The 115,343-nt window shown below is 36.2% G+C and carries 88 protein-coding genes and 5 tRNA genes (2 of these 93 only partly in view); 24 read left to right on the forward strand and 69 right to left on the reverse strand.

The genetic code is table 11. The features are described from left to right. Together yaaA and KI430_RS07160 are read left to right on the forward strand one after the other, a co-directional pair. Window positions 1-189, forward strand: the 3' portion of a protein-coding gene (gene yaaA, locus KI430_RS07155; RefSeq protein WP_248877558.1) for a peroxide stress protein YaaA. 573 nt of this gene lie to the left of the window's left edge; only the last 189 of its 762 coding nucleotides appear in the window; the start codon falls outside the window, past its left edge; the stop codon is at window positions 187-189. A 51-nt stretch (window positions 190-240) separates the two neighbouring features. Next, window positions 241-1,209: a N5-glutamine methyltransferase family protein gene (locus tag KI430_RS07160; RefSeq protein ID WP_248877559.1), complete on the forward strand. Its 969-nt coding sequence runs from the start codon at window positions 241-243 to the stop codon at window positions 1,207-1,209. A 284-nt stretch (window positions 1,210-1,493) separates the two neighbouring features. Here the strand turns inward: KI430_RS07160 and KI430_RS07165 are convergent, their stop codons facing one another. The 6 genes from KI430_RS07165 to ychF form a co-directional block, all read right to left on the reverse strand. Continuing rightward, complete coding sequence (locus tag KI430_RS07165) at window positions 1,494-2,165, reverse strand: rhomboid family intramembrane serine protease (protein WP_248877560.1); 672 nt, start codon at window positions 2,163-2,165, stop codon at window positions 1,494-1,496. A gap of 19 nt (window positions 2,166-2,184) precedes the next feature. Beyond that, window positions 2,185-4,761 carry a DNA gyrase/topoisomerase IV subunit A gene (locus KI430_RS07170; RefSeq protein ID WP_248877562.1) on the reverse strand — a complete coding sequence of 859 codons (2,577 nt, stop codon included), beginning with the start codon at window positions 4,759-4,761 and terminating at the stop codon, window positions 2,185-2,187. After that, window positions 4,761-5,267: a hypothetical protein gene (locus tag KI430_RS07175; protein WP_074233387.1), complete on the reverse strand. Its 507-nt coding sequence runs from the start codon at window positions 5,265-5,267 to the stop codon at window positions 4,761-4,763. Before KI430_RS07175 ends, KI430_RS07170 begins: the two co-directional genes overlap by 1 nt. Beyond that, a complete protein-coding gene (locus KI430_RS07180; RefSeq protein WP_248877564.1) occupies window positions 5,267-7,162 on the reverse strand; it encodes a DNA topoisomerase IV subunit B in 1,896 nt (631 codons plus the stop codon). The genes KI430_RS07175 and KI430_RS07180 overlap by 1 nt, the downstream gene beginning before the upstream one ends. Before the next feature lie 160 nt (window positions 7,163-7,322). Beyond that, window positions 7,323-8,126, reverse strand: coding sequence for a T9SS-dependent choice-of-anchor J family protein (locus tag KI430_RS07185; RefSeq protein WP_248877567.1), 804 nt, complete (start codon window positions 8,124-8,126; stop codon window positions 7,323-7,325). Window positions 8,127-8,215: 89 nt separating this feature from the next. Next, complete coding sequence (ychF, locus tag KI430_RS07190) at window positions 8,216-9,307, reverse strand: redox-regulated ATPase YchF (protein ID WP_248877578.1); 1,092 nt, start codon at window positions 9,305-9,307, stop codon at window positions 8,216-8,218. A gap of 125 nt (window positions 9,308-9,432) precedes the next feature. Here ychF and KI430_RS07195 point away from each other — a divergent pair, with 125 nt between their 5' ends. Further along, entirely contained in the window at window positions 9,433-9,729 is a 297-nt protein-coding gene (locus KI430_RS07195; protein ID WP_074233383.1) for a hypothetical protein, read from the forward strand. Here the strand turns inward: KI430_RS07195 and KI430_RS07200 are convergent. The 8 genes from KI430_RS07200 to KI430_RS07235 all read right to left on the reverse strand — a co-directional run bounded on the left by KI430_RS07200 (window position 9,707) and on the right by KI430_RS07235 (window position 13,908). Further along, window positions 9,707-11,734: a site-specific recombinase gene (locus KI430_RS07200; protein ID WP_248877580.1), complete on the reverse strand. Its 2,028-nt coding sequence runs from the start codon at window positions 11,732-11,734 to the stop codon at window positions 9,707-9,709. The two genes, KI430_RS07195 and KI430_RS07200, sit on opposite strands and share 23 nt — an antisense overlap. A gap of 16 nt (window positions 11,735-11,750) precedes the next feature. Beyond that, window positions 11,751-12,398: a monofunctional biosynthetic peptidoglycan transglycosylase gene (mtgA, locus tag KI430_RS07205; protein WP_248877583.1), complete on the reverse strand. Its 648-nt coding sequence runs from the start codon at window positions 12,396-12,398 to the stop codon at window positions 11,751-11,753. A 594-nt stretch (window positions 12,399-12,992) separates the two neighbouring features. Beyond that, the gene (locus tag KI430_RS07210) at window positions 12,993-13,247 is read right to left on the reverse strand and encodes a GIY-YIG nuclease family protein (RefSeq protein WP_248877585.1); all 255 of its coding nucleotides are present in this window, start codon (window positions 13,245-13,247) and stop codon (window positions 12,993-12,995) included. Between the two features lie 43 nt (window positions 13,248-13,290). Further along, window positions 13,291-13,364, reverse strand: a tRNA-Arg gene (locus KI430_RS07215). Between the two features lie 109 nt (window positions 13,365-13,473). Continuing rightward, a tRNA-Pro gene (locus KI430_RS07220) sits at window positions 13,474-13,548 on the reverse strand. Between the two features lie 77 nt (window positions 13,549-13,625). Beyond that, a tRNA-Arg gene (locus KI430_RS07225) sits at window positions 13,626-13,699 on the reverse strand. Window positions 13,700-13,728: 29 nt separating this feature from the next. After that, window positions 13,729-13,803 (reverse strand) — tRNA-Pro (locus tag KI430_RS07230). 18 nt (window positions 13,804-13,821) lie between these two features. Beyond that, a tRNA-Ser gene (locus KI430_RS07235) sits at window positions 13,822-13,908 on the reverse strand. Between the two features lie 134 nt (window positions 13,909-14,042). On the opposite strand from KI430_RS07235, the gene KI430_RS07240 reads away from it, so the two are divergent. Beyond that, window positions 14,043-15,050 carry an N-acetylmuramoyl-L-alanine amidase gene (locus tag KI430_RS07240; RefSeq protein WP_248877587.1) on the forward strand — a complete coding sequence of 336 codons (1,008 nt, stop codon included), beginning with the start codon at window positions 14,043-14,045 and terminating at the stop codon, window positions 15,048-15,050. After that, the gene (locus KI430_RS07245; protein ID WP_248877589.1) at window positions 15,051-15,596 is read left to right on the forward strand and encodes a GNAT family N-acetyltransferase; all 546 of its coding nucleotides are present in this window, start codon (window positions 15,051-15,053) and stop codon (window positions 15,594-15,596) included. Between the two features lie 49 nt (window positions 15,597-15,645). Here the strand turns inward: KI430_RS07245 and prmA are convergent, their stop codons facing one another. Together prmA and KI430_RS07255 are read right to left on the reverse strand one after the other, a co-directional pair. Continuing rightward, on the reverse strand, window positions 15,646-16,473 hold the full coding sequence (prmA, locus tag KI430_RS07250; protein ID WP_248877591.1) for a 50S ribosomal protein L11 methyltransferase: 828 nt from the start codon (window positions 16,471-16,473) through the stop codon (window positions 15,646-15,648). 193 nt (window positions 16,474-16,666) lie between these two features. Next, window positions 16,667-18,466 (reverse strand): TonB-dependent receptor plug domain-containing protein, encoded by a 1,800-nt coding sequence (locus KI430_RS07255; RefSeq protein ID WP_248877593.1) that lies wholly within the window; start codon window positions 18,464-18,466, stop codon window positions 16,667-16,669. Between the two features lie 153 nt (window positions 18,467-18,619). Here KI430_RS07255 and uvrA point away from each other — a divergent pair, with 153 nt between their 5' ends. Then, a complete protein-coding gene (uvrA, locus tag KI430_RS07260) occupies window positions 18,620-21,409 on the forward strand; it encodes an excinuclease ABC subunit UvrA (RefSeq protein ID WP_248877602.1) in 2,790 nt (929 codons plus the stop codon). A gap of 29 nt (window positions 21,410-21,438) precedes the next feature. On the opposite strand, the gene KI430_RS07265 is transcribed toward uvrA, so the two are convergent. After that, a complete protein-coding gene (locus tag KI430_RS07265; protein ID WP_248877605.1) occupies window positions 21,439-22,074 on the reverse strand; it encodes an NAD(P)-dependent oxidoreductase in 636 nt (211 codons plus the stop codon). Between the two features lie 627 nt (window positions 22,075-22,701). After that, complete coding sequence (locus KI430_RS07270; RefSeq protein ID WP_248877608.1) at window positions 22,702-23,370, reverse strand: YceI family protein; 669 nt, start codon at window positions 23,368-23,370, stop codon at window positions 22,702-22,704. A 476-nt stretch (window positions 23,371-23,846) separates the two neighbouring features. Here KI430_RS07270 and KI430_RS07275 point away from each other — a divergent pair, with 476 nt between their 5' ends. Next, window positions 23,847-24,719, forward strand: coding sequence for a polysaccharide deacetylase family protein (locus KI430_RS07275; protein WP_120214707.1), 873 nt, complete (start codon window positions 23,847-23,849; stop codon window positions 24,717-24,719). Between the two features lie 97 nt (window positions 24,720-24,816). On the opposite strand, the gene KI430_RS07280 is transcribed toward KI430_RS07275, so the two are convergent. From KI430_RS07280 to KI430_RS07290, 3 genes are all read right to left on the reverse strand, one after another. After that, entirely contained in the window at window positions 24,817-25,581 is a 765-nt protein-coding gene (locus tag KI430_RS07280; RefSeq protein WP_248878283.1) for a TIGR02757 family protein, read from the reverse strand. A gap of 161 nt (window positions 25,582-25,742) precedes the next feature. After that, window positions 25,743-27,389: an alkaline phosphatase PafA gene (gene pafA / locus KI430_RS07285; RefSeq protein ID WP_248877610.1), complete on the reverse strand. Its 1,647-nt coding sequence runs from the start codon at window positions 27,387-27,389 to the stop codon at window positions 25,743-25,745. A gap of 236 nt (window positions 27,390-27,625) precedes the next feature. Then, window positions 27,626-29,809, reverse strand: a complete 2,184-nt coding sequence (locus KI430_RS07290) for an outer membrane beta-barrel protein (protein ID WP_248877612.1) — start codon at window positions 29,807-29,809, stop codon at window positions 27,626-27,628. A gap of 112 nt (window positions 29,810-29,921) precedes the next feature. On the opposite strand from KI430_RS07290, the gene KI430_RS07295 reads away from it, so the two are divergent. The 3 genes from KI430_RS07295 (at window position 29,922) to KI430_RS07305 (ending at window position 31,571) form a co-directional block, all read left to right on the forward strand. Further along, a complete protein-coding gene (locus KI430_RS07295; protein ID WP_248877614.1) occupies window positions 29,922-30,497 on the forward strand; it encodes a YdeI/OmpD-associated family protein in 576 nt (191 codons plus the stop codon). 118 nt (window positions 30,498-30,615) lie between these two features. Beyond that, window positions 30,616-31,179 carry a DUF4256 domain-containing protein gene (locus KI430_RS07300; RefSeq protein WP_248877617.1) on the forward strand — a complete coding sequence of 188 codons (564 nt, stop codon included), beginning with the start codon at window positions 30,616-30,618 and terminating at the stop codon, window positions 31,177-31,179. Between the two features lie 14 nt (window positions 31,180-31,193). Next, the gene (locus KI430_RS07305; protein ID WP_248877618.1) at window positions 31,194-31,571 is read left to right on the forward strand and encodes a hypothetical protein; all 378 of its coding nucleotides are present in this window, start codon (window positions 31,194-31,196) and stop codon (window positions 31,569-31,571) included. 4 nt (window positions 31,572-31,575) lie between these two features. Here KI430_RS07305 and KI430_RS07310 read toward each other — a convergent pair whose 3' ends face one another. After that, window positions 31,576-31,950 carry a Fur family transcriptional regulator gene (locus KI430_RS07310; protein ID WP_248877620.1) on the reverse strand — a complete coding sequence of 125 codons (375 nt, stop codon included), beginning with the start codon at window positions 31,948-31,950 and terminating at the stop codon, window positions 31,576-31,578. A gap of 105 nt (window positions 31,951-32,055) precedes the next feature. On the opposite strand from KI430_RS07310, the gene KI430_RS07315 reads away from it, so the two are divergent. Next, window positions 32,056-32,964: an NAD(P)/FAD-dependent oxidoreductase gene (locus tag KI430_RS07315; RefSeq protein ID WP_248877622.1), complete on the forward strand. Its 909-nt coding sequence runs from the start codon at window positions 32,056-32,058 to the stop codon at window positions 32,962-32,964. Window positions 32,965-33,004: 40 nt separating this feature from the next. Then, window positions 33,005-33,565: a hypothetical protein gene (locus tag KI430_RS07320; protein WP_248877623.1), complete on the forward strand. Its 561-nt coding sequence runs from the start codon at window positions 33,005-33,007 to the stop codon at window positions 33,563-33,565. A 67-nt stretch (window positions 33,566-33,632) separates the two neighbouring features. On the opposite strand, the gene KI430_RS07325 is transcribed toward KI430_RS07320, so the two are convergent. Beyond that, window positions 33,633-34,559, reverse strand: a complete 927-nt coding sequence (locus tag KI430_RS07325) for a malate dehydrogenase (RefSeq protein ID WP_248877626.1) — start codon at window positions 34,557-34,559, stop codon at window positions 33,633-33,635. Between the two features lie 205 nt (window positions 34,560-34,764). Here KI430_RS07325 and pfkA point away from each other — a divergent pair, with 205 nt between their 5' ends. After that, a complete protein-coding gene (gene pfkA / locus KI430_RS07330; protein WP_248877643.1) occupies window positions 34,765-35,751 on the forward strand; it encodes a 6-phosphofructokinase in 987 nt (328 codons plus the stop codon). Between the two features lie 54 nt (window positions 35,752-35,805). Then, on the forward strand, window positions 35,806-36,810 hold the full coding sequence (gene gap, locus KI430_RS07335) for a type I glyceraldehyde-3-phosphate dehydrogenase (protein ID WP_248877652.1): 1,005 nt from the start codon (window positions 35,806-35,808) through the stop codon (window positions 36,808-36,810). A gap of 141 nt (window positions 36,811-36,951) precedes the next feature. Here the strand turns inward: gap and KI430_RS07340 are convergent, their stop codons facing one another. Next, entirely contained in the window at window positions 36,952-39,441 is a 2,490-nt protein-coding gene (locus KI430_RS07340; RefSeq protein ID WP_248877654.1) for a T9SS type A sorting domain-containing protein, read from the reverse strand. A 173-nt stretch (window positions 39,442-39,614) separates the two neighbouring features. Between KI430_RS07340 and recA the strand changes: the two genes are divergently transcribed. Further along, window positions 39,615-40,616, forward strand: coding sequence for a recombinase RecA (recA, locus tag KI430_RS07345; protein ID WP_074233359.1), 1,002 nt, complete (start codon window positions 39,615-39,617; stop codon window positions 40,614-40,616). A gap of 34 nt (window positions 40,617-40,650) precedes the next feature. On the opposite strand, the gene KI430_RS07350 is transcribed toward recA, so the two are convergent. The 8 genes from KI430_RS07350 to KI430_RS07385 form a co-directional block, all read right to left on the reverse strand. Then, a complete protein-coding gene (locus KI430_RS07350) occupies window positions 40,651-41,310 on the reverse strand; it encodes a porin family protein (protein WP_248877655.1) in 660 nt (219 codons plus the stop codon). 107 nt (window positions 41,311-41,417) lie between these two features. Beyond that, entirely contained in the window at window positions 41,418-42,290 is an 873-nt protein-coding gene (gene sucD / locus KI430_RS07355) for a succinate--CoA ligase subunit alpha (protein ID WP_248877657.1), read from the reverse strand. A 109-nt stretch (window positions 42,291-42,399) separates the two neighbouring features. After that, a complete protein-coding gene (locus KI430_RS07360; RefSeq protein WP_248877658.1) occupies window positions 42,400-43,302 on the reverse strand; it encodes an LpxD N-terminal domain-containing protein in 903 nt (300 codons plus the stop codon). Between the two features lie 225 nt (window positions 43,303-43,527). After that, window positions 43,528-44,091, reverse strand: a complete 564-nt coding sequence (gene efp, locus KI430_RS07365) for an elongation factor P (protein WP_027384968.1) — start codon at window positions 44,089-44,091, stop codon at window positions 43,528-43,530. A 30-nt stretch (window positions 44,092-44,121) separates the two neighbouring features. After that, a complete protein-coding gene (lpxA, locus tag KI430_RS07370; protein WP_248877675.1) occupies window positions 44,122-44,910 on the reverse strand; it encodes an acyl-ACP--UDP-N-acetylglucosamine O-acyltransferase in 789 nt (262 codons plus the stop codon). A gap of 3 nt (window positions 44,911-44,913) precedes the next feature. Beyond that, window positions 44,914-46,308: a bifunctional UDP-3-O-[3-hydroxymyristoyl] N-acetylglucosamine deacetylase/3-hydroxyacyl-ACP dehydratase gene (locus tag KI430_RS07375; RefSeq protein WP_248877677.1), complete on the reverse strand. Its 1,395-nt coding sequence runs from the start codon at window positions 46,306-46,308 to the stop codon at window positions 44,914-44,916. A 48-nt stretch (window positions 46,309-46,356) separates the two neighbouring features. Beyond that, on the reverse strand, window positions 46,357-47,376 hold the full coding sequence (gene lpxD / locus KI430_RS07380; RefSeq protein ID WP_248877679.1) for a UDP-3-O-(3-hydroxymyristoyl)glucosamine N-acyltransferase: 1,020 nt from the start codon (window positions 47,374-47,376) through the stop codon (window positions 46,357-46,359). A gap of 73 nt (window positions 47,377-47,449) precedes the next feature. Continuing rightward, window positions 47,450-48,664 (reverse strand): HD domain-containing protein, encoded by a 1,215-nt coding sequence (locus KI430_RS07385; RefSeq protein WP_248877681.1) that lies wholly within the window; start codon window positions 48,662-48,664, stop codon window positions 47,450-47,452. A 120-nt stretch (window positions 48,665-48,784) separates the two neighbouring features. Between KI430_RS07385 and KI430_RS07390 the strand changes: the two genes are divergently transcribed. Further along, complete coding sequence (locus KI430_RS07390) at window positions 48,785-49,357, forward strand: hypothetical protein (RefSeq protein ID WP_248877683.1); 573 nt, start codon at window positions 48,785-48,787, stop codon at window positions 49,355-49,357. Between the two features lie 3 nt (window positions 49,358-49,360). Here KI430_RS07390 and KI430_RS07395 read toward each other — a convergent pair whose 3' ends face one another. From KI430_RS07395 to gyrB, 4 genes are all read right to left on the reverse strand, one after another. After that, window positions 49,361-50,209 carry a diacylglycerol/lipid kinase family protein gene (locus KI430_RS07395; protein ID WP_248877685.1) on the reverse strand — a complete coding sequence of 283 codons (849 nt, stop codon included), beginning with the start codon at window positions 50,207-50,209 and terminating at the stop codon, window positions 49,361-49,363. Window positions 50,210-50,312: 103 nt separating this feature from the next. Continuing rightward, window positions 50,313-50,762 carry a DUF6526 family protein gene (locus KI430_RS07400; RefSeq protein ID WP_248877687.1) on the reverse strand — a complete coding sequence of 150 codons (450 nt, stop codon included), beginning with the start codon at window positions 50,760-50,762 and terminating at the stop codon, window positions 50,313-50,315. Window positions 50,763-50,764: 2 nt separating this feature from the next. Further along, on the reverse strand, window positions 50,765-51,550 hold the full coding sequence (locus tag KI430_RS07405) for an RsiV family protein (RefSeq protein ID WP_248877689.1): 786 nt from the start codon (window positions 51,548-51,550) through the stop codon (window positions 50,765-50,767). A 313-nt stretch (window positions 51,551-51,863) separates the two neighbouring features. Beyond that, window positions 51,864-53,798, reverse strand: coding sequence for a DNA topoisomerase (ATP-hydrolyzing) subunit B (gene gyrB, locus KI430_RS07410; protein WP_248877690.1), 1,935 nt, complete (start codon window positions 53,796-53,798; stop codon window positions 51,864-51,866). A 420-nt stretch (window positions 53,799-54,218) separates the two neighbouring features. Between gyrB and KI430_RS07415 the strand changes: the two genes are divergently transcribed. Beyond that, entirely contained in the window at window positions 54,219-54,608 is a 390-nt protein-coding gene (locus KI430_RS07415) for a hypothetical protein (RefSeq protein WP_248877692.1), read from the forward strand. Between the two features lie 73 nt (window positions 54,609-54,681). On the opposite strand, the gene KI430_RS07420 is transcribed toward KI430_RS07415, so the two are convergent. The 6 genes from KI430_RS07420 to KI430_RS07445 form a co-directional block, all read right to left on the reverse strand. Continuing rightward, window positions 54,682-56,115: a glutamate synthase subunit beta gene (locus KI430_RS07420; RefSeq protein ID WP_248877694.1), complete on the reverse strand. Its 1,434-nt coding sequence runs from the start codon at window positions 56,113-56,115 to the stop codon at window positions 54,682-54,684. Further along, window positions 56,115-60,647, reverse strand: coding sequence for a glutamate synthase large subunit (gltB, locus tag KI430_RS07425; RefSeq protein ID WP_248877696.1), 4,533 nt, complete (start codon window positions 60,645-60,647; stop codon window positions 56,115-56,117). Before gltB ends, KI430_RS07420 begins: the two co-directional genes overlap by 1 nt. Window positions 60,648-61,190: 543 nt before the next feature. After that, entirely contained in the window at window positions 61,191-62,891 is a 1,701-nt protein-coding gene (lysS, locus tag KI430_RS07430) for a lysine--tRNA ligase (protein WP_248877698.1), read from the reverse strand. A gap of 401 nt (window positions 62,892-63,292) precedes the next feature. Continuing rightward, a complete protein-coding gene (rlmF, locus tag KI430_RS07435; protein ID WP_248877700.1) occupies window positions 63,293-64,216 on the reverse strand; it encodes a 23S rRNA (adenine(1618)-N(6))-methyltransferase RlmF in 924 nt (307 codons plus the stop codon). Beyond that, window positions 64,217-66,355 carry a glucoamylase family protein gene (locus tag KI430_RS07440; protein ID WP_248877702.1) on the reverse strand — a complete coding sequence of 713 codons (2,139 nt, stop codon included), beginning with the start codon at window positions 66,353-66,355 and terminating at the stop codon, window positions 64,217-64,219. A 97-nt stretch (window positions 66,356-66,452) separates the two neighbouring features. Next, window positions 66,453-66,830: a c-type cytochrome gene (locus tag KI430_RS07445; RefSeq protein ID WP_248877711.1), complete on the reverse strand. Its 378-nt coding sequence runs from the start codon at window positions 66,828-66,830 to the stop codon at window positions 66,453-66,455. An 85-nt stretch (window positions 66,831-66,915) separates the two neighbouring features. Here KI430_RS07445 and dusB point away from each other — a divergent pair, with 85 nt between their 5' ends. The 3 genes from dusB to KI430_RS07460 all read left to right on the forward strand — a co-directional run bounded on the left by dusB (window position 66,916) and on the right by KI430_RS07460 (window position 71,451). Continuing rightward, a complete protein-coding gene (gene dusB, locus KI430_RS07450) occupies window positions 66,916-67,905 on the forward strand; it encodes a tRNA dihydrouridine synthase DusB (protein ID WP_248877720.1) in 990 nt (329 codons plus the stop codon). 319 nt (window positions 67,906-68,224) lie between these two features. After that, window positions 68,225-69,853 (forward strand): M1 family metallopeptidase, encoded by a 1,629-nt coding sequence (locus KI430_RS07455; protein WP_248877722.1) that lies wholly within the window; start codon window positions 68,225-68,227, stop codon window positions 69,851-69,853. Window positions 69,854-69,942: 89 nt separating this feature from the next. Beyond that, window positions 69,943-71,451: an FMN-binding glutamate synthase family protein gene (locus tag KI430_RS07460; protein WP_248877725.1), complete on the forward strand. Its 1,509-nt coding sequence runs from the start codon at window positions 69,943-69,945 to the stop codon at window positions 71,449-71,451. A 60-nt stretch (window positions 71,452-71,511) separates the two neighbouring features. On the opposite strand, the gene guaA is transcribed toward KI430_RS07460, so the two are convergent. From guaA to KI430_RS07565, 21 genes are all read right to left on the reverse strand, one after another. Beyond that, window positions 71,512-73,041, reverse strand: coding sequence for a glutamine-hydrolyzing GMP synthase (guaA, locus tag KI430_RS07465; RefSeq protein WP_248877727.1), 1,530 nt, complete (start codon window positions 73,039-73,041; stop codon window positions 71,512-71,514). A gap of 19 nt (window positions 73,042-73,060) precedes the next feature. Next, entirely contained in the window at window positions 73,061-73,825 is a 765-nt protein-coding gene (locus KI430_RS07470) for a methyltransferase domain-containing protein (protein WP_248877737.1), read from the reverse strand. 295 nt (window positions 73,826-74,120) lie between these two features. After that, window positions 74,121-75,359: a phosphoribosylamine--glycine ligase gene (gene purD / locus KI430_RS07475; protein ID WP_248877739.1), complete on the reverse strand. Its 1,239-nt coding sequence runs from the start codon at window positions 75,357-75,359 to the stop codon at window positions 74,121-74,123. A gap of 440 nt (window positions 75,360-75,799) precedes the next feature. Then, entirely contained in the window at window positions 75,800-76,516 is a 717-nt protein-coding gene (locus KI430_RS07480; RefSeq protein ID WP_248877741.1) for a pirin family protein, read from the reverse strand. 192 nt (window positions 76,517-76,708) lie between these two features. Next, complete coding sequence (ilvA, locus tag KI430_RS07485; RefSeq protein ID WP_248877743.1) at window positions 76,709-77,971, reverse strand: threonine ammonia-lyase IlvA; 1,263 nt, start codon at window positions 77,969-77,971, stop codon at window positions 76,709-76,711. Window positions 77,972-78,036: 65 nt separating this feature from the next. Then, entirely contained in the window at window positions 78,037-79,533 is a 1,497-nt protein-coding gene (locus tag KI430_RS07490) for an ATP-binding cassette domain-containing protein (RefSeq protein ID WP_248877755.1), read from the reverse strand. A 329-nt stretch (window positions 79,534-79,862) separates the two neighbouring features. Further along, window positions 79,863-81,344 carry a ketol-acid reductoisomerase gene (gene ilvC / locus KI430_RS07495; protein ID WP_248877757.1) on the reverse strand — a complete coding sequence of 494 codons (1,482 nt, stop codon included), beginning with the start codon at window positions 81,342-81,344 and terminating at the stop codon, window positions 79,863-79,865. A 101-nt stretch (window positions 81,345-81,445) separates the two neighbouring features. Beyond that, window positions 81,446-82,036, reverse strand: a complete 591-nt coding sequence (ilvN, locus tag KI430_RS07500; protein ID WP_027384999.1) for an acetolactate synthase small subunit — start codon at window positions 82,034-82,036, stop codon at window positions 81,446-81,448. A gap of 179 nt (window positions 82,037-82,215) precedes the next feature. Beyond that, entirely contained in the window at window positions 82,216-83,958 is a 1,743-nt protein-coding gene (gene ilvB, locus KI430_RS07505; protein ID WP_248877759.1) for a biosynthetic-type acetolactate synthase large subunit, read from the reverse strand. A gap of 318 nt (window positions 83,959-84,276) precedes the next feature. Further along, window positions 84,277-85,959, reverse strand: coding sequence for a dihydroxy-acid dehydratase (gene ilvD, locus KI430_RS07510; protein WP_248877762.1), 1,683 nt, complete (start codon window positions 85,957-85,959; stop codon window positions 84,277-84,279). Between the two features lie 122 nt (window positions 85,960-86,081). Further along, window positions 86,082-86,990, reverse strand: coding sequence for a branched-chain-amino-acid transaminase (gene ilvE, locus KI430_RS07515; RefSeq protein ID WP_248877764.1), 909 nt, complete (start codon window positions 86,988-86,990; stop codon window positions 86,082-86,084). A gap of 467 nt (window positions 86,991-87,457) precedes the next feature. Then, complete coding sequence (locus KI430_RS07520; protein WP_248877766.1) at window positions 87,458-88,867, reverse strand: MFS transporter; 1,410 nt, start codon at window positions 88,865-88,867, stop codon at window positions 87,458-87,460. After that, complete coding sequence (locus KI430_RS07525) at window positions 88,867-89,382, reverse strand: nuclear transport factor 2 family protein (RefSeq protein WP_248877768.1); 516 nt, start codon at window positions 89,380-89,382, stop codon at window positions 88,867-88,869. Before KI430_RS07525 ends, KI430_RS07520 begins: the two co-directional genes overlap by 1 nt. Window positions 89,383-89,389: 7 nt before the next feature. Further along, window positions 89,390-89,863 carry a DUF1572 family protein gene (locus KI430_RS07530; protein ID WP_248877770.1) on the reverse strand — a complete coding sequence of 158 codons (474 nt, stop codon included), beginning with the start codon at window positions 89,861-89,863 and terminating at the stop codon, window positions 89,390-89,392. Between the two features lie 37 nt (window positions 89,864-89,900). Continuing rightward, window positions 89,901-91,748 (reverse strand): glycoside hydrolase family 13 protein, encoded by a 1,848-nt coding sequence (locus KI430_RS07535; RefSeq protein ID WP_248877772.1) that lies wholly within the window; start codon window positions 91,746-91,748, stop codon window positions 89,901-89,903. A 212-nt stretch (window positions 91,749-91,960) separates the two neighbouring features. Beyond that, the gene (locus tag KI430_RS07540; RefSeq protein WP_248877774.1) at window positions 91,961-92,947 is read right to left on the reverse strand and encodes a bile acid:sodium symporter; all 987 of its coding nucleotides are present in this window, start codon (window positions 92,945-92,947) and stop codon (window positions 91,961-91,963) included. A 237-nt stretch (window positions 92,948-93,184) separates the two neighbouring features. Continuing rightward, window positions 93,185-95,341, reverse strand: coding sequence for a glycoside hydrolase family 97 protein (locus KI430_RS07545; protein ID WP_248877775.1), 2,157 nt, complete (start codon window positions 95,339-95,341; stop codon window positions 93,185-93,187). Between the two features lie 106 nt (window positions 95,342-95,447). Beyond that, the gene (locus tag KI430_RS07550) at window positions 95,448-96,854 is read right to left on the reverse strand and encodes a SusE domain-containing protein (RefSeq protein ID WP_248877776.1); all 1,407 of its coding nucleotides are present in this window, start codon (window positions 96,852-96,854) and stop codon (window positions 95,448-95,450) included. A gap of 33 nt (window positions 96,855-96,887) precedes the next feature. Then, window positions 96,888-97,979 carry a SusF/SusE family outer membrane protein gene (locus KI430_RS07555; RefSeq protein ID WP_248877779.1) on the reverse strand — a complete coding sequence of 364 codons (1,092 nt, stop codon included), beginning with the start codon at window positions 97,977-97,979 and terminating at the stop codon, window positions 96,888-96,890. Window positions 97,980-97,998: 19 nt separating this feature from the next. Then, window positions 97,999-99,558, reverse strand: coding sequence for a RagB/SusD family nutrient uptake outer membrane protein (locus KI430_RS07560; RefSeq protein WP_248877781.1), 1,560 nt, complete (start codon window positions 99,556-99,558; stop codon window positions 97,999-98,001). 10 nt (window positions 99,559-99,568) lie between these two features. Continuing rightward, entirely contained in the window at window positions 99,569-102,337 is a 2,769-nt protein-coding gene (locus KI430_RS07565) for a SusC/RagA family TonB-linked outer membrane protein (RefSeq protein ID WP_248877791.1), read from the reverse strand. A gap of 702 nt (window positions 102,338-103,039) precedes the next feature. Here KI430_RS07565 and metG point away from each other — a divergent pair. Next, window positions 103,040-105,076 carry a methionine--tRNA ligase gene (gene metG, locus KI430_RS07570; RefSeq protein ID WP_248877808.1) on the forward strand — a complete coding sequence of 679 codons (2,037 nt, stop codon included), beginning with the start codon at window positions 103,040-103,042 and terminating at the stop codon, window positions 105,074-105,076. Between the two features lie 144 nt (window positions 105,077-105,220). Continuing rightward, window positions 105,221-105,553: a hypothetical protein gene (locus tag KI430_RS07575; RefSeq protein ID WP_248877810.1), complete on the forward strand. Its 333-nt coding sequence runs from the start codon at window positions 105,221-105,223 to the stop codon at window positions 105,551-105,553. A 53-nt stretch (window positions 105,554-105,606) separates the two neighbouring features. On the opposite strand, the gene KI430_RS07580 is transcribed toward KI430_RS07575, so the two are convergent. Beyond that, window positions 105,607-106,311 carry a class I SAM-dependent methyltransferase gene (locus tag KI430_RS07580; RefSeq protein ID WP_248877812.1) on the reverse strand — a complete coding sequence of 235 codons (705 nt, stop codon included), beginning with the start codon at window positions 106,309-106,311 and terminating at the stop codon, window positions 105,607-105,609. A 412-nt stretch (window positions 106,312-106,723) separates the two neighbouring features. Here KI430_RS07580 and KI430_RS07585 point away from each other — a divergent pair, with 412 nt between their 5' ends. Beyond that, window positions 106,724-107,866 (forward strand): vWA domain-containing protein, encoded by a 1,143-nt coding sequence (locus KI430_RS07585; protein ID WP_248877814.1) that lies wholly within the window; start codon window positions 106,724-106,726, stop codon window positions 107,864-107,866. 214 nt (window positions 107,867-108,080) lie between these two features. Beyond that, window positions 108,081-109,535 (forward strand): sigma 54-interacting transcriptional regulator, encoded by a 1,455-nt coding sequence (locus tag KI430_RS07590; protein WP_248877816.1) that lies wholly within the window; start codon window positions 108,081-108,083, stop codon window positions 109,533-109,535. A gap of 215 nt (window positions 109,536-109,750) precedes the next feature. Here KI430_RS07590 and KI430_RS07595 read toward each other — a convergent pair whose 3' ends face one another. The 5 genes from KI430_RS07595 to KI430_RS07615 all read right to left on the reverse strand — a co-directional run. After that, window positions 109,751-111,340, reverse strand: a complete 1,590-nt coding sequence (locus KI430_RS07595) for an MFS transporter (protein ID WP_248877818.1) — start codon at window positions 111,338-111,340, stop codon at window positions 109,751-109,753. A gap of 72 nt (window positions 111,341-111,412) precedes the next feature. Then, the gene (locus tag KI430_RS07600; RefSeq protein ID WP_248877819.1) at window positions 111,413-112,519 is read right to left on the reverse strand and encodes an HlyD family secretion protein; all 1,107 of its coding nucleotides are present in this window, start codon (window positions 112,517-112,519) and stop codon (window positions 111,413-111,415) included. 23 nt (window positions 112,520-112,542) lie between these two features. Continuing rightward, on the reverse strand, window positions 112,543-113,853 hold the full coding sequence (locus KI430_RS07605; RefSeq protein ID WP_248877820.1) for a TolC family protein: 1,311 nt from the start codon (window positions 113,851-113,853) through the stop codon (window positions 112,543-112,545). Between the two features lie 92 nt (window positions 113,854-113,945). Then, a complete protein-coding gene (locus KI430_RS07610) occupies window positions 113,946-114,788 on the reverse strand; it encodes a helix-turn-helix domain-containing protein (protein WP_248877821.1) in 843 nt (280 codons plus the stop codon). A 154-nt stretch (window positions 114,789-114,942) separates the two neighbouring features. Then, window positions 114,943-115,343: the 3' portion of an AIM24 family protein gene (locus KI430_RS07615; protein WP_074233303.1), read on the reverse strand. It continues 292 nt past the right edge of the window; only the last 401 of its 693 coding nucleotides appear in the window; its start codon lies off the right edge, out of view; the stop codon is at window positions 114,943-114,945.

Here is a 115,343-nt window from a genome sequence, read left to right on the forward strand (position 1 = left end):
AAGCAAATTCAGCCTGATGGGAAATTGAAAACGATTGTTGTCTATACAAAACACGCTCGTGGTTTGGTGCTTCGTTTTTGTGCAGAAAATAACGTTCAGACTTTGGATGAATTAAAAACTTTCAATTATGAGAATTATTTGATTGATGAAAAGCTGTCGACTGAAACTAATTTGGTTTTCACAAGGTAAATATTGAAATATAAATCTCGCAGATTTTTGCTGATTTTGCAAATTTAAAATATGACAATTTCCGAACTTAAAATTCTTTTTCAGAACGAGCTTTCTGAGCTTTATTCCAAATCAGAAATTGAAGAATTATTATCTATTTTTTGTGAACATTTTATTGAACTAAATAAAATTGAATTGAGACAAAATCTCGATAAAGATTTATCTGAGCTTGATTCCGAAAAATTTTCTAAAGCTATTTTTGAATTGAAAACAGGAAAACCTTTTCAACAAATTCTCGGTGAAACTGAGTTTTATGGAATGAAATTCTTCGTCAATGAGCACGTTCTGATTCCAAGACCAGAAACGGAGGAATTGCTGGAATTAGCGATTAAGAAGATACAAGAGAAAAGTAAAAAGAATCAAGTTTTTAATGATGGGCTTCGAGAGCCTCAGCCTGACAATGCTGATAGTTTTGAACAAGAAAACTTTCAAACTCTCAAACTCTCAAACTCTCAAACTACTCTCAAACTCAAGATTCTTGATATTGGAACTGGAAGTGGAATCATTCCGATCGTTTTGAAAAAATATTTTCCTGAAGCGGAAGTTTCTACTATAGATATTTCTGAAGATGCTTTGAAAATTGCTAAGAAAAATGCTGATTTTCATAACGTTGAAATCAATTTCATCAACAAAGATTATCTGAATGAAGTCTTCGACTCCGCTCAGACTGACAACGATATTTTTGATGTCATTATCAGCAATCCGCCTTATATTGGAATTGAAGAAAATATTGAAATTGAAGAGTCAGTGAAAGGTTTTGAGCCTAATATTGCACTCTTCTCTCCTACTTCCGATGCTTTGATTTTTTACAGGAAAATTGCAGAAGATTCTGAAAATCATCTTTCTGAAAACGGAATGATTTTTCTGGAAATCAATCAGAAATTGGGAAAAGAAACTTTGGATTTGTTCCAGAATTTCTCCGAGTCTATTCTCTTAAAAGATATTTCGGGAAACGATAGGATGATTTTTGCGAGAAAATAGTTTTGAACACAAAGCCCACAAAGATTTTTTGTAAATCCTATGTTGTTAAGTTCACAATGGCGCTTCGCTTAGAAAAGATTTTAGTGAGATTTTGAAATCGGTGGAAGAAGGGAAAAACCTCAACATAGCCCCGATGGGAGCGGCATCCTTTTTTTGTAAAAAAAAGATATAGCGGACAGCGGGTTAGAAAAGTTCTAACAAAACTGAAAATTTGATGCTCCTAAAAAACTATCCTGTCAAAATTTGATGAATTTTCGCCCTTCAGGGAAGGCGAATTTTCATTTTTAACCAATTCTTTTTTTGACAAAAATTTCGTAAGACAAATATATCAATGGTAAAGCCATAATCCCGATGTATAAAGCGTTTTGTTGCGCCAATTCTGGATAAGCAATCACAGCGTATACCAATCCGAAAAATGCGCCACCGAGATGCGCTGCGTGACCGATGTTGTCGTTTTGTCTTGGATTCAGCATCATATAAACGGAATATCCGAAATACAAAGTCCCAAACAAAAAGCCTGGGATAAACCAAATTTCAATTTCTCTGGGAGCCAAAGCTACAGCAGCAAATAAGATTCCTGAAACACCTCCACTAGCTCCAATTGCGGAATAAAACGGTACATTTTTGTAGTGGTAAAGACAAAATAAATTACCTAAAATAATGGAACCCAGATAAATTGCTAAAAATCCGCCTACTCCAAATCCGCCTAGCCCATCTTGGTAATAATCAACAGGAATCAATACTATAGGTGCAAAAATGTACAGTGTGTACATATTGAAAAACAAGTGCAGGAAATCTGCATGGAGAAAGCCGGAAGACAGCAATCTGATGTATTCTTTTCTTCTCTGAATTGCGCTAACCTCGAATTTGTATTTTTGGAATAATTCGGGGTTTTGGAATCCGATGTAACTTGTGACACAAGTGATTACGATTATGAGGAGTAAAATGATGTTCATTTTTAATTTTTGATTTTAATTAATTTTCGTCTTCTTCAAAGAGACTTCCGATTGTTCCGCCGTCATCATCTAAATCTTGTCCGATTTTTTCTTCGATTTCCGGTTCTTCTTCAATGATTTCCGGTGGTTCCGGAATGGTGATATTGATGTTTTTGACTTTATCTTTGGTCAATTGATTTCCAATTGCCTTGATTCCTTTCACTGCGATAAACTCATCCAAATCTATACTTTCTGATTCTTTTTGTTTGCCTTTGATGGTTGGATAAATTAATTCCGCAATCGCTCCGACTTCTGTGGTTACAAATTCTAAAAACGATTTTGGATTCTCGTTGCTAAAGAACGATTGAACATTGCTTGTGTTCTCCAAAAGGAAACGTTTAACGAAATATTTATCTTTCTCACCGTCGAAATAGATACAAGTGATTGGCTGTTCCGGTTTCCATTTTTCGAGAATCAAGTAATCATCATCAAAACGATTCATCAAATCGAAAGATACTAATTTGGTTTCGCCTTGAGAATTGATGGTTAGAATCTTGTCATCACCTTTGAAACTCCCGAGCAGACTTCCTCTTCCATCAGCATTCAAACGACGTACAGAATCATCGAACCAAATTTTTCTAGGTGCTAAAGTGGAAACGCCTTCTTCTTTGAGGTCGACTTTCTTTACAGCATATTTGGTGACCAAATTACCTTTGGAATCACGACCTTTGATCATGACATCAGAGAAATCTATATCAATTTTATTCTTTCTGACTCTTGCATTTGGTTTTAACAAAACAGAAACAACTTCTGCTTCTCCATTTGGATTAGCCGAAAAATAGAGCATTTCTGAGTATTTTTTATCTGAGGCTAATTTATAATCCGTATTTCTGGTAACACCTGTAACAGAAAAACGTTTCATATAATATGGACCTTCTCGACCTTCACGATAGATTGAGTTATAAACTGTACGCTTGTCATTCTTTTTCCAAATCGCAACGTGTACAATATTTTTACCGATGAATGTTTTGCCTTCAACCTTTACAACTTTCATCGTTCCGTCTTTCTGGAATGTGATAATATCATCGATATCAGAACAATCGAACAAATATTCGTCTTTTTTGAGAGATGTTCCGATAAAACCTTCTTCCCGATTGACATACAGTTTTTCGTTGGCTACAGCTACTTTACTTGCATCAATCGTATCGAAAATTCTAAGTTCGGTTCTTCTTTCTTTTCCTTTTCCGTACTTTTTCTGGATATTGGTATAATAGTCTATCGCATAGGCAATCAGATTCGCTAAATGATGTTTCACTTGCTCAATCTTACCCTCCAAAGCCAGAATGTTTTCCTTGAATTTATCCAAGTCAAAACGCGAAATTCTCTTGATTCGGATTTCTGTCAACTTAACAATATCCTCTTCTGTTACAGCTCTCAAAAGATGTTTGGTGTGAGGCTTCAAACCTTCATCAATGGTTTTGATGACATCTTCCCAAGATTTAACTTCCTCAATATCGTGATAAATTCTATTCTCGATAAAAATTCTTTCTAATGAAGAAAAATGCCAGCTTTCCTGGAGTTCGTGAAGTTCAATCTCCAATTCTTTTTTAAGCAAAGCAACCGTATGATCTGTGTTGTGCTTCAGAATATCAGAAACTGAAAGAAACATTGGCTTATCACCAACAATTACACAGGCATTTGGAGAAATCGGAACTTCACAATCTGTGAAAGCGTAAAGCGCATCAATCGTTTTATCTGGCGAAACATCCGGATGAAGATGAATATTAATCTCAACAACATCGGACGTATTATCTTCTATTTTTTTAATCTTAATCTTACCTCTTTCATTGGCTTTCAGAATACTGTCGATAATATCACCTGTATTCTTTGAAAAAGGTAATTCTGTAATGGTAAGCAAATGTTTTTCTTTCTGAGAAATCCTCGCTCTCGCTCTTATTTTCCCACCTCTGTGACCATCGTTATAATTGGAAACATCCAACATTCCCGCGGTTAGGAAATCCGGATATAATTCAAACTTTTTGCCCTTGAGATAAAGAACAGACGCATTAATTAACTCATTAAAGTTATGAGGCATTATTTTCGTAGAAAGTCCTACCCCAATTCCTTCAACACCTTGAGCCAAAAGCAATGGAAATTTTACCGGAAGGTCAATTGGTTCATTATTTCTACCATCGTAAGACTTAGTCCAGTGCGTTGTCTTTGGGTTGAAAACAACATCTAAAGCAAACGGCGTCAACCTTGCTTCGATATATCTTGCAGCCGCTGCGGAATCACCTGTATAGATATTTCCCCAGTTTCCTTGGGTATCTATCAATAATTCTTTTTGACCAATCTGAACCATAGCATCGGTAATTGACGCATCACCGTGAGGGTGATACTTCATCGTATTCCCGACAATGTTCGCAACCTTGTTGTAACGACCATCTTCCAACTCTCTCATAGAGTGCATAATTCTACGTTGAACAGGCTTCAAACCATCAAAAATAGAAGGAATTGCTCTATCAAGAATTACGTAGGATGCATAATCTAAAAACCAATCTTTATACAGTCCCGAAACTTTTTTCAGGCTCTCTTCGTGATGTGTACTTTCTTCCATTAAACTGCAACTGTATTATCTTCGTTTTCGTGCCCAATTTCGTTATTGGTCTTTACTACTTTATTTAAAGAAAATTTCAAATCTTTTACTTGCTTTTTGCTGAGATAATTGATATCATATTTCAAAATGGTAATATGATTTTTTTTACTGCTGACATAAACATACAACCTCTTGAAAATAAAAGCATTAACAATATTATATTTTATTAATTTGTATTTTGGAAATTCATCTTTTGCGTTTTTTTTGGCCAATAGATAGAGAATATGATTATTTCTAAAATTGAGTGCTTCGCCATCACTGTCATATTCAAAAATAGGTCTGCCGAATAAATAAAGTAATAAAAACAGTAAGCAGGGAGCTGCTAATAAAACCCAAGCTTTTTTACCGAAAATATCAAACTTATTGATTTCCAGAATATAAGCTATAACACCCAAAATAAAAACTATCCCCACAAGTGAGTATATGAAGCTAAAATAGGCATATCTATTTCTATTACTGAGTCGCATTATGCAGATTCTAAATTTTTCTTCTTATCAATATTGGAGTCGTCTTCCACCACCAGATTATCCAAAATGAACAATTGTCTGTCTGGTGTATTTTTACCCATATAAAATTCTAAAAGCTGATCAATAGTTTGATCCTTTCCAAGAACAACAGGTTCTAATCTAATATCTTTTCCAATAAAATGCTTAAACTCGTCAGGAGAAATCTCACCTAACCCTTTGAATCGGGTGATTTCAGGATTTTTACCTAATTCATCCAAAGCTTTCAATCTTTCTGAATCCGAGTAACAATATCTCGTTTCCTTCTTGTTTCTAACTCGGAAAAGTGGTGTTTGCAAAATATACAAATGTCCATTCTTTATCAAATCTGGGAAAAACTGAAGGAAGAATGTAATCATCAATAACCTGATGTGCATCCCATCGACATCGGCATCTGTAGCGATAATCACGTGATTGTATCTTAGATCTTCAAGACTTTCTTCAATGTTAAGCGCCGCTTGCAAAAGGTTGAATTCCTCATTCTCATAAACCACTTTTTTCGTCAGTCCATAACAGTTCAGAGGTTTACCTTTCAATGAAAAAACAGCCTGTGTTTCTACATCTCTGGACTTGGTAATAGAACCAGAAGCCGAATCTCCCTCGGTAATGAAAATCATTGTTTCTGATTTTCTAGATGCTTTCTGATCATTATAATGATGACGGCAGTCTCTCAGTTTTTTATTGTGAAGCGACACTTTTTTCGCTCTTTCTCTTGCTAGCTTCTGAATTCCGGAAAGTTCTTTTCTTTCTCTTTCCGAAATCATTATTTTTTTGAGAATTGCCTCTGCCGTTTCAGGGTTTTTATGAAGGTAATTATCCAGCTTATTTTTAAGATAATTGATAACGAAAGTCTTGATGGTTTCCAATTCCTTCCCATCTCTATCCTGACCCATCGTTGCAGATCCCAGCTTTGTTTTGGTTTGGGACTCGAAGACAGGATTACCAACGTTGATATAAACAGCACCAATAATAGCTTTTCTAATATCAACCGCTTCAAAATTCTTATTAAAAAACTCCCTAACAGTTTTTACATAAGCTTCTTTAAAAGCATTTAAATGCGTACCACCTTGCGAAGTATATTGTCCATTAACAAAAGAAAAATAAGTTTCAGACTGCGATTTGTCAGAATGTGTAATCGCTACTTCCATATCTTCATCTTTGATATGAATGATTGGATAAACGATTTCGCCATCAATCTCTTCCTCCAACAAGTCTTTTAAACCATTTTGAGACTCGAATACTTCTCCGTTAAAATAAATTTTCAGACCTAAATTTAAGTAAGTGTAGTTGCGGAGCATTTTTTCCACATACTCATTCCTGAATTTGTAATTGATAAAAATACTTTCATCGGGAATAAAAGTAATTTCGGTACCATTTCTATCGGAAGTTTCAGCTTCGTCGTGTAAAATATCTAATTTTCCTTCTCTGAATTCTGCGACTCTGGTTTTGCCCTCGCGGACAGATTTTACTTTAAAATAAGTGGACAAAAAGTTTACTGCTTTTGTACCCACACCATTCAATCCAATCGATTTTTTGAACGCGCCATCGTCATATTTTCCACCTGTATTCATAATGGAAACCACATCTACGATTTTCCCCAAAGGAATTCCTCGACCATAATCACGTACGATGACACTACCATCCTTGATTTTCACATCAATTCTTTTTCCTGCTTTCATCCTAAACTCATCAATAGAGTTATCCAGCACTTCTTTGAGCAAAATATAAATTCCGTCATCAACCGATGATCCGTCACCCAATTTTCCAATATACATCCCAGGTCTCAGCCTGACATGCTCTCTTGGTTCGAGAGTTCGGATATTGTCTTCGGAATAATTTGCAGGATTGATTTCGCTCATAAAATTGAATTTCTAAAAAAACGTTTAGATTGGTAAGAATCGGTAACTCACAAATTTAACGAAATGGATTTTAATTTGAAAGTTTTGTGGATAATTTTTTAGTTACATTTTTCTGAAATCCACTAATGAAAAAAGCCTTCAAACTGAAGGCTTTTAAAATTTATTTTTTGATAATTTTCTTAGAGATAATTTCTGATTTTGTATGAACATTCAGAATATATTGTCCAACGGGAAGTTTACTAATATCAGCTTCAGAAGCTTTATTTTCTAAAACCATTTTTCCATTCATGTCAAAAATTCTGATTTTTTCTATATATTCTAAACCTTTGATTTTCACTAAATCTGAAGCCGGATTTGGATAAACTTGAAGTTTAGTTTTGTTTAAATCTGAAACTGCCAATATATCCTCGTCAACCACCTTTACATTATCGATGATTAAAACTAAAAGATCTGTGCAATTGTAATGTCTGAAAACGACTTGAATATCCTGACCTGCGAAATCTGTAACGTCTATCATCACATGCTTCGCCTCATCCATATATCCCGCATCCAAAGTTTCTTCAAAAACTGGCGTTTCAGTTCCAGTAAAGGTAGAATTTGCAGGAATCACATAGACTGCATAATGCTCTTGAAACACTTCATCATCAAAAGCACCAACATCAAATTTCAAATTCAATTGCTTTCCATTATTAGAATCACTTGGTAAAGAGATTACCGGACTTGTAAGCGTATTATCTGGCGTGAAAGCTTCAAAATACCAAGACCACGATGTAGCATAATATCCCGTGAAAGCATCTACCGAACTATTATCGAATTCCCATTTTTGTCCATTTCCATCACGATCCGTGTTAATCCACGCATTTCGTCCTGCTTCTGTTTCAAAATCTTCATTGAAAATAATGTTTTGAGCAGATATTGCCAAACTAGACATTAAGAAAGAAGCCAATAGTAATTTTTTAGTCATACTTTTTTATTTTTTAATTCTTGCTAAAGTACAAATAAAAAACTCCCGACAAATCGAGAGTTTTTAATCTTTATAATATGATGAATCAATTACACATTAAATCTAAAATGCATAATATCTCCATCCTGAACAACATATTCTTTTCCTTCCACAGATAGCTTTCCAGCTTCTTTCACTTTCGCTTCCGTTCCGTAAGTCATATAGTCATTGTACTTAATCACTTCTGCACGGATAAAACCTTTCTCAAAATCTGTATGGATTACACCAGCAGCTTGCGGCGCAGTCCAACCTTGACCAATAGTCCAGGCTCTAACTTCTTTAACGCCAGCTGTGAAATAAGTCTGCAATTTCAAAAGATCGTAAGCTTTTCTGATCAATCTATTAACACCTGGCTCTTCCAGACCAAGCTCTTCCAAAAACATTTGTCTTTCTTCGAAAGTTTCCAGTTCATTGATATCAGCTTCGATTTGAGCTGCTAAAACTACAACTTCAGCGCCCTCGCTTTTAGCCATCTCTTCAATTTTAGCAATCCAATCGTTTCCGTTTTTTATAGAATTTTCATCTACATTACAAACATAAAGAACCGGTTTGTTGGTCAATAACTGAACTTCTCCAATAATTGATTTTGTAAAATCATCCGTCGAAAACTCTCTGGCATTTTTTCCATCCTCAACAAATTTTTGAAGATTTTGCAACGTTTCAAAAGTTAAAACATCTTCTTTTTTACCAGACTTGATGAATTTCTTAGCTTTATCAACTGCTTTTCCGATAGTTTCCAAATCCTTCAACTGCAATTCTATATCGATGATTTCTTTGTCTCTCAAAGGATCTACAGAACCTTCTACGTGGATAATATTACCATTATCAAAACATCTCAAAACGTGGATAATAGCTTCACACTCACGGATATTTGCTAAGAATTGATTTCCCAAACCTTCACCTTTACTTGCTCCTTTTACCAAACCAGCAATGTCCACAATCTCTACAACTGCAGGCAAAACACGCTCAGGATTGACGATTTTTTCCAATTCGAAAAGTCTTGGATCCGGAACGGAAACTGTTCCTAAGTTAGGTTCAATCGTACAAAACGGATAATTTGCAGATTGTGCTTTGGCGTTGCTAAGACAGTTAAAAAGGGTTGATTTTCCTACATTCGGAAGACCTACGATTCCACATTTCATAAAATAAGGTTTAAGGTTTTGGGTTTAAGGTTCAGAGTTAAAAAATTTTGAACAATAAACTTTGAACTTTCAGTGCGCAAATATACTATTTTGAATTTGATTTTTCTACTTTTACAATCTTAATTATGAGCAGAAAAAAACGCGAATATCAATCCTCCGAACTTGTGAATTCTTTCGCCAGAATCTATGGCTTTGAGGATAAACTGAAAGCTTTTGAGATTAAGGATTTTTTGGAAGATTATCTTTCCAGCGATCTTTTTTCAGAAATCGAAATGGTGAATTTAAAAGAAAAAGTATTGGTTTTGAGAATCAAATCCCCTCTTCTGAAAAACGATTTCCGAATGAGAAAATCATTTTTTCTAAAGAAATTTCAGGAAGTTTTAAAAGACGAATCTTTGATCAATGATCTTCTGATTTTGTAGAAATATCCTGAATCATTCTTTTACTTTTCTCGTCTAGTCTAGACCTCAAAGGGAAGAAAAACCTGAATGGATTTTTTACGAAATATCTGAAAATCTCTTTAAAAATCTCTCTGGCTTCATTCATCTCCACTTTTCGGCTTCGGAAAGCTAGCAACATCGACAATCCAAAACTAACCGCGAAATTGAAAAATCCAATAACAAAAACCGTGACAAAGGAAATCCAAAATGTGTAAGAACTTACCACAAAATCTTTTCCATATAAACCTAAAGCAAAATTTCCAGCCGCGAAAGTAATGTGACGGATATCTAAATCAAGACCCAAGAAGAGTCCAATTGGTGCAGTTGCTCCTAGAAAAACACCAAACCAAAAATTGGAAACAATTCCTGCCCAATTCTTTGAATAATAATCAGATAGACGTTTTGCTATACTTTGACCAAAGAAATAATTGATAAACGGATTTTTTGCAATCCTTCTCGGAATCTGATAAAAAACTGAATTATTACTGATATTACCAGAAATCACCCCTGAAATAAAAAGGAAAACTCCTGCGATACAAGCATGTAAAATAGCTTTGGAATCAAAAGGATTAAGATCATAGAGCAATTTCGAAGATTTTTCGAAAGCAAAATTCTGTTTAAAAAGAATTTCTAATCCATAAATGATTATCAATGAAACAGGAAATGACAACAGAACATTTCCGACAAATGCAATAAACTGTGACCTAAACAGCTGAGAAACCACGTGCGCAAATTCTACATAAGTATTTTTATTATCGCCTTCTGAGAGAACTTTTGCCATAGTTGCTGCCGTCATCGCAGGCTGTTTGGTTGCCAAAGTAAAACGCATCAGATATATCATCACAAATCCCATCGCATAATTCATAGAAAACAAAAATGCGTGCGCAAAATCACTGGCAGGAACATAGCTGTAAAGCATCTTCAGAACACAAAGCGCTCCGACAATAACACCACCTCCAGAAGCTTTCCAAAACATTTTCATGTAAGCCTTGAAAGTGGATGTGATATAATGCGTTCCTGTTTCCGCAGTGTGATTTGTAATGAGATGCGACATCAATCTCGTACTATCAGAAACCAAATCCCGAAGATTATTTTTATGAGATTTGTATTTGATAATATTAAAAAACAGTTGTTTCGAATTGATCAAATAATCTTTTTCTTCATCAACAACAAATAATTTAATAATATCAGCCATTCTTTGTAGCTGTTGTCTGATTTTTAGTAATGACTGGTTGGTCTTGCTGGAAATTCCGTATTTTGAGGAATTTTTGAAAGCAATAGTGACAAAATCAAGGCACTGCTCTAGATAAATCTTGGTTTGCTTATAAATTTCATCTGAAGAAGTTAATTTAAAATTTGAACTCTCTTTGAATTTGGCATTCAGCAAATCCAACTCATTCTGTAGAGCTAAAAATGGATTATCAAAATTTCTATATTCCGGAACCATTTTCATCACTTCAACATCCAAAGCGTTTCCAATAACCCGCCAAGCCAAAATATTAATTGAAAAAAGCAATTCCTTTTTGACGTGATTATTATTGATAAACTGATCAATTTTCAATAATTGAAAAAGTTCATCCATCTTGTCTTCTGGCGAATTCTGAAAAAACTGAAGGTCTTTTCTCGGTGTCACCAGAACATTATCCACCAAATACCAAATCGTTTTCTCATTTTCTATCGGTGGCAAAACTTTGTTAAGGATTCTTTTTTTGAATTCTGGGTAAAAAGCATTTTCAGAAAGAATATCCGCCTCGGTCAACGAAAGATTGAACGGCCGATCTTTAAAAACATTATAAATATAATAAATCAGATTCTCCTTAATCTTATCATTATCCTTCAAATAAGCCGTGAAGACATCAAGGTCTTCTCTTTTAAGACTCGAGATAATTTCCGATAAAGGCTGTAAAGACACAGTCTCATTTCTTTCACTAAAATGATTTTTCAGAATAGTGCTGAAACTGTCTTTATTAAGTAATCTAATCGCCATATTACTACAAAAGTAATTATTTCAGAACAATATTGTTCATTTGGCGCATAATCCAGTTGTGTTTTTTGTTAAGATATGGACTAGGATTTTTTGGATCGTATTTTTTTGGGTTCGGTAAAACAGCCGCAATCCACGCGGCTTGGCTTTTGGTTAAATCTTTTGCCGGTTTATTGTAATAATATTGAGAAGCAGCCTCAATCCCAAAAACACCTTGCCCCATTTCAATCGAATTGAGATATCTTTCAAGAATAATATCTTTTCCCCAAATTTTTTCTATGATGAATGTATAAACAGCTTCCAGACCTTTTCTAAACCAACTTCTGCCCTGCCAAAGAAAAACATTTTTTGCAGTTTGTTGAGAAATAGTACTTCCTCCTCTTACAACCTTTCCTTTCTTATCGTTTTTTTTCAAGGCTTTTTCGATTTGTTTATAATCAAAGCCATTATGTGTAAAGAACAATTGATCCTCTGAAGCAATTACAGCTTTTTTGATATTGCTTCCCATATCTTCATAAGAAATATAATCACGATGTAGCTTTCCGTATTTTATAAGACCTCCTAATTGCGTTAATGTAATTGGTGGATTAAAGAATATTCCGAAAATCACGAATAGAACATTCGCTACAATAAGAATAAAAAACAGTTTCTTGATAAACTTCCACATTATAAAAGAGTAATTTTCAGCGAAAATAAAACAAAATTATTTTTTATCAACTCAAAATTTAATTTTAAAAATTAATTAAAACAAAAATTGGAGAATCAAAAAGCTATTGAAAGCTGAAATCTAAAACTTTACACAGAACAGAAATGATGATAACGATAAAGAAAAATAGAAAATCATAAAACCCAAAACTTTTGAACTTTGTAAGCTCATTATTTTTTTGATTTTGCCTGTAGCGTCTTTCTAATTCTTGTCTTTCCTCCAATTTAGTTTTGTAGGAATATTTTCTATCATTCATCATTTATAAGGAGTCGTTTTATTACCAATTACCTGAAGTTTTTATTTTGGACTGCAAATATTAGAAAAATATTGATACAAAAAACATATTAAAGAAAAAAAATGAAAAATTAATATCATATTCCAATATGACTGATAAAAATTAAACAATAATTATAAAATATTTAATAAATGAATAAATAAAAAACAAATAGAAATTTTAGATTTGAAATAAAAAAAACTCACAATAAATATTGTGAGTTTTAAAGTGAGCGCGAAAGGATTCGAACCTTTGACCGTTCCGATTGGAATCGGGATTCTCTATGCATTTGAGCCCTTAATTAGTTGTGAAATCTTCACTTTGCTTTTCCAAGATTTGATTTGCAATTCCCTTTTGTATGCAACACTTTTATCAGAAAAAACTTCATAGTAAACAATTTTCCAATCTTTAGCCTTTGCAGTAAATCCAGAATGATTAGATAAATGCTTCCGCAATCGCTCCTGCAATTCTTCGGATATATGACCAACGTAGAATTTGTTGAGTATTTCTGAAAAAAGAATATAAACCTTAAACATATTTGAAAACGAAAAAACCCCACAATAAATTATGGGGTTCTTGTGAGCGCGAAAGGATTCGAACCTTTGACCGTCTGCTTAGAAGGCAGATGCTCTATCCAGCTGAGCTACGCACCCGAAGGTTGTTTTGAGTGATTCTCTTCCCGAAGACCGTTCCGATTAAAATCGGAATGCTCTATCCAGCTGAGCTACGCACCCATTGTAATTTTTTAAATTACCAAAATTGTCGGGGCGGCAGGATTCGAACCTGCGACCTCCTGGTCCCAAACCAGGCGCGATGACCGGACTACGCTACGCCCCGAAGATTAAGACTTTATAATCAAATCCAGAATACTAGTCTTATGATATAAAAAAAGAGACCAACCGATCTCCAATTTGTGAGCGCGAAAGGATTCGAACCTTTGACCGTCTGCTTAGAAGGCAGATGCTCTATCCAGCTGAGCTACGCACCCATTGTAATTTTTTAAAATTACTAAAATTGTCGGGGCGGCAGGATTCGAACCTGCGACCTCCTGGTCCCAAACCAGGCGCGATGACCGGACTACGCTACGCCCCGATTAGCCATCTTTAGTTGCGGAGAGTAAGGGATTCGAACCCTTGGAACCGTTTCCAGTTCGCTTGTTTAGCAAACAAGTCCTTTCGGCCTCTCAGGCAACTCTCCTTGCAGTTTCAGGGACAAGTATTATCCCGTTATTGCGAGTGCAAATATAGAAGACTTTTGCGTAACTACCAAAATTTTTTATTTATTTTTTTTCATATTTTTGAATCATAAAAATAAACTTAAAACTAGTACGAATGCGTAATTCATTATATCTCATAACCTTAGGAACGTTAATTATTTCTTGCGGAACACAACAAAAAACTGCAAAAAAAATTAGTCCAACGCTTCCCAATGCTCCAAAACCAATTGTTCAGGTAAAAAAACCGGAAATAAAAGAGGAAGACGGAGAATATTACAGAGTTAATATTGCTGATATTACTAAGAATGACAACACTGCAAGTTATGGTTCTATTGTAAGTGCAAACCCTGCAGGATTCAAAATTGTAAAAACTTATTTTCCTGCTATTGGACAAAATTTCAGACAGAGATATGTAATTTTACATTACACTGTTCTTAATGATGAGAAATCTATCGCAACTTTGACACAGCAATCCGTAAGCGCCCATTATCTAGTAAGTACGCTTCCTGACAAAGAAATTTATCAATTGGTGGATGAAAACAAAAGGTCTTACCATGCAGGCGTTAGCAATTGGAGAAAAGACCAAAACCTGAACGACACCTCTATAGGAATTGAAATTGTAAATCTTGGTTACACAACAGATTCTTTGAATAACCGTGTTTTTTACCCTTATCCAGAAGAACAGTTCAAAAAAGTGGCAGCTTTGGTAAAAGATATTGTGACGAGATATAATATTCCGCCAACTAATATTTTAGCCCATTCTGATATTGCGCCAACCAGGAAACAAGATCCAGGTCCACTTTTCCCTTGGAAAAGGCTTTATGATGAATATCAAATCGGGATGTGGTATGATGAAACAGCGAAGCAAACTTTCCTCAATCAAATATTAACAACCAACGATATTGCCTTACAATACAATAATCCGGAATTTGTTTCTAAAATCCAGCAGCAATTGGTTCAGTTTGGATACACTTTGTCGGTTAATGGTGTTTGGGATAAAACAACAAAACAAACGATTGAGGCTTTCCAATTTCATTTCCGACCGAGCGATTACAGTGGAATTTTAGATGCAGAAACCTGGGCGATTTTGCAGGCTTTGATTCAGAAATATCCGCAAAAGTAGATGAACATTACTTTAAAAACCGAGAGGCTTACTTTAAGACCTATTTCTGAAAGTGATATTGAAAACATTTATAACTTACAAAGTTTAGAAGAAACTGCTAAATATAACACTTCCAAAATTCCCGAAAATCTCAACGAAACTAAAATCACAGTTGAGAATTGGATTCTTGAAAATGACCAAGAGAATCCTAAGAAATTCACATTTGCGATTGATTTGACAGATGATGAAAAATTCATTGGATTGATTGGAATCAATTTAGGAAAAGAACATTATCGAAATGCGGAAATCTGGTTTCAGTTTGATTATAGATTTTGGAATAAAGGTTACGCAACAGAAAGCTTAAGGAAAATCATTGAATTTGGTTTCGAAGCCTTGAAGCTTCATAGGATTGAAGCTGGTTGTGCCGTTGATAATATTGGTTCATTCAGTGTTTTAGAAAAAGTTGGAATGTTTCGAGAAGCTCATACCAGGCAATTGCTTCCACTTAAATCTGGTTGGTCAGATAATTATGGTTATGCGATTTTATCTACTGATGAGCGAAAATGAACAAGCCTCGAAAAATTAATTTCGAGGCTTGTTTATATTAATAAAAATCCTACTTACTCAACAAAAGAGAAACCCACTCTTCTCTCTGGATTTTCTTTTCAAGCTTCAGATTTTGTTCGGTGCAAACTTCCAGAATATCATCAACGTCAAAGAAACAAAGTCCAGACAGCAACAATTTTCCGCCATCTTCCAAAACTGAAACGTAAGTCGGAATATCGGAAATCAGAATATTTCTGTTGATGTTCGCCAAGATGATCTCGAATTTTTCTTTGCCCAGATTATCAGCTGTTCCCAGTTCGATGTCCAATTCTACTTTGTTACGTTGTGCATTTTCTTTGGAATTTTCCACAGACCATTCATCGATGTCAATGGCAACGGTTCTTGCCGCCCCTTTTTGCTTGGCAAAAATCGCTAAAACAGATGTTCCGCAACCCATATCAAGAACTTTTTTGTTATCCAAATCCATATCCAGCATCTGCTGAATCATCAAGTGCGTCGTAGGATGATGACCTGTTCCAAAAGACATTTTTGGCTGAATCACAATCTCGTGCATTTGTGGATTTGGTTCGTGGAATTCTGCTCGGATAAGGACTTTATCTTCAACATTAATCGGCGAAAAATTCTTTTCCCATTCTTCGTTCCAATTAATGTTCGGCATCTCCTCGTAGGTGTATGAAATCTCCACTTCTTCATTTTGCAGAAGGTAAATATTTTTCAAATCCTCTTCTTTAAAAAGGTCTTTTTGGATATAACCAAGAATACCGTCATATTCTTCTGTGAAGCTGTCAAAACCGATTTCTATCAGTTCTGCCATCAATATTTCGTTCCAGGGCTGGAGAGGTTTTATTTTGAAATTGAATTCCAGGTAAAGTGCCATTGTATAATTTTTTGCAAATTTAGGTTATTTTAAATTTTACGAAAATGAGAGTTCAACACAAAGGCACGAAGAAGTAATCTATAAAACCTGTTTTGAGGCACAAGGAATTATTTTCAATAATTAAGAAAAATTTTAATTTCCTAGTGCCTTAAAGCATCATTTAAATAAAAAGGTCTTGTGCCTTTGTGTTAAACTAATTCATCTTAATCTGATATGTAAATCCAACATGGAACCAGCGTCCAGGCATCGGAACCAGATTGGTTTCCACGTATTTTGCATTCGTCAAATTATTGATGAGAACATAGAAATTTAAATCTTTGTATCGGAAATTAAGTTGTTCATCCAACGTATTGTAGCTTCCGAGATTCACGCGCTCCGTATATCTGTAAATCAACTGATTGCTGAAAAACTTCAAAAATTTAACATCTACCTGACCAACAAATTGATGTCTCAAATTCTGCAAGGCATATCTGGATAACTCCTGATTTTTATATTGATTATCAAGATAAGTGTAATTCAATCTATAATTTAAAAAGTCAAATAATTGATGTTTAAATTCAGTTTCAAAACCTTTCAGATTGATTTTTCCAACATTTTCGGCAGTCCAAATACTTTCCGGAGTCTGTTTCAGCCAATCGATACCGTTATTAGTATTTCTAATAAATCCACTGACTTTCGCAAATATCTTCTGATTCTGGAAACGGTAACCTACTTCCGAAGACACTGAGTTTTCAGGTATCAAATTAGGATTTCCTTTCTCAGTAGGACTCACATAATACAAATCCGTGAAAGTCGGAATCCTGAACCCTTTAGAAATTGCGCCAAAGATTTTATGATTTTGATTAAATACATAACCCACATCCACGCCAGGATAAAAGAAATTCTGACCCGAATAATTTGCCCAACTTGCACCAGGATTGACTTCCAATTTTTGATTAAAAAATTTGAATTGATGGTCAAAAAACACCTGACTGACATCTCTTTTTCGCTCTCCAAGATTGTTGCTGGACAAAAATTCTCTTCGGAAATCCACACCAACATTGGTTGTTCCGAGTGATGATTCATAACTCGCATTCACGGTTCCGCCAACATTATTGCCGATGTGCATATTTCTGTACCCAGCAGGATTTGAACGTGTGTAAAGGTACATATCCTGTCCTCTTCGCCAATAAACACTAGAGTTGACAGACAATTGATTAAATTTCTGCTGATACTGCAAACTCACCACCGAAGCCTGGGTTTCCTCGTACTGATTAATCGCAGACGGTGATGCGTAAAAACCATTCGCACCAAATTTCTTCTCAGAAAAACCAGCCTGCAAGCTTATACTTCCTTCGTCCAGTTTTAATTTATTTTGATAGAAGAAATTCCTGATTTGATAATCTGTATTGAATCTGTAACCGTCCGAAGCGCCATTGCTCAGCGTCAGAAGATTGGTAAATTTTTCCGAACCGAATGTCGCCGAAGCCGACAAATCATAAGTCTTGAAATCGCCACCTTGTGCTTTGATCGTCACATTTTCTTCAGCAGAAGATTTCGTAACAATATTGATGACACCTGCGAAAACATTCTGACCGTAGAGTTTTGCCGATGAACCTTTCATAATTTCAATCCTTTCAACCGCCGAAATATCAAACGGAATATTGAATGTGTTATGACCCGTCTGAGAATCATTCATCCTGATGCCATTAATCAAAATCAAAACCTGCTCAAACGAACTTCCCCGAATCGAAATATCACTCTGAACTCCATTGGAACCTCGTCGTCTGATATCCAATCCCGAATGTAACTGCAACAATTCATCAATGCTTGTTGCCGGACTATTCTCGATTTGTTGTTTGGTTATAACAGTCACATTTTCATTCACATCATTGTACGGAATCGACAAAAATCGACCTTGTAAATTGACCTCATCGATTTCATTTTCTTTATTCTGCGCAAAGGCGTTGATTGATAAAACGACAGCTGACAAAGCCACAATTATTTTCTTCATAGTTTAATTTCCTTTCAGATAATCGGGCGCAAATATAGAGATTCACCCGAGTTAAGCTACTAAAATTTATTAAGAAAATCTTAATAGTTTAAATCCAAAAACTTACCCGAAAACGATTAAATTTTGCGTAATTTTGTGGGTCTTATTTTTACTATGGCTACAACAACCGACATCGATATCAAGAAATTTCTTTTCGTTAAAAACGCACACCTTAACAACCTGAAAAACATAGATGTTCTGATTCCAAAGAACAAGCTGATTGTGATTACAGGCGTATCGGGAAGTGGAAAATCGTCTTTGGCTTTCGACACGATCTATGCGGAAGGGCAAAGGCGTTATGTGGAAAGTTTAAGCTCCTACGCACGTCAGTTTTTAGGTAAATTGGAGAAACCGAAGATTGATGACATCAAAGGATTGGCGCCATCAATTGCAATTCAGCAAAAGGTAATTTCGTCCAATCCACGTTCTACGGTTGGAACTTCTACGGAGATTTACGATTATATGAAATTGCTGTTTGCGAGGGTTGGAAGAACTTATTCCCCTGTTTCGGGAGAAGAAGTGAAGAAAGACAGCGTGACAGATGTGATTGATTACATCAAGACATCTAAAAAAGACTCAACCTTTTTACTTTTGACGCCCTTGACATTTGAAAAAGAAATATTTGCTGAATTGCTCAAAACCCTTAAAGTTTCAGGATTCACGAGGTTAGAAGTAAATGGAAATCTTGCCGGGATTGAGGATTTGGAATCTTTCGGATTCACGCCGGAAAAAGATATGACGATTAATTTGGTCATCGATAGATTCAGTTATGAGGAAGATGAGAATTTCCTGCAACGTTTGGCAGACTCTATCCAAATGGCTTTCTACGAAGGTCACGGCTATTGTTCACTTAAAAATACAGACACAGGAAAAATTCGTGAATTCTCAAATAAATTTGAATTAGACGGCATCGTTTTCAACGAACCAAATGTTCATTATTTCAGCTTCAACAATCCTTACGGCGCTTGTCCGACTTGTGAGGGTTATGGAAAAGTGATTGGAATTGATGAAGATTTGGTAATTCCAAACAAAAACCTTTCGCTTCACGAGGATGCAGTTGCTTCCTGGAAAGGCGAAAGTATGAGCGAATGGAAAAAGGATTTTATCAAAAAAGCTAAGGATTTCCCTATCCATAAGCCTTATTATCAATTAACCAAAGAACAGAAACAATATCTGTGGAAAGGCGACAAAAGCAGAAATTTCCCAAGCATTGATAATTTTTTCAAAATGCTGGAGGAAAATCTTTATAAAATCCAGTATAGAGTAATGCTTTCCCGCTACCGTGGAAAAACACTTTGCCACGAGTGTGAAGGTCTTAGATTGCGAGAAGAAACCAGTTGGGTAAAAATCGATGGACACAATATCCAGTCGATGATTGAATTGCCTTTGGACGAGTTGCTTCCATTAATCAAATCTTTAAAGCTCAACGATCACGACAGAGAAATATCGAAACGATTGACTTACGAAATAGAAACCAGATTAGAGTTTTTGACGAAAGTTGGTTTGGGTTATTTGACTCTAAACAGAACCTCGAACACGCTTTCCGGTGGAGAAAGTCAGAGAATTAATCTTGCGACTAGTTTAGGAAGTTCATTGGTCGGTTCGATTTATATTTTGGATGAACCGAGTATTGGTCTGCATTCCCGAGATACCGAAAATCTGATTGGTGTTTTGAAACAATTGCGCGATTTAGGAAATACAGTAATCGTTGTAGAACACGATGAAGATGTAATGCGGGAAGCCGATTACATCATCGATATTGGTCCGGAAGCGGGTTATCTTGGTGGAGATTTGGTTTTCAGCGGCGATTATAAGGAAATGATGAAAGCGGATACTTTGACCGCAAAATATCTGAATGGCGATTTGGAAATTGAAGTTCCCACAAAACGAAGAAAAACAAAAGAATACATCGCAATAAAAGGTGCTCGTCAAAATAACCTGAAGAATGTTGACGTCAATGTTCCATTGGAATGTCTGACAGTTATCACTGGCGTTTCCGGAAGTGGAAAATCGACTTTGATGAAAGAAGTGATGACGAATGCGATTCAGATTCAGTTGGGAATGGGTGGAAAAAAAGCGGATTACGATTCGGTGGAATTTCCTTCAAAATTGATTCAGAATATCGAATTAATTGACCAAAATCCTATTGGAAAATCGTCCCGCTCTAATCCTGTTACTTATTTGAAAGCATACGATGACATCCGTGACCTTTTTGCGAAACAGAAATCTGCAAAAGTTCAGGGTCTGAAACCAAAGCATTTTTCTTTCAACGTAGATGGCGGAAGATGTGACGAATGTAAAGGTGACGGAGTAATCACCGTTTCAATGCAGTTTATGGCGGACATCGAGCTGGAATGTGAACATTGCCACGGCACACGTTTCAAAAAAGAAATTCTCGAGATCAAATACGACGAGAAAAATATTTCGGATATCCTTCATATGACCGTTGACGAAGCGTTGGAATTCTTCAAGGAAAACCACGAAGAGAAAATAGCAACCAAATTAAAACCTCTTCAGGATGTTGGTTTAGGTTATCTACAATTAGGTCAATCCTCTTCTACTCTTTCCGGAGGTGAAGCGCAGAGAGTGAAGTTAGCCTCTTTCCTTGTGAAAGGTGTAACGACGGACAAAACGTTATTTGTATTTGATGAACCGTCAACAGGTTTGCATTTCCACGATATCAAAAAATTATTAAAATCGCTTCAGGCATTGATAGAATTAGGACATTCCGTTGTAGTAATTGAGCATCAGCCTGATATTATCAAATGTGCCGACCACATTATCGACGTTGGTCCCAATGCCGGAAAATACGGTGGCGAGATTGTTTTTACGGGAACACCTGAAGATTTGATTAAAGAGAAAAAGTCTTTTACAGCGAAGTATATTGCGGAGAAATTAAAATAAAAAAGAGAGTCATTACGACTCTCTTTCTTTTATAGGTTATATAAAAACGGACTCTTCTTAAAATAAGTTTCATCTTCAATCTGAGAAATCAGGAATTCCGATAAATCATTAGCACTAATATTTTCACCAATGCAATCATATAAATTAGTTTCAGTTTTAAAACTTTCATCAGTCTGAATTATCAGAGGTAATCTTACCAAGGTCCAATCCTGATTACTTTCTACCAGAAGTTCATATTCTTTTTGTTTATCCAAAGTTGTTTCAGGATAATTCTGATACATCCATTCGGTAGCCATTTTTACTTTTCCATTCTTGTTATCAAACGGAGTGTTGACATTCAATCCTGTTATCACGATGTATCTTTTGATTCTGTTAGAATTCATAGACTGAATAACATTCTTTGTTGAATCAGAAAATATTGATTTTTCTCCTTTTGGCTGACCGATTGTACTAATTACAGCGTCGCAAGTTTCTATTAATTCATTTATAGAATCATAATCCCTTGCATCGCCTTTTACAACTTCAATTAATGGATTTTGGTTAGAAAAATTATCTGGATTTCTTAATAGTAATTTGATTTGGTAACCTTTTTCAATAAGTTTCTTTACAAGAAAGCTTCCTGCCTTTCCTGTTCCGCCAATCAAGGCGATTTTATATAGTTTCATAATGTTCTCTTTATTATATTAGAAAATAAAAAATTGTGGGAATCAACGGATTTGATTCCTAATATTTCAGGCCTTTATAGAAACAAGGCTGATAAAATGTGATATTTTATAAAGAGATTGTAATGGAGCAAAAATATAAAATTATTTTACATTTTCACAGAAAAGAGCATGATTATGAGTTATCCACAAAAAAATGTGGATAAGTATGAAATTTTAACATTTAGTTTACAAATGGTATGGTTTTTATTTCTAAATTTACAATAGGATTTAGGAAATGATTACAAAATTTGCTTTTGACCCAATCGGAATTACTCAAATTAAATTTGATATAAAAATTTAAAGGATAGCATTGTCGGCTGTCCTTTTTTGTTGTTGTTTAACTAAAAAAATGAGATGTTTTTATCTACTGAACCGGCTTCTAAAGAGTCGGTTCTTTTATCTTCAAAACTTTTTAGCCTTTATTAAAAATAATTTTCTCGCAGGTTTTTTGATCAAGCAGTTTTATTTTAGCATTTTTAATCTGCGAAATCTGAACAATCTGCGAGAATTAAAATCTTAAAATCAATCATTATACAAAAAAAAGACTGTTTCTCTCGAAACAGTCCTTCTTTCCATTTTCAGATTTTATTATTTAGCAGCATTCACATTGATGCCAATTTCGATGTCCTTGCTGATCATCCATTCAGCCGGATCCGTCTCGTCAGTCCCGAACTTGATTCCCCAATCTGCTCTGTTCACAGTAAACTTAGCTTCAATAGCCGCTTTACCTTCAGCAACAGTCACTTTCGCAGGGAAAGAAACGTTAAGTGTTTTTCCCAACAATGTCAAGTTTCCGCTCACAGTTTTGTTAGCACCAGCAACGGCATCTTTTGGAAGTTCTCCAGCCAAATCCGCTACAGAAGTAATTTTGAAATCAGAAGTTGGATTTTTAGTAACATTGAAGAAATCTTCATTCTTTAAGTGAGCTTCCAGGTCAGCCGGTTTTTTATCAGCCTCTGTTACAGACGCAGGATCAACTTTCAAAGTGGTCATATCGATTACAAAATCTCCAGAAGTTACCGCATCATTTTCAACTGTAATTTCTCCAGATTTCAGGTTAAGTGTTCCCCATCTTGGTGCAAAACCTCCCTTGTGGAAAGCTTTCCAATCCACTTTTGATGTAGCCAAATCTACTTTGTAAGCTTCACCAGTTTTTGCTGCAACTTCCTGCGCATCTTTTACTGTTTCTTTTTTGTCGTTACAAGCTGTAAACATCAAAGCAGCGCTTGCCAATGCTAATACCGTTAATTTTTTCATAGATAATATTTTAAATTAATTATTGTTTTCTTGCAGAAAAAAAAGACCTTAAACCTAGACACCGCATTGATGTATATCAATAAAGTCTATCGCTTTAATTATTTCACCTTGTCGAATCTTTATATTTGGGCAGCTTTATCCGCCTTCCACTCCCGCTATTTTTTGCCAATGCCAAATTCCAGCCACAAAAAATGAGCTCCTTTCAAACCTAACGCACTGGTTCACCGATTCAAAATAAAAATAAATAAGAATTTTGAGATAAGTCGGGCTGCATAAGATTCTATGCTTTAATTCTCATTCAAATTTAACACAATATTTCATTTATCAAAAAAAAACGACACAAAACAATAACTAACTGACTATCAATACAAAAATATTTTAATAAAAATTCAAGAATATCAACTTTAGGCATTAGATTTGATTCTAAATTTTAACTTAATTAACATTTTTTAACAATATAAAATCTTTTACTTCCAATGAAAAAAACTTTTGCTGAAAAATCAAATCATTTGATTTTTCTTGGGACTGCTGCTTTAATCGTTAGCGCAGTATTTTTTTTGAATTCCTGTAACAAAAAATCAAAACAGGTAGCAAGTTCAAAAACACATTCAGAAAAAGTTGTCCCCAAAACAGCAAAAGTGATTTCCACAAAACCGGAGATTCCCGACGACCCAAACAAACGTTACATCTATCTGACCTTTGACGATGGTCCGAATAAAGGAACAGAAAACCTTCTGAAAATCATCAACAAATATCAGATCCCTGTAACATCTTTCATCGTAGGAAAACACGCTTATGATAGCAAAACACAAGCTAAAAACCTGAAAGAATTAGAAATTCACGAATTGGTAGAATTAGCCAATCACAGCTATTCTCACGCAGAAAACAAATACTCTGAATTTTATAAAAACCCTGAGAAAGTAGTTCACGATTTTGACCGGGCTAAGGACAGTTTAAAATTCAAAAACAAATATGCGAGAACCCCTGGACGGAATATCTGGAGAACTTCTGACATCAATAATACCGATATCAAAAGCTCTAAAACTGCCGCAGACGAATTACAAAGAGCAGGTTATGTTTTGGTTGGGTGGGATCTTGAATGGAAACCTGACAATACAATGAAACTGAAAGGTTCTCATCAACAAATGGCAAAACGCGTGGACAGTATATTTTTCAATGATTTGGAAAAGACTTCCCGACATTTGGTTTTTCTCACGCACGACCAATATCTTCAGGATGACGATTCGGTTAAAGAATTGGATTTGTTTATTTCCGGCTTGCAGAACAGCAACCGTTTTGAGTTTAGAAAAATATCGGATTATCCTGGGATTAATGATATCTTGAAATAATTTTTTTTAAACCACAAAGACACAAAGTTTTTTCACAAGGTTCACAAATTAAATAGTTGTTTTCTTAGTGAGACCTTTGTGTCTTTGTGATTAAATCCTATTCAAATTCCTTAGAAACACCGAGTCCAAATAAGGCAAAATCATAAATTGCCGGGTCATCAGCATTATATTTTCTAAGAATCAAATCCAATTCTTCCACCGCTTTCCAATCGTTTTGTTTTCTGGTTAGTATTCCTAATTTTCTTGAAATATTGGCTGTATGAACATCCAACGGAACGGAGAGAAACTTCGGTTCAATTTTTTCCCAAATTCCAAAATCAACGCCTTTTTTATCTTTCCGAACCATCCATCGCAAAAACATTATTAACCTTTTGGAAGCCGAATTTTTGTAAGGTGAACTCACGTGTTTTTGTCCACGATGTTTTTCAGAAATGAAATGATTACGGAAACGTTCGATAGAATGATAGAAATTGATTTCGTTTTCATTAATCAGAAATGCATCTTCCAAACTTTCAAATTGGTTATAAATTCTTTTAAAATTCTTCAGGAAGAAAATAAAATCTTCGTGGTTGAAAGTTCTGTGAATGGCTTTTTGTGGAATCTTTTTTAAATCAGAATCAGTAAAATTCATCACAAAATCGTATGGTGAACTCCCCATTAATTCCATCATTTTGTTGGCATCATTGATAATCGATTTTCTGTTTCCCCACGCAATGCTTGCAGATAGAAATCCTGAAATCTCAATGTCCTGTTTCAAAGAAAAACGATGCGGAATCTGAATTGGGTCATCAGTAATAAAATCCGGAGAATTGTAAAGTTCTGCTTTTTCATTCAGCAAATCGAAAATGTCTTTTTCGTTCAAATTCATTGTTCAAAAATACGAATTGTTTTTATCGCCAAGGCGCAAGAATTTAATTATAGAAAAGCAAAAAGTCGCAAAGTTCTTATTGAAAACATTTGCGACTTAGTAAATTAATGATTTGAAATCTAATATCTAGACTCTAATACCTAACTTCTATTTGTTTATCTTCCAATCACTTCCGTAATTGGTTTTCCAACGGCGCCACTTGGGAATTCGATGTGGAGAAGTGCGGAGATTGTCGGTGCTATATCGGTCATATAATAATCACCATTGCTCTCGCCATGTTTGATTCCCCAGCCCATAAAAATCAATGGAATATGCGAATCGTAGGAATTCCAAACGCTGTGTGTTGTTCCTTTTTTAGCATAAGTCGGCAGCATCCCATCGTGAGAAATGATTTGTATATCGCCGCTTCTCTGCCAATTGTAGCCATTGATCGCTCGGGATTTTATAGGCTCCGGAATCGCTGATGAACCAATCTTCTTCAAATCTACAGCGTACAAAACTCTTGGATCTTTGTTCAGATTGTCGATGATAGTGGTCTTGATCGCTTCTTCGTCCAGGTTTTTTTCTTTGATGAGATTCTGGTTCAGATAAATTTGATAATTATCGATTCCGAGAATCAATTTAGAATTGGCATATTTCTTTTCCAATTCTGCACCCAGATTTTTTTCCATTCCTTCGTCGAAGAAACCGCCTAGAATTTTGTTAGCTCTCAGAAATCCTTCTGCATTTGCACCTCCGTGATCAGCAGACAAGAAAACCAAATAATCATTTTTTCCTACTTTCTCATCCAACATTTTGAAAAATGCCGCCAAATCTCTGTCTAATCTTATGTAAGTATCTTCAACTTCGATAGAATTGGGACCATAAGAATGTCCTACATAATCCGTAGAAGCTAAGTTGATCGCCAGAAAATCTGTTTCAGTTCCTTTTCCTAAAGCATAATTATCCAAAGCTGCTTCTGCAAATTTGAGCGTCAAAGTATTTCCAAAAGGTGTTGTTCTGATAACGCCTTTTTTAGTCGCATAATCTGATAAAAGATTTTTATATGGAAAAACCGGTTCTTTTGCCGTTCCTACAGGATATTCCCATTCTACATTATCAGCTGTACTTTCAGTATATTGATTAATTGGCAGAGCTGTTTCCCAACCGTTTGCCAACAATTTTTCAGGAACTTTCTGGTCGTTGAAATCTTTTACCCATTTCGGCAATTCATTCATATAATAAGAGCTCGTGATAAAGTTTCCGGCAGAATCATCAAACCAAAAAGCACCCGTCGGATTGTGACCAGCAGGCAAAATCGAAGCACGGTCTTTCAAAGAAACTCCAACGACTTTTGACCTGAAATTACTGGCAATTCTCAGTTGGTCTGTAATGGTTGTGGACCAAAGATTTTTTGGAGAATGACTTCCGTTTCTTTTATTATCCGTTCCAACCGGATTGACACTGTCATCGGTTGTACAATAAACGTTCTTCCCTGTCGCTTTGTCCGTCCAGTCGTTCCCGGCAATCCCGTGAATGGAAGGCACAGAACCAGTATAAATGGAAGTATGACCAATGGCTGTAACGGTTGGGATGTAAGGTATATGAACGTTATTGAATGAATAACCTTCTCCCAACAATCTCTTGAAACCGCCTTCTCCAAATTTCTTTTCAAAACGGTAGAGATAATCCCAACGCATCTGGTCTACAACAAGTCCTACAACTAGTTTTGGTCTTTCCCCTGAATTTAATTTTGATTTTTGTGCACTGACATTTCCGAATGTGGCCACCGCCAAAACGAAAATCTGAATTTTCCTGAACATTGATTTACTTTTTATTGAGTCCCAAATTTACGGCTTTCAAAAGTTTTGGGATGTGAAATTTTATTAAAATTTATTTTGCTAGAATTTTAAACGCAAAAGAGCGCAAATATTTTTTTGAACTTATTGAAAATATTTTTAAGGTTCGCAAAGGTGTTTCACTCATCAAAGATTTTCGATTTATCTTTAACAAAAAGAACGAGCAATTGCCCGTCCTATCAATATAAAATTTAACAATTCTATTTTCCGCCGCCGGAATTTTTCTCGACATCAGTTTTTGTATTTTCTTTTACTTTTTGGTTTCCGAAACGTTTTACAAACGTTAGCGATACACCATACCAATCCCAACGATTAAAGTTTTTAAAAGTTCCTATTTGGCTGTAAGTGGTAGTCGTCATACTTGGTCTTTTGAAAATATTCATAAATTGTAGACTGGTTTCTATCTGCGCACCAGGGAAAATCTTGGTTACAGAAAAGTTGTGAAAGTAGTTATATTTGTTTGCAACAGAATTTCCATTATTTTGATTATCAACACTCATCCAAGCACTCAGGTTAATATTTTTATTAAATAAATTGGTGTAAGACAAATTCGTCGAACCGCCAATATAACTGATGTAATTATTCTCAGTACTTAATCCATTTCTTGTGTTGAAATCGCTGTTGTCAATATAATACCAACCAATTCCAAAATTGACATTGAGTTTATTCTTGAAAAGATTCTGATTGGTGTTGGCGAACAAATAGAATTTTTCAACTTTCCCTTTGAAGTTATCTGGAAAAACAATCGTCTTGAGATTTCCTTCCGCATCGGTTTCCTGTCTGTAATTTTCCCAATAGTCCTGGTCTGTAAACATATATCTGGCGGAGATAAAATATTTTTTGAACAATCCAAATTTCAGTACCACTCTATCACTTGGATTTGGAAGCAATTCCATATTTCCTCGGTAGAAGATGCCGTTATTATTCGGCACTTCAAAAGGATTAAATTCCGAATACCACGGTCTCCAGAGATTGTGATTGTAGGTTAGACTCAAATCATAGTTTGGAGAAAAAGCATATTTCACTAGAAGGTTTGGTAAAAATGTTCCGTAAGAATCTTTTCTTCCTTGGTTTCCAACATTTTCTCTGATTTTATAATTGATATGTTCGTAGCGCAAACCAACCCTTGTTTCCAGTTTTTCAAAAAACGTTTTGCTGTAGGTAAAGTAAAGTGAATTGATATTATCCGAATAATGGAAATCACTATTCAGTCGGGTATTTTTTGTTAAATCCTGATAAGTATTGGGAATCACATTATTATTGAAATTTGCTTTTCCACCGACTTCCAAAGTTCCACCTTTCCCAAGTGGCGTTGTGTAATCGACTTTAATATAATAATTTCTGTTTTGTGTGTTGTTATCAATCAAAGTTCTTTCAATCGCCGGTTTGTTTTCCCAATCTTCAGGTTTCACATAAGATGAATTAGCCGTTTTAAGAATTCGGTCTGTCGAGCCTTCACTCGAATCGTAATTCAATCCAAAATTAATATCTAAAATTTTATTTTTCTCTTTATCATAATATTTGTAGAACAAATTGGTTCCCAAAGTATTGTTCAGGTTTTTGCCCAGGGTGTTTTGATAATTAAAATATTTAAAAGTATTATCATCATAAAACCTTGTATATGAATCGGAATCTGAACTATTGTCGCCACGGAAATATTCCAGGACAAGTCCAATATTATTTTTTTCATTCAGTTCAAATTCTGAAGTCGAAGAAAAAGACGGATTTTTGTTTTTGTAAGCTGTTTCAGAATCGATTAACTGTCTGTTTTTATTAGCATAATAGGAATAGTCGTTAGAACTTTTTGATATAAAAACATTATCGTTATAACTTCCTGTAAAAGTTTGTGTGAAATTCTTTTTATGGTAATTCAAATTCAAACTTCCGTATTGGTTATTCTTGGTATTCTGAGTATTGGTTAAAGAAATACTTCCTTTCAAACCTTCATCATCTCGTTTTTTCAGAACGATGTTGATCACTGCGCCGGTCGCTTCATAACGGGAAGATGGACTTGTAATCACTTCGATTTTCATAAGATTATCTGCAGGAATTGTTTTGAGGTATTCCTTCAGTTCTTTACCTGTAAAAACAGACTTTCTGTCGTTAATGTAAACCGTTACCGATTCCCCTTCTGCCCTCACATTATCATTATTATCAATACTAACCAGTGGCGTCATTCTCACAATATCCCAAGTGGTATTTCCTGCCAGAATAGAGCTGTTTTCAACATTAAACACAGTTCTGTCGGCTTTACTTTGTACAGTCGGTTTTTTGGCGATAACTGTGACCGCTTCTATTTCCTTTGATTTTATAGTATCTTGAGTAGATTGTGCTAGTAATAAAGTAGTTGAGAGTAATCCTAAGGAGGATAACAATAATTTCATAGTCTTGTTTTAGTTATAAGACAACCGTCGCACTAGAAATGTTACATCTATAATCAATTAAATTTATATTAATTCGAATTTTAATTAAATTTGGGAAAAACATATTCTTAAAATGAATTCAAAAGTTGACGATCACATCAATCAGTCCAAACAATGGAAAAATGAGATGAATGCATTGAGAACCATTATTCTGGACTGTCAATTGGCAGAAGATTTTAAATGGGGAAAACCGTGTTATTCTTTTCAAGGTAAGAATATTGTGATTATCCAAGGCTTTAAAGACTATTTTGCGCTACTGTTTTTCAAAGGAGGATTGATGAAAGATTCTCAAAATCTTCTGGTAAAAATGGGAGAAAACACACAAGCTGGAAGACAAATGCGATTTGAAAATGTTCAGGATATTTTGGATAAAAAATCAATTATCAAAGATTATATTTTTGAAGCCGTTGAGATCGAAGAACGTGGCGAAAAAGTGGAAATCAAAAGAGAAGCAACACCAGTTCCCGAAGAATTTCAAATCAAACTAAATGATAGCCCTGAGCTGAAATCTGCGTTCGAATCTTTGACACCCGGAAGACAACGTGCTTATCTCATTCATTTTTCTGCCCCAAAACAATCCAAAACCAGAGAATCCAGAATCGAAAAATCAATCCCCAATATCTTAGACGGAAAAGGTATTAATGATTGACGATATATTTTAAGTCTCGCTGATTTAGCAAATCTTGTAGATTCTATAGAAGAAAAAATTTGCATAATCTGTTAAATCTGCGAGATAAATATTTATATGTGAAAAATAACTAATTAATATGAAAAATAAACCTCGGCTTTCATCAGAACAACAGGAAGAATTAATCAAAATTCTGAAAACCCGTTTCGAGAAAAACCCTAAACGCCACGAAAACATCCAATGGGAAGATGTTCAGAAAAAACTAGAATCTAATCCTGAAAAATTGTGGTCACTTAACGAAATGGAAAGAACCGATGGCGAACCAGATGTTGTGGGTTACGATAAAAAAACAGACGAATATCATTTCGCCGATTGTTCTGCAGAAAGTCCAAAAGGCAGACGAAGTCTTTGCTATGACCGAGACGCGCTGAAATCCAGAAAAGAACACAAACCTGTGAATAGTGCAATAGATCTGGCCAATGAAATCGGAATCGAGATTTTAAATGAAGAACAATACCGAGAATTACAAACGCTTGGAAATTTTGATTTGAAAACATCGAGCTGGGTAAAAACACCTGAAGAAATCCGAAAATTAGGTGGTGCTATTTTCTGCGACAGACGTTACAATAATGTTTTCCTTTATCACAACGGCGCAGAATCTTATTATGCTGCGAGGGGTTTCCGTGGGGTTTTGAAGGTTTGAAACCAACATAAATTATGAAACCGTTTAATTATAATTATTCTGATTTTGATCTTGTAAAAACTATTGCACTCACTTTTCCCGGCACCGAAGAAAGTATTTCTCACGAAGCAACACCTTCGGTAAAAGTGAGAGGAAAATTAATGTGCCGGCTTCATGACGGCGGTCAATTTATTCCTATCCGTATCGGCTTTGATGCAAGAAATCATTATCTGGAAAGATTTCCTGAAATTTTTCATTTGCCTGATCATTTTAAAAATTACCCATATATATGTATGTGGAAAGATTGTCACGATAAGAAACTTATCGCAGAAGTTTTGGAAATCTCATGGCGATCTTTAGCTACAAAAAAGCAGGTTAAGGATTTTGACACAAGCAAAAATTCTCTTGGTTAAATCATTAAGCACAACTTTTACAAACTCCAGTCAAAATACAATTCACACTTTTCACAGAATAACCATTCTCCAAAGAAAATTGAACTTCAATCGGAAGACATTCTATTGTTTCACAGTTTGTACATCTGAAATGAAAATGATGATCTGCCTGCTTTTTTTCATCACATTTGATGCAAACTGCGAAATACTGTTTTCCATCTTCAGCAACAATACGGTGGAGAATTCCGTCTTCGCAAAATCTATTCAAGACACGATAAACCGTTGCTCTGTCGATATTAATATCGACTTTTTTCATAATTGCTTCCTGACTCATTGCTTTTTTCGAATCTGCTAAAATATTTAAAACGGCATCTTTCGTAGGTGTATTTCTTCTTATCATTTTATTAATGCGATTTAGTTGCAATAATAAAAATTAATCCTAACTTTGGCAAGAAATAAGCATTTAAATTTCATTTGGAAAATATTTACCCTAAAAATTCAAAATATGAAACAGGAAAATTCATTCGATGTCATCATAGTTGGCGGAAGTTATGCAGGTCTTTCTGCAGCAATGTCTTTGGGAAGGTCATTGAGAAAAGTTTTGGTCATCGATAGTGGAAAACCTTGTAATATCCAGACGCCGCATTCTCACAATTTTCTGACGCAGGATGGAAAAACGCCGAAAGAAATTTCAACCATCGCAAAAGAACAAGTAAAAAAATATGATACTGTTGAGTTTTATGAAGGACTCGCAACAGAAGGCAAGAAGACAGAAAATGGATTTGAAATCAGAACAAAACGAGGTGAAGTATTCGAAGCTAAGAAACTCATTTTTGCAACAGGAATTGTAGATGATGTTCCTAATATCAAAGGATTTTGGGATTGCTGGGGAATTTCTTTAATCCATTGCCCTTACTGTCACGGCTACGAATTCAGAACTAAGAAAACCGGAATTATTGCTAACGGCGACCGCGGTTTTCATATCGCTTCATTAGTTAATAACCTAACCAAGGATTTGACAATTCTGACTAGAGGAAAAGCCGAATTCTCGGAAGAACAAACTCAAAAACTGAAACAAAATAACATCAACATCATCGAAACACAAATAGATGAAATAAAGCATCAGAACGGATATATAGAAAATTTGATTTTATCAGATGGCGAAAAACTGAATTTCGATGCAGTTTATGGTGCATTTCATTTTAAACAACATTCTGATATTCCCGGTGCTTTGGGTTGTGAATTTACTGAACACGGACATATTAAAATTGATAACTTGCAAAAAACAACTATTCCCGGAATTTTTGCCTGTGGTGATAACTCCTGTCCGATGCGTTCCGTTGCCAATGCTGTTTACACAGGCAATCTCACAGGTGCGATGGTTAATATGGAATTGACAAATGAAGGTTTTTAGTTTGGGACATTTGTGTAAATTTGGATTCAAACAATATTGAATGAAAAATACATTTTTATTTATCGCAGTTTTTATAGCTTTCACATTTTCTTGCAATAAGGACAAAAAAGCAACAATTGAAAATCCAGTAACCAATTCTGACAACAAAACAGAATTAAAAGCTGCAGAAAAAACAAATTCAAAAGAAGAACCAACGATCAACTTATCAGAATACAGTAAACTTACACCGATTGAAATTAAAGACTCTAAACAGAAAGATGTCTTCAAAAAATACGGAATAGAGTTCGGTGGTGTTTGTTATTCTTGCGACCTGGCTGTCTTTAAAATTAATAAAAAGAGTTTTGATATTGTGGAACTTTGTGATGAGAAGAATGTCCACAGCTATAAGGATTTCAGTTATGAAAAAAACGGCAATAGCTTGAAAATCAAAACGCCGGAATCTACTTTTATTTTTACTCAAGTTGAAAACGAACCTATTTATCAACTTAAAATTGAAGGTCAAAAACCTGAATTCAAAAATATGAGAATCTCAGAATTTTATACTCAGGAAAGCCTGTTAGAAAAATTTGAAGAACACGATTGTGGCGATTTTCAAGGATAACTGAAATTAATTAAAAACAAAAACCATCTCAAATTGAGATGGTTTTAATTTATCTGGAATCTTAAGATTAGAACTTAAGATCTCCGTTAACTTCTCTTACAGCTTGTGCTGCTTCAGCAAATTTCAATTGCTCTTCAACAGTCAAAGTGATGTTTACGATTTTCTCAACACCATTTTTCCCAATGATCGCTGGAACACCAAGACAGATATCATTCTGTCCATACTCTCCCTCAAGCATCAATGAGCAAGGAATCATTTTCTTTTGGTCACAAAGAATAGACTGAACCATTACAGAAACAGCCGCACCTGGTGCATACCAAGCAGAAGTTCCTAACAATTTTGTCAATGTAGCGCCGCCAACTTTAGTTTCTTCGATCACAGAAGCTCTTTGCTCATCAGTCAAGAATTCAGAAACCGGGACACCGTTTCTTGTTGCTTTGCTGAATAGTGGTAACATTCCTGTATCAGAATGCGCAGCGATTACCATTCCGTCAACATCAGAAATTGGACTTTCCAACGCTTCCGCTAATCTGTATTTGAATCTCGCTGAGTCCAAAGCACCTCCCATTCCGATAATTCTTTCCTTTGGAAGTCCTGAGGTTTTGTGAACCAAATAAGCCATTGTATCCATCGGGTTAGAAACCACAATGATGATGACATCTGGCGAATGTTTTACTAAGTTTTCTGTTACTTCTTTTACAATCCCAGCATTGATTCCAATTAGTTCTTCTCTTGTCATTCCTGGTTTTCTAGGAATCCCGGAAGTGATCACCGCTACTTTTGAACCTGCAGTCTTAGAATAATCTGCGGTAGTACCTGTGATTTTGGTATCGAAACCATTAAGGGAAGCTGTCTGCATCAAATCCATTGCTTTTCCTTCTGCAAATCCTTCCTTGATATCCACCAAAACAACTTCTGAAGCGAAGTCTTTCATCGCGATATATTCTGCACAGCTTGCTCCTACTGCACCAGCTCCAACTACGGTAACTTTCATAATGTATTTTTTATTTAGTTTAAATTTTGTCTTGTCGTAAATATAATAAACTTAATTATTTTGTTAATCATATTAAGTTTGATTTTTGTCATATTGCCATATTATTAATTCTGTCAAGATATGATATATTTTATCCAACTAAGACAATAGTAGGGCTAAAATGTGATTGATATTTCGTAAATTTGCTTTGAAAAAAATTAAAAATATGTCAGAAAACAACATTAAATCTATTGCGGTTCTGACTTCTGGAGGCGATGCGCCGGGGATGAATGCCGCACTTAGAGCAGTTGTAAGAACAGCAAATCATTTCAATATAGACTGTTATGGTATCCGTGAAGGTTACAATGGTCTTATTGCTGGTGATGTTACAAAAATGGGACCGCGTTCCGTAAAAAATATAATCAATCAAGGAGGAACAATTCTAAAGTCTGCAAGATCTAAAGAATTTATGACGCCGGAAGGCAGAAAAAAAGCATACGAACAATGTCAGAAATTAGGAATTGATGCAATTGTTTGTATAGGTGGAGACGGAAGTTTCACTGGTGCAAAAGTTTTCAACGAAGAGTTCGGAATCAAAGTCATTGGTGTTCCGGGAACTATCGATAATGATATCTTCGGGACTGATAAAACCATTGGTTACGATACAGCACTTAACACAGCAATGGATGCTATTGATAAAATCCGTGATACTGCGACTTCCCACAACAGAGTTTTCTTCGTAGAAGTAATGGGTAGAGATGCTGGTTTCATCGCACTTAACAGCGGAATTGCAACAGGAGCTCTTGATATCTTGATTCCCGAAAGAAAAGATAGCTTAGATGATCTTTTTGAAACTTTCGAAACAGCCGAAAAAGTTGGTAAGTCATCCAGCATCGTTGTAGTTGCAGAAGGTGAAGAGCTTGGAAACATCTATGACCTTGCCAAAGCAACAAAAGAAAAATTCCCTAACTATGATATCAGAGTAACCATTCTTGGACATATCCAAAGAGGTGGTTCGCCTAGCTGTGCAGACAGAGTTTTGGCTAGTCATCTTGGCTATGGCGCTGTTATCGGACTGATGGAAGGCAAAAATAAAGTAATGGTTGGAATGCAGTCTAACAAAATTGTATATACACCGATAGAAGAAGCCATCAAAAAACATAACGAAATCGATAAAGACTTACTGAAAATCGCTGAAATACTTGCGATGTAGGTCTTTTTTTCGTAAATTTATATTAACAAAAAAAACCTTAATATTTTAAATAATATGTCAACAATTAAAGTAGGAATTAACGGATTCGGGAGAATTGGACGTTTAGTGTTCAGAGCAATGACTGAAAGATCAAACATCGAAGTTGTAGGTATCAATGACCTTATCGATGCTGAATACATGGCTTATATGCTAAAATACGATTCAGTTCACGGACCGTTCAAAGGAGAAGTATCAGTACAAGGAAACAACCTTGTAGTCAACGGAAAAACGATCCGTGTAACAGCTGAGAAAGATCCTAACAACCTAAAATGGAATGAGATTGGTGCAGAATATATCGTAGAATCTACAGGATTATTCTTATCTAAAGATTCTGCTCAGGCTCACATCAACGCTGGTGCTAAAAAAGTGATTCTTTCTGCTCCTTCAAAAGATGATACGCCAATGTTCGTTATGGGTGTAAACCATAAAGAGCTGACAGACGATATCAAAATCTTCTCAAACGCATCTTGTACAACAAACTGTCTTGCGCCATTGGCAAAAGTAATCCACGATAACTTTGGTATCGCTGAAGGTCTTATGACAACTGTACACGCAACTACTGCTACTCAGAAAACTGTAGATGGACCGTCTGCAAAAGACTGGAGAGGTGGTAGATCTGCATTGAACAACATCATCCCTTCTTCTACAGGTGCTGCAAAAGCGGTAGGAAAAGTAATCCCTTCTCTTAACGGAAAATTAACTGGTATGTCTTTCAGAGTTCCAACTGCTGACGTTTCTGTAGTGGACCTTACTGTGAAATTGGACAAACCAACTTCTTACGAAGAAATCTGTGCTGCTATCAAGGCTGCATCTGAAGGTGAATTGAAAGGAATTCTTGGTTACACAGAAGATGCTGTAGTTTCTCAGGATTTCGTAAGCGATGCAAGAACTTCTATCTTCGATAAAGAAGCTGGAATTATGTTGAATCCAACTTTCGTTAAATTAGTATCTTGGTACGATAACGAGTGGGGTTATTCTAACAAATTAGCAGATATGCTTGTTCACTCAGCTTCTCTATAATCTGAAGTTGAAATAAAATAAAAAAACCTCTGAATTTTTCAGAGGTTTTTTATTGTTTCGAAATAGTAAGATAGGTTTCTTTGAATAAAGCTTTCGTAATATTCGGAACAAAAAAGCATTCTAATAAACATTTTCCATAATTTATTCTATTATGAATTTTACAGTTTGAATTTTTTGCTTTTTATCTACTAAATTCAGAATATAAGTTCCTTTTCTCAGATGATTAACTTCTATATTTTTCATTTGATTATCAAAAAACTTATCTAAAAGCTTTTGTCCTGAAAAATCATATATTTCATATTTAAGTAAGTCTATTGATGATGAAATAAATAATTTATCTGATGTTGGATTAGGATAGATTCTAACTTTAGAAATATCATTAAGGTTATTTATAACTAAGTGTTCTTCTTCTCCTCCAAAAATTCTTGTAATTCGGTTTCTTCCAATTCCATTATAAGATGTAAAATCCCCAACCGCAATAAATTTATCATCCTGATTAATGATTTTATAGATAGGTTTATTAGCACCACTTTCAGTTTTGTTGAATGTATCATCCAAAGTTCCGTCAGCCTTAAGTCTGGCAATATAATTTCTATTGATATTATTAAATTTGGTAAAACTACCTCCTATCAGGATTTTTCCATTGCCTTCAAACGCTAAAGTTTCCACAGACGCATTAGCTCCAGCTCCATTTATAAATGTTGTATCTCTACTACCATTAGCATTCAGTCTTGCAATTCTAGTTGAAGAAACACCAGCAAACGTTGTAAAATTGCCACCAATTATAATTTTACCATCTTCATGAATCAATATACTACTTACTGTATTGTTAGCCCCAGTTCCAACAGCAAAAGTGGTATCCAGCGTCCCGTCAGAATTTAATCTGGCAATTCTGTTTCTAGCAATACCATCATAAGTTGTAAAGCTTCCAACAACAACAATCTTATCGTTGGATTGAAGTTTCATAGAATAGATACTACCATTACTCCCACTCAAAGGCAGAAAACTAGTATCAATAGTTCCATCTACATTCAGTCGAATAATACGGTTTGCAACCTTGGTATTAAAAACAGTAAAATCTCCACAAACCAAAATCTTCCCGTCTGGTTGAACAAGAATATCTCTCACAGGATCTGTAGGTCCATAACCGATATTAAAACTATCATCCAAACTTCCTGTAGGATTAAGTCTTACCAAATAAGATTTGTTGAGGTTATTATAGGTTAGGAAATCACCGCCAACAATTATTTTATCATCGTTTTGTACTGCAACACTTCGGATCAATTGATCTGCACCGCTTCCAGTTTGTAAAGAATTATCAATATTGCCATCAACATCAAGTCTGGCAATTCGATTATTCAAATTATCATTATAGCTATTGAAACTACCAGCAATTACCATTTTTTTATCTACTTGAACTGCTATTGATCTTATAGTAGCATCAGCTCCATTCCCAGGGTTGAAAGACTTATCAATACTTCCGTCTAAATTGATTCTTGCGATGTAGCGTTTAGTATTATTGTTATAAACCGGAAATGCACCTCCAATAATTAATTTTCCGTCAGATTGTTGAAGAATACTTGTTGTAGCACCTCCAAAACCCTTTCCCGGATTAAATGTAGAATCCAACGTCCCGTTTTCATTAATTTTAACAATATAGTTTCTTGCTATTCCATTGTAAACTACAAAGTCGCCAGCTAACACGATTTTATTATCATTAAGGATCACAATATCTCTAACAATATTATTAGCACCTGACCCAATTGTAAAACTCTCATCAATACTACCATCAGTATTTAGCTTTACGAAAGAATTTTTAGTAACATTATTATATTTTGTAAACTTTCCGCCTAAGAAAATTTTGTCTTCATTGGAGATTAATACTTTATAAACAATATTATTGGTTCCTGTTGTTAAAAACGATTCATCAATACTTGCATCAGAATTTAGTCTTACAAAATAGTTTTTTGAATTAAGTTTATAGCTTGTGAAATTTCCGCCTACCAAAATCCTTCCATCCGATTGAATACCCAAAGAATAGACATGAGAATTGAAACCAGAGCTTGTATCAAAATCAGGATCTAATGATCCATCTGCATTCAATCTGGCTAAATATTTTCTATCTATTCCATTGAATTTTGTAAACTGTCCTCCAATCAAAATCTTTCCATCGTTTTGAACCATCACACATTCTATAACTCCGTCTGCTCCTGTACCAATTGTAAAACTTGTATCAGTACTTCCATTAGAATTAAGTCTTACAATTCTGTTCTTTGCAACACCATCAAAAGTTGTAAAACTACCACAGACAATTATTTTTCCATCCGTCTGCGTTACAAAAGATGAAACATAACCATTGGATCCCATACCAATAAAAGTATCATCAAAACTACCATCAGTATTAACCCTTGCCAAAGATTTGGCTGTGTTACTATTAAAAGTTGAAAAATCTCCGCCTATGATAATTTTGCCATCAGATTGGAGAATAATATCTTTCAAATAATTATTGGCTCCATCTCCATAACCAAATCCTGAGTCTGAAGAATTAAAAGATATATCTAAACCACCAGGTTGTTGCGCAGAAACAATAAATAAGAGAAAAGAAAATATAATTAATAAACTTTTTTTCATTCTTAAAAAATATCCACAAATTTAAATGATAATTTGGATATTTTATCATATTATTCGTTTTTTCATATTAAAGATTTTTTAATTTCAATCAACTAACCTTGAATTTTTATACTATAAAAAAATTAGGCTTTGAAGATTAAAATGATTATTTTTGAGAATAATTTTTTGATATAATGAGTACAAACGACGATAAGAAAAAAGCACTGCAACTGGTGCTGGAAAAACTAGATAAAACCTACGGAAAAGGAACTGTAATGACCTTGGGTGAGGATTCTGTAGACACAACGATTGAAGTAATTCCTTCAGGATCTTTGGGAATTGATTTAGCTTTAGGCGTAGGTGGTTATCCAAGAGGAAGAATCATCGAAATCTATGGCCCTGAATCTTCTGGTAAAACAACCCTTACACTTCACGCAATTGCAGAAGCTCAAAAGGCTGGTGGAATTGCTGCTTTCATAGATGCAGAGCACGCTTTCGACAGAAACTATGCTGCAAAATTGGGAATTGATCTTGAAAACTTAATCATTTCTCAACCTGATAATGGAGAGCAGGCATTAGAAATTGCTGATAACCTGATCAGATCCGGAGCAATTGACATTGTTGTTATTGACTCTGTTGCTGCCTTGACTCCAAAAGCTGAGATCGAAGGTGAAATGGGAGATTCCAAAATGGGGCTTCATGCAAGATTGATGTCTCAGGCTTTAAGAAAATTGACTGCGACCATCAACAGAACAAAATGTACTGTAATTTTTATTAATCAACTTCGTGAAAAAATCGGAGTAATGTTTGGTAATCCTGAAACTACCACCGGTGGAAACGCGCTTAAATTCTATGCTTCTGTAAGAATCGATATCAGAAAAGCAAGTGCACCAATCAAAAATGGTGATGAAGCTGTAGGAAGCAGAGTAAAAGTGAAAGTTGTCAAAAACAAAGTAGCTCCTCCTTTCAAAATGGCAGAATTCGACATTATGTATGGAGAAGGTGTGTCTAAAGTTGGAGAAATTTTGGATACCGCAGTAGATTTGGCTGTAGTTAAAAAGAGTGGATCTTGGTTTAGTTATGAGGATACCAAATTAGGACAAGGCCGTGATGCTGTAAAAGAAGTCTTAAAAGATAATCCAGAATTATCCGAAGAGATTGAAAACAAAATCAAGGAATTGATTAAACAAAAATAATACGAAAAAAGGCTGTGAAAATCACAGCCTTTTTTTATTTGAATAAATAAGTCAGTCCTAGACTTATAACTTGTTCTGATTTTTTCTTAGCGACGCTAGGATCTCTTGTAAGAATTTCTTCAGGAGAATTTTTCAAATCCGGATATGCATCAGACAATCCAATATCATACTTAAGAGCTATTTCCAATTGACGTTTATAACTGAAACCAACACCCGCTCCCAAACCTAAATTAAATGAATTAGCTTTTCCATAGCTATCAGTCTCATAAGAGACCTTTGCTGAATTTTTTATTTTTTGATTGACCAAGAAATTAAACCTTGGTCCCATCAATCCATAAAATTCAGATTCTGCTTCAGAAAAATAAACCTTAAAATTAATTGGAACACTTAAATAATTATTAGCGTATACTGCGTGCTCCCAACCTTTAGCATCTTCGTACTTTCTGTCACCGCCTTCTCCTGCACCAAAATATAAAGCTTCTGCCTGGATATAATATTGCTCACTAATACCAATCGGTACTTGAGCTGTAATACCTCCTAAAACAGAAATCCTGGCTCCTGAAGGATTATGTGCATTTCTGACTCTGGAATAAGTACCTCCAGCCACAAGACCAAATTCAGTCGACCTAAAATCTATCTGTGCCTGAGAAAAAAATGACATCAACAGTAGAGATCCGAAAAGGATTTTTTTCATAATCGTGTGTTTATAAATTTTCTGTTTCAAATTTAAATAAAAAAAATGAGAAGCTCTGTCGGAGCTTCTCAAAATATATTTTAATAAGGTAATCTTATCAATTTAGCTTATGCTAAAACAGCAGCAACAGTTTTACCGATTTCTGCAGGAGAATCTACAACGTGGATTCCGTTTTCTCTCATAATTGCCATTTTTGCTTGTGCAGTATCATCATCTCCACCTACAATAGCTCCAGCGTGTCCCATTGTTCTACCTTTTGGCGCAGTTTGTCCGGCAATGAAACCTACAACTGGTTTTGTAGAACCACTCGCTTTGTACCATCTTGCAGCCTCAGCTTCCAAAGAACCACCGATTTCTCCAATCATTACAACCGCTTCTGTTTCTGGGTCATTGATAAACAATTCCAAAGCTTCTTTTGTAGTAGTTCCGATAATTGGGTCTCCACCAATTCCGATAGCTGTAGAAACTCCGAAACCAGCTTTCACCACTTGGTCAGCAGCTTCGTAAGTTAAAGTTCCGGATTTTGAAACGATACCTACTTTTCCTTTTTTGAAAACGAAACCTGGCATAATCCCGATTTTAGCTTCGTCAGAAGTGATGATACCAGGACAGTTTGGACCGATCAAACGAACATCTCTGTCTTGGATATAATCTTTTACTTTTACCATATCAGCAACAGGAATACCTTCTGTAATACAAACGATTACTTTGATACCAGCTTCAGCAGCTTCCATCACAGCATCTGCAGCAAATGCCGGCGGTACGAAGATAATACTCACATTAGCGCCCGCTTTTTCTACAGCTTCTGAAACTGAATTGAAAACTGGCTTACCAAGATGCTCAGTTCCTCCTTTTCCCGGAGTTACACCTCCAACTACGTTGGTGCCGTAATCGATCATCTGACCTGCGTGGAAAGTACCTTCGTTACCTGTAAATCCTTGTACGATAACTTTAGAATCTTTGTTTACTAATATTGACATTTTTTATTATAATTTATTGATTTTATAAACTTTTGTTACTCGCAAAAATAACGATAATAATTCAAAGATTTCTTGGAATTAGATATTTTTTGAAGATTTAAAATATGATTTACTTCAGATTTTTGACTTTCACTTCTTTTCTGAGATAATCTCTGAATTCTTCTGCAATTGGTCCGAAATAAGTTCCTTTTTTAAGATTTCTGTTAACACCAACTTGAGCAAGCAGGACAGTTCCAGATTCAATCGTTAAGCCAGAAGCAATACCAACTTGCCCCCACATTGTCACTTCGTCACCGATGATGCAACATCCTGCAATTCCGGTTTGTGAAGCTATCAGACATCTTTTACCAATCACTGTGTCATGACCAATCTGGATTTGATTATCAATGATACTTCCCTCTCCTATCACGGTAGAATCTGTTACACCTCTATCGATTGTACAACTGTTACCGATTTCCACATTATTTTCTATGACAACATTTCCTACAGAAATCAATCTATCAAAATTACCATTCAGTTTTCTGTAATAGAAAGCATCGCCACCAATCACAGTATTGGACTGAATCACAACATTATCGCCAATCACAGTTCTGTCGCCAATCACAACATTCGGGAAGATATGACAGTTTTTTCCAATTCTAACATCATTCCCAATCACAGCCGATGGATGAATGGACGTCCCATCTCCAACTTCCAAATCGTGAAGTTCTTCTTTGAAATTGGAGATTCTGGTGAAATGTGTATTGATTTTATTAAAGTCTCTAAAAGGGTCATCAGAAACCAAAAGTGCTTTACCTTCCGGACATTCTACTTCTTTGTCAATAAGAATGATGGTTGCAGCAGAATTAAGGGCTTTATCGTAATATTTGGGATGATTGACGAAAACAATTTCGCCCGGTTTTATCATATGAATCTCATTGGTTCCAAGAACCGGAAAATTCTCGTCTCCGATATATTTTGCACCAATGATATCTGCAATAACTTTGAGTGTTTGTGGTTGATTGAAAGTCATAACTAGATGTTATAATTTAAACATTTGATTTTAGACTGCAGTTCGGTTATTTTTACAATGACGAATTGCACGCAGCCCGACTTGAGCGGAAATCCTTTTTTGCTTGTACAAAAGTTCTATTGAATTTAAAATCTTCTGCAAAAAAGATTGGGAGCGGAAGGCGGAAAAGCTGCCATAAAAAAACGAAAGCTGGAAAACTTAATGCTTCCAGCTTCCTGTTATAATTTATTTTACTCTTTCCAAGTAAGAGCCGTCTTCTGTGCTGATTTTGATTTTGTCACCTGGTTCGATGAACAAAGGAACCATTACTCTTGCGCCTGTTTCTACTATGGCATTCTTCAAAGCGTTGGTTGCTGTGTTTCCTTTCACACCTGGATCAGCTTCGATAACTTCTAAGTAAACCGACTGAGGAAGTTCCGCAGAAAGTGGCGTTTCGTCCGCTTCTTTCAGGATGATGGTTACCTCTTCTCCAGCTTTCATCAAGTTAGAGTTCTCGATCATTTCTTTGTTAAGATAAAGCTGTGAGAAATCTTCGTTGTTCATAAAGTGGAAACCATTCTCATCATCATAAAGATATTGGAATTTTCTTGTGATAACCTTTACTTCGTCGATTTTGTGACCTGCAGAGAATGTATTATCCAATACTTTTCCGTTGGTTACAGATTTTAATTTTGTTCTAACGAAAGCAGGACCTTTACCTGGTTTTACGTGTAGAAATTCGATTACTTTGAAAATATCGTTGCTGAATTCTATGCAAAGTCCTTTTCTGATATCGTTACTTGTTGCCATTAGTTATATATAAACTTATATTATTTTAAATTATTCTTTTCCAGAGCCGTACCCTTTCACGATACCTCTTGGAGAGTTTTGGATGAAGGTGATAATCTCGTCTCTCTCTACTGTTGGAAGCATTTCTTTTTCGATGAATTCAATCGCTTGGGTTGTATTCATTTTCATTTGGAAAATTGCTCTGTAGATTTTTTGAATTTCGAAGATTTTATCATTGGTAAAGCCTCTTCTTCTCAATCCAACAGAATTGATCCCTGCGTAAGAAATAGGTTCTCTAGCTACTTTTACATAAGGCGGAATATCTTTTCTAATCAATGAACCACCGGAAACCATTACGTGCTTCCCGATTTTTCCGAATTGCTGAACTGCAGAAAGACCTCCCATTACTACGAAATCTCCAATTTCCACGTGACCTGCGATTCCGCAGCCGTTTGCGATAATTACATTATCCCCAACAATACAATCGTGTGCAATGTGGGAAGTTGCCATAATCAAGCAATTATTACCAACTTTGGTATATCCTAGAGCCTTGGTTCCTCTGTTGATGGTAACACATTCTCTCAATGTAGTTCCATCACCAATGATTACCTGAGTATCTTCGCCATCAAACTTCAAATCTTGTGGAACAGCTCCAATGACGGTTCCCGGGAAAATTTTACAATTCTTACCAATCTTCACATTTTCCATAATGGTAACGTTGGGACCAATCCAGGTATCCGAACCAACGGTTACATTCGCTCCAATAGTTGTGAATGGTTCTACGGTTACGTTTTTACCTATTTTGGCACGCGGGTCTACCGCAGTAAGCTGGTGAATCATAAATTATATTTTAGTTTTTGCAACTTGAGCCATCAATTCGGCTTCTACAACTACACTGTCACCAACATATCCGTAGCCTTGCATATGTACAATTCCTCTTCTGATTGGTTCTATTAATTCAATTTTGAAAATTACCTGGTCACCAGGAACTACTTTTTTCTTGAACTTAACATTGTCCATTTTCACAAAATAAGTAGAGTAATTTTCCGGGTCCGGAACATTAGCCAAAACTAAAATTCCTCCAACCTGAGCCATTGCCTCGATTTGCAAAACGCCTGGCATCACAGGTTCTTTTGGGAAATGTCCTACGAAGAAAGGCTCGTTCATAGAAACATTTTTAAGTCCAACTACGTGGGTATCGGACAATTCCAAAATCTTATCTACCAACAAAAACGGAGGTCTGTGCGGCAATAATCTCATAATCCCATTGATATCGAAAACAGGTTCTGCCTTTAAATCGAAATCCGGAACGTTTTTTCTTTTTTGCAATTTGTATTGTCTGTTTAGTTTTTTTGCGAATTGTGTATTCACAAAATGTCCTGGTTTGTTAGCAATTACTCTTCCCTTGATTCTAACGCCGACCAAAGCCAAATCACCAATTACATCCAGCAATTTATGTCTCGCAGCTTCATTGGTAAAATTAAGGTTAAGATTATCAAGAATACCATTTGGACGGATAGAAACCTCATCTTTACCGAAAGCAACTTTCAGTTTTTCTAAAGTTTCCGGTGTCAATTCTTTATCAACATAGACAATGGCATTGCTGATATCACCACCTTTAATCAGATTAGCATCCAAAAGCTGTTCTAGCTCGTGCAAGAAACTGAATGTTCTAGCAGGAGCAATCTCATCTTTGAACTCTGCAAGGTTTTTCATACTGGCATTTTGAGTTCCCAAAACTTTGGTTCCAAAATCAACCATTGTTGTGATCTCGTAATCGTCAGCAGGAATCACAGTTAATTCAGAGCCAGTTGCAGGGTCTACGTAATTCATCACTTCTTTGACTACCAAATATTCTCTTGGCAAATCTTGCTCAGAAACGCCCACTTTTTCGATAGCTTCAACAAAATATTTTGAAGAACCATCTAAAATTGGAGGTTCAGCGCTGTTCATTTCCAGAATAGCATTATCGATATCCATTCCAACTAAAGCTGCCAACAAATGTTCGCAAGTATGGATTTTGACACCTAACTTCTCCAGAGTAGTTCCTCTTTCTGTGGTGGTTACATAATTAACGTCTGCTTCTACCTGCGGACGTCCCTCTAGGTCTGTTCTTACAAATACAAATCCGGTATTTTCTTTCGCCGGTTTGATTGTCAAATTAACCTCTTTTCCTGTGTGAAGACCTATTCCTGAAAGGTTGATGTCTTCTTTGATTGTTTTTTGTTTGTCGCTCATTGTATTAGTTTTGAGGCGGGAAGAAATACTTCTTTAGTCCTGATACCTTTACTCTGATTTTTTATTTTCTAAATCGTTTATTCTTTTCACTATGTCCGTAAAATTACGGAAATGCACATAGTTTCTTCTATAATCGCTGTAATTAATTGCCGGAGAACCGTAAAGTGTATCGCCATCTTTTGCCGATGAGTTCACACCACTCTGAGCCTGGATTTTCACCTGGTTTCCAATCTTGATGTGACCAACAATTCCTACCTGTCCGCCAATCTGATTCCAATCGCCAATGACCGTGGAACCAGCAATTCCCGCTTGAGCTGCAATTACATTATTTTCTCCAATCTGAACATTGTGAGCAATCTGGATTAAATTATCAATCTTAGTTCCTTTTCCAATTACCGTAGAACCAATTGTTGCGCGGTCTATACTACAATTGGAACCAATTTCTACATTATCTCCAATGATAACATTTCCTAACTGAGGAATTTTCTTAAATCCTTCTGCTGTTGGCTGGAAACCAAATCCATCACCTCCAACAACTGTATTGGAATGAATCACGCAATTATCACCTATAACACAATAATCGTATATTCTTGCGCCACTGTCAATTTTGCAATTTTTTCCTATTTCTACTCCTTTCCCAATATAAACGTGAGGGAAAATCTGGGTTCCATCACCTATTTTAGCTTTTTCTGAAACATAAGTAAAAGCACCAATGTAAACATCCTCTCCTACTTTCGCAGTTTCGTGGAAGAAAGAACCAGCTTCGATTCCTGTTTTTCTGCCTTGCATCTCCTGATAAAGATTCATCAGGATTTGAAAAGAAAGATAGGCATCTTCCACAGCGATAATCACAGGTTTGTAATCTCTGTTTTCCAAAAGATTTTCAGAAACTATCAACACTGCACAGTCTGTGGTATCTATGTAATGTGAAAAACGGCTTTGAGCAACGAAAGACAAATGTCCCTGCTGACCATTTTCTATCGGCGAAACCCCTGTAATAACTGTCTTTTCGTCGCCAATTATTTTCCCTTTTATTAATCCTGCAATTTGTTCTGCGCTAAATTCCATAGTTTGCAAAGATAAATATTTTATTAATTAAGTTTTAATTTTTTATGACGAATCAAAATCAGTTTTACTTTAATTATAAAATCTCTCGTGGAAAATAAATGATATATTTTTTGGTCGCATTCTCCATACATCCGAATAAAATCTGATTTTCAGATTCTTCCAATTTAAATTTACTTCCTGTTTTATCCATCAGATAAATAGGCTGTTTTTCTGTATCATACGGCAAAAGCGAACGAGAAATCTGTCCCACTAATTCTTCTCCATTTTCAATCTTAAAGTATTGGTTGACTTTTTCGACTTTTTGTTTCAAAAAATCTTCAGAAAATGGCTTGGATGAAATAATACTTTTAGGAAATTCTCTGTAAATAACTGTTCTGCAAAGTTTCGACAAAACAAAATCCTCATTTTCCGTCCAAACTTTGATGGCCTGGAAAACATCCATATCATCCAACATTGTGAATTTTCTGATATCTTCTTCCGTGGCCTCGTCAAATTTATTTTTAACTAAGAAGTATTTCAAATTAGAAGGCGCTTCCAAATCTACATTTTGAGAAACCAAATATTTGGCCCTATTAAGAATCTGAACCAAAATATGCTCTGCCAAAGCCGCCGTCTTATGATAATAAACCTGCCAATACATAAACATTCTGGCAGTCAGATAATTTTCTATAGAATAAATTCCTTTTGCATCAATGACCAATTTTTCATCGCTCACATTCATCATAGAAATGATTCGCTCGACATTCACGCTGCCTTCTGAAACGCCTGTGTAAAAGCTGTCTCGTTTCAAATAATCCATTCTATCCACATCCAACTGAGAAGAAATCAACTGATTGAAGAAAGAACGATGGTATTTCCCTTGGAACATTTCTATCGCCAAATCCAACTTTCCTTTAAATTCTTTGTTCAGTCGGTTCATTAGCAAAATCGAAATTTTCTCGTGGTGCCAATCATCCATCAACATATTTTCCAAAGCGTGCGAGAACGGGCCGTGTCCAATATCGTGAAGCAAAATCGCCAGCATCGCTGCTTTTTCTTCTTCTTTTGACACTTTCACTCCTTTTAATTTTAAAGTTTCCAATGCTTTGAACATTAGGTTCATTGCACCAAGTGCGTGATGAAATCTCGTATGTTTTGCGCCTGGAAATATGAGTGATAAAAGTCCGGTTTGTGAAATCCTTCTGAGTCTTTGGAAATAAGGATGTTCTATAATATCGAACAAAATCTCGTGAGGAATTTTGATAAAACCGTGAACCGGGTCGTTGATAATCTTTAGTTTATTCTGCACCTTTTAGAGTTGATGATTGATACAAAAATAAGGAAATTAAAATGGTTTTATGTAATAAATAATAGAATGGAAAATAAATATTCATTTGTATATTAGCTCAATAACTAAAGCCATAAAAGAATGAAATCAATTTTTTTCTTAGCCATAGTGCTCTTGTTTTTAATAGCTTGTGAAAAAGCTCCAAATCCGTTAAATAATTCTAAAACAGAAGAAAAAGCAAAAATGTTTGTTCCAGTTTATGGTCAAAAATATTTTAATTATGACCAAATTGATTTCTACCACATCGATTTTGATGAAAATAATATTATAGAATTAGATAATAACAAAAGCAATTCAAAGCTTGATAAATTAAAAAACGATATTATCATTGGTAATTTTCCGCAAAATTTAAATCAAATTGATTTCTTGAAATCAATGGATAAAATTGGCTATAATAAAAAAGAAATTCCAAAAAGTAAATTTCCTGAAATAGATAAAATATTTATTGAAAAGACTGTTAGTGAAAGTTCCACTTATGCCTGTATTGCTGTTTATAGAGATATTTTGATATTTAAAAATAAAGGAAAAATAATCGGAATTGCAAAAATCTGCTTTAGCTGTCACCAACACATCATCATCGGAACAAAAATTAATGATGAAAATTTTGGACAAAATGGAGATTATAAAAAACTTAAAGTTATACTAAATCAATAATTTTCAAACTAAAATCCGTAAACTCTTGGGCAAAACCTTAATGGAAATCGGCGATTTGATTTTTTTGAATTCGCCATCAATATGCCAGGTTTTTGTATTCACTTTGAATTCGATTTCTGAAACCGGAAGATAAGTGACATAATCATCATCTTTTAAACGTTTGGTAAACATTCTAAAAGCAAAAAACGGCGAATAAGTCAAAGGGAATTTCTTAACAAAAACTAAATCTACCAAACCATCACTTTTACTCGCCATCGGTGCAATATATGCGTTGTTTCCAAATTGGCGCGTGTTGGCAATATTCAGCATCAGATATTTGCCGTTGTATTGTTTGTAGTTTTCTTCTAAAAATTTGATTTTTATTGGCTTGTAATTGAAAAAAGTTTTGATAGAAACCTTGATATAATTCTTGAAACCACGGGTTGTTTTTTCAAATTCTTTTACCACTTTTCCATCAAATCCAGTTCCTGAAACATTGATTGAAAATTGATTATTCACCATAAACGTATCAATACTTCGGAATTTTTTCTGGTCTAATTTTTCTAAAAGAACCGAAATATTTTTGTTGAAATTGGTCTCATTGGAGAATCCATTTCCCGAACCTGCCGGAAAAACAGCTAGAATTTTATCTGTATTAATAAGCTTTTGTGCTACAACAGAAATTGTTCCGTCACCACCAACAGCCACAAAAATATCCACATCATTCCAATATTTTCTGATGAAATCATCTGTATCCTCCAAGGATTTAGAAACGATATAGATTGGATTTTCAACTTTTCTGGACAGGCTATCCAAAAAAGGCTGATAGTTTTTCTTTGCAGAATAAGGATTGATGATGAAAGCAAACTTCATTTTCCAAAAATAAAAATACTCTGAAGATTTCAGAGTATTTTTTTAATTTATTTGTGAGGCTTCAAGAGCTTCAGCCTGAAACTCTCGGAGGATTTTAAAATTTCTAAATTCTTTTATCGTCCGCCTTCCAGTTTTTGATATTCTGCTTGACTTTTGATGATGACCAATCATTTTGCGCAGTTTGATGCATCACTTCCATCAAATCTTCATCTTCTGCAAATCTGAGCGCAAAAATCTGAGCATCGGAAAAGTGATAAGTTGAGTTTTCCAATCTATTCCCCGTCAGAGCAAAATATCGGAATTTGAATTCATTAATAATCAATCGGTCCTGAAGTCCCAAAGCATAATGTTGACGAAGCATAAAAGACAAGACAATCATCAAAACTACAACGGCTGAAATTGCGCTCCAAATCATTACAAAAGAACTATTATGATTGATATTTTTGAAAACTTGAAATAAAGAAACTATCAGCAGAACTAATGAAACCGGATAGAAAACAAAATGATGCAAAGGATAATATTTCCTGTGATTCTTCAAATTTTGACGACTCATTTTTACTTGATATTATATTGTTTGATAAACTCCGGTTTCAATTGATCTTTAATATCTTTGAAATTTAAAGTGATGTAAACTACGCCCGCCGCATAAGCCGTAATCTCATATTGATTGTATGCAAGTGTGATTTTATTCTGGTCGAAAAAGAAATTATTATTCAGTTCAATTTTATCTACCAAGAGCATATCTTTTTGCTCAGGTTCATCGAAATGATTTTTCAGAATTTTGTCCCAATTTGCATCTGTAGGATTTTTGAAAATATCAGCTTGAGAAATCACTTTATTATTTTTCAAATCGAAGGTTTTGTAGGCTTCAAAATAATAACCGTGTGCGCCCCCGGAATAACCGCTTCCGGAATATTGCAATGTCAAAATATCATTCTGATGAGAAACAACTTTCATAGCAGAAGCTTCTTCCCAAGTCTGTTTATATTCGGGCGTATAATCCTGCGATTCATCTTTTTTCAAAGATTCTGTTTTGAACTTTTCAAGAACTTGCGTCAAAGTTTTCTTGGAGTAATCTGCAGAAGTGATATTCGCTGGTTTATAAATACTATCCAAAATAGTTTTGTTAGTAATAGCGGGAAATATCAGAACTTGTTTTTCGAAAGATAAAGTCAAAGTTTTTGCGACCTGCAAAGAATCCTGAACTTGGATAGAATCTACAACGAATTCTTTTTTAGTCTGTGTACTGTCGGATTTTGAGGTTGAAGTTCCTTGAGTTTCCTTCTTATTACAAGAGAAAAGCAGAATCCCGAAAGATAGAATTGTGATTAGGTTTTTCATAGGTTTATTTTAAATTGGTGATTTAACTATTTTAACGACTTGAAGATACAGCTTTTTCAAACATCGAATCCCAGCAGCCCGACTTATCTCCAATTCTTATTTTTATTATTTGAATCGATGAACCACTTCGTTAGGCTTGAGCGGAAATCCTTTTTTGCTTATTCTTCAAGTTGTATTTAATCTGAAATGTTCTGCAAATAAGATTGGGAGCGAAAGGCGGAAATAGCTGCCCAAAAATTATTTCAGAAATTACAGAGTTTGGTACCTAACAAAAAACCTTCCAAAATTGGAAGGTTTGATTTATAAATTTGTCTTAAGCATCAATTCTTGCGTAAACTGCATTTTTCTCTATAAATTCTCTTCTCGGTGGCACTTCATCGCCCATCAACATAGAGAAGGTAGAATCTGCTTCTACTGCATTGTCAATCGTTACTTGCTTCAAGATTCTGTTTTCAGGGTTTAGAGTTGTTTCCCAGAGCTGTTCAGGATTCATCTCTCCAAGACCTTTGTAACGCTGTACCTCTACTCCTTTTCCGTCCGGAGACATTTCCAAAGTGGTCTGCTCACGCTCTTTCTCGTTCCAAGCATACACTTTTTTGTTTCCTTTTTTCAATAAGTATAATGGCGGAGAAGCGATATAAATGTATCCGTTCTCAATCAGTTCTTTCATATATCTGAAGAAGAATGTCAAAATCAAAGTCGAAATGTGAGAACCATCGATATCAGCATCGGTCATAATTACGATTTTGTGATATCTTAGTTTAGTTAAATTCAAAGCTTTAGAATCTTCTTCTGTTCCTACAGAAACACCAAGTGCTGTGTAGATATTCTTGATTTCCTCGTTATCATAAACTTTATGAACCATAGATTTCTCCACGTTCAAAATCTTACCTCTTAAAGGCAAAATCGCTTGGAAATGACGGTCACGACCTTGTTTAGCCGTTCCACCTGCGGAATCTCCCTCCACAAGGAATAATTCTGATTCAGCTGGGTCTTTAGATGAACAATCTGATAACTTCCCTGGCAATCCAGAACCTCCCATAGGAGATTTTCTCTGAACCATCTCTCTTGCTTTCTTTGCTGCTTGTCTAGCTTTCGCAGCCAAAACAACTTTCTGAACGATGATCTTAGCTTCAGCAGGATTTTCTTCCAAGAAATTGGTCAACATTTCTCCAACGATTTTATCAACCGCTCCGGAAACCTCCGAGTTACCCAATTTTGTTTTGGTCTGACCTTCGAACTGAGGTTCCATTACTTTTACAGAAATCACGGCGGTCAAACCTTCACGGAAATCGTCTCCAGTAACTTCAACTTTTTCTTTTGCAGGAAGTCCTAATTCATCGGCATATTTCTTAAGAGTTCTTGTTAAAGCTCTTCTGAAACCTGCCAAGTGCGTTCCTCCTTCGTGAGTGTTGATATTATTAACATAAGAGTGAAGATTCTCATTGAAAGACGTATTATAACGCATCGCCACCTCAACAGGAATATCATCGCGTTCGCCTTCCATAAAGATTACATTCTCCATAATAGACTCACGGTTTCCATCGATATACTCAACGAATTCTTTCAATCCACCTTCCGAATGGAAAACTTCTGTTCTGAAAGTCCCATCTTCCAATTTTTCTCTTTCGTCCGATAAAGTAATAGTGATCCCTTTATTAAGATATGCCAACTCTCTAAGACGGTTCGCCAATGTATCGTAGTTGTAAACTAATTCAGTAAAAATAGAATCATCCGGTTGGAAAAACTGTTTTGTTCCTCTTTTATCACTATGTCCTATTTCTTCAACGCCGGTTTGCGCCTTTCCTCTGGAATAAACCTGCTGATAAACGTTTCCGTCTCTGTAAACGGTAGTGATCATCTCGTTGGAAAGTGCGTTAACACACGAAACCCCAACTCCGTGAAGACCTCCGGAAACTTTGTAAGAATCCTTATCGAACTTACCACCAGCTCCGATTTTGGTCATTACAACCTCTAATGCAGATTTCTGTTCTTTCTCGTGAAAATCGACAGGAATACCACGACCGTTGTCCATAACTTCTACGGCGTTCCCTTCTTTTATCGCGACAGTAATCGTATCACAATATCCTGCCAAGGCTTCATCGATAGAGTTATCCACTACTTCATAAACCAAATGGTGGAGACCTCTGACTCCTACATCACCAATGTACATCGAAGGACGCATACGAACGTGCTCCATTCCTTCCAATGCCTGAATACTACTTGCTGTATATTGTTTTTGACTCATATTGTAAAAGATTCAAGATATAAAACTCAAATTTTCAAATAGTTAGCTTGAGAATTTTTCTTGTTATTTTTCTGTTAATTATTTTATTAAAGCTTACAAATATCGTTAAAAAAAATGAGATATGAAAGGATTGAAATGAGTCGAAAAAGATAAGTTTTTAACAGGGATGTAAAACTGAAAACTAAAAATTCTGAAGAAAAATGAAATTATTTTTGAATAACAAATACTGCATTACTTATTTTCCAAATTTAATCATAGTTTAATACCATTACAACTTAGACAATAATTAGGTTTTAGATGACATTAATTCACAATTTAAAATTACAGCAAAGAATCTGATTTACATTAATTTACCCATTAAACAGTTGGTCAGTTAAATAAAATAATTACTTTTATAAAACTAAACAAAAATCAATTTTCATGAAAAAATCAATTTTTATTTTAGGTGCTTTTTTAGCACTAACACTAAGCTCTTGTAAAAAAGAAGAAACTAAAACGACAGAAGCTGCTGCAACTGAAAAAGCCGCCGAAAAAGCAACTGATGTAGTTGAATCTTCTGATGTTCCAAAATTCAGCGACCCTGAAATCACAAAATTTGCAGAGGAGTACAACACTTACGTTAAAGATATGATAGCAGCAAGCAAAGCTCAAGATGCAAAGAAAATCCAGGAACTCTCTGCAAAAGCACAGGAATGGGCTACTAAATCGCAAACCGCATTGGCTAAAATGACTGCCGAAGATCAAAAACTTTGGACAGACTATTACACAAAATTAGCGCAGGATATGACAAATGCCGCATCAGGCAAATAATTGCACTTCTATAAAACATAAGCGAGTCCAAAATTTGGACTCGCTTTTTTACTTGCAACTTTAGAATAATATTTTATTTATCTATACTTAAAAATTCATCCACTTTATTTGCACACTTCCGCCCTTCCGCAATAGCCCAAACGACAAGACTCTGTCCTTTTCTGGCATCACCACAGGAAAAATATTTAGTTTTATTCGTTTTGAATTCTCTATCATTTCCGATGAGATTTCCTTTCGGGTCCAGACTGATATCTAAATCTTCCACCAAACCCTTGTGCTCCACGTGCGTATAGCCTAATGCAATGAACGCCAAATCACAATCGATGACAAATTCTGAATTCGGTTTTTCTGTATAAAGATTCCATTGTCCATCGGCATCTTTTGTCCATTCCGCTTCGACAAGACGAAGACCAGTAAGATTTCCGTTTTCATCTTTTACAAATTCTTTGGAATTGACAGACCATTTTCTTTCACAGCCTTCCTCGTGAGAAGAAGTAACGTGCAAAGTCATCGGCATTGTTGGCCAAGGCATTGTTTCGTCACGTTCTATAGGCTGAATCGGTTTGTAATAGATTTGATAAATAATTTCCGCGCCTTGTCGGTTACATGTCCCTATGCAATCTGCACCTGTATCACCTCCACCAATTACAACCACTTTTTTCCCTTTGGCATCAATATTTTTTTCACTGAACTGAATTCCACTCACTTTTTTATTACTCTGAGAAAGAAAATCCATTGCAAAATGAACACCTTTCGCATCCCTATTCGGAATCATCAAATCTCGCGGAACTGTACTTCCCAAAGCCAAAACAACCGCATCAAAATTCCTATCCAAATCTTCCACAGAATAATTAACTCCAACATTGACATTAGTTCTGAATTCAATTCCTTCCTGTTTCATCCATTCTACACGGCGTTCGATAATTTTTTTATCTAATTTGAAATCCGGAATTCCGAAACGTAACAGACCACCAATTTCTGGGTCACGTTCAAAAACCACCACCGAATGTCCCATTTGATTTAATTGATAAGCCGAAGCTAAACCAGCAGGCCCAGAACCAACAACGGCAACTTTTTTTCCAGTTCGGGTTTGAGGAATAATTGGTTTTGCAAATCCGTTTTCGAAAGCGATTTCGATAATATTCTTCTCCACTTCTTCTATCGCAACCGGAAGACTGTTGATTCCCAAAACGCAAGCACCTTCACACGGCGCCGGACAAATCCGTCCTGTAAATTCAGGGAAATTGTTGGTAGAAATTAATAATTGGTAAGCCTTTTCCCATTGTTCTTTATAAACTGCCTCATTAAATTCCGGAATCATATTCCCAAGCGGGCAGCCACTTTGACAAAACGGAATACCACAATCCATACACCGTGAAGATTGTTTATGAAGATAACCCTCAGCAACCGGCGCATAAAATTCTTTATAATTACGAATCCTTTCCTCTACCGGGAATTTCTTCGGCAACTCTCTGTCGTACAATAAAAATCCATCTGTTTTTCCCATTACTTCAACTCATTTATTTTATTTTCCATCGCTATTTTGTAATCTCTTGGATAAACTTTGATGATATGTTTCAAATTATTTTCAAAGTCACTTAGAAGATAAGACGCTAATTCGCTCTTCGTCATTTCCAAATGTTCATTAATCAAATCTTTGATGATTGATTTATCTTTTTCTGTAATTTCCTCTAGGTCCGCCATATCAGGATTAAAATTTGTTTCTAAAGACCTTTCCAAATCCCAAACGTAAGCGATTCCGCCACTCATTCCCGCTCCAAAGTTTCTTCCGACTCCGCCAAGAATCAAAACTGTTCCTCCTGTCATATACTCGCAACCATGATCACCAACACCTTCTACAACCGCCGTTGCACCAGAATTACGAACCGCAAAACGCTCCCCCGCCATTCCGCACACAAAAATCTTCCCAGAAGTCGCACCATACAAAGCCACATTTCCGATGATGCTGTTCTGATGCGCTTTAATGGTCGATTCTTTACCCGGAAAAACCACTAAGTTAGCTCCAGAAAGACCTTTACCAAAATAATCATTAGCATCGCCTTCCAGAATCATCGTAATTCCTTTATTACAAAACGCGCCGAAACTTTGCCCAGCAGTTCCTTTAAAATTGAATTTCAAAGAATTATCAATCATTCCGTCTGAACCATATTTTTTGGTGACTTCGTGAGAGAGAATAGTCCCGGTAGTTCGATCGGTATTTTTGATGTTAAATCCAGCTTCAACCGATAGATTTTCATTAATAGCATTTTGCGAAGCTTCCAGCATTTTCCAAGACAAAGAATCTGAAAGCCCATGGTCTTGTTCTTCAATTTTAATAATTGGCAAATCAGTTTCGGACTTAAAGAAAATCGGACTCAAATCGATATGTTTATGTTTCCAAAATGATACATCTTTTTTTGTCGTCAAACATTGAGACTGCCCAACCATTTCATTAATTGTTTTAAAGCCTAAACTCGCCATAATTTCCCTAACTTCCATTGCCAAAAAAGTGAAATAACTTACCAAATGCTCAGGTTTTCCTTTGAATTTTTTCCTCAATTCTTCATTTTGAGTAGCAATACCAACCGGGCAAGTATTGAGATGGCATTTTCGCATCAAAATACAACCTTCCACAATCAAAGCAGAAGTTGAAATCCCCCATTCTTCCGCGCCAAGTAAAGTTGCAATAACAATATCACGACCTGTCTTCACCTGACCGTCAACCTGCAAAGTCACACGATGACGCAGTTTATTTTTGATTAATGTTTGCTGCGTTTCCGCCAATCCCAATTCCCAAGGCAAACCTGTATGTCTTGTAGAACTTAATGGCGAAGCTCCAGTTCCGCCATCGTAACCAGAAATCAGAATATGGTCAGCTTTTGCTTTTGCAACACCGGAAGCAATCGTTCCGACGCCCGCTTTTGAAACTAATTTAACGGAAATCCTAGCGTGTCTATTCGCATTTTTCAAATCGAAAATCAATTGCGCTAAATCTTCTATGGAGTAAATATCGTGATGCGGTGGTGGCGAAATCAAACCAACACCCGGTGTAGAATGTCGGGTTTTCCCAATCCATTTATCCACTTTAAAACCTGGCAATTGCCCACCTTCGCCAGGTTTTGCACCTTGCGCCATTTTAATTTGAAGTTCTTCTGCTTCCGCCAGATATCTCGCTGTAACACCAAATCTACCTGACGCTACTTGCTTGATTGCTGAACGTAGATTATTTCGATTTTCATCCAAAACATAACGTTTCTCATCTTCGCCACCTTCACCTGTATTGCTTTTTGCACCAATTCGATTCATAGCAATCGCCAATGTAGAATGCGCTTCGTAAGAAATCGAACCAAAAGACATTGCACCCGTTGCAAAACGTTTCAGAATATTTTCTATAGGCTCAACTTCATCAATAGGAATCGATTGTCTGTCATTTTTAAAATCCATCAGACCTCGCAGAAGTGAAGCTTTCTCTGAAAGTTGATTGACCGTTCTTGAATATTTCTTGAATATATCATAACGATCATTCCAAGTTGCCTGTTGCAAAAGATGGACAGATTGCGGATTGAACTGATGATATTCGTTATCTGGTTTCCATTGATAAACACCCCCTGGCTCCAAGATTTGCTGAGGTAATTTCCGAACAAACGCATTGAAATGTTTTGTCAAAGCTTCTTTTGCGATTTCATCAAACCCAATTCCATCGATTCTTGAAATCGCTCCCGTAAAACATGTATTAACAACAGCTTTATTAAGACCAATAATCTCAAAAATCTGTGCGCCATGATAAGACTGTAATGTAGAAATTCCCATCTTTGAAAATATCTTCAGAAGTCCATCTCCGACCGCTTTTCTATAATTATTTTTTAATTTATCTAATTCTATTTCGTTTCCGAATTCATTTTTATGGAACATTTCGCGGATGCTCGCCAAAGCCAAATAAGGATTGATTGCTGTAGCTCCAAAACCTAGCAAAGCCGCAAAATGATGAACTTCCCACACATCGCCAACCTCCATCACAATTCCAATTTTCCGACGAACCCCCTTTCTTATCAAATGATGATGAACCGCAGAACATGCCAAAAGAGACGGAATCGCCGCGTGACCCGAATCCAAAGAACGGTCGGAAAGCACAATAACCTCAAACCCGTCATCAACAGCATCTATCGCATAACGACAAATCCTATCAATTGCCTTTCTCAAAGTTCCTTCTTTCTCATCCGTCTTAAAATAAGTATAAATGGTTTTCGATTGAAATTTCCCCGTATCTACACTTCGCAACTTTTCCAATTGTTCATTATTCAGAATCGGGTCATCTAATTTTATAGAATGGGCGAAGTTTTTATCTTCTTCCAAAAGATTACCACTTCCACCAAGAATTGTAGTCAAAGACATCACCAACTTTTCACGAATCGGGTCAATGGGCGGATTAGTAACCTGAGCAAATAATTGTTTGAAATAAGAACTGAGATGTTGCGGTTTTTCACTCAGAACAGCCAAAGGCGCATCAAAACCCATAGAACCAATTGGTTCTTTTCCCTGCTCCGCCATTTCTTTGATAATGACATCCAAATCCTCTCTTGAATATCCAAATGCTTTTTGATATTTGAAAATATCTTCGGATTGTAATTTGTTAAAACGAATTTTTGGACTTGGCAATTCGTTGATATTAATCTTCATTTTATCCAACCAATCTCTATACGGTTGAGAAGTACAAATCTCTTTTTTAAGTTCCTCATCGCTAATGATTTCGCCTTTTTTCATATCAACCAAGAACATTTTTCCTGGTTGAAGACGACCTCTTTTTATGACTTTTTGCTGATCTACCGGCAAAGCGCCCGACTCCGAAGCCATAATAACGCGGTCATCGGAAGTAACACAATATCGTGAAGGTCGAAGTCCGTTTCTATCCAAAGTTGCGCCGATAATTTCGCCATCTGTAAAAGAAATAGAAGCAGGACCATCCCAAGGTTCCATCATACAAGCGTGAAATTCATAAAAATCCTTCTTGTAATCTTCCATTTGCTTGTGACCATCCCAAGCCTCGGGAATCAGCATCATCATTGTATGCGGAAGCGAACGACCCGAATGATAAAGCAATTCTACCATATTATCAAGGTAGGAAGAATCGGATTGTCCTGGTTTTGTGATTGGCAAAATCATATCCATTTCCTGAGCAGTAAAATTGGAACTTTCGAATGTTTTTTCTGAAGATTTCAACCAATTCAGATTCCCTCCAATCGTATTGATTTCGCCATTGTGAGCCAAAAAACGAAACGGTTGCGCCAAACTCCACGTCGGATTTGTATTGGTTGCAAAACGTGAATGCACCATTCCGAAAGCCGAACGCAATCTCGGGTCTGACAAATCCTTGAAATAGTTACGAATCTGAACCGAACGCAACTGACCTTTGTAAATCAGCTTTTTACAGGAAAAAGAAGCGACGTAAAAACCAATTGGGTCATTGCTTGTTACGCTCGTAATCTGATGTGAAATATAATTTTTGAAAACGAACAATTTTCTCTCAAAATCTTTATCAGTTTCTATATCAAAAGGGCGCTCTACAAAAAGCATTTCCATCACAGGTTCTACGCTTTTTGCCAAATCTCCTAAATCTATATTGCTAACAGGAACAGGACGATAACCCAAAATTTTGAGTCCTAACTTTTCCGCCGATTGCTCAATAATCTCTTTACATTCTTGCCTGATGAAATTATTCTGAGGAAAGAAAAGCATCCCAACACCATATTGCCCAGGCTCAGCAATATCAATTCCGTATTTTAAAGCTTCATCAAAAAGTAATTCGTGTGGTAGTTGGATTTGAATTCCCGCGCCATCACCTGTATTACTTTCGTAACCTGTAGCACCACGATGTTCCATATTTTCGAGCATCGTAATTGCATCGCTGACAATTTTGAAACTTTTGAGTCCTTTTATATTAGCCACAAAACCAACACCGCAGGAATCGAATTCTGTTTCTGGTAAATAAAGTCCTTGATTTTTGGGAATGGATTTTCGGGAAGTTTTCTTTGCTCTTTTCATCTACATCAATTTTGGATATTAACAAACTTAATGAAAAAAAAATCAAAAATGATTTTAAATTACTGAATCAGCAATTATAAAAACTACAAATAAGATTCAAAACAAATAAAACATCTTTTATTTGATAAAAATTTACATTAATTTAATATTGGATAAAAAGTTGTTAAAACTGAATTAACATATAAAATAATCAATGTATTAACAATCAGACAATTAATCAAAATGATCATTTCAATAAATCTTGAAAAAACGTAGAATTAAACCTAATTTTTGTAAAAATATGATATTGAGTTAAAATCTGATATAAAACAAAAACACCCCTGAAAAATTAGGGGTGTAATATTTTAAAATTCAATTTCAAACCAAAACAATATTATATTTTGATAAAGTTATTTATTTAAAAGGATTTTTAATTATTTAGAAATTAAAAAACGAAAAGTAAATTTAATTTTAACAATTTACCATAATTAATTAAATTTATTTAAATAATTAATAAACTAAACCTCATTATAAATGATTTTCAACAACAAATCCAGGAAAACCTTAAACCAACTTCATCAACAAAATATCATCAATTTTCTCAACTTTCACCAAATTATTTTTAGTTAAAGTTTTAGATGCTTTGTCCCATTTTTTACCAGAAAGTTGGGAGCGGATTTTTACTTCATTCAATTCCAATGCATCTTCCTGAGAATTAAGAATTTCAAGGATTACTTTTTCATCTTCACCTAATTCAACAGCTGGTGCTTTTTTCTCAGGTCTCATTTGCGGGAAGAATAGAACCTCCTGGATGCTCGGATTATTCGTTAAGAACATAATCAAACGGTCCATCCCGATTCCAAGACCAGACGTTGGCGGCATTCCGTATTCTAAAGCTCTAAGGAAGTCTTCGTCAATAAATTGGCCTGCTTCATCATCCCCTTTTTCTGACAATAATAATTGATGCTCAAAACGCTGCCTCTGGTCAATCGGGTCATTTAACTCCGAATAAGCATTCGCAATTTCTTTTCCGCAAACCATTAATTCGAAACGCTCTGTCAAACCTTCCTGGCTTCTGTGTTTTTTGGTCAAAGGTGACATCTCCACAGGATAATCTGTGATGAAAGTCGGCTGAATAAAGTTTCCTTCGCATTTTTCTCCAAAAATCTCATCAATCAATTTCCCTTTACCCATCGTTTCATCCACTTCGATTCCTATAGATTTTGCAAAATCGAATAATTCCTGCTCAGATTTTCCAGTGATGTTGAAACCTGTGTATTTCAGAATCGCTTCTGTCATAGATACTCTTGGATAAGGTGCTTTCCAGCTGATTTTATGTTCTCCGAAAGTTGATTCCGAAGAGCCATTCACTGAAGTTGCACAGAATTCCAGCAATTTTTCCGTAAAATCCATCATCCAGTTGTAATCTTTGTAAGCTACATAGATTTCCATTGCCGTGAATTCGGGATTGTGCGTTCTGTCCATTCCTTCATTTCTGAAGTTTTTTGAGAATTCATAAACGCCGTCGAATCCACCAACAATCAATCTTTTCAGATATAATTCGTTGGCAATTCTAAGATATAAAGGAATATCCAAAGCATTGTGATGGGTAATAAATGGTCTCGCAGCCGCTCCACCAGGAATGGATTGCAAGATTGGCGTTTCAACTTCAAAATATCCAGCATCATTAAAGAACGTCCTCATTGCATTGAACAATTTTGTTCTTTTAACGAAGATTTCCTTCACGTGAGGATTTACAACCAAATCCGCATAACGCTGTCTATAACGCAATTCCGCATCTGTAAAACCATCAAAAACGTTTCCTTCAGCATCTACTTTTGGAAGCGGAAGCGGACGAAGAGATTTGGTCAACAATGTGAAATTCTTCACCATTACCGTCATCTCTCCAACCTGAGTTTTGAACAATTCACCTTCAATTCCGATGATGTCACCGATATCTAAAAGATGCTTGTAAACCTCATTATATAAAGTTTTGTCTTCACCAGTACAAATCTCATCACGGTTAAAATAAACCTGAATCCTTCCTTCGGAATCCTGCAATTCTGCAAAACTTGCCTTCCCCTGGATTCTTCTGGACATCAAACGTCCGGCAATCACCACCTTTTTCCCTTCTTCGAAATCCTGTTTTATAGATTTTGTGGAATCAGTGATTTTGTATTCAGCGGCCGGGAATGCATCGATTCCCAAATCGGTCAATTTCTGTAGTTTTTCGCGACGGATAATTTCCTGTTCTGATAATGACATTTTAATTCAATTTTTTCGAACTGCAAAAATAGTGATTTTTAAATGGTTGTGGAAGTTAAATTTTGGATGAGGCACAAAAGAAAACTTATTGAATTTTTTTGAACGCAAAGTCCGCTAAGTTTTTTTGAAAATATTGAAAATATTTTTAAGGTTCACAAAGGCGTAAAACTCATCAAAGATTTTTTTAACAGAAATTTTGTCATTCCGGAGGAATCTCAACAGTCTGGATTCCTCCGGAATGACAAATCGTGAAAATTATACTAACTTTTGATTATATGTTGAATCTGCAGCCCGACTTGAGCGGACACTTCGAGAGCCTTAGTGTGACAAGCGGGAGCGGAAGGCGAATTAAACTGCCCAAACCTAACAAAGTGGTGATACTTAGTCAAATAATTATTATTTTAAAACCAATCTTTCCTCCTCTCTTTGGGAATAAGTGTCCAAGCCAAAATTCTGCTGATTTTCTGACCTTGCGCCATATCAATAATTTTGAATTCGGGTACGTTGAGATTTTTAAGAAGTGTAGTCAACTGATGCAGATTATCCTTTTTGGAAACCAAACTTGTGAACCAAAGAACGTTTGAGGAAAATTCTACACTTTCATTAATCATTTTTTTGATGAAAGCCATTTCGCCACCTTCGCACCACAATTCGGATTGTTGCCCGCTGAAATTGAGGTTTGTCTTTTGGTTATTCGATTTTCTGAGATTATTATTTTTTCGTCTATTCCCTTGTAATGCAGATTCTTCGGAATCGTGGAACGGCGGATTGCACATCGAGAAAGTGAATCTATCTTCGGGTAATAAAATATTTTTAAAAATCAAATCAGTTTCAGGTTGAAGTTTCAGTTTTATATTTTCTTTTAAATCCGTATTGCTTTCTAAAATCTTTTGAGCATTTTCGAGAGAATCTTGATTAATATCAGTTCCAATCATTTCCCAACCGTAAGAACTGTTGGCAATCAGCGGATAAACGAGATTGGCTCCCGTTCCGATATCCAGACCTTTGACCAAACTTCCAGTTGGAATTTCGCCATTTTCTTCCGCTAACAAATCCGCTAAATAATGGACGTAATCTGCACGACCAGGAATCGGTGGACAAAGATTACCTTCCGGAATATCCCATTCTTTGACTTGATAATATTTCAGAAGCAAAGCTTTATTAAGCAACCTAACCGCTTTCGGAATGCTGAAATTAATCGTGGATGTGTCGTAATCATTTTTAAAAACGTAATGCTTCAACTCTGGAACAACAGAAATTAATTCTTCAAAATCATAAGAGTTACGATGAAGATTTCTTGGGTGTAAGCTGGATTTTTCGTTCATTTATTTTTCTTTCTCTAATTTTTGAATTCCAGCTTTCACATCGGGATGGCTCATAAAAAGATTCCAGATTAACCCTGTTCTGTGATTTTCCATCATTACAGTCATTGGAGCCTGATTCAATCCCATAAAAATCGGTGAGCACCAATTGTTATTTAAGTCAAATGAATCCCGGAAACCATATTCTCCCCAAAGAAAATCGCCGTAATTAAGATAGAAATTTTTCAAAACAGCCATAGATTCTTTTGGTGTATAAGGAAAAGACGCAATCGCACCAGTTGGTGTCAATTTTCCTGTATCTTCTCTTTCCACAGGCTCATCAGGATTGTAACCATTTGGTCCATCGGAAGCCGTTAAACCCCAACCGTCTTTACCATAACCTTTTTGTTTTTTCGGATTTTCGACACAATACAGGTAATTGATTTTAGCAATATTCTGATTATTTTTGAAATAATTGGTGTATCGGTCCGTCAATCCGTGCGGGTCATATCCCATAAATGAATAATGTGCGAAAAAGAGCGGACCGCCTTTGTTGACGCCAACATCCAGTTTGATTCCGTAATAAGTATTTCCGTTTGTGTACATTGCACCTTCATCAGAATTACCCCAATCTTTTCTATAGTCTTGCGCTCGTTTTTCCTGACTTGCCCAGCCCGAATAATACATACTTGCCGGAACGGAATGTGTCGGCGAAGCAATTGCCATCAGATAAGTAACCATCGTCTCGTTCCAGCCAATCAGATTATGATTGATAACCCAGCCTTGGTCAGGCGACCAATGCCAATACAAATATTTACTGTCTGGTTTTTGGCGAAACCAATCCCATTCAATGCCTTTCCAGAATTTGTCAATTTTTTGTCTGATATTTTTCTCTTCAGCATTGTCTTTATTAAAATATTGATGGGCTGCCAACAATCCCTGAACGAAAAACGATGTTTCCACCAAATCTGCTCCGTTGTCTTTTTTTCCAAAAAAAGGTTCGGTTTTCCCTGTTTTTCCGTCAATAAAGTGAGCAACAGCGCCGTGATATTTGTCGGCTTTTTCAATAAAATTAACAATCTTGGTAAACCTTTCGACAGATTCTTTTCTTGAGATAAAACCTCTTTCAGTTCCCGCAATCAGAGCCATAATTCCGAAACCAGAAGCGCCCGTTGCAATCATATTCTGTCTTCCGTTGGTATTTTCTTTTGACAAACCACTTTCCGGTTCCGCACCATCCCAATAATAATTAAATGAGGCTTCCTGGACCATTGTCATCAACTCTTCATCCGACATATTTCTGGTTTCAGAAGAAACGATTTCTGATAATTTTGATTCATTGAAAAGCTTATCCAGGAAACTGATTTTATAAGAATATTTCTTTCCTGTTTCATTAGTAAAATCAGCAAATCTATCGATATAAGCATCCTGAATTCCGACCGGTTTGAAGTCTTTTCCATTGTCGGAGCGGTAGATTTTAACATACCTGATATTATTATCTGTGATGGGATTCCATTTCAAATCGACGTGTTTCATATAACCTTTAGCAAAAGAAATTTTTGGAATTGAAGAAATTATTTTCTTTTCTTTTGAATCGATGAAAGCAATATCATCTAACCAAATTTTATTGTTAGAATCAGAATTTTCCGGTTGAGAAAAAACAATAGCTTTGACTGATTTTGGATTATCTTTAATTGAAGTATCCAAACTAGAAATATCAATCAGAACATTTTCCCATTGATTCTTTTTCGTCAGCTTAAGTGTTACTGGTTTTGAAAAACTTCCGTCTGTTTTTTGAATTTTTACAGTTGGTAAAATATTGGAATCGTTTTTCTCAGATTTGATCCAAAAACTTAGAAAATTGGATTTGGTAAAAAAATCTTTTCCTCTCACATCTTCATATTCTATTGATGCTTCCCATTTTCCGTCTTTTGCATTTTTATAATCCAGCAAAAGAGAATTTCCAGGCGAGTGAAACTCATTTTTATCAACCAATAATTTATTATTCTGATTTTTCACAGAAGCTGAACCTGAAGATTTCACATTTCCATAAAAGAAATTATCTTTCATCAAACTGTTAGTGAAAAAAGTATAATCATATTGATACTCCTGCGCATATAACGATGCGGAAAGAAATAAAGCTGAATAGAATATAGACTTCATAGATTTTGTTTTTGAAAAGATACTCATTTTCTCCAAAAGAAGCATAAACGAAAAAAAGACAGTTCAAAACTGCCTTTCATTCATATTTCAAAAATGTTTATTTTGACGATAAAATATATTGCGCCATAAATTTCGCATTTTCTTTACTGAAGCCGTGCGCCGGCATTGGAACATCGCCCCAAACGCCAGAACTTCCTTTAAGGATTTTCTCTGCCAGCATTTCTACATTTTCCGGTGTATTGTCATATTTTGCTGCAACTTCTTTATAAGATGGACCAATCATTTTTTCATCCAATTTGTGACAACCTAAACAATCTGAGCCTTCAATTAAAGATTTCCCCTCTGCGATTGGGTCAATTACAACTTTTGGCGTTGGTTCTGGTTCAGCAGCAATTACATCCTTATTACCAGAAATCTCACTTTTGGAACAAGAAAATATTCCCACTAAGACGGCTGCTACAAATATTCTTTTCATATTGATTATTATATCACAAATTTATTAAATAAGGAATTAAGACTGATTTTAAATTAGTCCGAACAGGAATTATTATCTTTGCAGAATGGTAAAAATTGGCAACATAGAACTTCCTGACTTTCCGCTTTTGCTGGCACCAATGGAAGATGTAAGTGACCCACCTTTTAGAAAGCTTTGCAAAATGCACGGCGCAGACTTGATGTATTCTGAGTTTATTTCTTCGGAAGGCTTGATTCGTGATGCAATTAAAAGTCGTAAAAAGCTCGATATTTTCGATTACGAAAGACCTGTTGGAATCCAGATTTTTGGTGGCGATGAGGAAGCAATGGCAATGTCAGCACGGATTGTGGAGACTGTAGAACCAGATTTGGTTGATATCAATTTTGGTTGTCCTGTAAAAAAAGTGGTTTGCAAAGGAGCCGGAGCTGGTGTTTTGAAAGACATCGATTTGATGGTTCGATTAACTAAAGCCGTTGTGAGTTCTACCCATTTGCCTGTTACTGTAAAAACCAGATTGGGCTGGGATAATGATTCTATTAATATCGATGAAGTTGCCGAAAGATTGCAGGATGTTGGAATCAAAGCATTAACAATCCACGCCAGAACACGTGCTCAAATGTACAAAGGTGAAGCAGATTGGGAACATATCTCAAGAATTAAAAATAATCCAAATATCGAAATTCCTATTTTTGGAAACGGTGATGTCGATTCTCCTGAAAAAGCTTTGGAATATAAAAACAAATACAACTGCGACGGAATAATGATTGGTCGTGGTGCGATTGGTTATCCTTGGATTTTCAATGAAATCAAACATTTTTTTGAGACCGGAGAAATTCTTCCTGAGCAAACTATCGCAGAAAGATTAGAAGCTGTGAAAAACCACGCACTTTGGTCTGTGGAATGGAAAGGCGAACGTCCCGGAATTGTGGAAATGAGACAACATTACAGCAATTACTTCCGCGGAATTCCACATTTTAAAGAATTTAAGACTAAGTTTCTTCAGGCTTTAACCCTTGAACAAATTGATGAAATCATCGAAGAGACGAAGCATTTTTATCAGGAAAATGTGATTTAATCAAATATAAAAAAATACACTAACCTTTTCAGAGTTTGAAATTGGCCAAGCCAAATCTTCGATTTCTGAAAGGGTTTTTATTTTATATCTAAGTACCAAATTTGATTGACCGACAAAATCCATAGCCCCGATAGTAACGGCATCCTTTTTTGTCATTGCGGTGAAAAGTTCTGAAGATTGCTTCACTTCGTTCGCAATGACAAAAAAGATATAGTGGATAGCGGGATTAAGCTCCTAATGATGATTTTGTAAAATACTTTTATTTAATTTTGTAACGTTTTGTTTCCAAAATGAAACTAATTCAAAAGAAAAAATTAAAATGAAAAAAGCCTTACTGCTCACTATATTGGTTTCCGGCGTTTGTCAAGCACAGATGTTTGAAGACCCAAAACCGACCAAAATTGACACTTTAAAAGGTTCTAATACAGAGTTCAGGAACTTTTGGGATGTTAAAAAATATGATATAGTTTTGGAACCTAATTTTGAAGCCAAAAGTATTAAAGGAAGTAATAAAATCAGTTTGACGATTGAGAAAGATGTTGTGAATCCGGTTTTTCAAATCGACCTTCAAAGTCCGATGAAAGCAGATAAAATCACAGCAAGTTTTCCAATTGCCGAGAAAAAAATTGACGGAGATTTCATTTTCTTAACTACAAAAAAGAAATTCAAAAAAGGAGAAAAATATACGATTGCTATTGATTATTCCGGAAATCCGCTGATTGCAAAACACGCGCCCTGGGACGGCGGCTGGATTTTCACAAAGGATAAAAACGGAAATCCTTGGATGACTGCTGCTGATGAAGGAATCGGTGCGAGCATTTGGCTTCCTGTAAAAGACATTTGGAGTGATGAGCCTGATAACGGAATTACTTTCAAAATCATAACGCCAAAAGATTTGGTTGGTGTTGGCAACGGAAAATTAATCAAAGAAGAAAATCTGGGTGATAAAAAGTCCTGGCTTTGGGAAGTGAAAAGTCCGATTAATGATTATTCCATCATCCCATCAATTGGAAAATATGTGAATTTCAAAGATACTTTTGAAGGCGAAAAAGGAAAATTAGATTTAGATTATTGGGTTTTAGATTATAATCTTGACAAAGCTAAAAAACAATTTGAGCAAGTAAAACCAATGATGAAAGCCTTTGAACATTGGTTTGGTCCTTATCCTTTTTACGAAGATTCTTACAAATTGGTAGAATCGCCACACCTTGGAATGGAACACCAAAGCAACGTTGCTTACGGAAACAAATATCAAAATGGGTATCTTGGAAGGGACCTTTCCGGAACTGGAATTGGTCTGAAGTGGGACTACATCATCATCCACGAAACCGGACACGAGTGGTTTGCGAACAACATTACGGCAAAAGACCAAGCTGATATGTGGATTCACGAGAGTTTCACAACCTATTCCGAAACCTTGTTTGTGGACTATGTTTTTGGGAAAGCTGACGGCAACAATTATCTGCAAGGATTAAGAGGAAATATCCAAAATGACAAACCAATTATCGGGATATACGGCATCCGAAATGAAGGCAGCGGCGATATGTATCCAAAAGGTGCGAATATGATTCACACAATTCGTCAGGTGATTAATAATGATGAGAAATTTCGTCAGATCTTAAGAGGTTTGAATAAAGATTTTTATCATCAGACCGTAACTTCTGCACAAATTCAGAATTACTTTTCTGAAAAATCAGGCATTGATTTAAAGTCGATTTTTGACCAATATCTGACAACCATCAAAATCCCTACTTTGGAATATAAGCAGAATGGCAATCAACTGACTTACAAATGGACAAATGTGGTTCCGAATTTGAAACTTCCAATCAGACTAGCAGATGGACAGGAATTGAAACCAACGGAACAGAATCAGACAACTACTTTGAAATCTGACAAACCAGTTGAGTTTGATAAAAATTATTACATCCAAGTGAAGCCTGTTAATTAATATTTCAGTATCTTTAATACACATAAAAAAACCATTTCAAATTCATCTTTGAAATGGTTTTATATTTAACATAAATTCAAAAACATATTATGAGAAACAAATTCATACTCTGGGGAATTGTTGTATTAATCGTGACTTGGACGACAGCTTTGTTAATAAAAGCCCATTATTGGATCCCGATTTTCCTGACCTTTCTTTATATTTTAGGGATTTACAACACGTATCAAACGAAACATGCAATTCTTAGAAACTTCCCTGTTCTTGGTTATTTCCGTTATATTTTTGAGGAAATTTCTCCGGAGATTCAACAATATTTTATTGAAAGAGAGACAGACGGAAAACCATTCCCGAGACATCAAAGGTCAGCTGTGTACAGAAGGTCAAAAAACCTGAGTGATACAGTACCATTCGGAACACAACTGGAAATCAATCATCGGAAATATGAAGGCATCAAACATTCTATCTACGCCAAACATCCAAAAGAAGAACTGCCAAGAGTAACTATTGGAGGCAAAGATTGTAAGCAACCTTATAACGCATCACTTTTTAACATTTCTGCAATGAGTTTTGGAGCGTTGAGTGACCGTGCTCAGATGGCTTTGAACCGAGGTGCAAAAAAAGGGAACTTTTACCACAACACCGGCGAAGGCGGTATTTCTCCCCATCATTTGGAAGGCGGCGACCTTTGCTGGCAGATTGGAACAGGTTATTTCGGATGCAGAAATGAAGAAGGGAAATTCGATGCCGAATTGTTTACAAAATACTCGAATCTGGATAATGTGAAAATGATTGAAATCAAATTGTCTCAAGGTGCAAAACCAGGTCACGGCGGTGTTTTACCAGCTGTAAAAAATACGCCGGAGATTGCCAAAATCCGACACGTCCCACCTGGCGTTACGATTCTTTCGCCACCATCACATAGTGCTTTTTCTGACGCGGAAGGTTTGTTGAGATTTGTGCAGCAATTGCGTGAGCTTTCTGGCGGAAAGCCAGTTGGCTTCAAGCTTTGTATCGGCGACACGAAAGAGTTTGAAGACATCTGCGAACAGATGAATATCCTGAACATCTATCCTGATTTTATTACCATAGATGGCGCAGAAGGTGGAACGGGCGCAGCGCCACCAGAGTTCTCAGACGGTGTTGGGATGCCATTGGAACCTGCATTGATTTTCGTGAATAAGACTTTGATTAATTATGAATTAAGAGATAAATTGAGAATCATTGCCAGCGGAAAAGTTTTGACTTCCTTGGATATTCTAAGAGCTGTTGCAATGGGCGCTGACCTTTGTAACAATGCCAGAGGATTTATGTTTTCACTAGGCTGTATCCAGGCGTTGAGATGCAACACCAACACTTGCCCAACCGGTGTTGCGACGCAAGATAAAATGCTGATCAAAGGACTGGACACCAATGATAAAACCGAACGTGTTTATCAGTTTCATAAAAATACTTTACATACGTGTAATGAGTTAATTGCCGCAGCAGGAAGAGAGTCTTACGACCAAGTTGATGCTTCTATGTTTATGCGAGGTGATGAGTTTGAACATCTTTCTGACACTTACTTCCCAGATATTTTGGAGAATGTGAGGAGAAAATAATCAATTGATAAAAAAAACGTCTGGAGTTTTCCAGACGTTTTTATTTTGAATATACAATTCTTATTCCCACTCAATCGTTGCTGGTGGTTTCGAACTGATGTCGTAAGCTACTCTGTTGATTCCTCTCACTTCATTAATAATTCTACTTGAAACGGTGTCCAAAAACTCATACGGTAGTCTGCTCCAAGTCGCCGTCATAAAGTCAATGGTATTGGCAGAACGGACAACGGCTGTATATTCATAAGTTCTTTCATCACCCATTACACCAACGGATTTTACCGGAAGAAGAACCACGAATGCCTGAGAAACTTTCTCATACAAATCATTTTTATATAATTCCTCGATGAAAATATCGTCAGCTTCTTGCAAGATTCTTACTTTTTCAGCATCAACTTCTCCCAAAACTCTGATTCCTAAACCTGGACCTGGAAACGGATGTCTGTAAACCAACTCGTGCGGAATTCCCAATTCCTCGCCTACTTTTCTCACCTCATCTTTGAACAATTCTCTTAAAGGTTCCAACAGTTGGAATTCCATTTCTTCCGGAAGTCCACCTACGTTGTGGTGTGATTTGATAACTGCAGAAGGCCCATTTACGGATTGAGATTCGATGACATCCGGATAGATTGTTCCTTGCGCTAAGAATGTTGCACCTTCGATTTGTTTTGATTCTTCATCGAAAACGTGAACAAACTCGTTACCGATGATTTTTCTTTTTTCTTCCGGGTCACCGATGCCGGCTAATTTGGATAGAAATCTCTTGGAAGAATCTACCATTTTGATATTCATATCGAAGTGCTTTCCGTAATTTTCCATTACTTTTTTGCCTTCGTCTTTTCTCAAAAGTCCTGTATCTACAAAAATACAATTCAGTTGATCGCCAATTGCTTTATGGATTAAAACCGCAGCAACAGAAGAATCCACGCCGCCGGACAATCCAAGAATCACTTTTTGGCCACCCACTTTTTCTTTGATTTCTGCAACGGTTTTCTCGATATAATTGGTCAGTTTCCAGTTTTTGTCTGCTTTACAAATTCCGAATACGAAGTTCTCCAGCATCTTTCCACCTTCTTCGGAATGCGAAACTTCCGGATGAAATTGTACTGCATAAATCTTCTTTTCAGGATTTGAAATCGAAGCGATAACACCCGACTTGGCATTGAGTTCAAAACCTTGTGGTAACTCTGCAACCTCATCGAAATGGCTCATCCAAACGACTGAATTTTGATAAACACCTTTCAGCAATTCGTTTTCTTTAACGATGTCTAAGTGTGCTTTTCCATATTCGCCTTTTTCTCCTTTGGCAACTTTGCCACCCAAAAGATGAGCTGTTAATTGCATTCCGTAGCAGATTCCTAAAACCGGAATTCCTTGTTCATACAATTCTTTTTCTACAAGGTGCGCATTTTCTGCATTCACAGAACTTGGCCCTCCGGAAAGGATGATTCCTCTTGGTTTTTTCTCAAGAATTTCTGATAATGGTGTGTTGAATGGTACTATTTCCGAATAGACTTCCATTTCACGGATTCTTCTTCCAATCAATTGGTTGTACTGTGAACCGAAGTCTAAAATGATAATTCCGTTTTGCATATAATGTTGTAATATTTTTTTAAAATTGTGCGTAAATAAAGGTTCTTTTGAACGGGTAAAATACCGGCGAACCTGTGAAAACTTTTCTCAGTTCTTTTTTATAATCCTGTTTGTATTGCTCTTTCAATTCTTGCGGAAGTTTCTCTACGAAAGGAATCATTGCTGTTCCTGATGCCCAGTCATAAACCGCATCTGCATCTTTCATAATGTGAGGATACACTTTTTCGAAAACATTGATTTTTTTGCCTTCGTTGTCTGACAAAATCTTGGCGTAATCTTCTATATTAAGAACCGAATATTCTCTTTTCCAACCATTGAAATGTTTCTGATAAACCTCGTGTTCCGCAACGACAGACAATAACTGATGAACTATGAAATTATGATTCGATGGAACCTGAACGGCTAATTGTCCTTCCTGATTCACTTTTGAAATGAGTTTTGGAAACAAGTCGTAATGATTTTTGCACCATTGCAAAGAGGCGTTGGCGACAATCAAATCAAATTTATCGTCCAATTCTACTTGCTCTTCTACGCTTCTTTGGAAGAATTGTAATCTTTTGGTTTTGTATTGTTCAGCTTTCTGAAGCATCTCTGCGGAAGAATCTATGCCGATAATCTGCGAATTTGGAATAAAATCCAGAAGTCCGGACGTTAGTTCACCAGTTCCGCAACCCAAATCGATAACGGACATATTGGATTTTATTTCCACCAATTTGATCAAATCAAAATAAGGTGCTGAACGTTCTTGTTTGAACTGGTCGTAAACATCAGGATTCCAAGGCATTTTTTTTAATTATTAATTATGAGTTATTAATTATAAGTTGGGTACTTCGACAAACTTAGTGTGACAAATCTAATAGCAAAAATTTTATTTTCAGTGATGTCAGGCTGAGGCTCTCGAAGCTTTTATATTAAATACACTTCCATATCTAAGTTTCCGAATTGCAAACTAGCCCCGATTGTAACGGATACCCCACAGCAAGCGTTGGCAAATTGCGGCTGCGCGAGGAGTATGAGTGGAAAGCGGGATTAAGCTCCTAAAAAAAAGAGACATTGGTCGCCCAACATCTCTGTATATTTTAGAATTTCGCAATATCTTCTCGGTAAAATCCGTAGTCAAAATCTACAGCCACCGCATCTTCGTAAACTTTTTTGCGAGCTTCTTCGAAAGTGTCTCCTAGCGCTACCAAGTTCAAAACTCTACCGCCTGTGGAAACCACCCTGTCGCCTCTGTAATCTGCGCCAGCGTAAAGCAACTTGCTCCCTTTCACTTTTTCTGCTCCAGTAATCTCGTAGCCAGTCTCGTGATTCTGAGGGTAACCTCCTGAACAAACCACTAAACAAACAGCTTTTTTATTTTTAAATTTCAAATCCAAATCTTTGCCATGAAGACAATCCTCGATAACATCTACCAAATTGTTCTCTAACAATGGTAAAAGCACCTGAGTTTCCGGGTCGCCCAATCTCATATTATATTCTAGAAGATAAGTTCCGTTTTTGGTAATCATCAATCCGAAGAAAATAAATCCTTTGAAGCTAAGACCTTCTTTTTTAAGACCTTCTACGGTTGGATTCATAATATGTTCTACGAAATCCTGATGATGTGCTTCTGTAAATTCTGGGCTTGGTGCCGCAGAACCCATTCCGCCAGTATTTGGACCTTTGTCGCCGTTTCCTACTTTTTTGTAATCTTTTGCAGGAACAAAAGGGAAGATTTTTTCACCATTGGAAACTCCAATAATTGAAGCTTCGAAACCTTGAAGAAACTCTTCTATAATCACCTGAATCCCAGAATCTCCAAAGATTCTTTTAATCATAAAATCGTGAATTGTACCCTCTGCTTCTTCCAAATCTTCAGCAATCACCACACCTTTTCCGCCAGCTAAACCACTAGCTTTGATTACTAATGGAAACTCTTGTTTTTGAAGATATTCTCTAGCCTCAATATAAGAATCAAATGTCACAGATTGTGCCGTTTTGATTCCGTAAGTTTTCATAAACTTTTTAGAAAATGCTTTGCTACCTTCTAGTGAAGCCGCTTTTTTTGATGGACCGAAAACTTTCAAATCCACTTTTTTGAACTCGTCCACAATCCCTTCTACAAGAGGTGCTTCCGGACCAACGATTGTCAAATCGACTTTGTTTTTAATTGCAAAATCTCTAAGCGCAATGATATCTGATTCGTTTATATTTTCTCCTAATTTTTCTGTCGTGGCGTTGCCAGGCGCGAAAAACATTTTTGTAATCCTGTTATCCTCGCTCAATTTAGTTGCCAAAGCCGAAGCACGGCCGCCATTTCCAACAATAAGTAATCTCATCTGTAAATATTAATGTTTTTGTGGATAAAACGCTTGAAATCTTTCTATTTCCGGAGAACTTTCGTTTGTAGCGTTTCGTCTGTTTTCAGTTTCACTTTTTAAAGTGCCAAATTTAAGATTTTTCAATGACAATTCTCATACCGAGATGAGTGTAATTTTCTTAAAAAAATATTAAAATGATAATACTGAATAAATGCCTGATAAAATCTGTAAAAATTATCTCTAGTAGATTTCACGAATTCAGGAAATAAAACTAATAGAAATAGATTAGCCAAATTTGCTTGATTTGCGAGAGATATAATGATTCATTAAACTACAACATAGACACATAGTTTTTGTATGGATTTGAGGTAAAATAGTTGTTGAATTACTTCTCTTTTATCTTTGTACATAAAGATTGCGCATTGCTATGTGCCTATGTGGTTTGATTAAATTTATAATTATATAGGCAATTCCATTGGAACTTCTATCAATAATATTTCTGAGTTTTCCCGTGCTTCTAAAGTGAAACTGTCTGTATCCCAAATTCCGAAACCGTCTCTTTCATCCAGAATTTGGTCTCCGATTTTAGCTTTTCCTTTGATGACAAAAACGTAAACACCGTTGCTAGATTTATTGATTTTATAGTCTTTGGAAAAACCTTTGTCAAATTTGGCCAAATTGAACCAAGCATCCTGATGAATCCAAACGCCGGCGTCATCTGCATTAGGCGAAAGAATTTGCTGAAAATCATTCTGAACCGAATTTTCCTCGATGTTGATTTGGTCGTATCTTGGTTTTACATCTGTTTTGTTGGGAATAATCCAAATTTGTAGAAATTTCACTGGTTGCTCAGTTGCATTTTCTTCGCTGTGCATAATTCCGGTTCCTGCTGACATCACTTGAATATCGCCTTTTTTGATGATTCCGGAATTGCCCATATTATCACCGTGACGCAAATCGCCTTCCAAAGGAATAGAAATAATCTCCATATCGCGGTGCGGATGTCTCCCGAATCCCATTCCGCCTTCTACAAAATCATCATTCAAAACTCTCAAAACTCCGAAATGGGTTCTTTCCTGGTTGTGATAATTGGCAAAGCTAAACGTGTGATGACTTTTCAACCAACCGTGATTGGCGTAACCTCTACTATCTGCACTGTGATATACTGTTTTCATTTTAAATTGATTAATTTTTAGGCTTTTGTTGATACAAATTTCCTTCTTTGAAAACTTCTACACATTGACGTAGGATAAGAACGGAAAAACTCCAACGATGGTTGGAGTTTTTATTATTAACACAAAGGCGGAAAGTTTTTATTGTATAAGCGCTATGCTTTTAGGGCACAAATATTTTTAACTTCATTAAAATCAAACAAGCATATTCAACACATCAGGATTATCATTCAAATAAGATTCGAAATAACCAAGATCTTTCATTCTCTGTTTCAAGCCATTAAAATCAGAAATATTGGAAAGTTCGATTCCTACAATCGCCAAAGCAGTTTCCCTTGAATTTTTTTTGGTATATTCGAAATGGGTGATATCGTCATTTGAACCGAGAACATTCAGCACAAAATCTTTCAGAGAACCTGGACGTTGTGGGAATTTGACCATAAAATAATGCTTCAACCCATTGTAAAGCAAAGCGCGTTCTTTGATTTCCTCCATTCTGGTAATATCATTGTTGCTTCCGCTGACGATGCAAACTACATTTTTACCCTTAATCTGATTTCGATATTGTTCCAAAGCTGAAATAGAAAGCGCTCCGGCCGGTTCCAAAACAATTGCATCTTTGTTATAAAGTTGAAGAATCGTATCACAAATCATCCCTTCATCCACAGGAATGCAATCTGCAAGCGCATTTTTGCAAATCTCAAAAGTCAAATCCCCTACTCTTTTAACCGCTGCTCCATCTACAAAACCATCAACTTCCAATAATTCTGTATTGAGATTATTATTGATAGAAGTTCTCATAGAAGGCGCACCTTTTGGTTCAACGCCGATTAACTGAGTTTCTTTTGACAGCTCTTTAAAAACGGTAGAAATTCCGGAAGCTAAACCGCCACCACCAATCGGAATGAAAACAAAATCAATATTTTCTTTTTGTTGCTCTAATATTTCCAATGCCAAAGTTGCCTGTCCTTCGATAATCTGAACATCATCAAAAGGATGAATAAAAGCTGCTCCCGACGTTTGCGCAAATTCCAAGGCTGCATTTTTTGAAGCATCAAAAGTATCGCCGACTAATTTGATTTTGGCAAAGTTTCCGCCGAACATTTCGACTTGTTCCAGCTTTTGTTTCGGAGTTGTCACGGGCATAAAAATCGTTCCTTTAATCTGAAGCTGTTTACAGGAAAAAGCTACTCCCTGGGCGTGATTTCCGGCGCTTGCACAGACTATTCCGTCCGAAGTTTTGCCTTCATTGTAAAGACTTTTGATTTTATTGTAGGCCCCACGTAATTTATACGACCTCACAGGTTGCAGGTCTTCTCTTTTGAGAAAAATATTGGCTCCAAATTTATCTGACAAGCGGGCATTGTATTGCAATGGTGTATAATTCACAACATTTTCTATACTTTTTCGGGTTTCTTTTACCGTTTCCAAGGTTGGAAATATCATCGTTTCATTCATTTTTAATTTTATTTTTTTAACCACTATGAGCACAAAGATTTTCACAAGGAGCACAAATTTTAAAATTATTCGTACACATTTTTATGGTCTTTGTGAAAATCTTTGTGTTTCTTGTGGTTTAAATCATTTTTGCTCATTCCGTTTTCCAAGACGAGTTTGTGACTGAGTTTTTTTGGTAATTGAGATTCAAAATGCCCAACATAAATCAACGATTGTCCTTGACCTGCCAAATCATCAATTACCTGATTGAAATATTGCGTCTGTTCGCTGTCCATTCCCTGACAAGGTTCGTCCAGAATTAAAAGTTTTGGTTTTTTAATCAATGTTCTTGCGAGCAAAGCCAGGCGCTGTTTTCCAAGTGATAAAGTACTTAATTTTTTATTCTTATCTTCCTTCAAATCGAAGAAATGCAGCATCTGCTCCAATTGTTGTTGCTGACTAAAACTCAATTTCTGAAACAAGGACATCGAGTCAAAAAAACCGGAAGCAATGGTTTGTCCGACATTCGCATTCATATCGAAATACCAATGTAACTCAGGCGAAATCATTCCGATTTTTTCTTTGATGTCCCAGATACTTTCACCGCTTCCCCGCTTTTGCCCGAAAAGATAAATCTCATTAGCATAAGCCTGCGGATGGTCACCATTCAACAAACTGAGCAATGTTGATTTTCCCGAGCCATTGTGACCCTGCAACAGCCATTGCTCACCGGAATTGACTTCCCAATCGATATTTCTCAGTACTTGTTTTTCACCATAAGAAATATTGATATTTTCCAGTTTGATGAGATTTTCCTGTTCGTTTTCCTGATTATTTTGTAAGAAAAAAGGAAGCGATTTTGGCGTTCTTTCTTCTCCTTTGGAAAAGTCTTTTGGAGAATTCTTATGAACTAATTTTCCGTTCTCTATTTCTACAAAATACTGAACATTTTCAGGATATTCGTCATCGTTATTTATCAAAATCAATGTGACATTTTCCTGAATTAAATTATCAAAAGCCTGATTCAAAAACTGTCTTGATTTGGTATCCAATCCTGTGTAAGGCTGGTCGATAATCATAACCTGAGGTTTTAGCCAAAGTGCTTTCAGTAATTGTAATTTCTTGTGTTCGCCGCTTGACAATTCTATCAATTGCTGATTTTTAAAATTTTCAAATCCAAACGGTTCTAAATAGGATTCCAAAATTTCAAAATCCAGATTTTCTTCTTTCCCGAAATGATTGAGTTCTGCAAAAACGGTTAGGGTATCATTTTTAGCAAATTGATTATATCGCTGTTGATAATAAAAATTGCGGTCGCCTTCCAGATTAGTGAACTGAAACCAATTTGAAACGTACAGAACTTTCCTCTTCAAGTTTAAATTTTCATTAAAATTGACCTCAACTTTTCCTTCAAAATTTTTGATTTCTCCGGAAATGATTTTGGCTAAGGTTGTTTTCCCGCTTCCGCTTAATCCGCCCAACATCCAGCATTCTCCGGAAGATATTTCCCAGTTTAAATTTTCCAATATGGGTTTATTATATTGGAAGTTTAGGTTTGAAATGTGGATGATTGGGGTTGACATTATTTAAGTTTTTTGAATCAATTTTGAACACAAAGTGCACAAAGATTTTTTATTAACTAACTGCTTTAAGTTCACAAAGCCGCTTCGCTTATAAAAGGTTTTGCATATAATTTGTCTTTCCGTAGGAATCTAGACTTAGTATTTTAAAATTATTGCTGAGATTTCTACGAAATGACAAAAATGCTGTTGGTTTTAACGCGCCCTGGCTTGAACGGAGCTCTTTTTCTGTCGTTGCGATTGACCAATAGTTCAACAGATTGCTTCACTTTGTTCGCAATGACAGAAAAAAGCGGGAGTGGAAGACGGATAAAGGCGCCCAAATAAATATTTTATACTGTTTTGATAGACTTCATCGCCGTCATTGCCTGACGCAGTTTTCTGCCGACAATTTCTACCGGATGATTTCTCAAAACATCGTTCACATAAACCAATTGAGCGTTGTCAACCGAAGTTTTTTTGCCTTCGTTGAAGTCTTTTCCAACCAAATCCGTATCCACCGACTTCATAAAATCTGCCAGCAAAGGTTTGCAAGCCTGGTCGAACAGGTAACAGCCGTATTCTGCAGTGTCGGAAATCACACGATTCATCTCGAACAGTTTTTTTCGTGCGATGGTATTGGCAATCAAAGGGGTTTCGTGAAGCGATTCGTAATAAGCGGATTCCGGCTTGATTCCGGCTTCAACCATCGTTTCAAACGCTAATTCAACACCCGCTCTGATGAAGGCCGACATCAAAAGATAATTGTCAAAATATTCCTGCTCCTCGATTTTCACATCCCCTGCCGGTGTTTTTTCAAAAGCTGTTTCTCCTGTTTCTGCACGCCATTTCAAAAGGTTGGCATCGCCGTTTGCCCAGTCTTCCATCATTGTTTTGGAAAATTCACCGGAGATGATATCGTCCTGGTGCTTTTGGAAAAGCGGACGCATAATATCTTTCAGTTCTTCTGACAATTCAAAGGCTTTTAGTTTTGCAGGGTTAGAAAGTCTGTCCAGCATTCCGCTTACACCGCCGTGTTTCAAGGCTTCTGTAATAACCTCAACACCATATTGAACCAATTTGGAAGCGTAACCTGCATCAATTCCTTTTTCGACCATTTTGTCAAACGAAAGAATAGAACCTGTCTGCAAAAGTCCGCACAAAATCGTCTGTTCTCCCATCAAATCGGACTTCACTTCTGCCACGAAAGAGGATTTCAAAACACCGGCTTTGTGACCGCCTGTTCCTACACAATATGCTTTTGCTTCTGCCCAACCTTTTCCCTGAGGGTCATTTTCAGGATGAACAGCAATCAGCGTCGGAACACCGAAACCTCGCAGATATTCGGCACGAACTTCGGAACCCGGACATTTTGGAGCGACCATAATCACCGTCAAATCTTTACGAATCTGCATCCCTTCTTCCACGATATTGAACCCGTGTGAATAGGACAAAGTCGCACCCTGTTTCATCAAAGGCTGAACCGAAGTGATTACCGAAGTGTGTTGCTTGTCAGGCGTTAAATTGATGACCAAATCCGCAGTGGGAATCAGTTCTTCGTAAGTTCCGACTTTGAAATTATTTTCGGTTGCGTTTTTCCACGAATCTCTCTTTTGGTCGATAGCTTCCTGACGCAATGCGTAAGAAACGTCCAGTCCGCTGTCTCTGAGATTCAGACCTTGATTCAGCCCCTGAGCGCCGCAGCCAACCACTACGATTTTCTTTCCTTTCAATGCAGAAACGCCATCAGAAAACTCTGAACTGTCCATAAATTCCGCCTGTCCTAACTGATGCAACTGATCTCTGAGTGATAAGGTATTGAAATAATTTGCCATATTTTTAAGTAAAAAGTAAAAAGTATCAAGTAAAAAGATTACCGTAACTACTTTTTAGGATTAATATTTTTTTGATTTTTAAATTTTAATTTTTTGAAAAATTACATTGTGAAAACATCGTCTCTTTTATCGAGATATTCGTTTTCAATAAGTTCGGGAGATGGTTCTCTTTTTTCAAACTCGAGGACTTTTTCGTGGATTCCTGCGCTGTTTTTGATGATTGCGATTCTTGCTCCACGCACGAATTCGATGAGCCCGTATTTGTTGAGCTCTTCAGTTAACCGGTCGATTTCTTCCCGATGTCCTGCCGTTTCAAAAACGATGTAATCCTGACGAATCACAACTGTAGATGCGCCATACTGACGAAGCAATCGTTCTACATAGACCTTTTCTGTCACCACATTTGCGGGGACTTTGTAAAGTGCCTGTTCCTGCCAGACAATTTCATCATCTGTATTGAAATAAGCTTTCAGAATGTCGATTTGTTTTTCCAGCTGACGGCAAAGTTTTCTTACGACTTCTTCGGTTTCATTAATGAGAATTGTGAATCTGTGAATGCCTTCCACCTCGGAAGGAGATGTATTCAAACTCTCGATATTGATTTTTCTTCGTGAAAAAATCCCTGAAATTCTGCCAATTAATCCAACAGAATTTTCGGTGTATAATGTGATGGTAAATTCTTGTTTTTCCATTGTTTTGTTTTTCAAAATTCCCGTTATTGGAATGATATTGAACCCTTCGGGTTTCGTGGGATGTTGATCTTATATTCCATAGGTTGCACCTACGGCTATTCATATTAAACCCTTCGGGTTTTGATGGGATTTTCATCCTATCCTTTATTAAGTCGTCCTTTCGGGACTTTGTTGAAAATTTATTTTAAACGAATTTCTGAAACCGAAGTTCCTTGGGCTACCATTGGGAAAACGTTATTTTCTTTTCCCACCATTACTTCCAAAAGATATGCGCCATCGTGATTGAGCATTGTTTCCAAAGCTGTTTTTAGGTCTTTCCTTTCTGATATTTTTTGTCCATCGATGTAATATCCTTTTGCAACGGCTACGAAATCTGGGCTCGTGATATTTACAAAAGAGTAACGCCTGTCGTGGAAAAGCTGTTGCCATTGTCTTACCATTCCGAGGAATTCATTGTTTAGAATCAGGATTTTGACCTTCGCTCCGAACTGCATAATGGTTCCTAATTCCTGCAACGTCATCTGGAATCCGCCATCTCCAATGATTGCAACCACTGTTTTTTCTGGTGCGCCATACCAAGCGCCGATTGCGGCCGGCAAACCAAATCCCATTGTTCCCAATCCGCCTGAGGTTACGCTGGATTTAGAATTATTGAATTGAGCATATCTGCAAGCAACCATCTGATGCTGACCAACATCGGTTGTGATTATTGCATCGCCATTTGTAAGCTCATTAAGAACTTTGATGACTTCTCCCATTGTCATTACATCGGTTGTGGGATTCAGTTCTTCTGTAATTACTTCTTTGATTTCTTCTTTTTCCAACTCACGGAATTTTTCCAACCATTCTGAATGGTCATTGTTTTTTAGAAGCGCTGTCAGCATCGGAAGTGTCTTTTTACAATTCCCCCAAACCGGAACGGTGGTCTTCACATTTTTATCAATTTCGGCCGGGTCAATATCGAGATGAATTACTTTCGCCTGTTTTGCATATTTATCCAAACGACCCGTAACCCTATCATCGAAACGCATTCCGACCGCAATCAGAACATCACATTCGTTGGTCATTACATTGGGTGCGTAATTGCCGTGCATTCCCAGCATTCCGACGTGTAGTTTGTGGCTGGTTGGAAGCGCACTCAATCCCATTACAGTTGCTGCTGCAGGAAGATTAACTTTCTCAATAAATGTTTTGAATTCTTCTTCGGCTTTTCCCAAAATCACCCCTTGTCCAAACAAAATAAATGGCTTTTTTGCCTGATTAATCAATTCTGCGGCCTGTTCGATATATTCATTTCTGATTTCCGGCTCCGGGCAGTAACTTCTGATATGATTGCATTTTTTATACCCCGAATATTCGAATAATTGCAACTGGGCATTTTTGGTAATATCAATCAAAACCGGACCTGGTCGACCCGTACTTGCGATATGAAAAGCTTTCGCAATCGCTTCCGGAATTTCGGTTGCATCGGTTACCTGATAATTCCATTTTGTAACCGGCGTTGTGATATTGATGACATCGGTTTCCTGAAAAGCATCCGTTCCCAAAAGTGATGCAAAAACCTGACCTGTAATACAAACAATCGGATTGCTGTCTATCATTGCATCCGCTAAACCTGTCACCAGATTGGTTGCACCGGGACCACTGGTTGCAAATACAACCCCCGTTTTTCCGGAAGTTCTTGCAAATCCCTGTGCAGCGTGAATGGCACCTTGCTCGTGACGAACCAAAATATGTTTTAGTTTTTCGGAATAGTCGTACAAAGCATCATAAATCGGCATAATTGCGCCACCGGGATAACCGAAAACTGTATGTACATTTTCCTGCAACAGAGCTTCTAAAACGGCTTTGGAACCGGATATTTCTACCGGTTTTGGCTGTTCTAATTCTATATTTTCTATTTGTGAAATGGTATTGTTCATTTTTAATATTTTTTCCGTTTAAGATTGAACCCTTCGGGTTCTGATTTGTTTGGGTTTATATCCATTCCATAGGTTTCACCTACGACTACTGATATTGAATCCTTCGGATTCGTTTTGAATTTATATCCTGTTTTCAAATTTCACCTCCAGATTTTTTTAAAACATTATTTTGAAACGCAATACGATTGCAGCCCGGCTTGAACGGAGCTCTTTTTGCGATGACCAAATAGTTCAACTTATTGCTTCATTTTGTTCGCAAAAAAGCGGGAGTGGAAGACGGAAATAGCTGCCCCAAATAATATCTTACTCATTATTATCTTATAAATCGGTGACACAGCCTTGTGAGGCATCTGCTACAGATTTGGCATATTTGTACAACACCCCGCTTTTTACTTTGTATTCAGGTTGCTGGAATTCGGCTTTTCTTTTGGCAATTTCTTCATCCGACAACAATGCGTTGATGGTATTTTTTTCAGCATCCAATTCAATCACATCTCCATCTTTAATCAAGCCAATCAATCCTCCGGCAAAACCTTCCGGCGTGATATGACCAACAACGAAGCCGTGCGTTCCTCCGGAAAATCTTCCGTCGGTAATCAGTGCGACATTTTTACCTAAGCCTGAACCCATCAAAGCGGAAGTCGGTTTGAGCATTTCCGGCATTCCGGGTGCGCCTTTTGGGCCTTCATTTTTGATTACAACTACATTTCCTTCCTGAATTTTTTTATCTTCGATACCTTTGATGAATTCTTTTTCGCCATCAAAAACTATTGCTGTTCCTTTGAAATAAGCACCTTCTTTTCCTGTAATTTTCGCAACAGAACCTTTCTCAGCAAGATTTCCATACATAATTCTAATGTGGCCAGTTTCTTTGATTGGATTTTTGATATCGTGAATGATATTCTGCTGTCTGTTTATAATTGAAGTCACGTGTTCCAAATTTTCAGCAATGGTTTTTCCCGTAACCGTTAAACAATCGCCGTGAAGTAAGCCTAAATCCAATAGATACTTCATCACTGCAGGAACGCCGCCGACTTTATGAAGGTCTTCCATCAAGTATTTACCACTTGGTTTAAGGTCTGCTAAGAATGGAGTTTCATCACTGATTTTTTGAAAATCATCCAAAGTCAAATCGTATCCTATGGATTTTGCAATGGCGATAAAATGGAGAACTGCATTGGTACTTCCTCCCAGAATCATAATTAACCTCAACGCATTTTCGAAAGCTTTTGGTGTCATTATATCGGATGGTTTGATATCTTTTTCAAGAAGAATTTTAACATAATGTCCGGCAAACTGACATTCTTCTTTTTTCTCTTTACTAAGTGCGGGATAAGAAGAAGAATAAGGTAAACTCATTCCGAGAGCTTCAATTGCTGAAGCCATTGTATTAGCTGTGTACATTCCACCACAAGCTCCTGCACTTGGGCAGGAATTCTGAATCACACCCTGAAAATCTTCTTCGGAAATTTTACCTGCAATTTTATTTCCCAACGCTTCAAAAGCTGAAACGATGTTCAAATCTTCGCCTTTGTAATGTCCCGGCGCAATACTTCCGCCATAAACCATTATCGAAGGGCGGTCGAGACGAGCCATCGCCATCAGAGAACCCGGCATATTTTTGTCGCAACCCGGAACAGTAATCAATCCGTCGTAATATTGTCCGGCGCAAACTGCTTCGATAGAATCTGCAATGATGTCTCGACTTACGAGGGAATAACGCATTCCATCGGTTCCGTTGGTCATTCCGTCACTGATTCCGATGGTGTGGAACATTAATCCAACTAGATTCTGTTCTTTAACCCCTTTTTTTACAATCTCAGCCAAACCATTCAGGTGCATATTACAAGTATTGCCGTCGTAACCCATACTTGCAATTCCGATCTGTGCTTTGTCAAAATCTTCTTTTTGAAATCCAATCCCATAAAACATCGCCTGAGTTGCGGGTTGAGTTGGGTCTTTCGTGAGTGTTTTGGAATATTTGTTTAAATTTTCAGACATATTTTATTTTTTTGACAGGTTGTTTCTGTCGTATTTTTTTGATGGATTACCATCGAATATTTTTATTGATTTGATAGGATTTTATCCTATCCTTTAATAGACCGTCACTTCGGGACTCGTATTTATTTTTCTAAGATTAAATTTTCGGATTTCAGATATGAATAATCTTCTTCTAACACCAAATGACGATAAGCCATTTGAATTTTTGATGATAAACTGTCTTCCCAATTCAGTTTGAAAGGAACGTTATCCAGAGAATCTAAGGCTACAATTTCAGCCGCAGTTCCACAGAAAAATCCGGCATCTGTACCTTGCATTTCTTCCGGTTTGAAAAACTTTTCTTCTGTAGGAATTCCGAATTCTTCACAAAGCTTTAAAGCTGTTGCACGAGTAATTCCCGGAAGAATGCTTCCTTTTGCTGGTGTAAATAATTTTCCGTCTTTTTCGAAGAAAATATTTGCTCCCGAACTTTCAGCTACATTTCCGTCAGCATCAAGGACCAACGCTTCATCATAACCTTTATCCTTAGCTTCCTGACAAGCTAAAATCGAGTTCACATAATGACCGCTGACTTTTGCTTCCACTTTGAAAGCTTTTGGATTCGGACGTTCAAAAGAAGACGTCATAATTCTCATTTTGTTGGCGAGATAACCGTTGTCCCAATTCCAAACTTCGATTACGAGATAACTTTTTTGTCCTTTTGATAATGACATATTCGGAGAACAAATGACAATCGGACGGATATATGCATTACTCAGATTATTAATTTCCAACAATTTGTAAGTTGCTTCTACCATTTCTTCGGTAGAATAATCGAAAGGAATCAGCATAGTTTCTGCTGATTTACGAAGTCTGTCGTAATGTTCCTCTGCTTTGAAAATTTTGGTTCCGTTGACTGTTTTATAAGATTTAATTCCTTCGAAAACGGCATATCCGTAGTGTAAAGATTGGCCGTACAAGTCGGTCTTGGCTTCTTTTGCTTTCACATATGCCCCATCAAAGAAGAGAACACTGTCGTCATTGTAATACATTTTGTGCTGATTTTTTATGTTTGTTATTTGTCTGTTTTAAATAAAAAAACCACTCTCGTGATGAGAGTGGTCTGTATTAATTTCAATTTCAAAAATTATCACAAGCCATCCCTCACCACCGGAATCCGATAATGCTAATAATGACAATAATAATTACTGAATAACTCATCTTTTTGTTTTGAACGGTACAAATGTATAAACTTTATTGAATTTTCAATACAAAAATCAAATTATAAATATCAAAAACTCACAAAATATTTATTTTAATACGATATTCATCAAATCAAAAACAGTCTATAAAGTTCTGATTTTCAGTTGATGGAAGTTGTAGGAATTACGACGTCTAAAATTTTACTTAGAATATGAGGTTTTGTTTTTTAATTTTAATTTTTGATCTGATTTTTTCTAAGAAAAACGAAAAATCCACCGATTGGTGGATTTTGTATTTAGAATAAAACATTATTAAATTAAAAATGAACCTGCTGGATTTCTTCTTCAATTTCTTTTGGTGTTTCGTCTTGAGACTTAATGAAAATCATTGTAATCAAAGCACCCAACAACATACAAACGCCACCAACTATAACATAGTCAATCGCCATTTTTCCGAATAGATTGGAAACAATTGGTCCTCCAAAAATACCATTAATGATTTGAGGAACTACGATAAAAAAATTGAAAATCCCCATATAAACGCCCATTTTTCTTTGTGGAATTGCATCGATTAACATTGCATAAGGCATTGCTAAAATACTAGCCCAAGCAAATCCCAAACCTATCATCGAAATCCAAAGCATTGATGTGTCTTTGATAAAATACATAGAAATCAATCCTAAACCACCACTCGCCAAAGCCAATGCATGGGTTTGCTTTTTCCCGATGATTTTTGCAATAGGCGTCAACAAGAACGCAAAAGGGATTGCAAAAAGATTATATAATCCAAATAAATGTCCTGTTAAATCTCCAGCTCTATTGAAATCGACTGATTTTGTATCTTCCGGTGACAATCCGAAATGATGTGTCGCCAAAGCACTTGTTGTGAAAACCCACATGGTAAATAATGCAAACCAAGAAAAGAATTGAACGATTCCTAATTTCTTCATCAAGCTTGGAATATTCGCAAAATCCTTGAACATATCTGAGAATTTTGAAGGTTCTTCCACGGTTTCTTTTCCGCCTTCAAATTCAGCAAATTCTTGTGGAGAGTATTCTTTGGTTGTGAAAATCGTGTAGAGAATTGAAATAATAAGAACCGTAGCTCCAATGTAGAAAGCATAAATTACATTATCTGCAACATAACCTTCTGGTGCAGCATTTGAGATTCCTAGCTTCGTCAACCAGTTCGGCATTTCTGAGCCAATTACCGCTCCGATTCCAATCAAAATAGTTTGGATAGAAAACCCTAAAGTTCCCTGATGTTTTGGCAACATATCTCCGACCAAAGCCCGGAAAGGTTCCATTGCAATGTTTACGGAAAAGTCCATCATCGCCAGGAAAATTACAGCAAGTAATAAAACATTCGCTGCAATCATGTGCGTTACCGAAGCCGCATTTGGAAGCAAAACCAATCCTATTGCACATAAAACTGCACCAATCAAGAAATAAGGTTTTCTTCTTCCCAACGGACTCCAAGTGTTATCCCCCATATGTCCAATAATTGGCTGGACGATTAAACCTGTAACTGGCGCCACCAGCCAAAACCAGGATAATTCGTGAACGTCTGCTCCAAGATTTGCTAAAATTCTACTGGCATTTCCGTTCTGTAAGCCAAATGCCATCTGGATTCCCAAAAATCCCATACTCATATTGATAATCTGAGCGATGGAAAGATTTGGTTTTATTCTCTTTGTAAAAATTGTATCTGTTTGTTTTGCTCTCATTATTTTAATTTTAGAATTAATGCATCTTCGATAGGTGCTTTAATTTTTGTTACTTCATCCACCAATTCATTAGGAACTGTAACGGACAGAACATATTGTTTCACTTTCCATTTTCCACCGATTTTTTCAACAACGCCAGAACCTCTGCAGATTTTCATTTGTGTATCCAAAATTTCATCAAACCAAGCGTAATTTCCGTCTTTGCTGAAATAAATATTTCGTTTTAGAGATTTGAAATTCCAAGTTGTTTTCTTATCAAAAAATGGTTTTGCCCAATCTTTGAATTCTTTTTTGTTCCAAACTTCCGTTGCATCTGTCCCAATAAAAGTTGATTGTTCTGCAAAACAGTCAAAGTATTTATCAAAATCTGCATTGGCTGCAAACGTATTGAAATCATCCAGTAATTTGTTGATATTCTTTTTCTGAACGTTTTCGTAAAATCCTTTTTTCTGAGCAGAAACAGGAATCGAAAATATCAAAAAAGATAATATGAAAATGGAAATTATTCTTTTCACTTCAAGTTTATTTTTGAGTTTCTATTATTTTTCTTATTAATACAATTTGCCCTAGATGATAATAGTTGTGTTCTATCATACCGTCAAGATTTCTGATGTATGTTCCGTATTTTTCATTGACAAAATCCGCATTGAGTTTTTCTTCAGGTAAATTTTCTATCAATTTTGCAAATTCCTCAGAATCTTTCCAGAAATCATCAAGAAAATTCTCCCATTGTTGCTGAGATTCTACAGGTGGAAAATCGAAACTGAATTTATCTCTGATTTCCAAATCGCCACCAAGCAAAACATTTTTAATTCCTTTAATATAATAATGAATATGTTGTGCAAGAACAGCAATAGTATTCAAATTCTGAAACTTAACCGTAGCCAATTTATAATCCAAATTTTCCAGCTGGTCCTTGAAGTTGGTGTTTGCAATCCAGGTTCCATTCAGGATTACTTCACGAAAACGGCTAGCTAATTGTGATTGAGTTTTCATATTCAAAATATTACATTTTTCCGGTTTTAAATTTCAATTATTTCAATTCTAAAATTAATGAAGATTTTGCAGGAATAGATAAATTAGTTTTTAAATCAAAATCTTTGTCAGAAATGATATCTTTTCCTTTTGTGAAATTCTTCAGACCTTCAGAAAAACGTTTCAAATCTAAGTTTTGATTTTCCTTATTGTTATTGATAACGACCATTACCCTTTTGTTATCCGTATATCGGAAATAAACGTAAACGTTGTTGTTGGGGATATAATGCAAAGTTTTCCCTGTATGAACCGCTTCGTTTGTTTTTCTCCAATTAAGAAGTTTTTTGGTGTAATCAAAATATTCGTTTTGAGATGCTGTTCTTCCGGATTTTGTGAAAGCATTATTGGCATCATCAGCCCAGCCTCCTGGAAAATCTTTACGGATCTCGCCGTCACCACCTTTGTTTTTGTCGCCAGCCATTCCGATTTCGGAACCGTAATATAGTTGCGGAATTCCACGAATGGTCAAAATCAAACTCATTGCTAATTTGTAATCTTCAACTTTTGGAAAAATTTGATTGAATCTGTTCGTATCGTGATTCTCGGCAAAAACCAGAAGATTGTTGATATTCGGATAAAGGAAATCATTCGCCAGATTATCATAAACTCTCTGCATCCCGGAATCCCGGCCAGAATCTTCACGAAAAACCTGACCAAGGGCGTCGTGCAACGTAAAATCCATCACAGAAGGCAGATAAGAATTATAACCTTCTATCGCAGCGATTTTAGAATCCTTTTGCCAATAAGACATTTGCGCCTGATCGTGCATCCAGACCTCTCCGACAATGTTGAATTTTGGATATTCGTCTGTGATTTTTTTTGTCCAATCCGCAATTCCTTTTTTGTCGTTATAAGAATAAGTGTCCACACGGAAACCGTCCAAACCTGCATATTCTATCCACCAGATGGCGTTCTGCGCCATATAAGTCACCACCATTGGATTGCTTTGGTTCATATCAGGCATTGTGGTATCAAACCAGCCGTCCATACAAGCGGCTTCATCTACTTTTGCTGCGTTGCTATCAAACTGGGTTGTCATTCTGTAATTACTTCTCTGGAAGCCATTTTCCTGTCCGTTCCAGTAATGAATCCAGTCTTTTGAAGGCAAATCTTTGATAATCCAACTTTTCGAACCCCAATGATTTGTGACATAATCCATCACGAGTTTCATTTTTCTTTTATGAAGTTCGTCCGCCAGATTTTTATAATCTTCATTAGTTCCATAGCGCGGGTCGATTTTGTAGTAATCACTTTGCGCGTAGCCGTGGTAAGAATATGAAGGTTCATTATCCTCCAACAAAGGTGTGTTCCAAATCGTGGTAACGCCTAATTCCTGAAGGTAATCCAGGTTCTTTACAATACCGGCAATATCTCCACCGTGGCGACCACCTGTTTTGCTTCGGTCTGCTTTTTCAGCCGTGTCTGGCGTATTGTCGTTTTTCGGATTTCCGTTGGCAAAACGGTCTGGCATTATGAGATACATTACATCCGAAGACGTGTAAGAATCTCTATTTGCTGAGTTTTGTAGTCTTTGTTTGAATTCGTAATCGATGGTTTTAACGGTTTTGTTTCCGTTTTTGAAATTCAATTTTGTTTTTCCGGGTTGAACGTCGTTGGTGTCGATTGTTACGAAAAGGTAGTTTGGATTTTCAACTTTTTTGACTTCTTTGATTTTGATTCCAGTCGAAAATTCTGGTTGAAGATTTTGGATATCTTTTCCGTAAACCAATAATTGCAGTTCAGGATTTTTCATCCCGCTCCACCAGAATGCCGGCTCTACTTTCTGTACCTGGGAATAGAAAATAGAAGAAAATACTATGGCAGAAATCGTTAATATTTTTTTCATAAGGTTAATTTTTAAGGTCTATTTAAAATTAAGATTTATATTTTATTGTTGATGATTTTTTTGAACACAAAGTTCACGAAGATTTTCTTGACCAATTTTGCGTTTTAAGGTTCACAAAGGCGTAAAACTTATAAGAGGTAAACGTTGAGAAATTAAATTATTAAATTTTGAATCGTGAAATTATTAAACTGCTAGATTGTTAAATTGTTACATTAAATTTCGGTTCTTTTGGCGATTTTGTTGGCGAGCCAACTTACGTAGAATAATTGAAAACTGTGGTAAATCATTACTGGTAACAAAAACAAAACTTTCTGATCATCCGGAATTCCTAAAACCAGGAGAAACAAACTTCCGTGAACTAAGGATTTTTTTGAACCACAGAAGGTTGTTGTGATAACGTCTTTTGGTTTGAAGTTCAGTTTTTCCGCAACAAATTTTAGAATGTGGTAAGTGGCAAAGAACAGAAACACAACACTAAAAGCCAACGCAACAAAGACAAGATCCGGAACAGCCACAAAAATTTCATCTATGAAAGCATGCGAGAAACTCTCGTAAACTATGAGCAAAATAATCAGTCTGTCGAATTCTGAAATAATATTGGCATATTTTGTCACCCATTTTTTTAATATTGGATTGAGCAAAATTCCTAAAATAATCGGTAACAAAACTTTCAATAACAACTGCTGAATGATTTCAGATTGATTACCAGATTCTGCATTAGCCGTGAGGAAAAAACTCATCCATAATGGCGTCATTACAATTCCGATAATTCCGGAAATGGAAGCGTTGAAAATGGCTGAAGTGACATTCCCTTTTGCAATGGAGACCATTACGACAGATGATGAAACCGTAGAAGGTAAACTCGCTAAAAAGAAAACTGAAAGCCAAATATTGTAATACGGTGTGTCTTTCAGGAATGGATAAAACATCAACGCCAGCAAAGGAAAAATAATAAATGTTCCCGACTGAATCAGCAAATGCAGTTTCCAGTTGGAGACATCTTTTATGACTTCTTTGAGATTGAGTTTCAGTCCATACAACAGAAAAATTCCCGCAATGCCCCAATCTATGAATCCCGCCAAATTAAAATACTGATTATAAGCCTCGTGGAAAGGAATGACTTTCGCCAAGATGACCATTCCTATCAGCAGGAACAGAAAGATATTTTGTTTGTTGAAAATCTTGGAAATCCAATTCATTTAGTAGGATTTTTGAGAAAAAAAATTAAGAAAAACTTTGTCAAAGGTTGAACTTTGACAAAGTTTTATTTGGAGTTAAATGCCATAGCCCCGATAGTAGCGGCTACCCCACAGCAAGCCTTGGGAAAAGCTTTAGCGCGAGGAGTAATAGCGAATAGCGGGATTAAGCTCCTTGATAATTAATTACCCCGTCTTCCGAACAAGTTCGGAAGCCATCTCTTCGAGAAAACGGAATTTCTATTTCACTGGCTTCACAGAAATGGCATAACCACCACTTCTTACCAAATGAACCGGCAATTTTGTCTTGCTATCAACGGTCTTTTTGTAAATATGATAACTCTGTGGATTGTTGATGTAATCTGCATCTTTTCCATCTTCGTAAATAGTCGCTTCGTACTTTTTACCTTTGTCAAGGAATGAGAAATCTACTGTAAAATCTCTTGGATTTTCGTCGGTAACGCCACCTACGAACCAATTGTCGGCACCTTTCGCTTTACGAGCTGTATGGATGTAATCTCCAGGTTCCGCCGAAAGGATTTTGGTGTCGTCCCAATCCGCCGCAACATCTTTGATGAACTGGAAAGCGTCCATATGTTTTGCGTAATTCTCCGGTAAATCAGCCGCCATTTGCAAAGGCATATACATCACGACATAAAGCGCCAATTGTTTAGCTAAAGTCGTCTGAACAAAACGTTTGTCGCCTGGGAAATAGTAATCTAACTTAGTCTGGAAGATCCCAGGCGTGTAGTCCATAGAACCGCCCATCCAACGTGTGAAAGGAAGAATCGTCTGATGGTCTGGTTTGTTTCCACCGAAAGCTTCGTACTCTGTTCCTCGTGCTGCTTCTGCAGAAATCCAGTTTGGATATGTTCTGCTTTCTCCACCTGGACGAACCGCTTCGTGAGAATTGACCATTAATTTATAATCATTAGCCTTTTCTGCAATTCTGTAGTAATGATTAATTGTCCATTGGGAATAATGATGTTCACCCCTTGGAATTATGTCACCTACATAACCTGTTTTTACAGATTTGTAACCGTATTTGTTCATCAATTTGAATGCATCATCTGCCCATCTTTCGTAGTTGGTTGCAGAACCAGAAGTCTCGTGGTGCATAATCAAACTGATACCTTTTGAGTGTGCATAATCATTCAGCATTTTGATATCAAAATCTGGGTAAGGCGTGATAAAATCGAAGACGAATTCTTTGGAATGCCCGAACCAATCTTCCCAACCTGTGTTCCAGCCTTCTATTAATAATCCTTGGAAGCCATTAGCTGCAGCAAAGTCGATGTATTCTTTAACCTTAGTATTGTTGGCAGCGTGTTTTCCGTTGGGCGTCAATTTAGAAAAATCTGTTTTTCCGATGTGTACATTTTCTGCGGTTGAGTATGCCCATTGTGATTTCCCGATAATCATTTCCCACCAAACGCCCATATATTTGGTTGGTTTGATGTATGAAGTGTCTTTATATTTGGTAGGTTCGTTGAGATTGAACATCATTTTCGAATCCATTACATCTTCTGCTTTCGGTGCAACGATAATGGTTCTCCAAGGCGTCACAGTAGGCGTTTGAATATAACCTTTCGCACCCTGCCTGTCAGCTGTTAAATGGGTTTTGAATTTGAAATTCTGAGCATCCACTTCCAAATGTGAAGCCGGATAATCTAAAACTGCAGCTTCTCCAACATTGATATACAACTGGTCTTTTCCTTCCTTTTTCAACATCAAAGGTGACTGAACTGCATTCTTGATCAAAGTTTGGGAAGCATTTGAGTCATAAGCTTTTGGCCATTGAGCTGGGATTTCGGAAATTTTAGTAGTCTGATATTGATATTCCTGAGAATCGTAGTCCGCGACAATCCACCAAGCCTTCATATCGGTTGGAAAATCGATTTCAGAATCTTCTTCTCTGATTACGAAATAATTCAGATTTTTTTGTTGAGGGAATTCATACCTAAAACCTAATCCGTCATTGAATAATCTGAATTTTACAACAATACTTCTATCGGAAGAAGTTTGATTCAGAGTCAATGCTAACTCGTTGTAATTGTTGATGTAGTTTTTCTTTTCTCCAAGAATCGGCTGCCAAGTTTCATTTTTAGAATCTCTTTTCTCCGCTGTTTTTGTGAAACCGTTATTGAGGTCAAAACTTGCATCTTCTGGTTTTGCAATCTCGGAAGCAAACTTGATAGAAGAATCTTTGAACAGTCTTAATCCTAATTTAGAATCTTCTACAACTACGTTTCCGTTATATTTCAGATTATAAACTGGAACGCCGTTTTTCAATTGGAAATTCATCTCAAATTTTCCGTCCGGAGACTTTAGACTTTGAGCATAAACTCCGTTAAACATCATAGTAAGCAAAGCTGCTCCAATGGTGATTTTTTTCATTTTTTTCTAAGGTTTATATATGTGTTACAAGATACCAAAAGTATTGATAAGGCACAATAAAAAAATAACCGATTTTAGCAATCGGTTATTTTTTTAGTAAAATAAATTATTGTTTTATTATTGAGAAAGCGCCAGAACTGTCATTAAAATAGATATTGTAAGTTCCTGCTTTCACTGTAATATCAGAACCACCTTGTGTACCTATACCAAAATCTTCGTCATCGCTTCCCCAGTTTACATCCCAAGCGTTATTAGCTCTAAATTTTAACTTCCCATTGGTAAGCGTTACGTTTGTAAGATACCAAATGTGAGGATCTGTAGAAGACTGTGTCATCGCTGTACTAGCATCCCAAGCATTAGGTGTAGCATCTCCAATAATTCCTATCGTAGAATATGTTGTTGTAGGAGGTGTTACTGCTTCCAAAGTGTATGTCATTGTAGCAACATTAGCACTGAATTTGTAATAACCTGCTGTAGCAACAGTTATATTACCCGAGCCTCCATCTGAACTTAAAGTACCTGCTGAAGAACCCGCACCATACTGTGCATCCCAGCTCCCTTTTATTTTGATCAACTTGAAGCCGCCTGCTTTGAAATATCCTGTGTAAGTATAAGCTGCATTTACAGAATGACTTCCTAAAAGAGGATACATATTAGCATTACTTGCACTGTTATCCCATCCCGCAGCTGTAGCATCTCCTACTAAATATAAATTGATAAACTCAACTTTGTAAGGTGTCATCTTAGCAGTAGAAACTGCAGATTTCAATTCAATCGAAGGTGTTGAAAAATTGGTTATTGCAGTTACTCTAAAATCAAACTCTCCTTCTTGATTGGCCATACCTCCAGCATTTAATGCTGCTGTGTTAAGGTCTTTATTGGTTACATCTAAAGACAGAGCATTGGTTACTTGTCCTAATGTAAGAAAAGTAGTATCACCTTTTTTAGCAACTTCTACTTTGTAAACCACATCAGCAGTTCCATAACTGGAATAATCTGTCCAAGTGATTTTGGTAGCAATAGCAGATTGATCCGCAGAGCTTAGGACAATTGTACTTCCAGCAGTTGGAGCAGTAATAACTGGTCCATTAACAGGATAAACTGTAACACCAAAACTAATAGCATTAGAAACCTCTGACCCTTTTTCTATTCTTATATAAACTGTTTTAGACGTAAAAGGAGAATAACCAGCTTGTAATAATTTGGTATTAAGGTTTCCAATAGTTGTAGTAAATGTATTTGAGTTTGATTTACCCAATTCTGTCTTAGCTGCGAAATCTTCTGTTGTAGACAAAACCACCGAATACTCTCCACTTCCAGCAGATTCCCAAGTCAAGGTAAATGGGTTATTCTTCATAGTTTCATACAACACATTGTTAGCTCCTAAGGATGTATCATTCAATTTGAAACTAGCTTCTGGTGTTGTCCAGTCTCTGTCAGCATCGTTATCACAAGCCACGAAAATTATCGAAACTAACAATGATGCAAGAAAAAATTTAAATATATTTTTCATAAATTTTTTAATTAACGATTAAGAGTATTTAAATTACTCTGTAGGAATTAAAGTATAATGACCTGTAGAATCATTAAAATAAACATCATAAGTCCATTCTGCTGATACCGGAATATCCGCTCCATTAGCTGTTCCTACTCCAAAATATTCAGAATTAGTACCCCAATTTAAATCCCAAGCATTATTAGCACGGAATTTTACTACACCAGTTTTTAAACTTACAGCTGTAGCAGACTTCCATAAATGAGGATCAAAAGTAGATTTTGTTAATTGAACATCTGTATTTTCAGTCGCAGTTCCATATAGAGAAACTGAGTCATAAGTCGTAACAGGACTGTCAATTTTTGTCAAAGAATATGTTAAATCAGCTGTATTAACTGACAATTTGTAATATCCTTCTGTAGCTACCGCGATATCACTTGATCCTCCATCTGTACTTAATTGTCCATCTGCAGAACCCTTTCCAAACTGAGCATCCCAAGAACCTTTAACCTTAATCATTTTAAAACCTCCAACTTTGAATAGCCCTACGAACTCATAAACAGAAGAGTTAGATGTTTTTAACATTGGTAACAAATTGGCATTCGTACTTAAATTATCCCAACCTGCAGCAGTTGCATTTCCAATAAGATATAAGTCTGTGTAATTGTAAGTTGGTCTTGCAAGGTAAGGTGTGATGTTCAGTGAAGTGATATTTGAAATCTGAGACAAATCTTTATTAGGCCCTACATAAGATAATACTCTTACGTACATTTTTTGAGCAACATCAGGAACAAACCCTATTGATTTTGCTGCATTATTCATTTCCAAAGTCGTAAATGTTGAATAATATTGGGAAGGCACAGTTGGTCCTAAATTTTTTGGATTTTCAAACCCCTCTGTTGCACTTATTTCCAATTGATAAACCACTTGTACTGGCACCGTCAATTCTGCTGATTTCCATGTAACCGTCAATGCTGGATTTGCAGGAAAGTTGGAATCTAAAATTAAATCATTTTTAGACAAATCCATCACAATGGGTGCGGATTGGGTTTCTATATTAATAATCTCACGATCCTCACACGAAATCATACCTAAGATTAATCCTGCCGCAAGAAAAAAGTGTTTGAATATATTATTTTTCATTGTTGTTAAAATTAATGGATTAATAACCAGGATTCTGTTTAAGATTTGGGTTTACCGCCAAATCATTATTAGGAATTGGGAAAAGATTACGATATTCTCCTACAGCAACACCTTCTTTTACATTTCCTTTCCAAGGCCACAGATAAGCTGAAGATGTAAATTTACCGTAACGGATAAGATCTGTTCTCCTTGTCATTTCCCAAGATAGTTCTCTAGATCTCTCATCAAGAATAAAATCTAAATTAATGACAGAGATTGTAGAAGCATTTGCTCTAGTTCTAAGTGCATTAACATAACTTACAGCAGTACTCATACTTCCGCCTCCGCCACGCAAAACTGCTTCAGCATACATCAAATAGATATCCGCTAATCTATACATTGGTAAATCCGTATCCACCCATTGTACATCTTGTCCTGGAGAGCCGTCGCTTTTCAAATTCTTATATTTAATGAAAGCATAACCATCATTAAAATTTCCTAAATCATTGATTTCCAAAGTCTGTCCATCTTTATAAAAACGCCCTCTTAAATCATTTGGTTCAAATTTATTTACAAAAGCTTTAGTGGTTCTAAGTCCACCCCAGCCACCGTTAACTCCAAATTGAGCAGGATCCATAGACCCTCCAATTGCTGCATGAACTAGATAAGTTGTTCCTCCATTTGTTTGAGTTCTTACGCCATCATAAACGACAGAAAAAATATTTTCGAGATTGTTTACATTATTATCTGCTAGGAAAAGATTTTCATACTTTGGATTTAATCCATATCCCGCAGCAATCACTTTATCACAGTTTGCAATTACATCAGAATACCTCTCGGTTCCGTTATAAACTTTTGCATTAAGATACAATCTTGCCAAAAGAGACCAAGCAGCTGCTTTATCTAACCTTCCATATTCATTTGTTTTAGGAGCTTTTAAACCTGCTTCAGCTTCTTTTAATTGGGCTTCAACGTAAGTAAAAAGATCAGCTCTTTTAATTTGTTGTGGTACAGTACCTAATGTTGTTTCATCTACAAAAGGTACATTTCCATACATATCCAGCAAATGGTAATACGATTGAGCTCTCAAAAACTTAGCTTCAGCTCTCATTATTCTCGCCTCATCAGCATTTGCACCAGTAATTCCATTAAGACTAAGCTTTTCATCAGTTGTATTTCTAATAAATTCATTACAATATGCAATTTCAGTATAGAGTCTATAATACATTGCGTTGTTAAATTCATTAGCAGGTGTCCAAATCATTTTATGAAACTCATGTAGGGTCCCATCATTCCACCCTATTACAGCTTCATCCGTTGTAATCACCTGCATCGTATAAAGTAAACGTGTGTAGATAGAAAAACCGCCATCAATATCTGCAATATCTCCTCCTCCGTCGCCACCTTCTTGTCCGCCGACAGCTAATCCACCATATAATTTTGCTAAAATACTCTTGTAATTGCTAAAATCTTTATACAAACTTGCAGCGGTTACGTCAGTAATTGGTTCTTGTTTTAAGTCATCAATACAAGAACTTAGAGCCAACGTCAATGATAATACAGATGCTGCTATTATTCCTTTTATTTTAAATTTTTTCATTTTTTAATTATTAAAATTGAAAGTTTAACCCTAATGAATAAATCTTAGGTCTCTGATAAAATCCATTGTCTATATTTCCAAATATTTCGGGATCAACACCCTTGTAATCTGTGATTACGAATACGTTCTGTGCCATACCAAAAACTCTCAAATTACTTCCTTTGTTGAAAACATCTCCAAAGTTATAGCCTAAAGTCAAATTATCCATTCTTATGAATGATGCATCTTCCACAAAAATATCACTCCAAAATTGTGGCGTCTTAAAGCCATAATCGACAGCTGTACTTGAAATATTTTGCATAAAATCGTTAGTAGTAATACTTTGAACATTCGATTGAGAAGCAAAATTATTATAAACATAATTTCCTACTACTGCTCTAAGAGCTGTTGATAAATCCCAGTTCTTATATTTGAATTTTGTAGAGAAACCAAAAGTTGCATCTGGTGTTGTAGATTTATAAAAATATTTATCATCTGTGGTTATTTTTCCGTCACCATTTCTATCTACATAAACGCCTTCTAACGGTTTTCCATTTGCACCATAAGCCTGTTGATATACATAGAAACTGTTTGGTGTATAATTTACAGCATTAGCTTGAACTTGATTTCCAATTCCCCCAGAAATTGCACTTCCTGCAGGCATAATTGTTCCTGGCGCTATATCGTTAAATTCTGTAATTTCAGGATTATAATGTGCCACGTTAAAACTAAAATCCCAAGTAAAATCCTGTGTTTTAATTGGACTCACATTAATTAAAAATTCAATTCCATCAGTGTCTAATTTTCCTATATTCTTAATATTTCTATTTGAAAATTCTCCGGCAGGAACAAAGATACTAGCTTGCAAATCTTTCGTTTTCTTTTTGAACCAATCGATTGAACCTGTAATTCTATTGTTCCAAAATCCAAAGTCTAAACCGGCATTTGTTGTTTCTGTTGTCTCCCAAGTAAGCAATGGATTAAATTGTCCTGGACGATACATCTGATAATATTGCTCTGCAAAACCATATGAAGCAGAAATTTGGGAATAGTTGTATGCAGGAAAAGAGTTGTACCAACCTCCTACTTCAGCATTTCCAGTTTGCCCCCAACCTGCTCTCAATTTCAAATCTGAGAACAGATTAGAATCTTTTAAGAAGTTTTCATTCTTAATTTTCCAAGCTCCAGAAGCAGCTATGAAAGTACCCCACATATTATCAAGATCTTCAGTTCCATTATAGAATCTTGAGGTTGCATCTCTTCTTACTGATCCAGTTAGGATGTACTTATCCGCAATTGTAAAAATACCTCTACCGTAGAAACTAAGCATCACCAATTTTCTTTCAACATCATTTGATGGCAATGCAGGTTTATCCAAGTTACCATAATAGGTTGTAGCTGCTGGAGTTTTTTCACCGAATTTCTGATAAGAATAGCCTCCCATTATATCTACTTTAGTATTAATTGCAGATATTTCTTTTACATAATTTAAATAAGTTTCTAATAGTTGATTTGATTTTTCTTGAGAATAATCTCTTCTACTACTTAAATTTTGTGATCTAACAACACCTCCATAATTAGGAAATTCAGTAACAGCTCCAGTTCCTTTTTGATAATCATATCCACCATTAACATTAAAATGTAGATCTGGTAAAAAATGGAACTTGTAGTCCAATTGTAATCCTCCAATTCCCCTAAAGATTGTAGAAACATCTCTTCTACCATACAGAGAACCTAAAGGATTTAAAGTTCCATTAACATTCATTGCATCTGTAAAAACACCATCAGATGTAGGTAAATACCACTCCCAGTAATTATTTACTTTATTTCCTTTTGCTGAATAATCGTAAATAGACTGTGTAGGATCCATTTGTTGAGCTGCTCCAATTACACCTGCATTAAATCGATTTTCCGTCATTGATCCTTTAAGTGATGCATTCACACTTAAATGATTATCGAAAAATTTTGGTGTTAAATTTAACCCGACCGAAGTTCTCCTGAATTCATTAGTTTTTACAATACCATTTTGCTCTGTATAACCGATAGACAATCTATAGGGTAGTTTTTTAATCCCACCAGAAAGCGATATATTATTATCTGAACCAAAAGCAGCTTGATAAATCTGATCTTGCCAATTAGTATTGGATGTCCCCAACATATTAATATATTTCTGTTGGGTTGCATTTTCATTTACATATTTTCTAAATTCATCAGCTGTCAAAACATCTTGATTTCCCATTTTTGTAGAAACAGATGCTGTAGTTGAAAAATTAACTTTCAGTTTTCCAGCAGAACCTTTTTTTGTAGTAATTAAAATAACACCATTGGAAGCTCTATTACCATAAATAGCTGCTGCTGACGCATCCTTAAGAATATCGAACGACTCAATATCATTAGGATTAATTAGCGCCAAAGGATTTGCAGCTCCTGAAAGCCCCCCGTAATCCATTGGAATTCCATCTATTACAATCAATGGATCATTAGTTGCATTCAAAGATGCTCCACCTCTAATTCTAATAGTAGAACCAGCTCCTGGATTACCACCATTACCTGTAACAGTTACACCCGGCGCTTTCCCCTGAATTAATTGATCTGGTGATGTTGAACCTCCGTTGAAATCTTTCGAAGTGATGGAAGCAATCGATCCTGTAAGGTCTTCTTTCTTCTGCTTACCATAACCAATCAACACAACTTGTTCGATCTCGGTTTCTTTTTTGGCCGAATCAGTTTGTTGTGCATGTAGCATTGTTCCAAGCAAGAGAAATGCAGGAGCAATTTTTAATACATTATAGTTTCTCACAAAAAATAAATTTTTAAGGTTTATATTATTTTCTTATTTGTTTCCAGATTACACTTAATCTAGTTTTGCAATTTATAAAAAAAACGACATTGTGTTAAAATATTTTTAAAATCGGTGAATTTAGCACATCATTTTAATTAAAAAACCACCCTAATTAAATTTAAATAATTAAATATCAACTACTTAAATCAATGTTAATTTTATTAACAAATATTGATTTTTAACAATTTTTTCGATTTTTAAGCCTGTTTTTCTTCTTCTAAATTAACCAATATTAATCCTATATTAATCAAAAATGAAACAAATCATAATTTTTAGAATATCTCAAATCGTTGAAAACATCAATAAATTCGTGACTTTAATAAAAATTAAAATATTCAATAAAAATCAATTTCACATTAAATTAATAAATCTAAAATCATTAAAAAATTAAATTTAAACAAACACATCAACAACGAACAAAGGACGAACATAGGATATAGAAAGGACTTACAAAGACAAGTGAAAAATTTTCGTCTTCATAAATTTAGTTCCTCAATAATAATTTTAAAACTGAAGCAGATCAGAAATCAAGTCACACACCTTTTATAAATCAATTAACTAAAAAACAAATCTAATTTCAGCTTTTTATAATAATAGATGTACCTGTCTGATTTTAAAAATGAAAATCGTATTTTTGCAACTCAAAATTTCAATTAAAAAATGTCAAACAGAAAGATGATTACGGCAGCTTTGCCTTATGCAAACGGACCGGTTCATATTGGGCATTTGGCGGGAGTTTATATTCCAGCAGATGTTTATGCTAGATTTCAAAGAAGATTAGGAAAAGATGTTGCGTTTATCTGCGGTAGCGATGAGCATGGGATTCCTATCACTATAAGAGCTAAAAAAGAAGGTGTTACACCACAAGATATCGTTGATAAATACCACGAAATTATTAAGAAATCGTTTTTGGATCTGGGAATTTCTTTTGATGAATATTCAAGAACGACCTCGCCGAATCACCGTGAAACAAGTCAGGATTTTTTCAAAGTTCTTTATGAAAAAGGGAAATTTACGGAAGAAATGTCTGAGCAGTATTTTGATGAGCAGGCTGGAGAATTCTTAGCAGACCGATATATTGTAGGAACTTGCCCGAATTGTGGCAACGAAAATGCTTATGGTGACCAATGTGAAAGATGTGGTACTACCCTTTCACCATCGGAGCTAATCAACCCAAAATCGATGTTGAGCGGAAATGTTCCTATTTTAAAAGAAACAAAAAACTGGTATTTACCATTAAATGAATACGAAGATTTTCTGAACGAATGGATTATCGAAGGTCACAAAGATGACTGGAAACCGAATGTTTACGGACAGGTTAAATCCTGGTTAAATGATGGTTTGAAACCTCGTGCGATGACCAGAGATTTGAACTGGGGTGTTCCCGTTCCACTTCCGAATGCTGAAGGAAAAGTACTTTACGTATGGTTTGATGCACCGATTGGATATATTTCTTTCACCAAAGAATGGGCTGCGAAAAATGGAAAAGACTGGAAAGATTACTGGCAAAATGAAGGAAGTGATTTAGTTCATTTCATTGGAAAAGATAATATTGTATTTCACTGTATTATTTTCCCTGCAATGATGAAAGCTCACGGCGATTTTATTATGCCGAAAAACGTGCCTGCTTTTGAATTTTTGAATCTTGAAAATGATAAAATTTCAACCTCAAGAAACTGGGCGGTTTGGGCTCACGAATATATGGAAGATTTCCCTGGACAACAGGATGTTTTAAGATATGCTCTACTTTCATCTGCTCCGGAAACGAAGGACAATAATTTTACCTGGAAAGATTTTCAGACGAAGAATAATTCTGAGTTAGTTGGAATTTTTGGAAACTTTATCAACAGAGTTGCTGTTTTGATTCATAAATATTATAATGGTGTTGTTCCTGAAGGTGATGTAAATGCGCCTGAATTAGCTGAAATAAACAAAGCTGCAAAAGAAATTTCAGGCTTCTTAGAAAACTATGAATTTAGAAATTCGTTAACAGCTTTAATGAATTTAGCTCGTTTTGGAAACCAGTATCTTCAGACAGAAGAGCCTTGGAAAACTATTAAAGATAATCCTGAAAAGGCCGCACATTCTTTATTTGTAGGCGCTCAGATTGCTGTGGCTTTGGCTCAGCTGTGTGAACCGTTTATGCCTTTCAGTTCTGAGAAATTATTGGATATGTTTAATGTTCAAAAATCAGACTGGAATGATGTTGAGACTAAATCCGTTTTAATTGAAACTGGTCACAAAATCAACGAAGCTTCTCTTTTGTTCTCAAAAATCGAAGACGATGTGATCAAAGCTCAAATCAAGAAACTGGAAGATACCAAACAAAACAATAAGAAAACAAATCCTAACGCCAACCCTATGAAAGACGAAATTCAATTTGATGATTTTGCTAAAATCGACTTGAGAACTGCAACAATTCTTGAAGCTGAAAAAGTAGAGAAAGCAGACAAATTATTGAAGTTCAAAGTGGATACTGGAGTTGATATCAGAACGGTTGTTTCTGGTGTCGCAGAAAGCTTTTCTCCTGAAGAATTGATTGGAAAACAAGTAATGATTCTATTGAATCTTGCGCCAAGAAAAATCCGAGGAATAGAATCTCAAGGAATGTTTTTATTAACTACAAAACCAGACGGAAAATTATCTTTCGTAACACCAGACAACAGCAATGTTGAAAACGGGATAGAAATCGGATAAAATAAATAATAGCAAAAAAAAACATTAACCATGAAAAAGATATTAGCCCTAGCAACGTTAGCATTATGTTTTTCTTCTTGTCATTCAGATAATGACGAAATCCCACACACTGATCCACCAAATATTATTGTTGGAAAGTGGAAAATGAAGACTAGCATCGTAATTTCGGGTACTGACAAAACTACTGTTATACAAGAATATTTACCAGACGATTGTAAAAGAAAAGGGACTTACGAATTTACTTTTGATGGAAAATACATCATTGATGATTACAATAGCATTGGAAGCAATTGCATTCAAAGTTCCATAACTCGTGATTACGATTATAATACGAGCGATAAAACACTTAAAATAGGTAATCAAACAGCAGATGTGCTGGAACTCACTCCAGACTTTTTAACAGTACTAGTTTTTGATGACTACGACCACAATAATGACGGCGTAAAAGATTACCTAAAATATATTTATTACAGATAAAATATTATCTATTTATAATCTAATAAAAAAGCTGTCTAAAATTAGACAGCTTTTTATTTCTTAGTTAATCTCGCCAGATAAGAATCTTCATCTTGCAAAACTTTTTCAATTTTAAAACCATTATTTTCGGCTGCATTTTTCAACGTATCAAAGTCGAGATATAACCATTTTATAGGTTCTTCAGATTCGCCTTTGTAATGAACGGTGTAATCTAGTTCACCATAATAACCATCTGCCGGAATATAAAAACCACCGTCTTCATCTTCGTCAAACATATAAAGAATATCGGTGCTGTCAATCAGAATTTGACCTTTTGAACTCAATAAGGAATGGAGTTTTTCGAGGTAAATATCGATGACATTCAGGCTTTGGAAAATCCCAGTTCCGTTCATCAATAAAAGAATTGTATCGAATGTTCCTTCTGAAAAATGCAGCATATTTTCTGCAACCGCACTCTTGACTCCTCTTAGTTTACAAACTTCAATCGACTTTGGAGAAATATCCAATGCTGTAACTTCAAGATTGCTTTCATTCTGAAGATAAAGAGAATGCGAACCAGCTCCAGCTCCGATATCCAAAACTTTTCCGTTGGCTAATTTCAAAGCTTTTTGTTCGATTTTATTCATCTCCTTAAAATCTCGAAAAAGATAATCAACAGGAAGTTCATCCAATTCAGAAATCGAAGTTTCGGTTTGCAAATCCTTTGGATTATTATTGTGGTAGTAATCCCAGATAGCGCGTCCCATTAGGTCTTTCATAGCGGTAATTGTGGATACAAAGATAAAATTTTTGAGACAATACTGTTTTCATTTTACATTAGTTACAAACAAGCTTGTTTTAAATAAAATACAATTGCATTTAGTTACAATCAACCCTGTTTTAAACCAAATACAATTGCAGGAAGTCACAAACACTATTGTTTTTAACTAAATGCAACTGCAGGAAGTCACAAACAACACTGTTTTAAACAAAATACGTTCTCCGGAAGTTACAAACAACATTGTTTTAAGCTAAAGAAGTTGTCCGTTGGTCGCAAACACTATTACTTTGAATCAAATACTTTTTTTTTAAGTCTAATTTGATTATTACAATTATTACTTTTTTCTATTTCCTTACGGTTCAGATTTTGCTAATAATGCCTAAATTGTATCTCAAATTTGAAATCAATCTATGACAGATAAAAATAAAAACTTCCACACGGGATTCACTTTCAGCAAGCATATTCCGGAAGAGGTTTCGCATTTTGACAGGGTTTTTGGCGTCTTCAAAGACTTGCTCATCCACACTTCCGGAGATTTGGACGAGGCTTTTGACTGGCTCGATATGCTCGATAAAGAATACGATATTTTCAATGAAGAATATGGTTTGGACGACTTTATTGAAGACCTTAAAAAACGAGGTTACATCAAAGAAGAAGTTAAAACCGAAGATGGTGGCTCAGGAACCGGAGAAGGTAAAAATATACTGACAGCTAAACTGGAAGCAGCTTTAAGAGATTATGCACTTGACCAGATTTTTGGAAAGCTAAGAAAAAGCGGTGTCGGAAATCACAGGACCAACAAAAGCGGTGTTGGCGACGAGAAAGATGGAGAAAACCGAAATTTCCAATTTGGCGATGACCTTGCGATGGTCAATCTAACGGAAAGTATCAAGAATGCACAAATCAACAACGGAATTTCGGATTTGAGGTTAACGGAAAATGACCTCATCGTAGAAGAAACAAAACACAAAGCACAGATGAGCACGGTTTTGATGATTGACATCAGCCACTCGATGATTTTATATGGCGAAGACCGGATCACCCCTGCCAAAAAAGTAGCGATGGCTTTGGTGGAACTTATCAAAAGAAAATATCCAAAAGATTCCATCGACATTATTGTTTTCGGGAATGATGCGTGGCCTATTCAGATCAAAGATTTGCCTTATCTGCAAGTAGGACCTTATCACACCAATACTGTTGCAGGACTGGAATTGGCAATGGATATCCTCCGAAGAAAAAGAAATACCAACAAGCAAATTTTTATGATAACAGATGGGAAGCCAAGCTGCCTAAAACTTCCAACCGGCGAATATTATATGAACAGTGTTGGTCTGGATGAAAAAATTGTTTCGGAATGTCTTAACAGAGCAGCACAAGCCAGAAAACTGAAAATCCCCATCACAACTTTTATGATTGCACAAGACCCTTATCTGAGACAATTCGTGAAAGCCTTCACAGCCCAAAACAAGGGAAAAGCTTTTCTGACAGGGCTTTCAGGTTTGGGGCAAATGATTTTTGAGGATTACGAAAAAAATAGAATTAAAAGAATTTAGAAAGAGACAAGTTAAAAGGCAAAAGTAAAAAGTTTTCAATTTGAAAATTTAACCACAAAAGGCACAAAAGTTTTTTTTACTATAAAAGAATAAAAAGCTTTTATCAGAAGTTATGTTCAGTTTTTTTGGACTTTTGATAAGCTAAATTTTCAAATATTTCTTTTGTGACTTTTGTGGTAAAAAAAATATAAAACAAAATAATATCATTTACAAAATGAAGAACGATACGACATTCAAAGAATTAAAAAAATCGGGATACACAGATAAAACAATCAATCAGGAAATCCAAGCGAACCTGATTGCAAAAATCAAAGCTAAAGAACCAGTTTTCGAAGGACTTTGGGGTTACGAAGACACCGTGATCCCGCAATTGAAAAAGGCGATTTTAGCCGGACATCACATCAATCTTTTAGGGTTGCGCGGACAGGCAAAAACCAGAATTGCCAGAAGTATTGTCAATCTTCTGGATGAATATATGCCGATTGTGAAAGGCTCCGAAATCAATGACAATCCGTTTCAGCCGATATCGAAATTCGCAAGAGATTTGATTACTGAGTTGGGAGATGAAACACCAATTTCTTGGGTTCATCGTTCAGAAAGATTCTTTGAAAAACTGGCAACACCAGACGTGAATGTCGCAGATCTGATTGGCGATATCGACCCAATTAAAGCAGCGACTTTGAAATTACCATATTCAGACGAACGAGTTTTACATTACGGAATGATTCCAAGAGCTAACCGTTCCATTTTTGTTTTGAATGAATTGCCGGATCTACAAGCGAGAATTCAGGTTTCTTTGTTTAATATTTTGCAGGAAGGCGATGTTCAAATCCGAGGTTTCCAGTTGAGAATGCCTTTGGATATTCAGTTTGTGTTTACAGCAAATCCCGAAGATTATACCAACAGAGGAAGTATCGTAACCCCATTGAAAGATAGAATCGGTTCTCAGATTTTCACACATTATCCGAAAACCGTTGCATTAGCGAGACAAATCACGGAGCAAGAAGCTTTGATCTCTGAAGATGATAAAGCTAAAATACAAGTTCCTGATTTAGCAAGAAATCTTTTGGAAGAAGTGGCTTTTGCAGCCAGAGAAAGCGAATATGTTGATGCAAAGAGCGGCGTGAGTGCGAGATTAACGATCAGCGCAATGGAAAATTTGATTGCTGCAGCAAAATTGAGACTTTTGGAATCTGATTCTGATAAAACGCAGGTTCGTTTGTTGGATTTTATGTCAATTATTCCATCCATTACAGGTAAGATTGAATTGGTTTATGAAGGTGAACAGGAAGGCGCAGATTATGTTGCAAAAATCCTGATTGATGATGCCATTATGGTCCAGTTCGAAAGTCTTTTCCCACGAATTTCCAAATTGGAAAAAGAAGGCTTGAAAACACCTTACACCGATATCATCCAGTGGTTCAACAATAATCATCTGGAATTAAATTACTCCGATACAGATAAAGAATTCTATAGCAAATTGGACAGCATAAAACCTTTAACAACTTTGATTGAAGAAAATGTTCCTGAATTGGACGACAACGATAAAAAATTCTGCAAAGAGTTAGTTCTTTGGGCTTTAACCATCAGCAAAAAGTTGGATAAGTCAGAAAATGCTTCCACTTTTAACTTTGAATCGGCTGGTATTGGGCAGTTTTTTAGGAGTTAAGTATTAAGAATAAATTTTAAAATAACAACCTCAAAGAAATTTCTTTGAGGTTGTTATTTTCTAGCCCCGATAGTAGCGGCATCCTTTTTCTTTTTTTGCTAAAAAAGAAAAAGATATAGTGGATAGCGGGATTAAGCTCCTGAAAATTATTTGTAAAAAAGCAAAGCCCCGCTCAGGAACGAAACGGGACCTTACAAGTGAAAACAAGGTATTTTCTATATCGCAGAACCTACACCGTCTTTCAGGCTTTCTGCTAATTTTTTTCTTTCTCTTAAGCGTCTTCGGGCAACGACGGATTTACCGCCGAAGAGTCTTACGAGCTTATTTAAAGTAAATTTAGGATATCCGAAATGATGGGTCATTACGAAAATTAAAATCCCGAAACCGGCAAGTACAATATATCCGAATAGTTTTTTGTTGGCTACAATCATTGCGTTGAGCTGAATGGTTTTCAGGCTGAGATTGGGCTGGGCGTTGAGCGTCATTCCGTCCATATAGACTGCTAAATCTCCAAGGCTTTCAATCTGAAATTGATATTGAGTCCACGAAAATAGAGCGGAGAAAAGTCCGACTGTGACGAAAGAACGCCAAAGCAAAAACAACCCGATTGCCGGCAACATATCGTTGATTTCGAGCTTATCTAAAGCGTAATACCAAACGGATATGTACAGCGAACACATCCCGAATCCTTTTAAAAACATCGGCAGATACCAGCTTTCATAACTGAACTCGAGTACCATCGAGAAATACATTATGATGCAATACGCTACCATCGACGAAAAACCTGCAAAGATGAAAAACTTGAGCTTTTTTTCTTTTTTAAACCAATACACGGCTAAAATTCCTGCCAGCAACATTCCCGGAATCATCATCATATTCAGTTTCGCATTCGTCAACTGGTCGTATCCTAAAACTCCGACTGAAAAGATGTTCTGAAGTGAAGTGGTTGCGAGAAACATCCCAAGACACAGCAAAAGAAATAACCCGACCTGCACATTGTTTCGTGTGAATATTTTAAATGATAAATACGGTCGTTTTAACGTCGCCTGACGAATGACCATTAAAGCAAAACTCACAAATGCAGCAATACTTGCATTGATAATATTCTGAGAATTGAGCCAATCCTGTTGCTTCCCAAATGAAAAAACATACGCCGAAAACATAAATGTGGAAATAAACAGAAGAATACTCAGCCAGTCGATATAATGCAAAGGCATTTTAAGCGCAAAATATTTATCGTGCATCAATACCCAGCAAATCAGTGCTACAATGAAACAGAGAATCGCTACAAAAATGAGGAACTGTCGCCAATTGTGAATGATAGAAAATTCTACGGCGTAATAATTGGCAACCTGAGTTATCACGAGAATAAAAGTGTAAAAAACACCATAAAATATTCCCCTTCCGCCCATCAGCATCATCAACGGGAGAAAAACTTCAATTGTAATAAATGTTTTGAAGAACCCTAAAATCAATGATACAAAAACAATTACCATCGGATTGGAAGTTGTAGCATTGATGAAACTTAAAACACCCATCAATACGAGTAAAGCCACGACTTTATCTCGCACTTTGAAACGCATTTTAGCTCTCAAAACGATAGGCATTGCAGCGCCCATCCCTACTGTTGTGGCATAATTTGCCCACATATAATATTCGCTCAGTGCTCCCGTATCGCCCACCATATAGCTTAAACTTCCCGTATACACTCCACTCACCGGCATTGCGACAAGCGTGATCAGGAACAGCATAAATAGCTGAAGCGGTTTCGGAACCCAATTGCTGAAAAGACCTTGATTGTACATATATTTTGTTTGATGCGGGATGTTGGGTGCGGGATGTTATCTTTCAGCATCCATCACCCAGCTTCCAGCCTTTTATTTTATAGAAACATTCATATTCATTCCCGCGCTCAGTTTCGCAACATCTTCTTTTTTATTGGAAGCTGTAAACTCGATTCTTACGGGAATCCTTTGCTGAACTTTAATGAAATTACCAGTTGAATTGTCTGTTGGAACGCTAGAGTATCTTGAACCTGTTGCTGCTGAAACGGCAGTCACCACTCCTTCAAACTGTTTTCCGCCCAATGCATCGGCAGTCATCATTATCTTTTGTCCGATTTTGATATTCGGCATTTGACTTTCCAAAAAGTTGGCGGTTACCCATTTCTGATTATTCAAAACGATGGTTCCAACCTGCTGTCCCGGCTGAATCAACTGACCTTCAGAAATCAGTCTTCGTCCCATTACACCATCGTAAGGTGCCGTAATTACGGTGTAAGAAAGATTGATTTTCGCCATATCCAATGCAGATTTTGTTCTTTTGATTTCTGCATCGTTAATTCCTAATTTAGATTTCACTTCAGTGGTTGAAAGATTTGCCGATTGCTTTTGATTAACCAACGTTTCATAGGCTGCTTTTTGGGCGTCATATTCGGTTTTCATCTGATCGTATTGCTGTCTTGTTACCGCTTCCGAAGCCAATAAGTTTTTGTATCGGTTTAAATTCTGTTCGGCATTCCAAAGTCTGGCTTTTGCTCCGGCGATATTAGATTCCATCACGCTTACGTTGTTGGAAACTGTGTTGACAGAAGAACTTGTTGCTGATCTTTGAGCCAATGCATTTTGATACGCCGCTTCTGCCTGACCGAGCTGTGTAAGAATTTCTCGGTCATCCAGAATGACCAAAGTATCGCCTTTTTTCACCTGCTGATGTTCTATAAATTTAATTTCTTTAATATAAGCCGAAACTCTAGTGTTAATCGGATTAATAAATTCCTCCACCTGAGCGGCTTCTGTATAAGTTTTGTCGCCGATGTGAAAGTACTGACGAACCAGCCAATACAATCCGAAACCAATCACCGCAAAAACGATGATGTTTGAAATGATGGCTCTGATTTTATTTTTCTTATTTTCTTTCTTCTTCGCTACGGCAGAATTAGCCGCCGGTTTTGTATCTTGAGTATTTTGTTCCTTGTTTTCCATTATCTTGATTTTCAGTTTTAAAATTAAAGTGTTCCGGTAGATTTCAACAGATTGTAATATTGATACAGCACATTGATTTCCGCATTGGCAAAATCTAATTCCGACTGCAGTTTTTGGTTTTGTGCATCCAGCATTTCTGCCTGTACAGCCAATTGGTTCAGATATTTAGCTTCTGTAATCTTATAGTTTTCATCGGCTAAATTTTTAGCATCATTCAGAATTTCTGCTTGTTGAATGGCTTCCTGATATTTTGTATAAGCCGCATTCACAGCCATATCCAGATTTTGCTGTACCAAAGTCATCGCATCATTCGCCTGATTTTTCTGGATTTCCCCAAGCTTCACTCTTTCTTTGGTTTTGTATAAATTATCAATATTATAGCTCAAAGAAATTCCGCCCTGCCAACCGCCGGAGTACATATCCAAAACAGGATTTCTCGTCGTAATCGGTCTTTGTAAAGTGTAACCTCCAAAACCTGAAAGCGTCGGCATTTTATCGGTTTTAATGATTTCGATATTTTTATCGGCAACTTCGATATTGGTTTTTGCCGATTTCATCTGAGGATTGCTGTCGTGAGCGAGATTCAGATAATAATCCATTCCGATTCCGGTTTCTTTGTTACCCAAATCTTCCACAGGAACAATCTGCGTTTCAGAATTTAAACCTAAAGCAATATTCAGATTATAATTAAGAATTTTTCTGTTATTGACTAAAGTTAAAATTCCCTGGTCGAGATTTTTGATATTCAATTCTCCACGAATGACTTCATTCCTTGTAATCATTCCTTGTTTGTAGAAATCGTTGATGTTTTTTAATCTTTCCTGAGCCAGTTTTTTGTTGTTTTGAAAAACCTTTTCCTGATTGATGATTTTATAAATGTCCAAATAATTTGAAATCACCAAAAACTTAACGTCTTGTTTATTTTTTTCTAAATCCAATTCAGAAAGCTGCTCACGAAGTCCGGCCAATTCAATTGACTTATTCACCAATCCACCCTTGAAGATGAGTTGAGTCGCCTGAACCGCATACGAACTCCCATAATGCGGCATCGGAATCGTTGTTGAATTAGAAAAATCTTTGTCGATAGCTATCGCGTTTCCCAAGTAAAACTGACTTGTAGAAGCGGTGATCGTTGGAAGTTTCTGAAGTTTTGTAATATCGGTCTGCTGTTTTGCGATGTCGATATTCTGAGCAGAAACTTTTAGTTGCTGATGGTTCTGAATTGCCAGTGCGGCAACTTCATCTGCGGTCATCTGTTTTATTTCTTGTGAAAAAAACAGCGCAGGAAAGAGACCTATCAAAACTGAGACTGCTGTTTTTATGTTCTTAACCATTTTACCTTATTTTACAGATGCAAAGTTAGGTTGGTTAAAGATTCAAACAAATGTTTGATTTTTGGAAAAAGATGTTCAAATGTAGGATTCGATTATTGAAATTGCTGTCTGTACTGACTAGGACTCATCCCCAAATGCTTCTTAAAAAAGTGAGAAAACGAGTATTGGTCGCTAAAGCCAAGAACGGAGGAAATCTCTGAAACAGGCATATTAGAAGAGTTTAAATATACTTTTGCTTCATTAATTACAATAGAAGCAATAATCTGGCTTGCCGATCTTCCCGTAATCGACTTCACCACCGACGAAAGATGTCTGGTTGTAATGGATTGTCGCTCCGCATAGAACTCAACATTGCGGTTATTCAAATGATGATTTGACAAATCATTAAGGAATAAAAAAACAATCTCTTCCTGTCTCGACATCTGATTCATAGAGCTGTTGTCTTCATTGGCAATAATTCCTGCCATCTGATAACAGAAAACCGAGAAAAGATGTTCCACAATTTCTTTTTTGTAGATCATTTCAGTGTCAGAATCGAGAATATATTTTAAAAAATTGACGCTTTTCCAAACCACTTCCAGGTCATCCGGTGAAAACGGAACACCGACGTTCATCTGCTGACGGAAATACCGATAGGTAATTAACCTGTTAAATTTCAATGACAATGTAGAAATAAATTCGCGCTTATAAGAGACCATCCTCGACTGAAAATCATCGCTGAAAGAAATCAGTTCATAGACGCTTTGCGGATCTGTAACAATAAAAGTATTGGCCGAAAGCTCCAGATCACTCAGGTGCTGCCTGAGTTTTATCGTTCCGCTTTTTATAAACAAAAACGCAGGATTCTCCGGACGAAAAGGTTTGTCCACCGTAATTCTCTGATGAATCGTGTCCTGAGTAAAAATCTCAACCCCGAATTTTTCTAAAGCTGTCATTTGGTAAATTTAAGGAATCTATTTTCAAATAAAAACCTCAGAGAAATTTCTCTGAGGTTTTTATTTTTTAGCCCCGATAGTAGCGGCATCCTTTTTCTTTTTTTGCTAAAAAAGAAAAAGATATAGCGGATAGCGGGATTAAGCTCCTAAAAATTTATTTGGTTATAACGTAAACTTCCTCGTAAGGTTGGATGAGCACCCAGCCGTTTCCGGAGAACTTCATCTGGAATTCTTCGCCACTTCCCCTGCCAATAAGACTTTTCAGAGAGACGTTGGTTTTGAGCTCAGGCGTTAGGTTTCCTGACCAAGCAACGGTCGCATTAGGATCTGTGAAAACGGGATTTTCCGGTGTCACCAAAAGCGTCAGAGGATGTCCGTGAGTCGTGATTGCGATGTGACCTGTTCCGCTCAGTTTGACCTGGAAAAGTCCGCCTGCCATAACACCTGCGATGCTTTTCAGCATTTTGATATCGCTTTTGATGCTTTGGTCGTGCGCAAGAACGTCGTTTCCGTTGACCGAAATAGACTCATTGTTCAAGTGCAGGATTCTTACTT

It is taken from the genome of Epilithonimonas zeae, assembly GCF_023278365.1.
Taxonomy (GTDB): Bacteria; Bacteroidota; Bacteroidia; order Flavobacteriales; family Weeksellaceae; genus Epilithonimonas; species Epilithonimonas zeae_A.

Coding starts and splice junctions, on each gene's coding strand:
- dusB (WP_248877720.1), top strand. CDS start 66,916: ATGGTAAAAATTGGCAACATAGAACTTCCTGACTTTCCGCTTTTGCTG.
- ilvA (WP_248877743.1), bottom strand. CDS start 77,971: ATGAATGAAACGATGATATTTCCAACCTTGGAAACGGTAAAAGAAACC.
- KI430_RS07400 (WP_248877687.1), bottom strand. CDS start 50,762: ATGAGTCGTCAAAATTTGAAGAATCACAGGAAATATTATCCTTTGCAT.
- KI430_RS07170 (WP_248877562.1), bottom strand. CDS start 4,761: ATGGAAGAAAGTACACATCACGAAGAGAGCCTGAAAAAAGTTTCGGGA.
- KI430_RS07415 (WP_248877692.1), top strand. CDS start 54,219: ATGAAAAAATCAATTTTTATTTTAGGTGCTTTTTTAGCACTAACACTA.
- KI430_RS07480 (WP_248877741.1), bottom strand. CDS start 76,516: ATGAAAACAGTATATCACAGTGCAGATAGTAGAGGTTACGCCAATCAC.
- pafA (WP_248877610.1), bottom strand. CDS start 27,389: ATGTTCAGGAAAATTCAGATTTTCGTTTTGGCGGTGGCCACATTCGGA.
- KI430_RS07375 (WP_248877677.1), bottom strand. CDS start 46,308: ATGAGCGACAAACAAAAAACAATCAAAGAAGACATCAACCTTTCAGGA.
- KI430_RS07610 (WP_248877821.1), bottom strand. CDS start 114,788: ATGACAGCTTTAGAAAAATTCGGGGTTGAGATTTTTACTCAGGACACG.
- KI430_RS07360 (WP_248877658.1), bottom strand. CDS start 43,302: ATGACTTTCAATCAACCACAAACACTCAAAGTTATTGCAGATATCATT.
- KI430_RS07185 (WP_248877567.1), bottom strand. CDS start 8,126: ATGACTAAAAAATTACTATTGGCTTCTTTCTTAATGTCTAGTTTGGCA.
- prmA (WP_248877591.1), bottom strand. CDS start 16,473: ATGGCACTTTACCTGGAATTCAATTTCAAAATAAAACCTCTCCAGCCC.
- KI430_RS07530 (WP_248877770.1), bottom strand. CDS start 89,863: ATGAAAACTCAATCACAATTAGCTAGCCGTTTTCGTGAAGTAATCCTG.
- uvrA (WP_248877602.1), top strand. CDS start 18,620: ATGGCTACAACAACCGACATCGATATCAAGAAATTTCTTTTCGTTAAA.
- mtgA (WP_248877583.1), bottom strand. CDS start 12,398: ATGTGGAAGTTTATCAAGAAACTGTTTTTTATTCTTATTGTAGCGAAT.
- gyrB (WP_248877690.1), bottom strand. CDS start 53,798: ATGAGTCAAAAACAATATACAGCAAGTAGTATTCAGGCATTGGAAGGA.
- KI430_RS07455 (WP_248877722.1), top strand. CDS start 68,225: ATGAAAAAAGCCTTACTGCTCACTATATTGGTTTCCGGCGTTTGTCAA.
- guaA (WP_248877727.1), bottom strand. CDS start 73,041: ATGCAAAACGGAATTATCATTTTAGACTTCGGTTCACAGTACAACCAA.
- KI430_RS07265 (WP_248877605.1), bottom strand. CDS start 22,074: ATGAAACTATATAAAATCGCCTTGATTGGCGGAACAGGAAAGGCAGGA.
- KI430_RS07210 (WP_248877585.1), bottom strand. CDS start 13,247: ATGTTTAAGGTTTATATTCTTTTTTCAGAAATACTCAACAAATTCTAC.
- KI430_RS07535 (WP_248877772.1), bottom strand. CDS start 91,748: ATGAAAAAAATATTAACGATTTCTGCCATAGTATTTTCTTCTATTTTC.
- ilvE (WP_248877764.1), bottom strand. CDS start 86,990: ATGTATTACAATGACGACAGTGTTCTCTTCTTTGATGGGGCATATGTG.
- KI430_RS07540 (WP_248877774.1), bottom strand. CDS start 92,947: ATGAATTGGATTTCCAAGATTTTCAACAAACAAAATATCTTTCTGTTC.
- KI430_RS07180 (WP_248877564.1), bottom strand. CDS start 7,162: ATGAGCGAAATCAATCCTGCAAATTATTCCGAAGACAATATCCGAACT.
- rlmF (WP_248877700.1), bottom strand. CDS start 64,216: ATGAACGAAAAATCCAGCTTACACCCAAGAAATCTTCATCGTAACTCT.
- KI430_RS07600 (WP_248877819.1), bottom strand. CDS start 112,519: ATGGAAAACAAGGAACAAAATACTCAAGATACAAAACCGGCGGCTAAT.
- KI430_RS07270 (WP_248877608.1), bottom strand. CDS start 23,370: ATGAAAAAATTAACGGTATTAGCATTGGCAAGCGCTGCTTTGATGTTT.
- KI430_RS07275 (WP_120214707.1), top strand. CDS start 23,847: ATGAAAAAAACTTTTGCTGAAAAATCAAATCATTTGATTTTTCTTGGG.
- KI430_RS07460 (WP_248877725.1), top strand. CDS start 69,943: ATGAGAAACAAATTCATACTCTGGGGAATTGTTGTATTAATCGTGACT.
- KI430_RS07445 (WP_248877711.1), bottom strand. CDS start 66,830: ATGAAAAGAATATTTGTAGCAGCCGTCTTAGTGGGAATATTTTCTTGT.
- metG (WP_248877808.1), top strand. CDS start 103,040: ATGTCAAACAGAAAGATGATTACGGCAGCTTTGCCTTATGCAAACGGA.
- KI430_RS07305 (WP_248877618.1), top strand. CDS start 31,194: ATGAAACCGTTTAATTATAATTATTCTGATTTTGATCTTGTAAAAACT.
- KI430_RS07595 (WP_248877818.1), bottom strand. CDS start 111,340: ATGTACAATCAAGGTCTTTTCAGCAATTGGGTTCCGAAACCGCTTCAG.
- KI430_RS07240 (WP_248877587.1), top strand. CDS start 14,043: ATGCGTAATTCATTATATCTCATAACCTTAGGAACGTTAATTATTTCT.
- KI430_RS07395 (WP_248877685.1), bottom strand. CDS start 50,209: ATGAAGTTTGCTTTCATCATCAATCCTTATTCTGCAAAGAAAAACTAT.
- sucD (WP_248877657.1), bottom strand. CDS start 42,290: ATGTCAATATTAGTAAACAAAGATTCTAAAGTTATCGTACAAGGATTT.
- KI430_RS07255 (WP_248877593.1), bottom strand. CDS start 18,466: ATGAAGAAAATAATTGTGGCTTTGTCAGCTGTCGTTTTATCAATCAAC.
- KI430_RS07580 (WP_248877812.1), bottom strand. CDS start 106,311: ATGAAAGACCTAATGGGACGCGCTATCTGGGATTACTACCACAATAAT.
- lpxD (WP_248877679.1), bottom strand. CDS start 47,376: ATGGAATTTAGCGCAGAACAAATTGCAGGATTAATAAAAGGGAAAATA.
- KI430_RS07390 (WP_248877683.1), top strand. CDS start 48,785: ATGAAATCAATTTTTTTCTTAGCCATAGTGCTCTTGTTTTTAATAGCT.
- KI430_RS07545 (WP_248877775.1), bottom strand. CDS start 95,341: ATGAAAAAAATCACCATTGGAGCAGCTTTGCTTACTATGATGTTTAAC.
- ilvN (WP_027384999.1), bottom strand. CDS start 82,036: ATGGAAAAACAAGAATTTACCATCACATTATACACCGAAAATTCTGTT.
- ilvC (WP_248877757.1), bottom strand. CDS start 81,344: ATGGCAAATTATTTCAATACCTTATCACTCAGAGATCAGTTGCATCAG.
- KI430_RS07300 (WP_248877617.1), top strand. CDS start 30,616: ATGAAAAATAAACCTCGGCTTTCATCAGAACAACAGGAAGAATTAATC.
- KI430_RS07315 (WP_248877622.1), top strand. CDS start 32,056: ATGAAACAGGAAAATTCATTCGATGTCATCATAGTTGGCGGAAGTTAT.
- KI430_RS07575 (WP_248877810.1), top strand. CDS start 105,221: ATGAAGACTAGCATCGTAATTTCGGGTACTGACAAAACTACTGTTATA.
- purD (WP_248877739.1), bottom strand. CDS start 75,359: ATGAGATTACTTATTGTTGGAAATGGCGGCCGTGCTTCGGCTTTGGCA.
- KI430_RS07605 (WP_248877820.1), bottom strand. CDS start 113,853: ATGGTTAAGAACATAAAAACAGCAGTCTCAGTTTTGATAGGTCTCTTT.
- KI430_RS07350 (WP_248877655.1), bottom strand. CDS start 41,310: ATGAAAAAAATCCTTTTCGGATCTCTACTGTTGATGTCATTTTTTTCT.
- KI430_RS07520 (WP_248877766.1), bottom strand. CDS start 88,867: ATGAGAGCAAAACAAACAGATACAATTTTTACAAAGAGAATAAAACCA.
- KI430_RS07165 (WP_248877560.1), bottom strand. CDS start 2,165: ATGAACATCATTTTACTCCTCATAATCGTAATCACTTGTGTCACAAGT.
- ilvD (WP_248877762.1), bottom strand. CDS start 85,959: ATGTCTGAAAATTTAAACAAATATTCCAAAACACTCACGAAAGACCCA.
- efp (WP_027384968.1), bottom strand. CDS start 44,091: ATGGCAACAAGTAACGATATCAGAAAAGGACTTTGCATAGAATTCAGC.
- KI430_RS07490 (WP_248877755.1), bottom strand. CDS start 79,533: ATGTCAACCCCAATCATCCACATTTCAAACCTAAACTTCCAATATAAT.
- lpxA (WP_248877675.1), bottom strand. CDS start 44,910: ATGATTCACCAGCTTACTGCGGTAGACCCGCGTGCCAAAATAGGTAAA.
- KI430_RS07420 (WP_248877694.1), bottom strand. CDS start 56,115: ATGGGAAAAACAGATGGATTTTTATTGTACGACAGAGAGTTGCCGAAG.
- KI430_RS07175 (WP_074233387.1), bottom strand. CDS start 5,267: ATGCGACTCAGTAATAGAAATAGATATGCCTATTTTAGCTTCATATAC.
- gap (WP_248877652.1), top strand. CDS start 35,806: ATGTCAACAATTAAAGTAGGAATTAACGGATTCGGGAGAATTGGACGT.
- KI430_RS07590 (WP_248877816.1), top strand. CDS start 108,081: ATGAAGAACGATACGACATTCAAAGAATTAAAAAAATCGGGATACACA.
- ilvB (WP_248877759.1), bottom strand. CDS start 83,958: ATGAACAATACCATTTCACAAATAGAAAATATAGAATTAGAACAGCCA.
- KI430_RS07585 (WP_248877814.1), top strand. CDS start 106,724: ATGACAGATAAAAATAAAAACTTCCACACGGGATTCACTTTCAGCAAG.
- KI430_RS07290 (WP_248877612.1), bottom strand. CDS start 29,809: ATGAAATTATTGTTATCCTCCTTAGGATTACTCTCAACTACTTTATTA.
- KI430_RS07320 (WP_248877623.1), top strand. CDS start 33,005: ATGAAAAATACATTTTTATTTATCGCAGTTTTTATAGCTTTCACATTT.
- recA (WP_074233359.1), top strand. CDS start 39,615: ATGAGTACAAACGACGATAAGAAAAAAGCACTGCAACTGGTGCTGGAA.
- KI430_RS07405 (WP_248877689.1), bottom strand. CDS start 51,550: ATGAAAAACCTAATCACAATTCTATCTTTCGGGATTCTGCTTTTCTCT.
- KI430_RS07245 (WP_248877589.1), top strand. CDS start 15,051: ATGAACATTACTTTAAAAACCGAGAGGCTTACTTTAAGACCTATTTCT.
- KI430_RS07560 (WP_248877781.1), bottom strand. CDS start 99,558: ATGAAAAAATTTAAAATAAAAGGAATAATAGCAGCATCTGTATTATCA.
- KI430_RS07195 (WP_074233383.1), top strand. CDS start 9,433: ATGAGCAGAAAAAAACGCGAATATCAATCCTCCGAACTTGTGAATTCT.
- KI430_RS07550 (WP_248877776.1), bottom strand. CDS start 96,854: ATGAAAAATATATTTAAATTTTTTCTTGCATCATTGTTAGTTTCGATA.
- KI430_RS07325 (WP_248877626.1), bottom strand. CDS start 34,559: ATGAAAGTTACCGTAGTTGGAGCTGGTGCAGTAGGAGCAAGCTGTGCA.
- KI430_RS07555 (WP_248877779.1), bottom strand. CDS start 97,979: ATGAAAAATAATATATTCAAACACTTTTTTCTTGCGGCAGGATTAATC.
- KI430_RS07470 (WP_248877737.1), bottom strand. CDS start 73,825: ATGCCTTGGAATCCTGATGTTTACGACCAGTTCAAACAAGAACGTTCA.
- KI430_RS07160 (WP_248877559.1), top strand. CDS start 241: ATGACAATTTCCGAACTTAAAATTCTTTTTCAGAACGAGCTTTCTGAG.
- KI430_RS07295 (WP_248877614.1), top strand. CDS start 29,922: ATGAATTCAAAAGTTGACGATCACATCAATCAGTCCAAACAATGGAAA.
- lysS (WP_248877698.1), bottom strand. CDS start 62,891: ATGTCATTATCAGAACAGGAAATTATCCGTCGCGAAAAACTACAGAAA.
- ychF (WP_248877578.1), bottom strand. CDS start 9,307: ATGAAATGTGGAATCGTAGGTCTTCCGAATGTAGGAAAATCAACCCTT.
- gltB (WP_248877696.1), bottom strand. CDS start 60,647: ATGAAAAGAGCAAAGAAAACTTCCCGAAAATCCATTCCCAAAAATCAA.
- KI430_RS07440 (WP_248877702.1), bottom strand. CDS start 66,355: ATGAAGTCTATATTCTATTCAGCTTTATTTCTTTCCGCATCGTTATAT.
- pfkA (WP_248877643.1), top strand. CDS start 34,765: ATGTCAGAAAACAACATTAAATCTATTGCGGTTCTGACTTCTGGAGGC.
- KI430_RS07310 (WP_248877620.1), bottom strand. CDS start 31,950: ATGATAAGAAGAAATACACCTACGAAAGATGCCGTTTTAAATATTTTA.
- KI430_RS07200 (WP_248877580.1), bottom strand. CDS start 11,734: ATGGCGATTAGATTACTTAATAAAGACAGTTTCAGCACTATTCTGAAA.
- KI430_RS07340 (WP_248877654.1), bottom strand. CDS start 39,441: ATGAAAAAAAGTTTATTAATTATATTTTCTTTTCTCTTATTTATTGTT.